Genomic DNA, 115343 nt, shown 5'->3' on the forward strand with positions numbered 1-115343 from the left:
CGGCGTACCAATCAACTAAAATATCTCCCGTTTTTGGTGATACTGTAATTGTTGGGTGTGTTGGTTCTGGATCTGGCTTTGGATCTGGTTTTGGATCTGGTTTTGGATCTGGTTTTGGACCCGGATTTGGTTCTGGATTTGGACTCGGATTTGGATTTGGATCTGGCTTTGGACCCGGATTTGGATTTGGGTTTGGCTCTGGATTTGGACCCGGATTTGGATTTAGGTTTGGCTCTGGATTTGGATTTGGGTTTGGCTCTGGATTTGGATCTGGCTTTTTCCCATCTCCTTCTTGTCCATTAAGTTGTTGTTTATTATCATTCACTTTTCCCAGTTCAGGCAAATTCCCCGTCGGTTCTGCCACAGGTCCAACCATATTAGTTGGTAAATCTAGTTTTTGTGGAGTTGGTGCATCTGATAATTTGATTTGTGGATCTTTCTTTTCCACCGATACTTCATCTGGTTTATACGTTACTGGCGTAATTGGTGATTTATTATTTCCAATTAAGTCTGCTAAATTAATAGTTGGTTTTTCACCTGGTTTTTCATCTTTTTTTGCAGGATCAGCGACTAAATTTGGGAACATAGACTGTAAATTGCCCCCTGTAATACGATCATCTTTTTTCTCTTCTGTATTACTTGCTAGTTTTACTGGTTCTTTTCCTGCTGTCTTAAAGCCTTTGTCATACACAAGATACCCTGACGTTCCAAGTAAAGCGACTGACATTACTGATATAGCGACTTTTTTCCCTAAGTTATTATTGTTTTCCTCCATGTCCTTTTCCCCTTTTCCTATCTTTATTGAATCCAACCGTTTGTTTTCATTTCTGTTAGTTTTTCTTGCGCGGCTTTTACTTCAGATTCATTTTCATTTGCTTGCACTGTTTTTCTTAAGAAGCGACTTGCTTCCTCATATTTTTTCTGTTTAATTTTAAACATCCCGAATGCAAAATTCACATGTGGATTCTCATCGTTTTGTGAGTATGCTTCTGTGAAAAGTTTCTCTGCTTCATTACCTTGTCCCACTTTATCGTATAAAATCCCAATATTTACAAGCGTATTTATGTCGCGTGTTCCGCTACTGACAACTCTATTGTAAGCTTCTAACGCTTGCTGATATGCAGCAGTACTCTTTGCACCATCTCGTGTTTCATAAAATTGGCCCGCTTCGTAATACACAATTCCTAGTTGATTTAACAACTCAATATTTTTCATATCTTTTTGAATCGCTACTTGTAAAATGTGAGATGCTTGTTGATAATTCATTTCTTTCTTCGCGCTATCAATTAAGTTTGTTTTATTCCAAAGCACATATAAATTTGAAAGTTCAATTGTATATATCGGATTCTTTGAATCTTGCATAATAGCTTCTTTAAAGAAAGATTCTGCTTTGTCTAACTGTACAGTTGCCGTTGATAATTGACCTTTTAAATACGAAACAATTGCCTTATCTTCATTTGTTTTCGTACTCATTTTGACAATAACATCTTCTGCCTTTTCAAATTCTTTCATTTTCATATGACTTACAGCTAAATCCCGCATCGCATCTTTTTTGTATGGTTCAATTCCTTTTGCATTATTCGCTAACGCTTGTTCAAAATTTTGCACTGCTTCTTGATATTTTCCAATGCGGAAATTTGCTGAAGCTAATAGATAAGCAGCTTCATTATTTTCTTTATCTATTTCTCTATCTTTTATTAGTTTTGTAATATAATCGATTGCAATTTTATTTTTTCCTTCAGCAACGTAAATCGTTGCTAATTGGAGATAAGCCTCGTCTTTACCCTTCACAGCAATTGCATACCCAACAGCTTCTTCTGCTTTTGTATATTTTTTATCATCATAAGCTTGTCTTGCTTGTTCCATAAACTTTTGATATTTAGCGTTTGTTGTGTAGAAATAAAATAACGTTGAACCACCTATTACAACTACTACGGTTGAGCCAATAATCAAAATTCGCTTTTTATTCTTTTTCCACCATGTAGAAAAAGCCGACGGTTCACTTTGTTCATGCGCTACTGTAAGTGGTTGATTTGATGCTTTTGCATTTAAAATTTCATCATCTATATCATATTCCACTTGTTTTTTCGTTTGTTTCCGGCTCTGTAGAATACTAGTTGGAACTGTAATTGTAGCTGCTACTTCTTGCTGCGACTGTGTTCCTTGCTCTTCTTTTATCTCTTCAATAATGCTTTCAATTTCCTGTTTTAACGCCTGATCAATGTTTGGAAATTGTACGATTCGTGAATAGACGAAACAAGCAAATACTGCATTGTTTTCTCGTTCCAATTCAGTAGCTAATTCCAAATAATGTTGTAGTACCATTTTATTATTTATTTCAGGCTCTTGACTCTCCATAGTTTGAATGATATATGCGAGTTCTTTTTGTAGAGCTGTTGATGGATTGAGTGAATTGAAAATTATTTTATACTCATATAATGCCGCTTGTTTAAATCCTCTCTCTTCTAATAATCTTGCAATTTCCAAACATTTTGATACAAAAAGAGAGTGTTCTTCTGCTGACTGCCTTTCCGCATCAATTTTTATTCTTTCTCTCGCGCTATTGAATACATCGTACCACTGTGCAAAGCTTGGGCATTCTGCGAAAGAGTTACTACTCCATGCCTGCTTAAATAATTTTGCAATTTCTCCATTCCATTGATTATGTAATACTTGCTGAAGTAACGTATATCTTTCACATTCTGTCTGCATTTCTTCCGTTTTAAAGTAACTTGCATCCGTCCACTTTTTATTTCGAACTTCTTCACTACACCAACTTAATATTTCTCCTAATAAAATGGCGCCTGCAAATCGATCGGCTTCTTTTTGCCATACTCCACTTTTTAAATACATTGGTGCGTAGCCCGCTGAACCTGCTGGCAATAACAAAGGTCTTTTCGTTTTTGGACCATACATTTGCTCAACGTCAACAAGTTCGATATAGTGTTGGCCTTCAATTGGACTTTCACTTAAGAAAGGTATGAGTACGTTGCTAGACGATAAATCATTATGAGCAACTTCATTTTCTTCCATCATTTTAAGTGTTGTAAGAAATGCTTCTGCAATAAAGAAACATTGTTCTTTTGATAACATTCGTTGTTCTTGTAAAATATCCGCCCAAGTTGGACCTTCAATCCAAGGCATTACAATACTATTAGCAAGATCTTCTGATTTTTCGATAGCAGATGTATGTTCTTCTTTAGTAACGATATAACGTGAACATACTTTAAGACCCGCTAAGGAAGAAAGTGGTTTCAGAAATGCTAGTTGATGTTTTTCCTCACGATAGCGTTCCTTAAAAACTTTTAATGCAATTCGTTCCACACCATTTTCCTGTTGTAATTGATAAACTGTTCCTTGCCTTCCCTCTTGACCATAGGGCATTTCAATACCAATTACAGCTGGGTGTTTCTCAAAACGATAAACATCTTTATTAAGACTAATTTTTTCTCCTACTTCTGGTCGGAATCCCATTTTATCCCCTTACTCTCGTATAACAATTTTCCCAAAAAAGACCAGGAACAATAGCTCCTGGTCTTTTGCAATTGTTCTATTCTTAGTATGTGTTATCTGTACTACGGAATTTCTCAGCAATACGTTTTAGGTCTCTCGAAATTCCTTCTAAAATTGGAATGTATTGTTGCATTTTTTGTTTAGAATTTTCAAATTCCCCTCTGAATTTCGCTTGTGTTGACCCAGCCCATTGACCATCTAAGCTTTTAATATCACCTTCAAGTCTATTAACTTGACTTTGTGCTTCCGCAGCTGCGTTATTAAAGTTATTAGAAATTCTTTCAAGGTCTTCTGGTCTAATTTTAATTTCTGTCATTGTATTAATTTCCCCTTTCAAATCATAAATGATACAACAATTAGATTATAAACTATATTCATACAATTTTAAAAGGGTTAAATTACAAAAAAATTCTATTTTCTTGTAATTTAACCCTATTTTAATATTATTTAACTCTATTTTCAGACCATTTCACAATAATTTTATCTGTCATCGTGCGAAGTAAATGTAATGGTGTATATGCACATTTGATTTTGATTGGCTTTCTACGTACGCAATATCCATCCCCACTTAATAATTCTTGATCGATTTCAGCATGTGGAAGTTTCATATTAAAGAAATACACATCGTTATTATGGGTCGTTCCTAATAAATAACTAATACTTCTCTTCCTAATTTCCGCAAACCATTTTTCATGTGAAAAGCTATTTACACTAGATGTTGTAGCAGCCGTTAAAAAATGAACCCCTTTATTTTTACAGTTTTGAACTATTAGTTCCATTTTATTTTTCGCCTCATAGTCGCTAGCTAGTATAGTTAACATTTGATCAATATCATCAATCGCAACGATTATTTTCTTATATGGAAACTCCACTGTTACGTTTGGATCTATAGAAGGTATTACTGCTTCTCTATTATTTATTAGCTCTAACAATTCATCTAACATTTGTTTTAATTGCATAGCATCTGTAACTTTCTTCTCCACATGTGGTAAATCTCCAAGTGCTAATATGCCTGTAGGTCTTTCACCAAGGTCTACTAAGTATAGCTCAACCTTTTCTGGAGAGTATTGGTATGTAGTAGTGAACAGAAGCGTTTGTAATAACGACGTTTTTCCACCTTCTATTCTTCCCCCAACAAATATATGACTCATTTCATCTAAAGAAAAACTTTGTAAACGAATGTCCTCTGTCTCTATACCTGCTGAAATTTGAGCTGGTTCTAATTTTCCAACCATATGCTCTACAAATATTTCTTTAGGGACCATTGGAATCTCTTTTGCTTTTTCACCATCCCATTCACTGCTCATTTTTTGGATAATCGTTTTTAATTGTTGAGAGTACTCAAGTTCACTTTCACCTATAAAAGGCAGTGCTGCTTGGAACAATTCAGGTGGTTGTCCTTTCATTAACCCACGGCCAGTAGGAACTTCAATTAACGGGAAATTCGGTCTACCAACTAAACTAGGATATTCAGCTCTATCTTGCAATTCAAATGTAATTGCCATCGGTATATTATTACGAACACGATCAAACATATCAATTGTTTGATTAAGTGAGAAATAGAAGTACACGCCATATGTGCTTGATTCGCGTAATAACATTTCTAATACTTCATTCTCTTTTTCAAATTCATTTTTAAATCTTATATAACCATCTACCATTACAACGATAGCAGGAATTTTCTTTCCAACCATTCGATTATACATAGAGAATGACTTTGCACCGATATTAGAAAAACTCTCTTTTCTATGCGTGATTTCTTTCTTTAAAAATCCGAATAGACGTTTCATTTTTTCATTTTCATCCTCTTGTACAACTCCGCCTATATGAGGTAAATCTCTAAAATCTAAGAACATACGGCCAAAATCAATAACATAGAAATTCACTTCTTCTGGTGTGTGAGATACAGCTAAGGACATAATAATTGTTTGCAACATCGTCGTTTTCCCTGTACCTGGCATACCATAAATATTTAAATGCCCTTCTTGTAAATCTAACTTCAGAGGAAATTGTGCTTGATTTGCAACATCATCAATTAATCCTACTGTTACTTGTAAATATTCTTTCGGTTTATTCCAATCAGCAATTGTCCAATTTTCCATAGCATAAAATTCTTTTAACAATAATTTTTCTGGTAATGGATCCAGCCATGGTCCTGGTAATGCTTTAATATTTTGTTTTTCTGATACGCTCTGTACATATTGAATAAAAGCCTGTAATTGCTTTGGACTATTTGTCATTGGTTTTGGACGCTTTTTCACTTTTATTCTTTCACCGGAAAGCTTAACTTCTGTAAAGTCAACAATATCAAGAACTTTCTCTTCATCCGGATTATAAGGTGCTCCGCTCCATGCAGATTGGAATAATTCCAATACTTCATTGCTACCAACTTGGAGATACCCTCGTCCTGGTACATTGATTTTAGATGCATCTGGAATCTTTAACATTTCACGACTATCCGCGTCATCTTGTACACGTAAACAAATTCGAAAACGCGAGTTACTCCAAATCTTGTCATTTACAACCCCTGAAGGTTTTTGAGTTGCTAATAATAAGTGAACCCCTAAAGTTCTTCCTATGGCAGCGACACTAATTAGCTCGTCCATAAATTCAGGTTGTTCCTTTTTCATTTGAGCAAACTCATCAATAACAATAAATAAATGTGGTAAAGGTTCTTTTTCACGCCAGCTTGTTTCATAATATTCATCTAGATGCTGGACATTTCCAGCCTGAATGAATAATTTTTGTCTCCGCTCTAATTCTGCCTTTAATGATATTCTGGCACGCTCAATTAAGTTTGGATCCTCTAAGTTCGTAATAGATGCAATAATATGTGGTAATCCAGTAAATGTGTTTGACATTCCACCACCTTTATAATCGATAAGCATAAATGCCATCTCATGAGGGTGATAGGTTGCTGCTAACGCTGCTATTATAGACTGAATCACTTCACTTTTTCCTGATCCTGTTGTACCAGCCATTAGACCGTGTGGACCATGCCCTTTTTTCTCTATTTTATCGTGAATATTTAGAAAAACAGGTTTACTTCCTTCTCTCACACCAATTGGAACCGGTAATGAAGTCGGATATCGATTTTCTTTCCATCTATCTAGCACTTGTAACTCTTCCATGTTTTTAGCTTGAAACAAGTCTAAAAATGTTAATACTTTCGGAATGTTGGCTGCTGTAGAACTTTTCATTCGAATTGGAGCAATGCTTCGCGCTCCTAGTTCACATCGCTCGAATGAAAGTCGATCTACTTTAAAACTAGCACGCGTTGTCCCACTATTTTCAGCTGAACTTGAAAACGTTTCTACTAACTCACCATTTTCTCCATTTAAGCTTATTACAAGATCACATTCCATCGGTAAGCGTTCCTTTTGTTCCGCAAAAATAAATGTAGAAGCTCCTACACTTTCACCTTCTCTAAGTAACATTGGAATTAAAGGGTCATCCTCTAAAAATTCTCTCGCTGATAAGAAAAAGACGTACATTGGAATTAAAGGAACTTTTGCATCCGCTTGCGCAGAAGAATTATAGATTCTACGCATATTAAGTGGGGTAAATAGTACTTCAGCTAGTTTCTGTGCATCTTGTTGATTTTCAGATAAAAAACGCATACTTCTCTGTTCATCCCATACATGAGGAAGCCACCTCATCCAATCCCATTGTTTTTTCTCTTTCTCATGATAAAAGGCTGCTATTTTCACTTCATTCGGTGCATGATGCGTCATAATTTGTGTCGTTACAATTCGAATAAAGTTTAGTCTATCTTCTTTATTTCCGACTACACCAATTACGTCGTTTTTTTTCAAAGAAATTGAAATGTGTCCATTTGGTATCGTATTGAAATCCCTTTTCACATTTTGCGCTTCTGTAACTAATGGATTTTCTTCATAACCTTTCTGCTCAGGTACCTTCAATTCTACAAGGAATGGTCTTTCTCCTGTACCAATACGAATATCTAAAAAGTCTGGACTTTCAGGTGTACGCTCCCATAAATTACTTTCCCGATTTTCAATTCTTTGTACACTTTTTAATGGGCTTGGATTTTGTGTAATTAAATATTTTGCTTGTTCAACCTTTAACGTATCTAATTCCACTCGATGCTTTTGAATTTGCTCTAAGTATCTTGTTTGTAATTGTTCAACCATTTGACGATGTTCTTTCTTTTTACGGAAATGCCCCATTGTTGTAATTACATATGATCCCAACATTGGAATACTTGAAACCATCATTAATGGCATATAACTTGAATTCATCTTCATAAATTTCATCATTACAAAATATAATACCAATGTTAAAACCGTCATCATTGCTGGCAGTAACATTGTTTCAATTGAAAACTTCGGCTCCTCCGGTATATTCGGCGGATCATGAATAATAACATCCCCTGTTGGTATATCTACTTTCACACGCGGAGAGCGTTGAAAATACGGTGATTTTTGCACAAAACATTTCTCCTTCCCCATTCAAAAACTATTACTCAATGATTTTCCATACATAATCTTCTTCACTAGTAGATATATCTTGTTTAACAGGTTCATTATAAACTTCTTCTGCCGGTAGCATTTCAAAAGAAGGGATAATCGATCCTTTTTTATATAGCATTACATATTGTCCATCCCACACATCATTATCGCGCAAAGTTTCATCATTTCGAATAGAATGCCATTCTTCTTTATCTTTTGCCACTCTAATTTCATAGATACCGCTCAATGCTTCATCTATTTTTTCATGATGTAAAATTGCTTCAATAATTTGTACCGCTTTTACGTCATTTGGAATTGCAATATCAATTTCTTCATTTGATTGTTTTATGTACGTCACAATAATCTCTTCCACGTTAATTCACCTTTTTTCCATCGTGTTTGTTACCAAGAAACATCTAAAAATGAAATATCATCACTTGTCGGAGAGTTCTGTGCCCTCTCGATTTCTTTTAACACTTCCTCAAAATTATACTGCTTAAGTGGTGCAAGTCCGTCTGAGTGAATAACTATCCGATTCGCTTCTGGTCTAGATAATGTCTTTGAAAAAACCGCCAATTCCCCTCCAATAATGCCTCGCTGTGTAGACCATCTTTTCTCTATATTTCTCTCAAACTTCATTACATTCGAACAATTCTCTTTATCTTGAAACAATTGTACAAATGAATCGCCATGTGTAACTATCGTTATTTGTACTTTATCTTGATTTGGAATAAGTTCTATTTTCCCGCCAATAAACATCGCTTCACTACCTTGTTTTCGCTTTTCCTCCAAGACATCGCGAAGTAACCACGGTGTTTGTTCTGGCAATCGAAATGCACTCACTTCCTCTGAAGCTTCTTCTATCCAATTTTTCAACTGATCATTTAATAATGCAGCAATATCCCGTCCAATTTCTTGATACGTCTCAAACAAGTTTAATAACTTCATACCAAGAAATTTTGCAGCAATTTCACCATGAAAAGACAGACCTACACCATCACATAACGCAAATATGAAACTAGTTCCATTATCTTGAAATGCTAGGAAGTCCTGTCCACTCTCATTTAAATCCTGCGTCTCTTTTGCTCTTACATAACTATATCGATAAGTAAAATGTTTCATTTTCTTTTCTTGCAATACCGTTTCTTTCTTTTGCGATAGGATATATTTCACCATACGTCCCCCTCCTATCGAACCGGCGTTGCAGCAGACATTTGAAATCCAAGTGATACTAAGTCCGCATTTGTCCCAGGAAACATCATCACAGCACCATCTGCAATATGAAACCCATGTTCCGTCATCATCTCACGATAGCTTTGAGGGATAGGTGATGAAAGTCTTTGCAACTTTGCACCATATTCATCTGTAATCTCTGTATTTGGCATAATCCCTTCCCACTTCTTTATATTAGAAATTTGTTCTTGCATAATTTCATCTGAAATAAAAATATTTTCAATTAGTACATTTCCATCAGGTACAGACATATTCATAATTCTTCGTACAATTAATTCTGGATCTTCACCAGTTGAAGCCCCATCTGTCATATGACAAACAACAGGAGCTGGTCCATCTTGTAAATTTGATAATTCCTTTTGCAATAACTTCTCCACTACAGAGAAAGCTTTTGCTGTATCAGTTAAACGATGCGTTTGGATTTTTTCTAGTGGGCGAAGTCTTGCTACCTCGTCTATTGTTTTCACACCACCCAATAAATCAAAAACATGATCGCTATAGGCTAAAATAGATAACTTATATCTTGGAAGCAAGCGACTACCTTTTGTTGAACGAAATACCATTTGGCGAATCGCTAAAGAAAGAGCATCCGTTACAATATCAATTCTTCTTTTTTCTTCTCCGCCTGCATCCATCATTTGGTTCATTGATGCGCTTACATCCAGAAGATAAATTATATAAGCTGGTGTTTGTTGTGTTGCTTGAGTTTGATATAACATGTTTCATACCCTTCCATACATTATTATATGAACTTTTTTTATATTCATATTTCATTATAACTTATGAATTTTCTTTTTCTCAATTCATTATAAAATGTTCTTAATATAATTAACATATTTTCACACAAAAAAAACGATTATGTATTTTAATATATGTCGAAATGCATAAACCCCTTCTATATTATAGAAGGGGTTTAATATTATGGTATAAGACGCGTACAATCTCTCGGAAAAGCACTCGCTTCTCTCACATTCGATAACTCTAAAAGTTTATATACAACTCTCTCTAATCCAACTCCAAAACCACCATGCGGGGGACAACCATATCGGAATGTATTTAAATAAGATTGAAATTTATCGGGATGTAATCCTTTTTCTTTAAAAGAAGCAAGTAACATTTCATAATTATGAATTCGTTGTGCTCCTGATGTTATTTCTAATCCTTTATATAGTAGGTCGAACGAATCAGTAATAGCCGGATTCTCGTTGTTTGGCATCGTATACATCGGTCTCGCTTCTTTCGGATAATGTGTAATAAAAACAAATTCACTCTTATATGTTTCCTTCACATATTTCCCTAGTAACTTTTCACCTTCTGTATCTAAATCCCCTATAGGAGATTCTTTACGATACTTACTTTTCAAGATTTCTTGTGCTTCTAACAATGTAATTTTCGGTATTTCAGTAATGACAGGTACTTCTATTTGTAATAGTTGTAGTTCTTTTTCACAGTTTTTTGCTACTTGTTGAAACATATATCGTAAAACATCTGTTTCTAATTGCATCACTTCATGAAAATCATGAATAAAGCCCAGCTCTACGTCTAACGATATATATTCATTTAAATGACGGGAAGAATTGTGATGTTCCGCCCTATAAACAGGTGCAATTTCAAAAACACGTTCGAGTCCCCCAGCTACCATCATTTGTTTATAAAACTGTGGTGATTGTGCTAAATAAGCTTCTTTTTGGAAGTATGGAAGCTTAAAAACATTCGCTCCTCCTTCTGCCCCTTGGGAAACAATTTTCGGAGTAAATATACGTGTGAAATCGTTCTCTATAAGGAATTCACTAAAGCTCTGAACGAGTGCAGATTTCACTTTAAATATCGCCGCGGTTTGCTCATGTCTTAATGATAATACTCTCTCATTAAGTAGTTGATCTAAACCAACTTGTAACTTCTTTTTATTTATTTCAAACGGAAGTGGTTCTGCACCATTTAATATTTTCACTTCGTGAGCAAGTACTTCTACGCCTAATTCTGTTTTTGACGTCTCAACTATTTCACCAATTACGTGGACAACACTTTCTACATCGACTTTGAATCCAGCTAACTCGTTTTCTAATACACATTGAATTACTCCCGTTCTGTCCCGTAATAATAAAAAACTAACATTACCTAGATGACGAATCTTTTTTACCCATCCTTGAAGTGATACAACCTTTCCGCTTTGCTCCGTACATTCTTTTGTGAGTGAACGTTTCATGATTTGATCCATTATATTTCCCTCCAGTAATTTTATATTTATTTACGTTATTGTTGTCATCGTCGTCATCCACGGTCACTCACCCCCTTTCAAAGAATACAAAAATCCGCCCCTAATAAATAGGGACGGATTTTTCCGCGGTACCACCCAAATTGTCATAATGACCATCTTAGTCCTGATAACGGTAGGTACCGTTTGCTTTTACTAATTATCACGTTCAAAGCAACACTCACAGGTGTCTTTCCATCATGCGGTATCGCAATCTTTCCAGCAACCGATTGCTCTCTGTAGACCTTTGCATCATGTACTTTTCCTGATCATCACTTTTTATATTTACAGAGTATTCTATCTCTTTACCCTATAAAATGCAAGCACTTTTAAATATATTTTGATTTTTCACATCCAGTTTTGTACAATCTCCTCTAAAGCCATTCCACGTGAACCTTTCAATAAAACAACATCCTTTTTCGTTATAACTTTCAATACTTCCTCTGCTATCTCGGCTTTATTATCAAATGAATGCACTTTTCCTGTATGATAGTTCTTTCTTGCTTCTTCCGCTACAATTTCAGCTAACTCTCCATACGTAAATACATATTGAATGCTCTCTTCATTTAACATTTTACCAATTTCTCTATGATATGTTTCCGCTTTCTTGCCTAACTCCAACATATCCCCAATCACTATAATTTTTTTCTTATAGGCATTTAATTTCTGCAACGTTTCAATTGCTGCCTTCATGGAGGACGGACTGGCATTCCATGCATCGTTAATAATTGTAAAACCTGTTTTAGCAATTAAAAACTGAAAGCGCATTTGTGTAATATTTATTTGCTGCAATGCTTCTTGTATTTTTTCTATTGGGACTTTGTAAAATTGACCTACAGCGATTCCAACAATCGTATTAAAAATATTATGTTTTCCATGTAAGGGAACATCGTACTGTATTTTTGAATGATTTAATTTAAAGTGAACGCCATATTCATCTAATTGTACGTTCGTTGGAAACAAATCATTTGTATACTTTCCACCAAACGACTTACTTTCTATACCTAGCATATTAATATTTTGAGAAAGTAATGGCTCATCACCATTATATAAGAACAGTCCATCATCATTTAATCCGTCTACAATTTCAAATTTAGCCCTCGCAATCTCTTCCCTTGATCCAAGCGTTTCTAAGTGTGACTGTCCAGTCATTGTAATGATCGCTACATCTGGCTGTGCGATTCGTGATAAATTTCGAATTTGTCCTTTTTCACTCATTCCCATTTCAAGTATTAAGAACTCAGTATTTCGTTTCATTTCTAAAATTGTTAACGGCAAACCGATTTGACTATTAAAATTACCCTTTGTTTTATGCACTTTATAAGTTGAACTTAAAATGCCTCCTATTATATCTTTTACCGTAGTCTTGCCATTACTACCTGTAATTCCTATTACTTTTACATTTAGCTCTCTTCGATAAAATTGTGCCAATTGTTGCAATGCAAACAAAGTGTCATCCACAAATATAATTGGAATCCCTTTTGGCGGAGTACCGTAAGACTTTTTCCATAAGGTAGCGACAGCTCCATTATCCATTGCCTCTTTCACATACTCATGCCCATCTTTCATCCTAATGATTGGAACAAATAAATTTCCTTCTTTCATGCTTTTAGAATCTATGCAGACACCATGTATCTCTATAAGATGAAACGATTCTTGTAATCCTTCTCCATTTACTACTTCTTCAAGTTTTTTCAAATTCATTTGAATCAAAGTATCACTTTTTTCCATTTAATTACATATTTACTGTTTTATTTACGCATATTAATAAAAATTTTATAGCGAGGTGTTTATATGAAAAAAGCGATTAGTTTCTTTCTTCTTTTGTTATGCCTAATTGTAGTGAATGAAACGTACGCCTATTCACCAAAATCTTTACCTATCTCTCAAAACTCTGATCAATGGCAAGTGAATATTGCTGAACCGAAAAAAGTAAACAAAAAAAAAGCTTCAAGCTAAAAAAGACGAATTTCAAACATATCAATTTTCAGTAAAAAATGTTGGAAACAGTGAAGTATATAACGTACAAGTCGAAGTATTCCGCAACGAACCAAAAACAAAAACGAAATATGAACTCTTCTCCCTAAAGGAAAGTCGTTTAGCAAGTGGAAAAACTGGATTTGAACATGCTAATTTTCCAGTTGCTACAAAAGCAGATGAGGTTGATGTTATTATTACATGGCAAGAACACCCATTCCGATCGATGCGAAATGGTCAAAAAGTTGAATCTAGAAAATTTAAAGAGCATTTTGTTTTTAAAGACGAAAAAAAATAAATGAAATACGAATAAATTCACATTATCATTCATATAGCTTACTTTACTAGTACCAGTTCTAAAGCAAATTAAAAAGTCGTGGCTTATAAATGCCACGACTTTTTATATTAATTCGTACTAATTCCTCTCGCTGCCCAAATACGATCAATATCAGTGGCATGTTGTCCGCCATATAAAAGAGCATCCGCTTGCTTAATCGCTTTTGCTCCATCACTAAATTTAGAGTTTGGTGTTAATGACCAGTGCGATTGTAAAATAATTTTCGTTGCAACATCACGACCAAATGCTTGCGCCATCTCATATTGTCCTTGAGCCCAAATTTCTCCATCATCATGTACTTCATTCGTAATATCTTTCGGATACACTTTATTATTATCTAATCGGCGTAAGCACGTTGGATCTGAACTAGAATAAGCAGTCGCATCCCATTCTCCAACACATGCTTTTCCGTACCCTGTTGTCGATACTGCATCTTCATACGTAGCACCTAAGAAGTCGCCAAATCCTTCTCCCATCGCTCCACCTTCTGCAGAACTACCGAAGCCAGGGACTTGATTATCTTGAATCGAATGACCATATTCATGTGCGATAATACCAGCATCTTCTGCATCATCTACTCCGCCAGTACCAAAAGTTAAAGCTTTCGTTGTCGGAGAATAAAATGAGTTATCCGCCGTCGTTCCATTCACATTCACTTTAATAGAGCGATTATTAATATTTTTAAAACCTAACCCTTGAATGTAACGCTGTAATGTATCGATATGATAATACGACATAACGTCTTCAAAGCTATCATTTGCGCGTGTATAGTTAAATTGTAAATTCGTAGACTTCGTTTTTGCTTTTGAAGAAATCGTTACATACTCTCCAATTAAAAATCCTGTCCCATCTAGACCTTTTAACGTAACAGTCTTTAATTGATTCGTTAGCGCTGTTGAATCTGCATCATTATTATCTTTTAAACCTACTTTACTACCGCTAGATACGACTGGATTAGGTAAAAATACTTTTCCTGATCCTTCTGCTTTACGGTTTATATCAACTTTTTTAATTAACTTTCCATTTTCTGCATCAATAAATGTTTCCCATGCACCAAATGGATTATTAGAATGGACTACAACTTTGTATACTGGACGAGCAATTCCCTCTTCAACAATATACCCGAATTCTTTCTCTGTAGGAGCCCATAAGTTTTGTTCACTTGCTTCTCCAACATACGCCATTGATTTTTGTATTGCATCTTTTTCACTAATTTTTGTCGTTACTTCCTTCACACCTTTAACAGATTGATAATCAGAAACAGCAAGTACTCCCTTTCCCTCTCCGTTAAGAGTAACTGTAATTTGTTTAGAAAATACAGGCGCACCATTCACAACTTGTTGGAACCTAACATATGAAGCTACTGACGTTTCTGTTGTAGAAATATACTGTAAGTCTGAAAGGTCTGCTTTTAATCCATACTGCGCAGTATTTTCTTTTAAATATTCAGTTGCTTTTTTCTGCGGCGAATAAGCTTCTAGCTTTACTTGTTGTTGTTTTTCCAATGCCGAAACCGTAGAAATCGTCCCCATCACTAACGGTACTGTCATTGCCATTGCCACCATTTTTTTATTAAACATAGAACCACTCCCCCTAATAAAGTAGCTCAACCTTTTCCCATTACCACTAGGCAATCATTCTTTACAAAATGGATGGATAAAAATTGAATCTACGTTTAATTCTCTACGAACAATTCTATTACCTTTCCATTTAGGATGAGTGAAATTTTCTCAATATTTATGTGTAACGTGAAAACAATTGTGTAGAAATATATTTGCTAGTGAGCCTATCGAATGTATGGACAAATAAATTCTAATCATACAAAAAGGAAGTTGGAATCATTCCAACTTCCTTTTTTCTTTACTGAGCTGCACTTAATTTAATACGGACTTTTGTCTCACCCACAGATAGTTCATCGTCTTCAGTCGTTAAGTTACCAAATGAAAATTGCTTAACGAGTAAATTTTCTTCCAACAGATCTTTATGATTCGTTAATGTTTGCTTCAACTCTTCCTCTGTATCCAGAATAACATCTACCCTTAAATTAACTGGTAAATTCAACTGTTTACGATATTCTTGAACTGCTCGAATAAATTCACGCGCTACTCCTTCTTGTAACAATTCTTCCGTTACATTTGTATCTAACATAACTGTATATTGTCCGTTAGTTGTATTAGAGAATCCAGATTTTGCAACTTTCTCTACTAATACATCTTCAGTCGTTACAACTACTTCTTCTCCTGATGCAGCTTCGTAAACTGCTCTTTCTGTAGATACAAAGTTTTGTACCTCGTCTTGTGATAATTGCTTTAGCCAACCATTTACTGCATTTACATTCTTACCGAACTTCGGTCCCGCCGTTTTAAAATTCAGCTTTAATTGATAGGATGTATACTTCGTTTCATCTAGTTCAACATGGAACGCCTTCACATTTAACTCATCCATAACGATATCACGATAAGATTCCCAATCCATATCATTTTCATTATGTGCTAGTAATACAAGTTCTGCTAACGGTTGTTTTACTTTTAAAGAATGCTGATTACGGTTACTTCTTCCAAGTTCAACAACTTGTAAAACAGCATCCATTTCCGCTTCTAATTTCGGCTGAAGTAATGTTTCATTTACAACTGGATAATCCTCTAAATGAACGCTACTTCCAGTTAAATTCAAATGAATATCTTCAGCGACAAACGGTGTAAATGGTGCAATTAGTTTACTAATTGTTACAAGCACTTCATGAAGTGTCTCATATGCAGCTGCTTTTTCAGCATTCATACCAGATTCCCAGAAACGATTACGTGATCGTCTTACGTACCAGTTACTTACTTCATCTACAAGCGCCGCAATTTCACGAGCTGCATTCGTAAATTGATAATCATCAAGTGCAGTTCTCACTTTTTTCGTTGTGCTATGCAATCTTGATAATACCCATTCATCCAATTTCGTCCGCTTTACGTCATACGTTTCGTTCGGATTATACTCATCTAAATTTGCATATAAAACGTAGAAGCTATACACATTGACTAATGTATCTACAAATTTAGATTTTGCTTCTAATACTGTTCTTTCAGAAAAACGCTTCGCATTCCACGGAGCACTGTCAACGAGTAAAGCCCATCTTAAAGCATCTGCACCAAACTTCTCTACTAAATCAACTGGATCTAGTGCATTCCCTTTACTTTTAGACATTTTCTGTCCTTCCTCGTCTAGAACATGCCCTAGTGATAACACTCGTTTATACGGTACTTTTCCAGTATATAGTGCTGATACAGCTAATAAACTATAAAACCAGCCGCGTGTTTGATCAATTCCTTCTGCAATTACATCTGCTGGAAACTGTTCTTCAAATAACTCTTTATTTTCAAACGGATAATGATATTGAGCAAATGGCATCGAACCACTATCAAACCAAACATCAATTACTTCTGGTGTACGATTCATTGTACTTCCGCATTTTTCGCAGCAAACTTGCACTTCATCTACATACGGCTTATGCAATTCTAAATCTTCAGGTGTTTCTTTCGTACTTTGCTTTCTTAAATCAGCAATGCTTTTCGGTGCGAATTGATGATCGCATCTTTCACATTCCCATATGTTTAGTGGTGTTCCCCAATATCTATTTCGACTAATATTCCAGTCCACCATATTTTCTAAAAACTTCCCAAATCGTCCATGTTTCATATGATCTGGATACCAAGTAACAGTATCGTTATTTTGTAAAAATGTTTCCTTAATTGCAGTCGTTCGGATTAACCAACTCTCTCCTGCATAATAAAGAAGCGGTGAATCACAGCGCCAACAATGTGGGTAGCTATGTTCATACTTTTCTTTATGGTATAGTAAACCTTCCTTCGCTAAATAACGAACGATATCTACGTCACAATCTTTTACAAATTTACCTTTCAAAAATGGTACTGCTTCTGTATACTCACCTTTCTCATCTACAACATGTAAGAATGACAATCCTTCACTTTGAACGACTCTATAATCGTCTTCCCCATATGCTGGAGCGATATGAACGAGTCCTGTACCACTATCTGCCGTTACAAAATCTGCTCCGATAACGTGGTAACCATTTGTAACTTCTTTCATCGGAAACGGCGCTGTATAAGAAGTATTTAATAATTCTTCTCCTTTATGAACAGATAGTACTTCATAGTTTTCTTTTAATACATCTTGTACACGTTCTTTCGCAACAATGTATACATTACCCTCTTGTTTCGCTTTAACGTATTCCATATTTGGATGTACAGCGAGTGCAACATTTGCTGGAAGTGTCCAAGGTGTTGTCGTCCAACCTAGGAAATATTCATTTTCACTATCTTTCACTTTAAATTTAACTGTTGCACTTAAATCTTTTACTGTTTTATATCCTTGGGCAACCTCATGTGAACTTAGTGAAGTTTGACAGCTTGGGCAGTATGGTGAAACTCTATGCCCTTTATACAATAATCCTTTTTCATGAATCGTCCCTAAAATATGCCATACACTTTCGATATATGGATTCTTTAACGTAACGTATGGATCATCCATATCTACCCAATAACCGATGCTTTCAGTGAATTCACGCCACTGCTTCTCATATGTGAATACACTCTCTTTACACTTCTTAATAAATGGCTCAATGCCATATTCTTCGATTTCATTTTTACCCGAAATACCGAGTTGTTTTTCAACACCCAATTCTACAGGTAAACCGTGTGTATCCCAGCCCGCTTTTCTTAATACTTTATAGCCAACCATCGTTTTATATCTTGCTACTACATCTTTAATTGTTCGTCCAAGTGCATGACCTACATGCGGTAGTCCGTTCGCCGTTGGTGGTCCTTCATAAAACACAAAAGATTGTGCGCCTTCTCGATTCTGAATTGATTGCTCGAAAATGCTTTGCTCGTTCCACTGTTTACGAATACGTGTTTCTCTCCCTACAGCTGACTCTTTTACATCTACTTTCTTCATCTACAATCACTCCTTTGAATATTTTAAAGCACACAAAAAACCCGTCCCTATGAAGTAGGGACGGGTTTAACCGCGATACCACCCTAATTCTATTAGCTCTTCGCTAATAGCACTTAGCAACGTACTATCATACGTGTTCTTTGTAACGGTAGACATCCGTCCGGGCTTACTAACTTTCAGCCTCAGCTCCTCGGAGATGATTTTCAAATAACGTCTGCACACCGGCTTTCAGCAACATACCGGCTCTCTGGGGAACAGTACACTATTTTACTCTTTCTCGTCTTCAGATTTGTATACTTTGTTAAAAGCTATTTTATGCCATCAGGCGATAAATTGTCAACTAATTCAAAATATATTTTTATTTATATCCTTTTTTCCCTATTCTTATACAATTACTTTTCAAATTCTCGCAATGCTGCTAAATTTTCATCATCCTCGATAAGTTCAGCGAAAAATCCCGACTCATCCTCACGAAGTACAATTTCAAGTTCTACCTTCGCCTCTTCCATTCTGTTTAACTGTGCTAAATAACAAGCACGATCATATCTTGCTAACAAATCACTCGCGTCAATTATTAATATTTCATTTGTTATTTTTTCTGCCTGTATCGTTTGGCCATCACCATGATATGAAGATGCTAAAGAAAGAAGAATTGCTGTTTCATTCGGATGATGTATAGAGGCATTTTCTAATACATGAATTGCCTCTTCAAACCTCTCTTGACTTTGATATATTTCTCCTAAAGCAAGAAATGCTCTACTTACAAATGGTGTTTGCTCCGTTAATTGTAAGATAATCTTTTCTGCTTTTCTTTCTTTTCCTGCTTTAAAGAATACTTGTGCCTGCAGAAGAAGAGTATCGTAATCATCTGGTAACTCTCGAACCATTTGCTTCGTTAATTCCGACGCATCCCTTATCATATCCTCTTCCTCACACTCTATGAAAAGATTTACAAGTTGCTTCGCTACATCGTAATCCCATTTATGTTCTAACGATGTTTGCAATACATCTATCGCCTCTTTATTCATCGTCACATTCTCGTAAAATAGTGCAAATCGCAGTGCTGCCATGCTATTTTTCGGATTTAACTGTAACGAAATTTCATATAAATCAATGATTGTAGTAATGATTGAAAATTCCTTCGCACGATTTTTCATACGATAAAGGGCTCTCGTAAATATGGATTTCTTCGGCTGTTCATTTTGTTGACGTTCAATCCATCTTTCTGTAACCGCAGATGCAGCATACATAAACGCCATACTTCTTTCTGCCTTTTTTACTTTTAATATATGAAGAAAATCTCGTATGTTAGACCATTTCTTATGTTGTTCTATCGCTTTTACATATACATCAAATATACGTTCATTATTTACATCTTTTTGTATAACCTTCATTGCAATTTCGATTGCTTTTGCACTTCTATTTTTCACTAATACTTTTGCATAATGATATAGAACTTCTGTATGCTCACCATCTAATTGTAGTGCTTCTTCAATCTGCGCTTGTTCTTTATCTATTTCCTCCATCGCTCCATACACATATGCAATCGCATCTAATCGCCATATTTCAGGTACTTCGTCTGCTAATTGGTCTAGTTCAGTCAGCAACTCTTCCTGAAGATTCATCTCTACTGAAAGCTGTGCCAAATATTCTATATTAATATGCAACGGCTCTTCTTTCATCGCCTGAATCATATGACTTTGTTCTTTAGAACGATTTGCTTCTTTTTCATATATTTCCGCAAGCTGTAAATGTACACCTACGAAATCCCCATCAAGCTCTAAACATGTTTCATACGCTTGTTTTGCTTCTGTCAGTTGCCCTAATACCATAAGTGTTTCACCAATTCGGTAATACGGTAATGCTGTTTCCTTTTGTTCTATCGCCCTTTTATATCTTTTCATCGCTTGGCCGTACTGCCCAATAGATTCATATAAAATACCTATATAACAACCATATTCACTTACTTCATTTCTTTCTTTGTGTAACGTTCTTAAAAATGCTATACCTCGTTGCACAAATACAGTTCCTTTAATTCGATTCACATATTCATCTAACGCGCTTGCTACATTATATTCGCTCTGCTTTATACCATTCTCTAACTTGGACAACGCTACTTTAAACCCTTCTTCACTTCCACCAAGTTCAAGTTCAGCATCCCATAAAACCATTCCCGCATTCATAAGGAAATCTTGGCTCTTTTCAATTTGTTTTTCAATACCGAGAATATATTCTTTTGCTTCCTTATATTGTTCTCTTGCCATATAAACTTGTGTAAGTCCGAAATGAGAATAAACATCCTCATCATTTTCTTCTAAAGCACGTTTATACAATACTTCCGCTTCTTCCAGACTATCATTTTGAAAATGATAGTCACCCAGTTTTACATATAGAGGCGCCTTATCATCACAATTCTCAATGCCTTCTAGTAATATTTCTTTCGTACTTTCTTCATCCTTCAAATCTGATTCGTATATTTCCGAAAGTTTCGTATAAATGTAAGGTGCATTGCTATCCAACTGAATCGCTACTTTAAGCCCTTTTATCGCTAAATGTAACTTCCCTAAATGATGCGCACATCTCGCTCGCTCATACCATACATGTGCCTCATTTTTATACTCTCTTAACAGATCATTAAAAATTTCATACGCTTCTTCATATCTTTCTAAATCTATTAATATTAACCCGTGATTCGTTAAAGTGAATCTTTCAGGACTACGCTCTAAAGCTACTTGAGAAAACTGCAACGCCTTTTCAGACTGATCGATATACATATATGATAAAGCGAGAAAACTCCAAGCAATCGGCTGATCTGCGTCTAATTGTAATGATGAACGAAAACTTGAAATCGCTTCTATATAACTTTCCTGTTCAAAAGCATATCTTCCGTTTATTAAATGATATAAAGCACGATTATTTTTCTTCTCAACACTCGCAAGCATTTGCCCTGCCTTTTCTAATTCTTGAAGGCGAATAAAGCACTGCGCACCATGCAATTTAACAAAGTCCGAGTTCGGAAACTTTTCCATTAACTTATCGATACAATATAAAATAAATTCTTTATCTACTTCCACATCTAAGTGCTTTATCGTATATAACCACGTATTTGGATTATCGCTCGTTTCTTTTAAAAATTGTACTAAGTTACTAATTCCCTCTTTGTCATGTTCATCTAAATGATCCGTAAGAGAAAAAATAGATTTAAAATAACGATTTTCTTCCTCACTTAGAAACGCTAGTTGCTCCTTCTTTTCTTTTGGAACAAACGTGATTGCTAAACAGCCTGTATAACGATATTTTTCTTGTAATTTACTATATTCCACAAGAACTGGTTCTATAAAGTTTGGATCTTGAACATAGAAAGCTTGCAATGTATCATCATATCCAGATAGAACTTGTACGTGTGAAGCATGCTCAATATCTATACTTAATAAAACAGGAATTCCTTCATCAATCAGTCTCTTATAATTCTCTTCATTACCTTTAAAATAACGATATTCATAACCTAATTCTTCTAAATAAGAAACAGTATCTGAAAACTTCGATCCTGTCATATCAAAAATAAACTCTGCTATTTCATCTTGCGTCCGTTTTTCTCCCCATAACTGCAACATCATTTCTAAACTTGTCGGCACACAATAATTATCCTTTTGTACAATTGGAACTATAGGTAAGTGAACCTTTTTTCCATCTGGATTTTTTTCTAAATTATGATATAAAGACTCTTTTAAACTTTTTTCTTCATTTAATAACTGTTGTAAATCTACAAGTTTATTCATTTTGTAAAACGCTTCTGCACGTAAATGTACAAAATAAGCTTTATAAGCATGATAAGGAACCTGGTTATTTATATTATCTATTACCGATAACATATCTTCGTACTTCCCTAAATCTAATAAATATTTTATCTTTTCAAAATGAAAATATGGTACTTGCGGGAACTTTACAATTGCATCATCAATTAGCTGTAATGCACGTTTCTGTTCACCTTTATTCGCATATAACTGTGATAATAAATATGTGGATAGTTCTTCACAATCTTTATGTTGCATGCCGGCTATAAATTGTTCTTCCGCTTTCTCCCATTCACCTGTATGCATATAGACGTAGCCCCATTTATCAAATACAGCACGTGTACTGTACTCCTCTGCTTTTTGCATATAGATTAGCGCTTCTTCATTTCGTTTCATTTCTAACAGGCATCTTACTAAAGTAAAATATGTTTTTGCTAAAAAATCGACATCTATTTCTTCTTTATTGCTCTCTTCTAAAGAGTCTTTTAACAACTGTTCTGCTTCAAGAATTTTCCGCTCATCAATTAACTCATCACAATATAAAGAGAGCGTTCTCATATTTGGGAATTTTTTATAAGCGTAGCGAATGAGGAATGAACTGTATTGGTGCATAAGCCCTTCATCAGTAAGACGTATTAATATATCAAACTCTTTATGTGAAGGAATATTAGCAAGCCAATTCTTCAAATAAAATAAAGTATTCTTTTCTTTTATATATGAAATTTCATTATTTATTTCCTCTAATCCATCTATAAATCTCTTGTCTTTCAAACAAGCATCTAACTGCTTAAAATCTAGCATGTATTCACCTCGAATTTATATTTAAACTGCTACTTGCTTAGATTTTACACATCATATAGTAGGTATTCAACTAAAATCTCCTATAATGGATAGTATTATTTAATATTATTCGAATTTATAACAAAATATAGTAAAAATGATTGTTTTTCTCCATATTTTGTTTAATTAAATGGAATAACGTAACATGAGGATCTTATCTTTTGGAAACTGAAATCCGTACATGAAATTATATCGGCGATAATTCAAATATATCAGCGATTATACGGTGGATATCGACTTACCAACAAAAAATGACAATCCTCAATAAATTGCTATCTTTCAACATTCTATTTCACCAAATGTAATTTTCATATTCGGAGCATATACTAAAGAAGAATGCATTTGAAATGCTTTAAAAAATCGGAGTTCAGCTTCATATTGAGCTAGCGCATCATTATATGTTAATCCTCTAGTCATTAAACGTTCTATAAATTGCTGCTTATCACCTGGATTCCCTGCAATCCCCTCTTCTTTTAATGAGTGATACAACCTTTGTTTATCATTATAATGCATATTAGAATCTAAAAAATTCACTTTATCACTTACTCTACATTCAATATTTTTTACGCCTAGTTCATTTAAAAATATCGGTATTTTCATACCAATATTCCCATCTTTCCCGCTTCTCTGGGTGTCACTTTCAAATAACTTCTGCAAAACACCTAGCCTGATCATTTCCGATTGCTCCTCCCCATCTAACACGTATGAAGACATATTTGATATCCAATGTGGTTCAAAACAGATTATTTTTCCGCCCTTTTTAACTGAATGCATCATTTTTTGTAGCATCGTTTTTGGTGAACTCATATGTAATAAGAAGGCATGACAGATTGCTATATCGTATGTATCTTTCAATTCAATCTCTGTAGCATTCCCTTCAAGAAATTCTGACTCATACGGAAGTAAACGAAACAATTCTCTCGCTTCAGCAAGTAATGTTCCCCCGCTATCAATGCCTGTATACTTTGAACCTTTTGGAAGTAATGGCATTAATACTAAGCCTAAATAACCATATCCACAACCGAAATCAACGATATGTACGGGCTTATTAATCTTCCAAACTGTATTTACTAAAAAGCTTACATAATCGTCGTTGTAATATAAATCTCTTGTATTTTTTAAATAAGTTAGTTTACTGTTCCAGTCGTATGTTTCCAAGATTAACGCCTCCTTTATTTATATGACATTACAATTCTCCATTTAATACGGACATTCCTACACCTGAAACAATTCCAAAAAAGTTTAGATTTAATAAAATATAACTGTTACTTACATATTTTCTATAAAAACAAATAGGCATACATATCTAATATGATACGTATACCTATTTGTTTTACATCTCCTCAGGTGCCTCCACCCCAAGTAAACGTAACCCCTCTTTTAATACAACCGTCACAGCATACACTAATGCCAGTCTACTGTCTTTTTCGGCGTTTTCATCTAATATATGCACATTTCCATAATATTTATTAAACGATTGTGCCACATCTAATACGTATTTCGAAATAACCGATGGCTCATTTTTGTTGAAGGCTATTTCAATTACTTGTGGGAATTTATTAAGTAATTTTACAACGCTCCAGCTATGATCATCTTTTAATGCAAACGTACACGTTTCAAATTCTACGCTTTCTTTTCTTAAAATAGAGCAAGCACGTGCATGTGTGTACTGTACGTACGGTCCTGTTTCCCCTTCAAATTTCAGCATGTTTTCTAAAAAAAATTCAATATTATGCATACGCTCGTTTTTTAAATCGTGGAAGATAACTGCCCCTACACCGACTTGCTTTGCTACTTCTTCTTTTTGTTTTAAGTTTGGATTTTTCTCTTCAATATTTTGTTTTGCAAGTTCGATTGCTTCCTCAAGTACTTCTTCGAGTAAAATAACTCTTCCTTTACGTGTGGACATTTTCTTACCGTCTTTTAAAATGAACCCAAACGGTACATGTTCCATGCCATCAACCCAAGTGTAGCCGAGCTTTTTTAATACAGTGAAGAATTGATTGAAGTGTAAACTTTGTTCTGGGCCAACTACGTATAACGCTTTATCAAAACTAAATGTGTTTTGACGATATAGAGCTGCTGTTAAGTCACGCGTTGCATAAATCGTCGCACCATCTGATTTTCTAATTAAGCAAGGCGGCATTCCCTCTTCTTCTAAATTAACGACTAATGCGCCTTCTGACTCTTCAATCAAATCATGTTCTTCTAAAATCCCAATAAAGTCTTCCATTAAATTATTATAAAAAGCTTCTCCTTGAAAATTAGTAAATTCAACACCGAGAAGTTCATAAATACGAGAAAATTCTTTTAAGGATTCGTGACGGAACCAATTCCAAAGCTCAACTGCTTCTTCATCACCTTCTTCTAATTTCTTAAACCAAGCGCGTCCCTCTTCTTCTAGTTCTTCGTCGTCTTTTACCTCTTCATGAAATTGAACATATAACTTAAATAATTCACGTATTGGATCCTCTTTCACTACTGCTTCATTTCCCCATTTTTTATAAGCAGTAATTAACTTTCCAAACTGTGTTCCCCAGTCCCCAATATAATTAATTCCTACAACTTCATACCCACATTTTTCAGCGATATGTTTCAATGAATTTCCAATCATTGTAGAACGTAAATGCCCCATTGAAAAAGGCTTTGCGATATTAGGAGAGGAATAATCGATAACGACCGTTTTTTCACATCCAAAATGATTGTGACCGTACTCTTCTTTCTCCGCTAAAATCGTTTTTAATACTGTATCACTTACAGTTTCACGATTAAAAAATACATTTACATAAGGACCAACGGCTTCTACTTTCGTAAAAAATGGATCGCTTAATTTCTCCGCAACTTCCTTTGCAATAATAGCTGGTGCTTTTTTATATTGCTTCGCTAATGAAAAGCATGGGAACGCTGCATCTCCGAATTCATCTTGTTTCGGTGTTTCAATTAAATCTAAAATTTGATTTTGCGTTAATTCATTCTTAAAAATATCGGATAAACTTTCCGCAAACTGCGTTTTATAATCCATACTATATAACCTCCTTATTTTTTAAACACAAAAAACTCGTCTCTAAAAAGAGACGAGTTTTAACCCGTGGTACCACCCTTGTTGTTCATTACGAACCACTTTCCCGTTTATAACGAGGACAGGGGGCCTCGGCTTACTCTACTATTCGTTCAAGAAGCATCTCCGAAGTGCGCTTCATCTTTTTCTTCCGTACTAGGCTTACACCATCCCTAGCTCGCTTTCCTTCTAAAAAAGACTACTCTCTTCATCACAGACAGTATATTTAATTAATTATTGCTTATTATACATCTTTTCAAACAATTAGCAAGGTTCAATTACACCAAAGTGAAACTTAGCACTTTTTCTTTTGTATACGTGAAAATTATGTTTTTCAAATCTAGAACTATGGAAATGGTCTTTCAGAACAACACGCTTTCTCGCCACACGCTTCGCTTCCGCAATTGTTTCATCAGTAATATCATGATACAAAGCGAAGTGTTTTAATCCTTTAATTCCGTCAGATTCTATGACAGTTTCTTCAAACATCGGATCGAGATAAACGATGTCATAACTATTATCTTCACATTGTTTTAAAAATGCGTAATGCTCAGTTTGCTTTACATCAATTCGTTGCATTGCTTCATCAATTTCAGAAACGGATGAAGACCATGTTTTCAAACCATTTTCCATAATATAAGCCATATACTCATTGCCTTCAAGTCCTGTTACTTTTCCATTTTTACCAACAATATAACTAGCTACAATACTATCTGATGCCATACCGAGCGTACAATCTAACACTGTCATTCCGCTCTCTAATTTAGCAGCTTGTACAAATGGGTCGTGTTCTCCGCGCATTAACCTTTTCACACGAAACATCGCTGAGTTCGGATGAAAGAAAAACGCTTCTTCCGTACCTTTTGGATAAATAGCTAAGCGGTTCTTCCCTACGACAAGTACATCTTGTTCATACTGCTCATGCAGCTTATGTACTGGTATGTCATTACGTTTAACGAAATTACTATTTAATTCTGCTGCTACCTTATTTGCATAAGATGTCATTTCTTTGTTCGTTCTTCCTGCTGTTGTTACTATCATTGTTTCACCTCTATATAAAGAAAAGAGGGAGATTTACTCTCCCCCTTCTTTAGCAATTCTTTTCGAAAGCTTGCTCTAAGTTCGTAATAATTTCGTCCATAGTTGCACCTTCAATTTCATGACGGTGAATGAAGTGAACAACTTCTTTTCCTTTTAATAATGCCATAGATGGTGAAGATGGAGGAATTTCTCCGAAGTATTCACGCATTTTTGCAGTAGCATCTTTATCTTGACCTGCGAATACAGTTACAAGATGATCAGGTTGTTTTTCAGCACGAACAACTGCTTGACCTGCTGATGGACGTGCTAAACCAGCTGCACAACCACAAACAGAGTTTACAACTACTAAAGTTGTACCTGATGTATTTTCCATAAATTCTGTTACAGCTTCTTCTGTAGTTAACTCTTCAAACCCAGAACGCACTAACTCTTGGCGCATTGGGATTACCATTTGGCGCATGTATTCTTCATAAGCATTTGACATCTTGTAATCTCTCCTTCAACTTTCATTCCAAATTCATCATATCACGCTCTATTAATAGGTGCAAAAGAAAGATAACGATGATTTCATTTTTTTGTAGAGATTTCACAAATCCCATCACGACAATGTCCCACTGGAACAAGTTTTCTATTGTTAGCGATATAATCGTATACTTTACTTCCAAATCCAAGTACGATAGATAACTTTATAAAAGGCACGGCAAACCAATAAGATGGAACGGCCTTTGCTAATACATATATGCTATGAATGCCGTCATACCACTTATTATTTTTTAAAATATACAATCTTTGTTCCATCTTACTTTGTAGTTCTTGAGAAAGCTCATACTTCTCAACTACATCTTCATCTCGAAATGAAACAAATTTCATCTTACCCTTTTTATCTAATTTTTTCGTACGTTCTGCAACAGCCGTACACATCGGACACCAACTATCATAGAAAACAATCATACATTATTCCCCTTTACGAGACTCCGTCATTTGTTTCCATACAGAACCTTTTGCTTCTTCCCCGCCTTCAATACGCTCTAATGCTAGACGTGCTTGCATCGCTACTTCAAACTCTGGATCATCCTGCGCTGCTTTTAATGCTGGAATCGCACTTTCGTCTCCTAGTTCAAATAAGAACATCGCTGCACGCCAGCGTACCAATTTACTTGGGTCTTTCAGAGATTTAATCATGACAAACATCGCTGCCGGATCACCTACATCTGATAAACAATCTCCTGCAGTACGACGAACACTTACAGAGCGATCTAATAAAGCTTTATATAATAACGGTAATACTTCATCACCTTTTACCATACCTAAATACGCTGTTGCTAAACGGCGGATTGAAACTTTTTCATCATCTAACGCCATCTTCAACACTGGAATATCTTCTTCTGTAGGATCCATTTGTTCTAATGCTGCAAAACGTTTTTTCCAGTCAGCATCTTTCATCATCTCTTCTGTTACTTTATATGGCTCAAGCTTTTGAATCGTTACTTCAACAGCACCTGCTTGATTTAATAATTCTTTAACCGTTTCATTTACACGTTCTTCTGAATAAGCAGCAACAATCTCTTCTACTACTTCTTTCCCGATTTCTTCAAAATTCCCATAACGTGTACTTTGTTCCACCCATTTACGTTCTTTTACAACGTTTGGTGCAGACATTTGTACTTTCATAATTGATTCTTTAAAACGATCTGGTAAACCAACACGTTCTTCCGTCGTTCCATCTGTTAGCTTTACTTGCATTGGAATTGTAAAGAACATTTGAACAAACACTTTCACTTCTCCAAAATGAGCAAGTTGTTGTTCTTCACTTTCTTCCACTACTTCTTCGCCAAAAACAGCACGAACTTGTTGTAATAAAACTTTCCAGTCATACTTTGCATTTCGTTCCACTGCTAAAAAGTCGGCTACATGATATACACCTTTAATGCCTTCAATTTTCAAAATCTCTTGCACTTGCATTGGTGCTTGTTCTTTATTTTCATTTGTATAATTATTACGCGCTCCTGATGGTAATACTTCATTCAAAATAACTTTCATTGTATTTGGACTTGGCGTCGGTTCAATTGCTTTAATCTTCACGTAAAAAACTCTCCTTTATTGCATGTTCTTAGCTGTATTGTAACATGTTCCACCTCTCTAAACCTACTCGGATGCTTTATCTTGCTGATTTCTTTCCATCATCATACTTTTTCATTCTTTCTCTTTCCACCTAATTCCCCAAAACCATTGTTTAAAGTCCCCTCTTATTGCGATGCGCCCTCCCTCCTTCTCTCCAAAAATGTAATGCTCTCAATCATAACTTCCGTTCTATATATTCTCTTTCCTTGTTCATCGTCGTAATTGCTCGTATGAATACGCCCTGTAATCCCAACAAGAGAGCCCTTCGTACAATATTCAGTTACATTCTCAGCCGATTTTCGCCAAACGACACAATTAATAAAATCTACTTGTTGCTCACCTAAACTATTTCGAAAACCTCTATTCACCGCAACACATACTCGTGCATAAGCGACACCTTGCTTTGTGTAGTATAATTCTGGCTCCTTTGTCAATCTACCGATTAATACAACTCGATTCATCATAAGTTATACCACCTCACATATTTTTCTTCATTGTAAAGAAAAATGTTTGAAGGGTAAAAAGCTTAAAATAATATACTTTATAATTAAAAATATATTTTTATATCTTATAAAAACAAAAAAGAAACCTTACATACTTTAAACATGTAAAGTTTCAAAAAATTATTCTTCACTGCATGAAATGTAATATCCTCCGCGGGCCATCTTTACTTCCGCACGATACAATACTTCTTCTAAGTAGAAAGTTATCGGTTTTACTTTACTCTCAAATTTCAGTTGTTCATTACATTCAGCTGCATAACTTTCAATAGCTGAAGTAATAACTTCTCCCGATGGATACGTTAAAGCATCATCTAGTTCTATGAAAAAACTTTTAGAAAATAGTTTTTTCATAATCCCCTTCTTCTCTTTCATCATATTCCATCTCCTTCACTTCAAGTTGTTAGCATCCATATTATACCATAAATTCAATATATCTTTGAAAATAAAAAAATCCTGCATATTTCATGCAGGATTTTTTTATTAGTCATTTTTCGTAAAGTAAGAAACGAAACGAAGAATTTCTAAGTATAACCATACTAATGTAAGCATTAGTCCCATCGCAGTATACCACTCCATATATTTCGGAGCTTGACTACGTACACCATTTTCGATTAAATCGAAATCTAGTAATAAGTTTAATGCAGCAACTACAATAACAACTGCACTAATAATAATACCAATCGTACCGCCTTGGTGAATGTACGGAACAGTTACACCAAACATGTTTAGTAGAAATACGACTAAATACATAACCATAATTCCAAGTGTTGCTGCCATAACGCCTGTACGGAATTTATCCGTTACCTTTACTACGCGCGTTGCATATAACACTAACATTGCAAATAGAATTGAGATTGTTAGTAATACAGCATTTAAAACGATAGAATCGCCAAATTTCATTGTATAAACTGCTGAAATACTTCCTAACACAACCCCTTCTACCGCTGCATAGATTGGTGCACCAAAAGGTGAAATACGCGGGAAGAACATAGACGCGAATGCGATGATTGCCGCAACGATTAAAGCACCAATTAATACTGGCATCTTCATCGTCCCCTGCATCATCTGTATGTATGAATAGACAGACGTTGCAAGTAGCAAGATAAGCATAATGAACGTTTTGCCTACTGTTCCGCCAATCGTCATCGCAGAAGCGCTTGCTCCCTCTTTACGGAATGCCTCTTTTTTCAACATTGGATTAGATGTTCTCATTTTTTCCCTCCTAAAATAGGTTCTACCAATAGTGTAAAGTTTTTCTCTTTACTTTTCAATATATGCAGCTTGTTTTTATTTTAATCCTTCAATGATGTCTGATAGTTCACTCCATCTTTCCATCTTTTTTTCTAGCTCTTCTTCTGTTTTCTGCTGTGCTTCAGATAATTCTTGTGCCTTTGTGAAGTCAGATCCAACTTTCGAAAGTTCTTCTCCAATTAACTCAATTTTTTCTTCAAGTTCGGCAATTGTATCTTCAATCGTTTCCCATTCACGCTGCTCATTGTATGAAAGTTTACGTTTACGTTGTTGTTTTGGAGCTTCTTCTACTACTTTTTTCTCTTTTTGAACTTCCGCTTTCTCCATAAGTTCTCTCGTTTTTTCCATTTCTAAATAATCTGTATAACTACCTAGGAACTCACGCACTTCGCCTCCGCCAGTAAAGATGAACAGTTCATCTACTACTTTATCTAAGAAGTAACGGTCATGCGATACAGTTAAAACGACACCTGGGAAATCTTCTAAATAATCTTCTAGTACTGTTAAGGTTTGTGTATCTAGATCATTCGTAGGTTCATCAAGTAAAAGTACGTTTGGTTCTCCCATTAAAATACGTAATAAATATAAACGTCTTCTTTCACCACCAGATAGTTTACCAAGCGGTGTACCATGTGAATGAGTCGGGAATAAGAAGCGTTCTAACATTTGAGATGCACCAATTACTTTTCCATCTGTTGTATGAATAACTTCTGCAATCTCTTTAATGTATTCAATCATACGCTGATTTAAATTCATCTCTTCATTTTCTTGCGTATAATAAGCAACTTTTACAGTTTGTCCTACTTCAACTTCACCACTATCAGGAGATAACTTACCTGCAAGCATATTTAATAAAGAAGATTTCCCGCTTCCATTCGCTCCGATAATCCCGATGCGATCGCCCGGCTTCACAATATGATTAAAGTTGTGTAATACCGTTTTATCACCGAATTTTTTCGTTACATCTTTTAACTCAAGTACTTTTTTCCCAAGGCGGCTACCGCTAAGTGCAATATCAACTGACTGTTTTGCAGCTGGTCCTTCTTGACCCTTTAGCTCATCAAATCGTTGAATACGTGCCTTTTGCTTTGTCGAACGAGCTTTTGCACCGCGCCGGATCCATGCTAGTTCGCGGCGATATAAGTTTTGACGTTTTGATTCTTGCGCAATTTCTTGTTCTTCACGAAGTGCTTTCGCTTCTAAAAACGTACTGTAGTTTCCTTCATAACTATACAGTTTTCCATTATCTAATTCGAAAATACGATTCGTCACACGATCTAAGAAATAACGATCATGGGTTACAAGTAATACCGCACCATTATATCGTGCTAAATATTCCTCTAACCATTCCACTGTCTCATGGTCAAGGTGGTTCGTAGGCTCATCTAAAATTAATAGATCCGGTGTTTCAATAAAACATTGCGCCATCGCAATACGTTTTTTCTGTCCACCAGATAAATTTCCAACAGTTGCTGTGAAATCAGTAATTCCTAATTTGGTTAATAACGATTTTGCATTCGCATTTGCTTCCCATGCACTCATCGCATCCATACGTTGCTGTACTGCAAATAATTGTTCCTGTACTTTTTCATTACTTGGATCTTTTTCGATATGTAATAGTGCCTTTTCATACTCACGAAGGAGACGAATTAAAGGAGTATCACCATGGAAGACTTGCTCTAGTACTGTTAGTTGTTCATCAAACTCTGGTTGCTGTGATAAATAACTAATTGTATACCCACGAGAATGAGTCATATCACCTGTATCAGGAATTTCTGTCCCTGCAATAATTTTTAATAACGTCGATTTACCAGTTCCGTTTACACCGATAATTCCGGCACGATGTCCTTCTGCAATACTAAATGATAATCCATCAAATAACGGTTTTTCTCCATATGATTTTGATAAGTTTTCCACAGTTAACATTTTCATATTTGTGCATTCCACTCTTTCATAAATTGTTCAATAAACTGTTCCATATAACGATGACGAACTTCAGCCTCTTGTTTTGCTGCATCCGTATTCATTAAGTCTTTTAGTTTTAAAAGTTTTTCATAAAAATGATTTAAAGATGGATCATTATTTTTTCTATATTCATCTTTCGTCATCACTTCACGAGGAGGAATAGTTGGATCATACATTAATCTCCCTTTCGCCCCGCCATACGCAAATGTACGAGCTATTCCAATTGCACCAAGCGCGTCTAAACGATCTGCATCTTGAACAATCTTCCCTTCAAGCGACTCCACTTTACCGCCATGACCACCTTTATAAGACATATTGGCAATGATATGAAGAACATGTTTACTTTCCTCTTCTTCAACATGTAACTCTTCTAACCAATCAGAAACTTTTTTCATTCCTGCTTCTTCACTCTCATTTAACTTCTCATCTGCCACATCGTGAAGTAATGCTGCCATTTCAATTATAAAACGATTTCCTCCTTCTTGCTCAGATAAAGAAATCGCCAGTTTATGTACACGCTCAATATGATACCAATCATGCCCACTCGCATCTTTTTCTAAAATATCTTTTACAAAAGTAATGGTTTTTTGAATCTTTTCTTGTTTTGTCATTTTATCTTCACCCAGTTACTTATTGTAACACGCCCGCATTTTTTCATCACATATTTTCTTGTCCGCCCATACACTGGGTGGTAGGCATCATCATGAAGGAGGAATAAATATGTTCCATAATAATCAACCGCCTTACCCACAACAACCATTTTACCCTCAGCAACAAAAACAAAGATATACAGAACAATATGAAGAACAAGAGTTACAACAGCAAGAGCAACAATATGAACAAAATCCATACGCAACACCGCAATATCAAGAAGCTGATTATCCACAAAATCCATATACAGCGCCGCAAACTCAAGAACAACAATTTCAACAAAACTCATACGACACACGTCCAAATTATGAATATCCTCAAAATCCATATGCAGCACCGCAAACTCAAGAACAACAATTTCAACAAAACTCATACGACACACGTCCAAATTATGAATATCCTCAAAATCCATATGCAGCACCGCAAAATCAGGAACTTCAATATCCACAAAATCCATATGTAACACCACAAACTCAAGAACAACAATTTCAACAAAACCCATACCCAACTCAGCCACAACAAACTCAATACCAACAACAAATGTATCAACCAAACTACGACGCACGTGTCTCACCACCTAAACCGCCAACATTAGATATTACACAACCACAAATTTTACCCCCTGGACCAACACTGGATATTACACAGCCTCAAATCTTACCACCTGGACCAATTACAGAACCAACGCAACAACAAATTCAACAAGTTGTCGGTACACAGTTTTTACCTTTAAAGAAACCTGTACTTGATTTCGTAAAACCTTGGGTAGATTACGGTTTAAATGAAGCAAAACACACATCACACAAACACGCTTTAACAGAAGTTGCGGCGATTATGTTTTTAGTTGGGAAAGGATTCAACCCGACGATTGCACATTATATTGTGGAATCTTGGGAGAAGAATGAGCAGTTTTAAGGTTATCCATTTCATTTTAAATAAAACAAAAAAAGTGTCACAAATGCGTAGGTTATAAGCATTTGTGACACTTTTTGTTTGTTATATTAAATATCATTTCAATACTGAATTACTGCAGTTACCTTTTCTTTCTAGGACCAATAATTAATTTAATCGCCGTTCTTTCTTGTTCATTAATAGTAACCTCTTGAAACGCTGGAACGAAGGCTAAATCAATACCACTTGGAGCAACAAACCCTCTTGCGATTGCAATTGCTTTAATCGCTTGATTTAAAGAACCAGCCCCAATCGCTTGAATTTCTACATTTCCACTTGTTCTTAGTACACCTGCAATTGCACCTGCCACTGAATTTGGTTTTGATTTTGAAGATACCTTTAATATATTTTCCATGTAAGTTGCTCCCTCTATTATTTAATCGCTCTTTTGTTACCGTTTAAAATATTTCAACGTATCTTTTACTACTATTCACAACAAAAGCAAACAATGCTACATATGTACATTCATTCGATACTTTTCGTCTTCTTCCTGCCTTACTATGTAAATAAAGAAGGATAACTAAAAACCTAATATAAAAACATTCAAATAAAAAGAGATTACTTTAACGATCATATCATTGCAACTGAGGATACTGGTTTTACTGTTTCAGATATAATTAATATAAGCATTCACCCTACGCTTCAATTTCCCAATAAATCCCTCTGATATTTTCACCAAATCATTAACCTTTTCTTCTTCAAAAATGGTTACATCTTCTATTCTATTACTATATTTCATCGCATTAGCACTTTATACTCCAAATCTATCACCTTATATATAAGACAAGCATAAAATACTATATGTATACAATTCATTCGCAACAGGAGGTAATATATTGGGTTCATACTATCATTCTTCAAACTCCAATAAAAAATGTTCATGTAAATCTTCTTCTAGCTCATATAAAAAATGTTCGTGCAATTCCTCTTCTAGTTCCTGTAAAAAAAGTTGTCCAGCATACGGTACTTTTTGGCAAACTGAGTTTATAACTGTTCCTTTTGGAGATCCTTTTCCATTTAATCACGTTGGCCCTATAGCAGGAGGAGTTTCTTTACTAAATCCTACTACTATACAATTTAGTCAAGCTGGTGATTATAGAGTTTCTTTCATTTCATCTATTAACACGACTTTAAATCCTGTATTTCCACATATTCCAGTCATGACTATATTTTTAAATAATAATCCACTTGCTAATAGTCAAGGTGACTTTGCTTTTCAAATGAATACTTCATCAAATAACGAATGCCTTCAACTAGTAGGCGAAACGATTATTACAGTACCGGCTAATTCAACTCTTCAACTTAAAAATAATAGTGGTTTTAATCGCCAAAGTATTATAACTTGTGATAATGGTATTAATTCAGTTGAATTAACAGTTCTAAAACTAAGTTAATAATCATCTTCACGTTCAGATGCTATTTCAGCATCTTTTTTTTAATGTTCTTTAGATTCCCATCATCCAGCATAAATTCTAGTGTACCTTTTTGTTAATCTAATAAACATGAAAAAAGCACCGAACTCTTCTACTACAAAAGTTCGGTACTTTTTATATTACAAACTTCTCATTCTTTCTTACTTCTCCACATAAACCGACTTAACAATTGTACGATTATAAGGCTGCCCTTCTTTATTCACCCCTTTTATATCTATCGTAACGTTGTATACTCCTGGTTGCTTTATGTCCTTCAAAGCACCAGTAAATGTAGTATTATTAACATTTTGTAGTTCATTGTATTCAGAGACTAGTTTCCCTTCTTTATTCACGACTCTTACTGTTATAGAAAGATTCCCTTTCATTTCAGGTGCCACAGGTGATTTTTTCAGTTTATACTCAGATTTATTCGCTTTCACCTTAGTAGGCATTTGAAGTACAAATGGCGCGCCATTCTTGTAATTGCTTACAATCAAGTATGCATCTTTCGACTGCTTCGCCATCATTTTAACTTTCCATTCTCCTACATCCATTTTATCAAATTTAAATGTTTTAATTGTCGCGCCACCAAAGAAAGATTCATCTTCACCAGTAGTTATAACACTATCCTTATTTGTATACATTTTTCCTTTTGGAGATATCATTTGTACTTCCACATCAGAAGAAGCAGTTAATATTGAAACGATTCCTTCTGTCTTTTTATCAACCGCAACAGTTTGCTCTATCCACTGATTTTGTGGCAATTCCCCTCCTAAAATGTTTTGATTTGAAGTTGTATTTAATTGTTCTATATTTTCATTTGAACTAGTGCTGGATGCTACTAAAGCTGGAACTGGTACATTTGCTGTACGTAAATATGGTTCAATTCGTGAGAAAACAGCTGACCCCTTTCGTATATTATCATGATCAAATCTGGAATCTGTAAATAAATGAGTTCCATACGGCAGCTTAGCACTCCACTCATTTACTAGTCCATCATTTGAACCGTATGATGACAAATATAATCCGCCCATTGATAACGCAGAAAATACAGGGCCCCAGCTAGTCCCAGTAACTGTATAATAACGGTTTAATTTAGCTGCTGGATTATTATCAATCGTTGAACGAAATTTTGCCATTTCACCCATTTGTAATGAATACGTACCATCATCTTTTTGACCTAATATAGAAGCAAGCCACCCTGCCCACCAACTATATGATAAATCCGCTAAATTTGATCCATGATGTGGTGTCGCAAGCGTAACAACATTTCCGACAAATCGATTTGCACCATATCCTACTAATGCAGCCTGTGTATCGATACCGCCTTTACTATGTGCTACAATATTAACTTTTTTACCGAAATGATTATATATTTCTTCTAATTTTTGTGCTAACAATTTTCCGTTATCCCACTGACTCGCTGATCCTTTCCCAGCAGCATCATATAATTGTATAAATACTGTTTGATAGCCAGCCTTCAAAGCATAATCATACATATCATTTATATCGTGATACACTGTCTTTCCATACCAACTATCAGCATTCCCATTCCTTCCTTGCACAAAGAGAATTGGAGGCTTATTCTCATCATAATTAGCAGGCTTTTGGCCTAAAAACCATTCTCCAGGTGTAAAGACTTCTTGATCTGGAAAGCCTGTTTTAAGCTCTTTTACAACTTCTGCTCGCACATTTGTGCTAATCATTGGAGCCATAATAAAAAATACAATCAGCAAGGCAACACATCTTCTCATCAATCTCATGTTACTCCCCCCACTTTTTTGAAAGAAGGTGCTCTTTGTAATATTTTTTATCTTCTCTCTTAATACTAGATAATCTTTTTACTTAAACAAGATCTTGTCTCTCTTCTCAAGAGATTACTAGTATCCCTTCTTCCTTAACACACGTTATTCTCTTTGTTTCCATCTCTTCCTTTTGAGTGAATGCTACAAAAAAGTTTCTCAACAATTGTTAACTTTACTGAATCTAATATCCCCCAATTATTATTGTTTATATAAAGCATACAAATCTTGAAAAAACTTTAGTAAAAAAACACTTTATTACCAGCCAGTTATAAAAAAAGGTAATGAAGATATGTGCTTTTATTTAATTAAATACAAACTAAACGAAATAGACGCTTATCTTGTAAGACTTTCCTACCATTAAATATTAAACTGAAATTTCCGAATATAAAATAATATTTTCAGAAACATATATTATGATAATTTTCGCAGACTTGAATTAAACTTTTAGAAGTACTAACCTATCGGTGAGCAGAAGAAAATTCTGTAAAAAGAAAGGAGAATGCTTTATGATGACCGATTTACAAAAGGAGTTTTTTAAACGATTAAAAATTCCTGCAAAAGAAATAGCATTTAATGATTTAGATGAAATTCTCTTGAAAATGGGCTTGATTCTCCCCTATGAAAATCTCGATATTATGGCTGGTACTATTAAAAACATCTCAAAAAATAACTTAGTAGAAAAGTTACTTATTCAAAAACGAGGCGGTCTTTGTTATGAATTAAACTCTTTATTGTATTACTTTTTAATGGATTGTGGATTTCAAGTATATAAAGTAGCTGGTACTGTTTATGACCTTTATGATAATAAATGGAAACCCGATGATGGTCATGTCATTATCATATTACATCATAATAATAAAGATTATGTTATAGACGCCGGTTTTGCCTCTCATCTACCTTTACATCTAGTCCCTTTTAGCGGAGAAGTCATCTCTTCTCAAACGGGTGAATACCGAATTAGCAAACGAACTACCCGAAAAGGTACACACATTTTAGAAATGAGAAAAGGAACTAACGGGGAATCTACAAATTTCTTGCAATCTGAACCTTCAGATGAATGGAAAATAGGCTATGCCTTCACTTTAGATCCAATAGATGAGAAAAAGGTGAATAACATTCAGAAAGTCATTGTAGAACATAAAGAATCTCCTTTTAATAAAGGAGCTATCACTTGTAAATTAACTGATTATGGTCACGTATCATTAACAAATAAAAATTATACAGAAACCTTTAAAGGCACCAAAAATAAACGTCCAATAGAATCAAAAGATTACGCTCGCATTCTGCGTGAATCTTTTGGAATAACGCAAGTGAAATATGTAGGAAAAACACTAGAAAGAGGTTAGTTGACTAAAAGTATTTCTTAATAAAGCAGATTCCATATTTAGAATCTGCTTTATTTTATATTTTGTTATAAAGAAATTTATTTTGCTCTTACCCTTTAATTTTCAATTATATACTCATCATCATATTTATCGTATTGGAGCCCTGACCCTATTTTTGATTCCGTAACTTGATCTCTTAAAAACGGTGCAGCTTCCATTTTGCTAGTTGCAATTTCAATTCCATATTTCTTCGTTAAATGGGCTAATTCTATTAAAAACCACTCTCTTCGTAATGTAACTGGAATATCAAATGTTCTTCTTTTCATATATAATAGCACCTCTTTTATTTTCATAGCTTAAAAATATCACTAACTTCCAATGAAACATTATAGTATATGCATGTCCATTTTAAACGTGCTATTACAAAAACAATATTTTAGTTTACATAAAATAATTATGTATTAGTAGAAAGAGGCTTGTCCGCCTCTTTCTACTCTAGAGATTTAAATTAAGAACATCTCGGTACACCAAAAGCTAAGAATAATGCTGCTACTCCTGCTGTAATCGGTACTTTCAACGTAATTACATCGTCTACCTTCGTTACTAAAAAGTAAGCATTACCTTCTTGTAATATACAATTCACTAACAATTGAAATTCCATTCAAATCTCCTCCTTTCAATCGATATACTATACTTTATGAAATCTCTTTAAAAACGTAATAGGAAATATATCTATTTTTCTTTATATACAAATAATCGTTTGTTAGTCTATTAAAAATATTAATTTTCTAAAATTTTATAAATCGTGAAATATCCAATAAATTCCTATATAATCAATAATAAAAATCTTACAAATAGAGGTATGAAAATGTTGATTTTTAGTAATATTGGTGCAACTTTATTTTTTATTGCTTTTATTCTTTTAATTTTATGTATCATTTCATTCTTTAAGAAAAATGGAAAAGCAAAACAATATGGTCGTCCTACTGTTATTCTTTTTATGATTTCAATTCTCTTAATAGGAATGGGCACTACAAAATCTGAATACCCAGTCATCGATTTTTTTGCTACTTTAAGTTTAATTTTATTTATTTTCTTCCTTATACTAGCAATCTTATCTGTAATTAAAAAGACAGGTGTAGCAAAAAAACAATTTATAATCACTGCTATTTTATTTGTCATTTTTGTTGCATTATCAAGTATTTCAGCTCCTTCTTCTGAAAAGACGACAGCAACAAATAAACAAGTCGCTTCTAATAATGCAGAGAAAAAAGATGATAAAAAGAAAGAAGCGAACGAAAACACTCAAAAACAAGAAGACGAGAAGCGTCTAGCTGATGAACAAGCCAACAAGAAGAGCAAAAACGTCTAGCTGATGAACAAGCTCGTAAACAACAAGAAGAGCAAAAACGCCAGGCTGATGAACAGGCTCATAAACCAAGAAGCGTCTAGCTGATGAACAAGCTCGTAAACAACAAGAAGAGCAAAAACGTCTAGCTGATGAACAAGCTCGTAAACAACAAGAAGAGCAAAAACGCCAGGCTGATGAACAGGCTCATAAACAACAAGAAGAGCAAAAACGCCAGGCTGATGAACAGGCTCGTAAACAACAAGAGGAACAGAAAAAAGCACAGCAAGCCCAAACACAGCCAGCTGCAGGAAATACTAGTAATGCATATTACAAAAATTGTGATGCAGTTAGAGCTGCTGGGAAAGCCCCATTATATAAGGATCAACCGGGATATAGCCGTAAACTAGATAGAGACGGCGATGGAGTTGCATGTGAAAAATAGTAATAAAAAAGAAGCTTCTAGTAAGCTTCTTTTTTACTGTTACGTATAAGATCTAATTACTCTTCCATTCTTTTAAGCCATATCTCAATTCAAAATGCCATCTTATTTTTAAATACTTGTACTATTAACCATTAACTGGGGCAATACTCCAATTAATGATTTCAATATTTTTCACCTCCACTTTCCCTTTGACAAGAACATGTGGAATTAGGTGAAACATCCCGAATCTTCTACCCTTTTCGTTTTCATCTCTGTAATATTCTTTTGTGCAGGTATTTAATTGCCTCAATTCTATATATTCATTAAAGTTGATGAGTTCTATTTCACATTCTTTTAATTCTCTATTTGGTCCACCCCAATTATGCTTTGAGTACTTGTATATTGCCATACACTGACCATTCAGTGCGCTAATAGGAATTTTATAAAATAGCTTATTTGTATGAATGTTTACTCCTATTTCCAATAATACTTTATAAATCTCATAAGGATGCAGTGGTAAAAAATGCACAACATCATTCCATAAACATTCTAATTTGGGTATTTTACGTGTTAATAAGTGTTCTCTTTGAGTATGATCTTTATATTTTTGTATATACTCACCATATAAATTTGGATATACCCTTTTCAATTCATTTAATGGGATTAAATATTCTCCTTTTAGTTCTTCTGGTACCATATGATAAACATATTCCATAAATACCCCCTATAAAAGATATACTTCCAACTACCCAAAAGCGAACTTAGATTGATAGAATATAAATTTGTATACAATCTAAATCATAATAATGCCCTGTGGATAATTTCCTACTCAAAAAATTCTTCGCCATCCGCTCTATAATGTCCTCTGTTAAATACCACTCCTATTATTCTCAAAACTGACACATTATAAGTGATTTCAATCACCACATTGTTTTTCATTTATCGCTATTCTTAATTTAGATATTACATTCAAACTTTATGGAGGCATTCATATGGAACATACATTTACTGAAACTTCTATTGTCGGTGAGATTGTTACACAATTTCCGAAAGCTAGTGATCTTTTTAAATCATATAGAATTGATTTTTGTTGTGGTGGTAATAAACCACTTATTGATGCAATTCATGAAAGAAATTTATCAGCAACAGAAGTACTTACAGAGTTAAATACGCTTTATCATAATATGAAACGATTAAATGCATCTGAAATTGATTGGAAAAGTGCTTCTTATCGTGAATTGATTGATTTTGTAATTCATAAACATCATCGTTATTTAAATGAAGAGTTACCGCAGTTAAGTCCATATGTGACTAAAGTATTACGTGTTCATGGAGCCAATCAGCCGCATTTAGCTCAAATTCATAAGCTATTTCATGAACTTAAAATGGAATTAGAACAGCATTTAATTAAAGAAGAAACAGAAGATTTCCCATTAATTTTAGAATTTGAAAAAAATCCAACTGATGAAAACTATGCAAAGTTACGTAAAGTAGTAGATGAACTAGAAAATGAGCACAATCATGCCGGAAATATTATAAAAGAACTTCGTAAAGTAACAAATGACTTTACCCCTCCAGAAGAAGCTTGTGGTACTTATCGACTTGTTTATCAACGCCTTGAAGCGTTAGAGTCTGATTTGTTTGAGCACATTCATTTAGAAAATAATATTTTATTTCCACGTGCCATTACGAGAGCATAAATAAAGTGCAGGACATGAGTATACATACTTATGTCCTGCTTTTTCATTTCACAAAAAATATCCACATCCACCTCACACAAATCCGAATTTTAACAATTTGTGAATCATTATAAAAATGTGATAAATATCACATCTCCCCCTTTCTTGATTTTCTATAATAAAAATATAATCCTTTGTTCAATATTTCACATAAAAAGGGGAAACGAAAATGAAAAAACGTTTAGTTATGATCGGAAATGGTATGGCTGGCATACGTTGTATGGAAGAAATATTAAAACATGATAGTGATTCATATGAGATTACTATTTTTGGAGATGAACCACATCCAAATTACAATCGTATTATGCTCTCTCATGTTTTACAAGGCAAAACAAATATGCAAGATATCATTATGAATGAATACAGTTGGTATGAAGAAAACGAAATAACTTTGTATACAAATGAAAAAGTTCAAAGTATTAACCGAGAAGAAAAAATTATTATGACAGAAAAGAATCGTACTCTTACATATGACAAGCTTATTCTTGCAACAGGTTCTAGTGCTTTTATTTTACCTGTTGAAGGTTCCACTCTTCCTGGTGTAACAGGATTTCGAACTATTGAAGATACACAGTTTATGATTGATACTGCTAAAGAAAAGAAAAAGGCGGTTGTCATTGGTGGTGGATTACTTGGTTTAGAAGCCGCAAGAGGTCTTATTGACTTAGGAATGGAAGTACATGTTGTTCATTTAATGCCTAGCTTAATGGAGCAACAATTAGATACGAAAGCAGCTTCTCTTCTGCGTGAAGATTTAGAAGCACAAGGCATGAAGTTTCTAATGGAAAAGAAAACTGTAAAAATTATTGGTACAGACTATGTTGAGGGCATTCAATTTGAAGATGGTGAAGTTGTAGATTGTGATTTAATCGTAATGGCTGTCGGAATACGACCAAATACGCAAATAGCAAAAGATGCTGGTTTAATTGTCAATCGCGGCATTGTAGTTAATGACTATATGCTGACAAATGATGAATCCATTTATGCAGTTGGCGAATGTGCAGAACATGATGGTATTGCATATGGACTTGTTGCCCCTCTTTATGAACAAGGTGCAATATTAGCAAAACATATAACAAATTTACAAACTGATGGATATACGGGTAGTATCGTCGGTACGCAATTAAAAGTTGCTGGTTGTGATTTATTCTCTGCAGGCCAAATTTATGAAGATGATCAAACGAAAGCAATATCCATCTTTGATGAATGTAAACGTTCCTATAAAAAAGTATTAATTCGTGACAATAAAGTCGTTGGTATCGTTTTATATGGTGACACAGCTGATGGTACACGCCTCTTTAGCATGTTAAAGAAAGAAGAAGATATACAAGAATATACACCAGCTTCCCTTCTTCACAAAGCTGGTGAAGAATGTGAACTTGATGTTGCTACAATGAGTGCGAATGACACGATTTGTGGATGTAATGGTGTTACGAAAGGTACAATCGTACATGCCATTTTAGAACAAGAATTAACGACTTTCGAAGAGGTAAAAGGCTGTACGAAAGCCGCAGGATCTTGTGGTAAATGTCGTTCGCTTGTAGAACAAGTTTTATCTCATACACTTGGAGATGCTTTTGATGCCTCAGCGCAATCTGCCGGTATGTGTGGATGTACACCTTTATCACGTGATGAAGTGGTAGCGGCGATTCATGAGAAAGGCTTAAAATCTCCAAAAGAAGTAAGAAATGTGCTTGGTTTTGCACATGAAGACGGCTGTTCAAAATGTCGCCCTGCTTTAAACTACTATTTACGTATGGCGATTCCAGAAGAATATGAAGATGATAAATCTTCCCGTTTCGTTAATGAAAGAATGAACGGTAACATCCAGCACGATGGTTCATTCTCTGTTATTCCACGTATGTACGGAGGCGTTACAACAGCAGATGATTTAATGAAAATTGCTGAAGTTGCGAAAAAGTATAATGTTCCACTTGTGAAAATTACCGGTGCAAGCCGAATTGGCTTATACGGTATTAAGAAACAAGATTTACCTAACGTATGGGCTGACTTAAATATGACTTCTGGATATGCGTATTCAAAATCTCTTCGTAATGTAAAATCATGTGTTGGCTCTCGTTTCTGCCGTTTCGGTACGAAAGATTCATTAGGACTTGGTATGCTCCTTGAACAATCATTAGAAATGGTAGATACACCTCATAAAATGAAGATGGGTGTAACGGGCTGTCCGCGTAACTGTGCGGAAGTACTTACGAAAGATTTTGGCGTTGTTTGTGTCGAAAATGGATACCAACTTTATATTGGTGGAAATGGTGGTACAGAAGTACGTGAAGCTGATTTTGTAATGATTGTCCCTACTGAAGATGATGTTCTTCGCATCGCTACAGCTTACATGCAATATTATCGTGAAACTGGTATTTACGGAGAGCGTACTGCCTACTGGACAGAACGATTAGGCTTCGATCACATAAAAGAAATACTGCAAGATGCAAATATGGTCACTAAGTTAAATGAACGTTTCCAAACGGCTCGTGACACATATAAAGAAGCTTGGGGACAAGCACTAGAAACGAAATCATTAAAAGCGATGTATGAAGTAGAAACTGTGAAATAAGGAGCTGTGATCTATATGATACAAACGAAAGAAAAAATAAAAGTTATGCGTGCAGAAGATCTTCCTATTCAAATCGGTAAAGAGGTACAAATGAAAGGTATGTCTATCGCCCTATTCCGCCTTTCAAATGGTGATATTCGAGCTGTAGAAAATCGTTGTCCTCATAAAAATGGACCGTTAGCAGAAGGAATTGTATCTGGTGAATTCGTCTTTTGTCCACTGCATGATTGGAAGATTTCATTACTAACAGGTGAAGTTCAAAAACCTGATGACGGTTGTATTCAAACGTACGTTGTAGAAATTATTGATGGCGATATTTATATAAACATGTAATTTACAAAAGGAAGCCTCCCCCTGGCTTCCTTTTAAATAAAACTAGATGAGGTGCAATTATATGAACGGATATGTATATTTAGTTGGTGGAGGACCAGGTGATGAAGGACTTATTACAAAAAAAGCGATAGATTGTTTAAAGCGTGCAGATATTGTTTTATATGACCGCTTATTAAACCCTACCTTTCTTAGCTATACAAAAGAAACATGTGAACTTATGTATTGCGGAAAAATGCCAAAGAATCATATTATGCGACAAGAAATGATTAACGCACACCTTCTTCAATTTGCGAAAGAGGGAAAAATTGTTGTCCGATTAAAAGGCGGAGATCCATCTATTTTTGGCCGTGTTGGTGAAGAAGCAGAAACTTTAGCAGCAGCAAATATTCCATATGAAATTGTACCAGGCATTACATCTAGCATCGCCGCTAGTAGCTATGCAGGTATCCCCCTCACCCACCGCAACTACAGTAATAGCGTTACTTTACTAACCGGACATGCAAAAGGTCCTTTAACCGATCATGGAAAATATAATTCATCTCACAATAGCGACACGATTGCCTACTACATGGGTATAAAAAACTTACCTACAATTTGCGAAAACTTACGACAAGCAGGAAAGAAAGAAGATACGCCAGTAGCAGTTATTGAATGGGGTACAACTGGTAAACAGCGCGTTGTCACAGGGACACTATCTACCATTGTTTCTATCGTCAAAAATGAAAATATTTCTAACCCTTCTATGACAATTGTTGGTGATGTCGTTTCCTTACGTAATCAAATTGCTTGGAAAGAACGTAAACCATTACATGGTAAAAAAGTTTTATTTACATCCGCAACAAATAAAACAAGTGTACTGAAGCAAAAGTTACAGGAAGCCGGTGCAGAAACATATCAAATACCTACTTTCAAAAAAAAAGAATATACATTAACACTTGAACAAATCAATGAAATTTTTAACGTTGATCGCCTTGTTTTTTGTTCAGCTGAAAGTGTAGAAATTTTGATGCAATCATGTAGTAAATACCAGAAAGATATTCGTTCCTTACAGGCAGAGCTGCAACACATGAACGTTGCCACTCAAGAAAAACTTATGCAATATGGCCTACTAAGTAAAGAAGCAAAGTTCTCTTCCGATACAACTGTTTATTTAGGCAGAAATATTAATCGGATTGCTTTTATTCAAGAGAAAATTGGTGCCGGCTCCTATATGATGACTCATGAGTATACAATTGATCATCGTTTCGATGAGGTCCATTCTCGTATGCTTTCTGAATTCTTATGGGATAGCATTGTATTTGAAGGACGCGCTTCTATTGATACGTTTCTAGCAGAAGTAAAACGTCTTGGCTTTATCGATATTGTTACTCTCCCATTCTCTTATACCGACGTTCCAACTTTACACTATGCAAATAAAGTCGGGTTTCATAACGTAGATCATCAATTACAAGAAACTCTTATGAAGAAAGACATGGTAAGACAATGAAAGGAATTGTATATGTTGGACACGGTAGTCGCTTGCAAGAAGGTAACGAACAATTCGTTCACTTTATTCAATCTGTTATGAAAGAACGTAACGAAAGAATTCAAAAAATAGCTTTTCTAGAACTAACGACACCTACCATTTCGGATGCAGTTACAGAAACGATACTAGAGGGAGCAACTGAAATAATGATTGTACCTGTTTTATTATTTGCAGCAGCTCACTATAAACGTGATATTCCTTTGGAGATAGCGAAAATGAAAAAGCAATATCCACATATCTCATTTTCAGTTGTACAACCTTTTAGTACGCATCCGCATATGGTTGAACTTGTAGTAAAAAGAATACGTGAAACTATGCCAATGCAAGGTAGTAGTGTTTTACTCGTAGGGAGAGGTAGTAGTGACCCCCAGCCGATACATGAGTTACAACAAATCGGAGCAGCTGTCGAACAAAAACTCAGTATACCAGTATCGTGCTCCTTTTTAACGAAAGGAACGCCCTCTTTTACTGCTGAGCTAAAGACTATAACATCAACTGCATCCCATGTATATGTCATGCCGTACCTTCTCTTTACCGGATTATTGCTTCAAAAAATTAAGTTGTATACAAAAAAATACGATCACGTGACCACTTGTAATTGCCTACAGTTTGATACATATATGAAATTAACATTGTTAGAACGAATGGAGGAATGCATATATGTATAACATGTACCCCCTTATGTTTAATCTGCAAAATAGAGTGGTCGTTATCATTGGTGGAGGTAAAATTGCATATCGAAAAGCGTCTGGTTTAAAAGATACAGGCGCTTTCGTCACCGTTATTAGCCCCGAGATTTGCGAGGAAATGAAAGAACTTCCTTATATTACTTGGAAGCAAAAAACTTTTAGTAATGATGATATTAAAGATGCTCATCTTATTTATGCAGCTACAAATCAACATGCTGTAAATATGATGGTTAAACAGGCTGCCCACGATTTCCAGTGGGTTAACGTTGTAAGTGATGGTACAGAATCATCTTTTCACACACCTGGCGTTATAAGAAATGATGAATATGTTGTCACTATTTCAACTTCTGGTAAAGATCCATCATTTACGAAGCGTTTGAAGCAAGAACTAACATCAATATTGCCTAAACTTATAAAAAAGATTTCTCGTACACATAAATTGTAATCTATTTCTTAGTTAAAATAGTAATTATCTTTGGACAAACGTTTTTTAGGGGACGTTTGTCCTTTTTGTTGTAGTTCCGTTCTTTTATTCCACAAGCAATCTACGAAGAAAATGAATGGTGCTGGCAACTTGTAAACAAGTAAATTTCATGACAAGTGCAACATTACGAGCAACTCTTTCTATTCAGTTTTTATATTGGGTATTCATTCAACCAAATTAGCGCTTGTTCATAATCATCAAAAAACTCCACGGATTCTTTTGTATTGAATTGTTGCAAATACTTCAGTATCTCTCCTTCTTCAAGAAGAAATGCAATCGCCTTGCTATGATTCAAAATAGTTTCATTGAAGAACTTCTCTTTCCATACTTTTTGAACAGAAAAATGATTTGGCGTGTATCCTTTTCTATCCACCAACAATTTGTATTTCCGCTCCTCAGAAATAAATTGCTGACAAACCTGCTCAAAGCCATTAAACCATTCATACACATCCTCTGTTTTAATCTGGCCAATTAGATGGGTAACAATCAAATCTCCCGAAAACGTTGTGCTAATATTCTGTTTACTCAATTTAGAATCATCTCCCTTAAATACAATTATGAGGAAAAACCGCATAAAATCAATAAAGATAAAATTCTTACTTGACACTCCCGCCCCATCGCTATCATCCTAAGCTCATGTAACCTTAATTATAAGCGAGATTGCGTCTTTTTTCGCAAACCTATATGTAAATGCTTTAAAGATTTGTATACGAAATAAACCTTAATGAGTTTCCTTTTTTGAATTAAGCCGCTTAATTATCAGACATGATACAATTGTAAACGACACCTAATATATCAAAGACTGTTTTTTCTCATATCGATCCCCTTCCATCACTCGCCACCTCAAATCTATTCGTTTTTGCACGTATATTCAAAACAAAATATATGACAAATAAATAACGACAGTTACTGTAATAATGCTGAAAAGTGTTGAAAATAAAACGATTTGTGCATGTAGTTCAGGCTCTATTTGATACTCCATAGCAATGGTTGATGTATTTCTTGAAGTAGGAAAAGAACTTGCAATAAATAATGATTGTGCCACAATACCATCAATGTTTAGTAGGTATATCATAGCAAATGCTACTAATGGTCCCATCAGTAACCTTCCAATTAAAGCCCATGTTATAACTCGATGGAAAAAATTAAGCTTAATGTTGGATAATTGTGCCCCTAGCAATATGAGTGCTATTGCAACAAAACCATTCGCAAGCTGATTAAGAGGTAGCAAGATAGAATTAGGTAATTGAATTGTAAAAGATTGAAAGAGAATTCCTAATACGAGCGCATGAAATACAGGCAGTCTTAGAAATGATTGAATAATACCTCCGATTGTTTTTGTTGCTGATAGTAAGTTATATATCCCATATGAATAAGTTAAAAGATTCTGGAAAATAACAATAAAAAATTTGAATGGAAACCCCCACTGGATTTTGACTGAAAATCAATTGACTTACTGGTAATCCATAATTACCGGAATTCATTAACGAAATGCTATTTTTTAGAGCTGCACTTTCTCCTTTTTCTAACTTTAATATTTTTGAAATGAAATGACTTACTATGATCAGACTCAGACTATAAAGCATTAAATAGTATATTATTTGGAACAACAAATCTATTTCTATACGAATGTCATATATATTCACAAATACAGCCGCTGGCATCAAGCAATAAGTAATAAGTGTAGATAGCTGCTTTAAGTTAAATTGAAACTTTCTTTGTAAGATTGCACCAATTAGCATCAATATTAATATTGGTAATATCACGTCTAATATAATAAAAACAAACATGTAAAACCTCATTCCAAATATATTATAGTTGGATTAAACTCTTTACTAAATATGGACCACATTTAATTCATCGGAAAACATTCTTAGTTCTCAATAATAGGAAAATATGCATCAAAAATTCTTATTTCCCTCCCCTCGCTTTTCTTTAACATATCAAATATGACTTATAAAGAAAATTATGGATTGTTTATACAAATTCATAATTTTATCTTATCAACCTAAACGGTATTTTTTATTTTAAGTATTCTTTTTCAAAATATCCATTAGCCTTACCAAAAAATCTGGCCCTAAAAAAATCTATTAATGCAGTTACTATGCGAAGAATACTTACATCAATTCCATACTTGTCGCTTAAACCACCTAACATACCTGATACTTGTTTATCTTGAGTGGACTTATATTTTTTTCATTTAAACACGCCGATTCAATTAAATATTTGCATTCTAAAAATGAGTTCGATCTTTAGAATAGATTTAAGATTTCCTTAACTAATCTGCCCTTTAGTTGAATAACTTTTGACATCTATATTTTAAAATAAAATCCCATAAATCTTCTGTGTTTCATTTTAAAACCACATTATTTATAAAAACAAACATTTGTTGGGATATCAATAGAAAACATGTTGAAGCCTATTACTAAAAGAACCATCCCAAAATGCTTTGGGACGGTTCTTTTTCCTTATAAATGATTCTTTAACATCACTAAGAGTTTCTCTTGGCTATACATCCATACTGTTATAATTAAACAAGCAAGTGCGACTTCTGATAATGCCATAAATCCAATTGCGTAATGACCTGTTAGTTGGAACAGTAATGTTAAAATTAGGGGCGGGAAGAACCCTCCTAGTCCGCCTAAAGCTGAAACGAGTCCATTTACAATACCAGCTTGTTCTGAGAAGTACATTGGAACGAGTTTGAAGATTGTACCATTACCGATACCTGCACAAAATGCTACAAGTAGGCAACCAAATGTATATACGTTCATGCTTGGCATAAATGATAAAATAATACCTGAAAGTGTTAAACCGATAAATACGAAGATTAATATTTTAAATGGATTAAACTTATCACCGAGCCAACCACCAATCGGACGCATAATTGTTGCGAGTACGATGAATCCGGCTGTCCGCATACCTGCATCTACTTTCTCTAATCCGAAATGAGATACTAAAAAGTTTGGTAAGTATACTGTAAATGCAACAAATGATCCGAAAGTTAAAAAGTAAAAGATACATAAAAACCAAAGTTTCTCATTTTTATATACACCTTTTATTTGTTCCATTAGTGGTGTATTCACTTTTTTCTCTTTACGATCACCTAATAAAAAGTTCATAAGTGCAAACGCTGCAAGTAAAACTAAATAACATTGTACTGTCGTTCTCCAGCCAACTGAAGTTGCGATAACAGGCGCTAAAAATGAAGTAATTGCTGTTCCAGCGTTACCGATACCGTAAATACCATTTACAAAACCGTGACTCTCTTTTGGAAAGTATTTTGGTAAAGAAGTTACTCCTACAGAGAATACAGCACCACCGATTCCTACAAATAATCCACCAATAATTAAATCCATCATAGAATTGGCAACACTAATATAAAAAACAGGAAATAATAATAGAATAAAACTAATAAAGAATAATTTTCTTGCTCCGAAACGATTTGTCCAATAACCAATTGGAATGCGAAGAACAGAACCTAAAATAACTGGTACTGCTGTTACCATAGAAATTTGTCCCGCGGTTAATGGGATATCCACTTTAATATAGGGCATTAATGATGATAAAATAACCCACACCATAAAACCGATAATTAGATTAGAAGTTTGTAGACTTAATTGAAAATTAGGACTTTTCACCCTGTTCCCTCCTATGTATACGTAGTTATATTCATTCCCTCCAGCCTAATCACGTTCTTACATGATTAGGCTGAAAAGAATCAACCACCACTTACTGGCGGAATCATTGCTACGATATCGCCAGTTTGAATGATGTCATTCTCATTTGCGTATTCTTCATTTATCGCGACCATAATCTCGTTTGAAATTGCTACATTATATTCCTTAATCAGAACTTCCTTCAGCTTCGCAACTGTAATATTTTCACAATCTATGTGTAATGCTGGCTTACTTACTTCTTCTTGTAAATGTGCAAATAATAGTACTTCAATCATATACTCATCTCCTTTCCAGGCTCACCATTTGCATATGTTACCTTCTCTAACTGATCACCTATCCATGACTCACCATCTTCCCAAAACTCTTTCTTCCAAATTGGAACAATTTGTTTAATACGCTCCATAATATATTCGTTCGCCTCATATGCAGCTTTCCGGTGTGGTGTAGAAACAGCAACGACAACAGTAAGATCAGTAATTTGTAATGTACCAATGCGATGTGTAATAGCGACATATGTCCCCGGCCACTTCTCTCCTACTTCAGTGCCAATTCTCTCAAGCTGTTTCTCCGCCATTGTCTTATAAGCTACATACTCTAAACAAAGTGTACGTCGACCTTTCGTAAATTCTCTAACAGTACCAATAAAAGTAGTAACCGCACCACACTCACGACGAATTACTTTGTTTGTAACTTCTTCAATTGAAATAGATGTATCAATTACTTCATAATACGTATGTGTCATCTTGCACCTCTGATCCTTATATAAGTTAGCAATCTCTTTTTCTATTACTTGTATGATCGAAGCGGCTCTTCCCACGGCCACTCACTTCCGACGTTCGATTCTAATAACAGTACCGAAACGGTTATTCCTGTTTCAAATCCTCTCGTTCCTCCCGGCAGAACGATAAATGCATTCGCTTCTGCAAGTGAAGAAATTGCGCTAGATTTATCTAAACCGACTGGTGTAACTTGCAATTGCCCATCTACAATTTCTACTCTCCCTCTTACAAAACGAGTAAACGGATTTGCTTTCGAAAAGTCTTTCTGTAAAATTGCCTCTGCACGATATATGTGCGGATCTTTCCTATGCAAGTATGTTCCAATGACAGGTCGAACATACAATTCACATCCGACATAACAAGCAGAAGGATTACCAGATAGACCAAATAATAGTTTTCCCTCTAACTCAGCTACAGTTGTCACACTTCCTGGTCGCATCGCTATTTTGTTAAAAAGTACATTAGCGTGTAATCTCTCATAAATAGCAGGCAAATAGTCATAGTCTCCTACTGAAACGCCACCAGTCGTAATTAAAATATCAACTTCTTTATCGCTTTTTTTACAGTGTTGTAACACGTCTCAAAATCGTCAACGAATTGTCCATAATACCGTACAACTCCGCCCGCTCGTTCAATTTGCGCAGCTATCATATAGGAGTTACTATTTCGAATCTTCCCTGTTTTTAATTGTTCATGTACTTCAAGCAGTTCACTTCCTGTCGTTACAATTCCAATAATCGGCTGTTTTACAACATGTACGGAACTATAACTAAACGTAGCAAGAAGCGCTGCTACTCCCGGATTAATAACAGTCCCCTTTTTCACAAGGATGGTATTTTGTTTTACATCTTCTCCTTTAAAAGAAATGTTATCACCGGCAGCGTAACAGCGTTTTAATGTCATATAAGTCTTTTCGTTTTTTCAATTCCTTCCGTTAGTTCTAACATAACAACCGCATTACACCCTCTCGGAATTGCGGCTCCTGTCATAATACGGACAGCTTGAAATGCTTTCACTTCTTCTGTAAAAACAAAACCTGCTCCAATTTCGCCAACCACTTCAAAGCAAATAGGATTACTGCTACTGGCTTCTTTTGTATCTTCTGCTCGAATCGCAAATCCGTCGTATGGAGAGCGATTGAAATGCGGGACATCATGATCTGCAATAACATCTTCTCCAAGTGTTCTACCGTAGCTTTCTATAAGAGAAACCTTTTCTATTTCACCTTGGTAAGCATATTCCATTACACGTGCAACTGCTTCTGCCACTGGAATTGGTATACGTTTTTCTAACATTCTTTTTCACCTCGTTTTAATAAGGAGCAACTCTCTTTCTGTTCATCCTATATATTTTGCGTATAATCGTTTTGCTATTTTCACATCATTTGTCCCATGAATAAATGCCCTACCATCTGTAAATAAAACGAAACGATATTCATCAATTAGAAATGATAGCAAGTACGGCGTTTTTTGGACATGTACACTTTTATGTAATCGTTTTTGAATTTCGTTTAAATTTAGAACTCCCTTTATTCCTGGACGGATTTGAACTGTATTCCGCCCGCATAACACTTCAGTTTTCATCTGCGCTTCAAATGTTAAACTTGGATACGTTCGTGATTTCCCACAAGATGGACATGTACTTTTTTTCTGTCTATTTACTTTTAATGAGAGATATTGATTGTTCCAAATATCAAATGATAGTATTGTTCCTCGCAACGCATCGAAATCATCCACCAATATTTTCATCGCCTCTGTCACTTGGTGAGCAACAACCATCTGTACAGCCGGCTGAATAATTCCGGCTGTATCGCATGTTGCACCACCCATCGGATGATCCATTAGGCAGCGAAAGCATGGTGTTTTCCCTGGAAGAATTGTATACGTTACACCGTAACTTCCAATGCATCCACCGTATATCCAAGGTATATTCTCTTTTTGCGAAATATCATTTATAAGTAGGCGCGTATCAAAGTTATCAGTCGCATCTAATATGAGATCCACTTCTTTTGTTAACTCTTCTATTTCTTGCATTGTGACATCCGTTGCAACTGGTTCAATTTCCACTTCAGAATTAATCTTTCTTAAATGTTCTGCCGATGCAATTGCTTTTAGTTTGCATTGCTTTGCATCTTCTTCTGTGTATAACTGTTGCCGCTGTAAATTACTCCATTCGACATAGTCACGATCGGCAATTGTCAATTTCCCAATTCCCATCCTAACGAGCGCTTCTGCATTCGCAGCGCCTAGTGCACCCGCACCGATTAGGAGCACTTGCTTTTCTCTTATTTTTCTTTGTCCCATTTCACCTATTCCAGAAAACAATACTTGTCTTGAATATCGCTCTTGCATAGGAAAACCTCCTTTCACTATCCGCCAATGTAAGACATTTCAACTTTTTGACGTTTATTTGTGCTTTCCGCCGTTCTTTCATCTGAATATCGATCTGTTCTAAACTCCCATGTATGTTTGAGAATTTGTAGTAGTGAAGCATCCGAAATATTTTCTCTAAGAAGCGTTCGTAAGTCCGTTCCTTTCGTTCCAAATAGACACGTAAAAAACTTGCCGTCTGCCGAAATACGGGCTCTCGTACAAGAAGAACAAAATGACTCAGAAACAGAAGTAATAAATCCAATCTCTGCATTACTTCCTACATATCGATACAATTTCGCAACCTCTCCAAAATAACGAGGTTTAACAGGTTCAATCGGATATACACGATTAATCTTCTCTATTAATTGTTCCTTCGTAATAACTTGTTCAAAGTTCCAGCCGTTCGTACTTCCTACATCCATAAACTCTATAAAACGGAGCTGAATTTCTTGTTCTTTAAAATAACGAGCCATATGAAGAATTTGACTATCATTCATCCCTTTTTTTACGACCATATTTACCTTTACTTCTAATCCAGCAGCCTTTGCTTCTTCAATTCCTTTTAATACTGGTTTTGTGCTTACATTTCGTCCATTAATTTTTTGGAAGACATAATCCTCTATCGCATCTAAACTAATATTTACACGTTTTAATCCCGCTTCTTTTAACGCCTTTGCTTGTTTTGCTAAATGAATACCGTTTGTTGTGAGCCCAATATCTTTTATGCCTTCTAGCTTTGCAAGTCTTTCAATTAATTTCGGTAAGTCTTTACGCAATAACGGTTCGCCGCCAGTAAGCCTAATTTTGTTGACTCCCATACTTATAAATAATCTTGCTAATCTTTCTATTTCATCGAACGTTAATAAAAACTCTTCCTGTAAAAAAGCATAATCAGCTCCGAACACTTCAGCAGGCATACAGTATGTGCACCTAAAATTACAACGATCAATAACCGAAATACGTAAATCTTGAAGTGGCCGCTTTAAAGAATCTTTCATTTTCTCGTGCATCTATATCCCTTCTTTTCTACCGCAATCCTTAGTAAGCTTTCAATTTTTTTATTTGTCTTCATTATAAAAAAGAAGCGACATATTCAATGTGACTTTTCTCACATTACTTTCCCCATTCAAAAATTCTTCACAAATCCGTTCGAATTTTGTTCACATCTTCATCCCCTATTCCTTACGGTCATTGAAATTTAACTTTATTTTTGAAATAGCTCTTGCATTTTCAGCATATTTACACTCAAAATAGGAATTGTATTGCTTATATGAAGAAAGGTGATTGCTGTGACAAACAGTATGAAATTATCTCAAGATTTAAAGGAATTACTTGCATCTGTTGAATATAAAATGCAAATAAAAAAAGGTAGTTTTATTTTCCAAGAAGGTATGGAGGCGACAGAACTCTATATCATCCACTCCGGAAAAGTACAAATTAGTAAACTAAGTGCTGATGGACAAGAATTGACACTTCGTATTTGTTCGGAATATGACATTATTGGAGAATTAACATTGTTCACGGACAATGCGAAGTATTTATTAAATTCAAAATGCCTTGAAGATGTTGAAGTAGGCGTTATAAAGCGTGAAGCGTTAGAAAAAGCATTACTCCAAAAACCAGCTCTTGTATTTGAATTTATGAAATGGATTAGTGAACATTTAAGAAGAATGCAAACGAAGTTCCGAGATTTAGTATTACACGGCAAAAAAGGTGCCCTATATTCTACTCTTATACGAATGACAAATAGTTACGGTGTATTAAAAGAAAATGGTATTCTCATAGATTTACCATTAACGAATCAAGAACTTGCTAATTTCTGTGCAACTTCACGGGAAAGTGTAAATCGAATGTTAAATGAACTAAAAAAGCAAGGTACAATTTCTATTCATAAAGGAAAGATTACAATTCATGATTTACAATTTTTAAAACGTGAAATTGCTTGTGAAGATTGCTCTGCCTCTGTTTGTAGTATTGATTAGCGTCTTATTTAGGTACTTATACTTATAAAGAAAGCCGAGGTCTCCAATTAGATCTCGGCTTTCTTTATAAATTACTAAACATGTATACCAAAACTATTTTTTCAATCCATTAGGAATACGTCTTCTGTAAATTACATAACTACGGCTTACATATTTAATTGGGGCACTAAATACATGTACCAGTCTAGTGAATGGCCATACTGCGAAAAGCCCCATTCCTGCAAGAATATGAATTTTAAACCACACTGGTACTTCCATCATATAATCAACTTTCGGTTGGAAAATGAAGAGGCTTCGGAACCATGGACCGATCGTTGTACGATAATCAAATCCTTTTGAATCGATGTTTAAAAATGTTGAAGAAAGTCCTGCTAGCATTACGATCAGTAATAAAACAAGCGCAATATAATCTCCCTTTGTACTCGTTGCAATGATGCGTTTTACTGTTACGCGGCGGTACGTTAATATAATTAAACCGATGATAGAAGCAACACCTGCCGGAAGCCCGAAACTAATTGCCATTATGTGATACGTATGCTCAGAAATACCTATTGAACGGTATACAGCTTCTGGAATTAATATCCCCATAACATGACCGCCAATTACGAACATAATCCCAAAGTGGAATAATAGACTTCCGATTCGGAGCATTTTCTTTTCTAATAGTTCACTAGATTTTGATGTCCATCCAAATTGATCATAGTTGTATCTAAAAATATGTCCACCGATAAAGATTGCAAAAATGATATAGGGAAACAACACCCATAGAAATTGATCCATCATTTTGACAACTCTCCTTTCTAATTTGTCTGTACATCCCATGTATCGATAGCGAGTAGAACAGCCGCCAGAATTGGTTCATACATACTATCTGCTTCTTTTAACTGAACGTGCAATGCTTGTATATTCTCCTTGTACTTATTCATAATTGGTTCACTGTCTTGCTCATTTGCATGTGCAAAAAACTCTAGTAATAGCGGCAAATAATCAGGTAGTTCTTTATCTGTTACTTCAAAACCAGATTTTTTATAATACTGTTTTAATTCAAGTAATTCAATACCTCTTTCTCTTTGTTCACCGGTGTTCATATACGTTAAATACATATTTGTCTTCTTACCGAAATCAAATGTATATACGTAACTATCAATGAGTTGATCATTCGTTTTATCTAGTGCTTGTTTTATAAATGCGGTAAGTGATGCTTTAACGTCTTCCTGTTTAATCGCTTCAATCTCTTTTTGTAATTCAGTTAAAGCTTCTCTCCACCCGAGTTCCGGGTAGGAGAGAAGAAATGAAGAACAGGAAAAAGCAGTTTGTAAACTTTGTTTCATGTTTTTCTGCCCCCTTTATTTAAGAAATTGTCATACAAGAGCCTGGGCCACCTGCGAATGATAAACCACAACTTCCTTGTTCACTATATAAATCTGCAACTTGTTCACGATGAGACGTCGGGATAACGAAGCGATCTTTATATTTTGCGATAGCAAGAAGACGATACATATCTTCTACATCCTGTTTCGTTAAGCCAAGTTCTTTTAATACAACTTCATTTGGTTCTTTATTAATTTGCAGTGCTCTCATATGCGTTCGCATAACAGCCATTTTTTTCAATGTAAGTCGAATATGTGATTCATCTCCTGCAGTGAGTAGATTCGCTAAATATTGAATTGGAATACGCATATTATCGATAGCAGGGAAAATCTCTTCTGCTTGCCAGTTACTACCTTTTCCCTCCACCATATTCATAATTGGGCTAAGCGGCGGGATATACCAAACCATTGGCATTGTACGATACTCTGGATGAAGAGGTAGAGCAATTTTCCAATCAATAATCATTTTATAGATTGGTGACTGTTGTGCCGCTTTAATCCATTCTTCAGGAATGCCTTGTTTTTTCGCTTCAGCTGCTACTTCTGGATCATTTGGGTCTAGGAAAACAGTAAGCTGAGATTCATATAAATCTTTTTCATCTTCTACAGAAGCCGCTTCTTTTACTTTTTCAGCGTCATATAGCATTACCCCAATATACCTGATACGTCCGACACATGTTTCCGAACAAATTGTTGGCATACCAGCTTCAATACGCGGGAAACACATTGTACATTTTTCTGCTTTATTCGTTTGCCAGTTAAAGTACACTTTTTTATATGGACAAGATGATACGCAGAATCTCCATGCACGACATGCGTTTTGATCTACAAGAACAATCCCATCTTCTTCACGTTTATACATCGCCCCAGATGGACAAGATGATACGCAAGATGGATTCATACAATGTTCGCATATGCGTGGTAAATACATCATAAAGACATTTTCAAAATCCGTTTTAATTTCTTCTTCCATTTTCTTTACGTTCGGATCTTGTAACCCTGTTATATGTCCACCAGCTAAATCATCTTCCCAGTTTGGACCCCATTCAATTTTGTCGATAAATTCGCCTGTAATTGCTGATTTCGGACGAGCAACTGGCTGATGCTTACGCTGCGGACTATTTGTTAATGTTTCATAATCATAATTCCACGGTTCAAAGTAATCATCAATTGTTGGTTGATCTGGATTGTGGAAAATATTCATAAGGCGTTTCATTTTCGAACCGGATTTCAGCTGAATTTCACCATTTTTTAATTCCCAGCCGCCTTTATATTTCTCTTGATCTTCCCATTGTTTTGGATAACCAATACCTGGTTTCGTTTCTACGTTATTGAAGTACATATATTCAGCACCTGGACGATTTGTCCAGGTGTTTTTGCATGTTACGCTACAAGTATGGCAGCCGATGCATTTATCTAGGTTCATTACCATTCCGACTTGTGCTTTAATCTTCAAGCCAATCTACCTCCTTCAGTTTGCGAATTACAACGTTTAAATCGCGCTGGTTCCCAGTTGGACCATAATAGTTAAATCCATAACTTAATTGACCGTATCCACCAATCATATGTGTCGGTTTCACGTGAATTCGAGTTGGACTATTATGCGTTCCCCCGCGATTACTTGTTAATTTCGTTCCAGGTACGTTAATGTGGCGATCTTGCGCATGGTGCATAAACGCCATTCCTCTCGGTATACGGTGCGTTACAACAGCACGCGCTACAACAACCCCGTTACGGTTAAAGCACTCAATCCAATCATTATCTGCAACGCCAGCTTCTTCAGCATCCTCTTTATTCATCCAAACGGTTGGACCACCTCTAAACAGCGTTAACATCGGTAATGAATCGAAATACATACTATGAATGGACCACTTATTATGCGGCGTTAAATAGTTTAATGTAATTTCTTTTCCTTCTACTTCAGGTCGTGATTTACGGAACGGTTTATGTTGCAGAATTGGTTTAAATGTTGCCATCGTTTCACCAAATTCTTTCATCATGTCATGATCTAAATAGAAAGATTGTCGTCCAGTGATTGTTCTCCAAGGGATGAGACGTTCCACATTTGTTGTAAATGGTGAATAACGGCGTCCACCTTTTTCAGAACCTGTAAAGGCTGGAGAAGTAATTACTGTTTTTGGCTGTGCTGTAATTTGTTCAAATGTGAAGCATTCTTCTTCACGTTCTTCTGCTAAATCACGTAGCTTTAAATCCGTTTGTTTTTCAAGTGCTTCCCATGCTTTTACAGCCATATGACCGTTTGTTGTAGAAGAAAGCGTTAATACCGCTTCGGCAGCATTGATTGCTTCTTTTATGTCTGGACAACCTTTCGCAATAGAATCTGTTCGAACAACTCCTAATCGGCTCTTTAATTGCTCATACTCTTTTTCTGCCGACCAAGAAATTCCTTTCGTACCAATCGGTTGTTTCCCGGCATTTGGTCCAAGTGCCGTCATTTTGTCATAAATCGTTTTATAATCCCTTTCGACAACATGAATTTGCGGCATCGTTTTACCTGGTATTGGTTCACACTCACCTTTGCTCCAATCTTTAATCTTACCAAGTGGTTGTGCTAATTCTTGCGGTGTATCGTGAAGAAGTGGTGTTGCAACAACTTCTTTCATTGGGTCAAGATCAATTTTCTCTGCTAAATCTGACACAGCTTTAGAAAGTGAAGTGAAAATATCCCAGTCAGAACGTGCTTCCCATGGTGAACCGATTGCCGGATTAAACGGATGAACAAATGGATGCATATCTGTACTGCTTAAATCGTGTTTTTCATACCAAGTTGAAGCTGGTAAGACGATATCAGAATAAAGTGCTGTTCCAGCCATACGGAAATCTAAATTAATAAGTAGATCCAGCTTCCCTTCTGGTGCGTCCTCATGCCACTTAATTTCTTCGGGACGTAACGAATCACTATCGTCATTCATTAATCCATTTGTTGTACCTAGTAAATGTTTTAAGAAATATTCGTGCCCTTTACCGGAACTTGAAATTAAGTTCGCACGCCATACGAATAAGTTGCGCGGGAAGTTATTTTTGTTATCTGGATCTTCAATTGCGAATTTCAGTTCTTTATCTTTTAGTTTTTGTGCAACGTATGTTCCTATTTCTTCTTGCGTTGTTGCACCAGCAGCAACAGCTTCTTTATATAATTCAATCCCATTTTTCTCGAATGTCGGATACGAAGGCAACCAACCAAGTCGTGCCGCTAATACGTTGTAATCACCGTGATGTTGATAACGAGAGTTGCCTTCCACTGGTGATGCTAAATGTCCCACTGGTGTATCTTCATAGCGCCATTGATCTGTTACGAAATAGAAGAAAGATGTACCGTTTTGTAATTTTGGCGGCCCTTGCCAATCTTTTGCCATTGCGATTGTTTGCCATCCTTCTGCTGGTCGTAATTTTTCTTGCCCAACGTAGTGCGCCCAGCCACCGCCGTTTACACCTTGTGCTCCGACGAGAAGTACAAGATTTAAAACGGCGCGATAAATCGTATCAGAATTAAACCAATGGTTAATACCAGCTCCGACAATAATCATTGAGCGACCGTTCGTATCAACAGCATTTTGTGCGAACTCACGAGCGATTTGAATAATAAGCCCACGTTTTACTCCTGTCATTTTCTCTTGCCATGCAGGTGTAAACGGCACGTCATCATTGAAGTCTTTCGGCTCTTGCCCACCAAGCCCTCGGTTCACACCGTAATTTGCTAACGTTAAGTCATATACAGTAGTAACGAACACTTCGCCCTCTTCTGTCATAACCTTTTTCACTGGAATTGTACGTTCTAATACTTTGTTTCCATCATCAGAGAAGTACGGAATTTGTACAGTTTGAACACTATCCTCCATTCCAAGTAAAGAAAGACGTGGATCAATCTTTTCGCCTGTTTCTTCATCTTCTAAACGTAAGTTCCATTTCTTTTCGTTATCCCAACGTGACCCCATTGTGCCGTGAGGTGTTGCAAAATCGTTCGTATTTTCATTCCAAAGTACAGGCTTCCATTCTCCTAACTTTGTTTCGCGTCCAATATCAGAAGCATTTAAGAATCGATTCGCAACGAATTGGTCTCCTTTTTGTTTCAATGTAACGAAGAAAGGAAAATCAGTATATTGCTTCGCATACTTTGTGAAGTATTCCACTTGATTATCTACATAAAACTCTTGTAAAATTACGTGCCCCATTGCCATCGCAAGTGCACCATCAGTACCTTGTTTTACACTAATCCAATCATCCGCAAACTTTGTAGATTCAGCAAAGTCAGGACTGACAGAAACGACTTTCGTTCCTTTATATCGAACCTCCGCTAAAAAGTGAGCGTCTGGTGTTCTTGTCATCGGTACATTTGAACCCCATGTCATAATGTAACCAGAGTTATACCAATCACTACTTTCTGGTACATCTGTTTGATCGCCCCAAATTTGCGGAGAAGCTGGTGGTAAATCAGCGTACCAATCATAGAAGCTAAGCATCGGTCCACCCATAAGTTGCATAAAACGGCTGCCCGCAGCATGACTTAACATCGACATAGCTGGAATTGGTGAGAAACCAACATTTCGGTCTGGACCGTATTTCATTACTGTGTAAAGTAATGAAGCTGAAACGAGTTGTAACACTTCATCCCAATTTGCACGAACGAATCCCCCTTTACCACGTGCCTGCTTATACTTGCGTGCTCTTTCAGTGTTTTCCACAATGCTTTTCCAAGCATCTAATGGTGACTCATTATTTTGTAATTCCTCTTGCCACATACTCCAAAGAACACCACGTACATACGGATATTTCACACGAAGTGGACTATAAATGTACCAAGAAAAACTCGCTCCACGTGGACATCCTCGTGGTTCAAAGTCAGGCATATCTGGACCTGTTGTTGGATAGTTAAGCTCCTGTCCTTCCCAAGTTACAATTCCATCTTTCACATAAATGTTCCAACTACATGAACCAGTACAGTTCACGCCATGTGTAGAACGAATTACTTTATCATGCTGCCAACGCTTTCTGTACACATTTTCCCATTCACGATCTTCATATGTTTCTTGTGTATGATTATCGTTATAACGATCTATTGGTGAAAAATATTTTAAACGTCTCATTAGTGCTGAAGGTTTCTTCTTCATACTGTTCACTCCTTTAATACGTCTCTCTTACATATCCTTACTATAAGAGAGGTTGTAAAATACAGATGTGACATTTCGCACAGTTCAAGAGATTGTCAAAAATTCATTAGAGAATAAGTTTGTGAGAAGATTTTTTTGTTTCATTGTGAAGATTTATCGTTAATCTTGATTATTAAGAGAATAGTATTTTGAAGTATCGACTATTTTGCCAAAGAAAAACGCAGGGGAAGCCCCCTACGTTTTTCTTTATAAATATATGAAACAGAGATTTGAATGTATTTATAAAACTACAATTCATTATTTACCATATTGCCCTTAGTTGCGGAAACAATTATACTAGATGTAATCACAATAAATAATCTGAATATTCTCAGAATTCAAAATAATAGCTTTACTACTCACAAATAGAAGAATACATTCTATTTTTCACTAAATAGATTAGAAAACGATAATAACACATTAGGAGGATTACCATGCACCAGCTTGATTCATTACATCCCATTATAGAAAAAATAATTAACAATATTGAAAAGTTAATGGTCGGCAAACGAAAAGAAACGATCTTAGCTTTGACAGCTCTCTTGGCTGAAGGTCATGTACTATTAGAAGATGTGCCTGGCGTTGGGAAAACAATGTTAGTACGTGCTCTTTCTAAATCCATTGATGCTGATTACAAGCGCATTCAATTCACACCTGACTTACTGCCGTCAGATGTTACAGGTGTTTCTATTTATAATCCGAAAGAGCTCCAATTTGAGTTCAAGCCTGGACCAATCATGGGGAATTTTATACTTGCTGATGAAATTAATCGTACATCTCCAAAAACACAGTCTGCTCTACTTGAAAGTATGGAAGAAGGAAATATTACAATAGATGGCATTACTAGACCGTTACCAAAACCGTTTTTTGTAATGGCTACACAAAATCCGGTCGAATATGAAGGAACATATTCTCTACCAGAAGCTCAGCTCGATCGTTTCTTATTGAAACTAAGAATGGGATATCCTACACCAGAAGAAGAATTTGAAATTTTAAACCGGATGGAAAAAGCGAACCCCCTCTCCCATTTACAAGCTATTACAACAATAGAAGAATTACTTTATTTACAACAAAGCGTACGGGAAGTAAGTATGGACAAAGGAATCAAGCATTACATTGTAAAGCTTGTTAGTCAAACTCGTTCTTATAGTTCTATACAGCTAGGCGCAAGTCCACGCGGCTCAATTGCTTTAATGAAAGCTTCACAAGCTTATGCATTCATTCATGGCAGAAATTATGTTATTCCAGACGATGTTAAATTTTTAGCTCCTTACGTGTTAGCTCACAGACTTATTCTAAAAATGGAAGCAAAATTTGAAGGAATAACAGGGGAACAAGTTATTTCAAAAATCGTTGCACGAACTGCCGTGCCGACTCAAAGGACGATGAATCTTTGATGAAACGCATGCTACGAGCACTATATCACGTTACGAAGTTATTACTAATCCCTTTATGCCTAGTCTTAACATTTGTATACACTATGTTTCAAGGAGGATTTGTAAGTTGGTTTCTGTTTTACAGTATGATTCCTATCGGCCTTTATTCACTATTCCTTCCCTTCTACGCTTTACGGGGCGCTGAAGTAAAAAGAATAACAAATCAAAACGATTATGTAGCTGGAGAACCATTTGTAAGCACCATTACAATAAAAAGAAAATTTCCTTTCCCTTTACTTTATTTAGTTATAGAAGATGAACTGCCACCGTACTTTACAAGTTGTAGACAAACAAAGATGAATAAGGCAATACTTTTTCCGGGATTAAAACGAAATATTTCGTTTCAATATGTTATTGACACAATCCCTAGAGGAGAACACACTTTTTCAAGCGTACGTATCAAAACTGGTGATTTATTCGGCATGATGGAGAAAGAAGTAACTTTTTCAGTTCCAGATACATATTTAGTCTATCCGCAGTATGTAGATATAGCGTATCGACAATTGGAAAATCATTTCGAACAAGGGGCGCTTTCTCCAAATCTCAATTTAGCAAAAGACTCTACCATTTCTGTCGGTGTCAGAGAATATAAACCTGGTGACCGCTTTTCATGGATTGATTGGAAAGCAACTGCACGAACGAACAATATTATGACGAAAGAATTTGAACAACAGCGCAGCCATAATATTATGTTATTCATGGACAGAACCGAGTCTCCTCTATTCGAATCAGTTGTAACGTTTACTGCCTCTATTGTGAGGGCTGTCTTGAAGCAAAATTCACCAGCGTCATTCGTGTCTGTCGGAAAAGAACGTACTTTTTTTCCTTTAGACAATGGAGATAGCCAGTTGCAACAAATCTTTTGTCATTTAGCGAAAGTACAAGCAGACAGTGTATTCCCACTCTCTCGGAGTATAGAAATGGAATTAAGAAAAGTTTATGTGCCTGTAACGATTATACTCGTGACCAGTAATCTTTCTCCCGACATTCAAAAGGCGGCTGATTGTGCTGCTATAAAAAATAGAAAATTACTAGTTTTTGTCGTGAAAGAAAAACCGAATCAACTCTCACATCGAGAACTAAGTATTTTAGAAACTCTACAAAAACGAAAAATTTTTGTAAATGTGGTTTATGAAAACCGATATACAAATGTGGTTTTTGAGGTGAGCAAATGACAACATTACAAACAAAATACAAATGGGATATGAGTAGATTCTTCATGCATGTATGTGCATTTCTACTTTTACTAGAATGGCTAAGACCCCTTATAGATATTACAAACGTAGGGAGATTAGATATTTTTGTAATATTTATAGGAATTTGCTTCACTCTCTCTTTTTTTCAAGTAAGATGGCAGATTCCAATAAAAATCATTACGATTTTATTCATCACTCATTTCCTGTATTATAATAATTCTTTTATAAATCCATCTTGGCTAACGAATTTTTCCACTGATATTTCTCGAAATTCCTCCCTGTTTTTCCAAGGGAATTTGCTAGATATTTCTCCTGTTTTTCCAACAGTTTTATTTTTTCTATTATTTTGGTTTTTGAGTGCTTTCATCTCTTTTTGGATGATTCATAAAAAGCGTGGATTGTTATTTCTTATATTGACTATTATTTATATCACAATTTTTCATAACTTACATTTATACAATGCAAACTACGCTATTATTCGTACTATTGTCATCGGCTTCTTTATGCTTAGTCTTCTTCACATAGAAAGAATAAAAGAGAGTGAATATTTACAAAATTATGCTAGAGAAATCTCAAAATTACTTAGACCTCTTACAATATTTATTGTATTGTCAGCAACCATCGCATACTTTGCTCCAAAATTTGGCCCTCAATGGACAAACCAAATAGATTTTTTAAAATTCAACACATCTGAAGCAAGTAAAAAGCAAGAAGTTTCTAAAATTGGATATGGTTTAGATGACTCAAAATTAGGTGGTCCTTTTAAGGCGGATCCTACAATTGTTTTTACAGCAGCAACGCAAAACAAACAATATTGGAGAGTAGAAACGAAAGATTTTTATACCGGAAAAGGATGGGAAGTTTCTGAAAATCAAAAGAAGATTTCTTTTAAAAATAAAAATGATGTCGTGAGTTGGTACGAACAAAATACAAAAACAGAGACAACTAAGGCAACAATCACCATGCAAAAAAAGTATCCTCACCTTACCTATCCAGCAGGATTAGTATCCGTTGAGGCTTCTTCTGATGTATCATACAGCGTTGACACATTTTCAGAAAAAATCTATACGATGGACGGAGACTCTTCCACTACTTTACATTCATATAAAGTAACATATGAGGTCCCGGAGTTTTCCATAGAAAATTTGAAAGCTGTAAAAACGAATGAAGGTCAAGAATCAAATCCTTATTTCATGACAAAGTACACGCAACTTCCCGAATCATTACCGCAGCGAGTAAGAGACTTAGCTGTTAATCTAACAAATGATAAAAATAACCGATATGATAAAGTATTAGCTATTGAAAATTACTTCACCGACCATTCTTTTGTATATGAAACTACGAATGTCTTATTCCCTGCCAAAAACCAAGATTATGTAGATCAATTCCTTTTCGATACAAAAAGCGGCTACTGTAATAATTTTTCGACGTCTATGATTGTGTTACTTCGTTCTGCCGGTATTCCAGCTCGCTGGGTAAAAGGTTATACAGAAGGAACTCTTGATAATACGCTGGTGGGTGCTGAAGGTGAGGATGTTTATAAGGTCGCGAACAATAACGCACACTCTTGGGTCGAAGTATATTTCCCAGAATACGGATGGGTTCCATTCGAACCGACAAAAGGATTTACTAATCCCTATAATTTTATAAATAATACTCCTGCTCCTACTATACAAAATCGCGAAGAAACTAATTCTCAAAACGCGCAAATGCACCAAAGAAACAATGAAGCAAAGCTCAAAAGTTTAATAGAAGATACTGAAGAAACTCCTACTAAAAAGATTACTAATACTAAAAATAGATTCTCTTGGTGGTACGTATTCCTCTCTTCGATACCAATTAGTATTATAGGATACATTCTCTTCATCACTAGAATGAAATGGATTACATTTTTTATCATTCTTTTCTATAAATATCGAAAAGATGATGCCGTTTTTACAAAAGCTTACGATGCACTTTTAAAACAATTTGTGAGAATTGGTATACGACGAGGAGAAAGTCAAACATTTCGAGAATACGCTCTCCATGTCGATACACTTTACAACTCGGCCGATATGCAACAGCTTACTTTCAGTTATGAGAATGCTATGTATCAAAAGGGACAGACCGCATCCGAATGGAAGAAATCCGTACACTTATGGGAAGTGCTTATGAAAAAAGCAGCTTCTCCGCCTAAATCAACTGAATTCAATACAGTGATTTAATCTTAATAATGTGAGTGTAAAGAAAACGCCTTAAAGAACTACATCGTTCTTTGAGGCGTTTTTAATAAAGTGAAAATCCTAATTATTACCCAAGTATCTTCTCAATCTCAACCTCTAAATCCACTGGCTTCGTCTGTGGCGCAAAACGCCCTACTACTTTCCCGTCTTTTCCGATTAGAAACTTCGTAAAGTTCCATTTCACTGATTTCATACCGAGTAAACCTGGTGCTTGTTCTGTCATGTATGTATACAGAGGATGAGCCTTATCACCTTTCACATCAATCTTTGCAAACATCGGGAAATTCACACCATAGTTTAGCTCACAAAAACTAGTAATATCTGCTTCTGTACCTGGTTCTTGTCCTCCAAATTGGTTACAAGGGAAACCTAGTATTTCAAGTCCTCGGTCTTTATATTTATCATATACTTCTTGTAATCCTTTATATTGTGGTGTAAACCCGCATTTACTAGCTACATTTACAATAAGAAGTGCTTTTCCTTCGTAATCTTTTAACGCTTTATCTTCTCCTGTTATCGTTTTAGCTGAAAAATCATAAACTGTCATTGTTTATGCCCCTCTCTTCACTATCATTCTATGTTTATACTATACTACATTCGTGAATTTACGGCTCTTATTACATATTTCTCTCCATAAATGAAAGCGCTTCATTATTATTCAAAAATTCGACACAATATACTAGACTTTTATGATGGAAAGATTTACAATTGAATTGTGAACAAAATGTGACAGTTTATATTCTATTATTATAGAAAAGGATGGTGTTCATTATGAAAACTGCACAACATGAAACGATTTCAAATCGCGAGTTTTATTTCGTACTATATATGATGTTATTGTATGTTATTGGCTGGGTAATCGATGTAAATGGTTTATTCTTAAGCTCCTACTTTAATTTAGCAGGAGAGATTATGCTTCCATTAGTTGGCGGCATTGTTGGGCTGTTCGTTATGTCTATCAATAAACAACAAAAGCAATAATTACAATACAAAAAGGCAGAAAACGAGGCTTTCGTTTTCTGCCTTTTTGTATTTTTAACGTATAATAGTTACATACCGTATATAAGGAGTGATAAAGATGAAAAAAGTAGAGCAATTATCTTCTCACCTGTATCTTATTGATGATTTTGATTTACAACATAATGAACGAACAGGTACGTACGTTTTATTAGGTGATGATATTACTTTAATTGAAACTTGTGCAGCCCCTTCTCTTCCGTATATTTTAGACGGCTTACAACAATTACATATTGATTTAAACGATGTAAAAAACATTATCGTTACACATGTTCATTTAGATCACGCTGGCGCAGCTGGACTGGTGATGGAAAAGTGTCCAAACGCTACTTTATATGTACATTCTCGCGGTGCTCGTCATATGATTGATCCAACAAAACTCATTTTAGGTGCAAAAGCTGTGTACAAAGAAGATTTCGATAAACTTTTCGATCCAATTCTTCCTATAGAAGAAGAACGCGTTTATATTGTACAACACGGTGATACATTAAAAATTGCAGAAAACCGTACACTTACATTTTACGATACACCTGGGCATGCTAAGCACCATATTAGCATTCACGATTCATTAACAAACGGTATTTTCACTGGTGATACAATTGGAATTTATTATAGAGAACTTGCAGACCTTGGTGTAGAGCTATATCTACCATCAACGTCTCCTTCACAATTTCAACCAGATGCGATGATTGATTCTAAAAATCATATTCAAAATATGAACGTAGATACAATTTATTTCGGCCATTACGGTGCATCATCCAATGTTACAGAAGTATATAACCAATTGGAACATTGGCTACCTATTTTCGTTCATACTGGTAAAGAGGTCTTTGAAAAGTATAATGATTTCGATGAAGCGACTAAAGCTTTACAAACCTTATTAATGGATAAGATCTCTTCTCATCTTACAAAGTTAAACGTCCCATCAGATCATTCCGTTTATAACATTTTACATCTAGATATAGAAATTAGTGCGATGGGCATTATTGATTATTTCACGAAGCTAGAAAAAACAAATTCCACTATTAATTAGCAGTAAAAGAAGAGATATACAACAGTCGTTATTGTATATCTCTTTTTTCTTTGAATATATTTTTAGTAAAGGATGGTGGAATGTAATGCAAAAAGTGATGCTATACCTCTGCTTCACATTATTTATCGTCTTATTATTATTTGTCGGAGTGAAAATTCAATTTTATTTAGATACAGACGCGCAAGTGAACTTTAACGTTTATCCAAGATTATTCTACTTTACACTCTTCCCTCTTATCGTTGGCATTTTATTACGATTCCTTCAATCTATTAATCGCGAAACGAGTAAACAAAACTGGAGCTTTCAACCGGATAAATTTATTGCTATTACGTTGCCTACGCTATTTCTTTCCTTTTCTCCAGCTCTACTCTTTTCACCAGTTGGTTCGTACTTGCCTTATTTAGCTAATATTATTCTTATAAATACAACTTTTGTTACGATTATTAGTTTAATAGCTGGTTATTCACTGTTAGATTCCTTTATACAAAAAGACACTGCAAATATGAAAAAATATAATTGATGACCAATACTTAAATATCATTGGTTTCGGCGGTTTATTTATAAATGCAATATTATTTGTAAAAGTCTCTACACACGAGAAAAGGAAATTTATGTTAAACTAAAGAAAATCACGTACTAAGTCAAATTACATTTCAATCAAGGGAGAATTATTATGTATAGATTTTTTGGATTCTCGTGTCTAATGTTTCTCGCAAGCATATGTTCTTTCTTTATTCTAAGAGGGCCTAATGCAAATTTAACTTTAATTATTTCGATACTAGGTATTCTCTCATTAATCGGCATTCTTTTTGCGATAGCTTCAAAGAATTGGTTATTCGGAATAGTTGGTACAGTATTAAATGGAATAATACTAGTAGTTACATATTTCCTATTGCTAGCAAAAGGCATAGGTGGTTAATATATTTACATTTCAATAAGAAAAGCTCAGAGCTTAGACTCTGAGCTTTTTTACTTATCTCACCTTTTCGTCTACATACTCCATAAACTGCTCTGCTTTCATAAATCTTTCTTTATATGCCTCAGGTACTTCTTCTAGTTTTATTGCACCAGTTGATTTTGTCTTCACTCGTACTATTTCATGTGTCATTAAAGCTTCCATATAGCGATCAAACTCTTCTTGCGTTAATACTTCTTTACTAGATTTATGACCATTTAATTTATCAAAGTATGGTTGAAGGCCCATACTTACCTTTTTCATTTCTTCTCTTTTTTCTGGTGATAATCCATCATAATCAATATTACCGTTCGAATCTCCGTACACCAGCTTTGCATTTGTTAATTTTTTTAGTTCTTTTGTAAACTCTTTATATTCCTTCGCACCCATTTCATCTTTCGCTTCTGATAACTTTGCACTAAAACGCATGTACGCCTCTAATGTCATCGTTCCAGCATGTTTTTTTAAGTTTTCAAAAGATCCGTATATACCATCTGCCATAATAGATTGATACGCAAAACCAGTCGTTGGGATTAAAAACGCTGCTGCAAGCACTCCTACGATAAGACGTTTCTTTCTCTTACGCCCCCCTTGATTTATCTTTATTTGAACGATTACTTTTTCTTTTAACTCCGGCGGTGCAACAACCCCCTTCGCTTCTTCTTGTATAGATTCTCTAACTCTGCAATCTAAACTCATTTCACATTCCCTACCTCTCCTAAAAAGATTTCTTCTACTTGCTCTTTTTGACGTAGTTTCTTTAATGCCGAATGAATTCTAGATTTCACAGTACCAATTGGAATATGTAATATTTGTGCTACTTCTTCTTGTGAATAATCATGTAAATATCTTAAAATAATAACTTGTTTCAATTTATACGGTAATTTATGAATGAGTTCGATTAGTTTTTGGTTTGATATTTTACTTAAAACATCGTTAGAAAAATCAATTTGCACTGGTTTTCTTTGCTCTTCCGCTTTTTTTATAATTCGTAGACGCATCCACCTCTTTCTTCTATAAGAATGAATTTGTTTAATCGCAAGCCCAATTAGCCAAGGACGAAATGGTTTCTCGGTATCATATTTATGAAGCGATTCATATAGCTGTATGTATATTTCTTGAACGACATCATCTACATCCGTTTTATCATCTATTAAGAAATGTGCTGTTTTATATACTTCTTGAATCGTTTTATCATACAATTCGCTATACGCTTCTTTATTGCCTGATAAAGTTAATTGAATGAAATGTACGTAATCTATTTCACTCTTCATATACCAGCCCTCCTTTGTCTTACACAATATATTGGCAAGTAATTTATATTTCGTTCGATTTTTAAAAAAAGTTTTTTATATAAATTAATATAATGATTCAATGAGTTCATAAGCTTCACTTATAACCTTGCATAACTATTATATAATTTTCCAATTTCTAATGAAGACTTAAAATGATTTATATAGTCAAATTTAGGAGGATATATGATGAAAGCTATCGTTGTAACGTCGTTCGGTGGTCCTGAAGTGATGAAATATACAGATGTAGATATTCCGGCTATTTCAGAAGATCAAGTTTTAATTCGTGTTGTTGCTACAAGTGTTAATTTCGCCGATATTAAATCACGTTATGGCAAAAAAGGAAATAAAGCACTACCTTTTATTCCAGGGATAGATGCTGCTGGTATGGTAGAACGTGTCGGTTCTCATGTGAAAAATATTTATCCTGGACAGCGTGTCATCGCTTTTCCTCAAAATGGATCTTACGCTGAATATGTTGTTGCAAATGAAAATCTTACTTTTGCTTTACCTGATGAGGTCAACTTTCAAATTGCAGCCGCTTGTCCTATCGTATCTTTTACAAGCTATAATTTACTCGCAAATGTTGCTAGGATTCAACAAGGTGAATCTGTACTCATTCATGCAGCTGCTGGCGGAATTGGCACTACAGCGATTCAACTTGCAAAACTATTAGGGGCTAGAAAAGTAATCGGTACTGTCGGAAGTGAAGAAAAAAGAAAAATCGCTTTAGATGCTGGAGCTGATTATGTTATTTTTCATCAAGATGAAGATTTTGTAGAGAAAGCCAATGAGCTGACAAACGGAGAAGGGGTTAATATCATTTTGGACTCTATTTCTGGAACTGTTTCTGAAAGAAGTTTAAACTGTCTTGCTTATTACGGTCGTCTCGTTCATTTCGGTAATGCTAGCGGTGAAATTGGAAATTTCCAAACGGAAGATTTACATGCCAGTTGCCGTTCTATACTCGGTTTTAGCTTTGGCACTACACGAAAACAACGCCCTGAACTACTCCAAGAAACTGCAAATGAAGTATTCCGTTATTTGCGTGACGGACGTTTGCAAATCAAGGCTACGAAATCTTTTCCACTCCAAGATGCAGGGAAAGCACATGAATGGGTCGAAAGTAGAAAAAGTACAGGGAAAGTAATACTAACTGTTCAGTCCTCTTCCTGAAATGAATACTTGAAACCGAGGTGTCATTCATGGGATCACGAATTATGCATGCTATTATCGCTAACGGTATTGCCGAAAAACTATGTATTCAAGATAAAACTTCTTTCATACTTGGAGGTGTAGCCCCTGATGCGGTTCATTCAGCAGAAGAAAAAGGAACTTCACATTTTTACGCTGGCACAACGAAAAACTATACGAGAAGGATAGATTTCAATTCTTTCTTTCAAAAATATAAAGCTCAAATGGATTCCCCTTTTCTCTTAGGCTATTACACCCACCTCATTGCCGATGATAATTGGCTAAGTGGCTTTTTTCTACCTTGGCTAAAAAATAGAATAGAAAACGACGAAACTATCGCGCCTCTGTACTATAACGATTTTAAATTGTTAAATGCAAAGTTGCTTCATCATTACGATAAAGAACAACAGCTCTTCTCTCTTCTCAATCAAGAGACTCACATTGTAGATATTGAAGAGGTTTCTAAAGAAAACGTTTTAGCTTTTCGAAAGTATCTTTTTGAAGATATGCTGTATCCCGAGCAACACTTGCATGAAGACTTACAGGTGTTTACGTTTAATCAAATTGTCGGTTATATTGAAACTGCTATTGAAAAAGGTACTTTTTTTATTAAACAACTCTCTCATGAAAAATCCACTTCAAAGATTTAATCCCCCTCAATATATTTGAGGGGGATTTTCACATAGCAATATTATTATTGGTTTTTCTCCATAACCGCAAAATAATTCCCTTCACTATCAGCAAAGTTAAACACTTTACCAGAAGGCATAGTTACCATTTCTCCAACAGTAACATTTTTATTTTTTAAATCTGCATATAATTGATCCAGATTTTCTGAGAAGAACATTAAGGACGGTGTACCAAGATTTAATTCTGGGCTCATTTTCGAAATAACTTCTTTATTATGTAATATAATGCTCGTTTCAGCACCGTTAGTTGGAGCAATTTCAATCCATCTCATTCCTTGCTTGTTATCTTCTTCTGCTACTACATGAAACCCTACCTTTTCCGTCCAAAAATTTACTGCCTCATCTTGATTATTTACATATAACATAATTTGTCCGACTTTTTGAATCATTTGTATTCCTCCTAATGTTTTTATATTATATTCTATGTAACTTTCTACAGATGCTATCGTTATTCCTTTTGAGTTGGTATGTACTTCTTTGCAAAATTTATCGACTGACTCATCCCATCCAGTTCGTCAAAATAATCATTTCTTTCAATCATGTTATACCCATCGAACCCAAGTTCATCTAATACTTTGAAGAATACATCGAAATCCACTTCACCATTTCCTACTGCTACTTCTATATACTTAGTTGAACGATCACTTTTCACTTCTTTACAATCTTTAATATGAGTTTGTACTATATAATCTTTTAATAGTAATAAACCTTCTAACGGATTTTCATTTACATCACTTATTAAATTTGCTGGGTCAAAGTTAACAGCTAGTCCTTTCGAATTTGCATTTTCTAAAAATCGTTTTAATACTATCGCTTTTTCAGATCCCGTCTCAATGGCGAAGAATCCTCCAAATCTGAACGCTAAGTCCCCTATTTTATTACAAACACGTATCATTTTATCATAGTACTCACTATTTTCATCATCAGGGATTTTTCCAATATGGGCTGTTACTATGTTAGCTCCTAACCTTAACCCTTTATCAGTAATATATTTAAAACTCTCTATTGCACATTCAGCTTCAGTTCCTATTATTCCATTTTCTCCGAAGCTAATTGCTAATGACGGGACTTGAATCTCATTAAAAGATAAGTTTTCTTTTAATGTATTCCATTGTACCTTTGAAATGTTAGCTAAGTTGAAAGTCGGATTCATAGCATATAATTGAATATATTCTAACCCCCATTCTCTCGCCTTCTTTATTCCTTCGTTTACTTCAATATGTTTCGTATTTAAAAACATTCCTAATTTCCTATCCATATGTGTACCTTCTTTTTATTATTTCGCATCAGTTTAATATTCGACTTTTTTTATATTATTTCCTCGTATAAACCAAATAAATAAACTACCCTTTTTTCGATACTCCCAGTAGAAGCATATATATGATAGGCACATAAAAAAAACACTAATACAATTCCCTTTATCACTTGATTACAAACAAAAAAGACGTAACTACAAATAGTTACGCCTTCCTCATCATTTATCTAGGCTTTTTCTTCCCAGTAAATGCTGGTTTCTTTTTCTTTGGTGCTTTCGGTTTCGTTTCTACAAATGATCCGTTGAACATTTCTTGCTTCGTAAACACGATACCTAGTTTTTTTGCAAATTGAAGTAATTTACGCTCTTCTTGTTGTGTTACAAGAGAAACGACTGTTCCTTCTTTACCCATACGTCCAGTACGTCCTGAGCGGTGAATATATTGGTCTACAGTGTCTGGTAACTCTAAATGAATTACATGTGTTAAATCATCGATATCTATTCCACGTGCCGCAATATCAGTAGCAAGTAGAATTTCTAATTTCCCGCCGCGGAATGCACGCATCGTTGCTTCACGTTCTTGCTTACTTGCCTCTGCATGAAGAGCTGCTGCTTTCATTTTACGGAATTTCAATTTCTGCGTAATTTCATCTAAACGGAATGGGTCATTTAAGAAAGCAACTGCTTTTACATCACCCATATGCATAATTCTTCTTACATAATCATTTTTTTCGCGTCGCTCACAAATGATATATGTGTGCTCAACTAAGCTTTTTGACTCTGCACGTGTTACACGTGTTAATTGTGGTTCAACTGCTAAATCACGTGCTGCGTCTTCTGCAGCTTTTGTCATTGTCGCCGAGAAAAATACTAATTGACGATCGCGCATCGTTGATTTAATTACATCTTGCACAGCACCCATCATCTTTTGTTTTACAATTTGATCAAACTCATCAAATACAATTGTTTTCACTTCATGCATTTTTAGCTTTTTCATACGAATTAATTCTAAAATACGGCCTGGTGAACCGACAATTACTCTTGGGTGTTTCTTTAATTTTTCAACTTGGCGCTTAATATCTGCACCACCAATTAAAGATGCACCTGAAATTTCAGTTCCTGCGGTAAACTTTTGAACCTCTTCATGAATTTGCATGACAAGCTCACGTGTTGGCGCTAAAACAACAACTTGTGGTTGTTTTACTTCAGGATTAATTTTATGTAAAAGGGGTAATAAGTACGCTAATGTTTTTCCTGTTCCAGTTGGAGATTCAGCTATAACGTCTTGTCCTTCTAAAATAGTTGGAATTGCTTGTTTTTGAATTTCAGTTAATTCTTTAAAACCAGCCTTCTCCCAAGCTTGTTGTAAAAATGGTTGCATATCTTTTATCATTTGTTTTTCTCCTTTATCTCTATTTTTGAAGAAAATGTTGTATTGTTCGCACCGTTTCTATCATGTGTGAAATAACAGCTATTAAATCATCAACATGGTCTTCTGTAATCGCTTTTTGAAATAGAACCTCTACCTTATTATGATATGAAATCGCTTGCTTATTATATTCGTATGAAAGTTTTTGCGTAATCATTCTTTCTTTTCCCCATATAGAATGCATGAAAGTTTCAATTTCACCGCACACTACTTCTGGTTTTTCAATCGGGAATGAAAATGCTAACTTCATTTCACATCCTGGTGTAAATTGTGGTACTTCTAATATTTCACCAGACAAGTTCTTTGCATCTACAGATAGTGAAAATGTTGCTTCTACTAACGGTTCGAATGGTTCGGTTAACTGAAATGAAATATGATATATACGACTTAATGAAGCAAGATCCATCATATCTTTTCGATCTGTTACAAGAATATCTCCATGTAAATCAAAATCATAAACAGCACCTTCTACGATTACTTTTAAATTATCAAAAGCAGTTGGATCAAACATAATTTCCTCCAAAAAACAGGCGCCTTTCGATGGAAAGGCGCCACTTGATGTATATATAGTTTACAGATAAACGAGATGAATTACAACCTTTTAGAATAAACCTACTGCTTTTCCATCTTCATTTACATCCATTTGTAGTGCTGCTGGCTGTTTTGGAAGACCTGGCATTGTTAACATTGTTCCTGTTAACGCAACGATAAATCCTGCACCAATAGATGGTTTCAGTTCACGAATTGTAACGATAAAGTCAGATGGACGCCCTAATTTCGTTGCATCATCAGAAAGAGAATATTGTGTTTTCGCCATACAAATTGGTAGGTTACTCCAGCCTTCTCCTTCATATTGAACTAATTGCTTACGTGCCTTCGGAGCAAATTCAATATCTTTTGCACCGTAAACTTTTTGAGCAATAGTACGAATTTTTTCTTCTAATGGTAATTCTAATTCATAAAGTGGTGCGTAATTGTTTTCACCTTTTTCAATTTCTTTTAACACTTTCTCAGCAAGGTCAACTCCGCCTTGGCCACCTTTCTCCCAAACTTCTGTTAAGGATACCGCATAGCCACGCTCATTACACCACTCTTGTAAGTATGCAACTTCTGCATCTGTATCTGTAATGAATTTATTAATTGCAATTACGAAAGGCACACCGAAGCTTTGAATTGTTTCAACATGCTTCTGTAAGTTTTCCATACCTTTTGCTAATGCATCTACATTTTCTGCTTTTAATTGATCTTTTGCCACGCCACCATGCATCTTAAGCGCACGAATAGTAGCAACAATAACAACTGCTTCTGGTTTAATACCAGCTGCACGAGCTTTAATATCTAAAAACTTCTCTGCACCTAAATCAGCACCAAATCCAGCTTCTGTAATAACATAATCACCTAATTTCGCTGCCATTGTTGTAGCGATAACACTGTTACAACCGTGAGCGATATTTGCAAATGGTCCGCCGTGAATAATAGCTGGTGTATTTTCTAACGTTTGTACTAAGTTTGGTTTTAATGCGTCTTTTAATAATAATGTTAACGCACCTTCTACACCTAAATCTTTTACCGTTACAGGTTGATTTGCAAAGTTATAAGCAACTACAATGCGAGATAGACGTGCTTTTAAATCTTGAATATCTGTTGCAAGGCAGAATACGGCCATAATTTCAGATGCTACTGTAATATCAAAACCATCTTCACGTGGTACACCTTGAACCGGTCCACCAAGACCAATTACTACGTTACGTAGGGCACGATCATTTAAGTCAACACAGCGTTTCCAAACGATTTTACGTGTATCAATCCCAAGTGTGTTTCCTTGTTGGATATGATTATCAATAAACGCCGCTAACGCGTTATTGGCAGTTGTGATCGCATGGATATCTCCAGTAAAGTGAAGGTTAATGTCTTCCATTGGTACAACCTGTGAAAAGCCACCACCTGCTGCTCCACCTTTTAATCCCATCGTTGGTCCAAGAGATGGTTCACGAAGTGCAATTACTGTTTTCTTACCAATTCTATTAAAAGCTTGACCTAAACCAACTGTTACTGTTGATTTACCTTCTCCAGCTGGAGTTGGGTTAATTGCTGTTACTAAAACAACTTTACCGTCTTTCTCATCTTGTAAGCGCTTAAAAATATCAAGAGATAACTTACCTTTATAATGCCCGTATGGCTCTAATTCATCTTCTAAAATATTTAAATCAGCTGCAATTTCTTGAATCTTCTTCATACTCGCTTCTTGTGCGATTTCAATATCGGATTTAACTGTTGTAGTAGTTGTCATATACCCTAGTCCCCCTTTAATTGGTTCTGATGATATTGTATCAGTTTTTTGTATTTTCTGCACTTATTTACCTCCTAAAAATTCTTTCATTTCTTTATACGTTTTTTAACATAAATACCCATAAGAACGTTAACGATTGTTGTAATTCTGTAGGTAGTTGACCTAACATCCTCTCATTTACTCCGCGCTTATATACCCCGATACCATCTACAACTTCAAAACCTTGTTCTTTCGCTAACTGTTCAAATTCCCAAGGCATCATCGTATTACAAACAACGCCCTTGCCATATAAACGAGGATAACTGTTCTCTCGTGGTTTTGCTGTTGGTCCTAAAATTGCAATACATGCATATCCATCTCTTTGTAAAACACGCTTAATCTCATTTAATGCTCGTAATGGCTCCTCGGTCCATTCTAAAGAATTAATTGCCATAATTGCTTCAAATTGTTCATTTTCAAATGGTAAGGAAGAAAGATCTCCTTTTATAAAAGATAAATTTGGTCCTTCTCCGCGCTCCTTCCCTTTTTGAATCATCACTTCTGATAAATCTACACCAACTGCTTTATATCCCGTGCGACTTAATTTATATGTACCGTATCCATCACCACAACCAACATCTAGCACTTGCGCTTCTTTCTTCACATATTGTTCAAAAAATGGAATAATTGTACTCCTACTCCCGCTGTCCCACATCTCCTGACTATTTTGGTTCCAAAATTCTGCACTACTATCCCATTTTTTCTCTGCTGACTCATGCCAATTAAATTTCGTCATGCACTCCCCTACCTTCACGTTTTATCACTCATTTCATTCTACATCATTTTCCAAAATTCCTGTTTTATCTTCATAAGGAGATGTACATGCTAACGACGGAATCTTTATTCTCCAATTTTTGCTTTACTTGGGTTTAACTCATACTCATGTTCTTCTCTTTATGAAAGATACTATAGGTACACCCAATTGAAGGAGAGGGATGTACATGCGAAGAAAGAGAAATCATCATTTTAAAAGTGGTGAAAAAAACGAAGAGTATGCAGCTGAAATATCACCAGCTGGCATTCCAATTAGACATAAGCGTAAAGAAATTGCAAATGAAATAGAAGGTACAAATACCGGTGCAATGATAGGCTATGTCGCTTTATTTCTTTCGCTTTTCTCAATTGCATTTTATCCGGTTACACTCGGCTCTCTTGCGATTTTAGTCGGCTTATTAGCTGTCAATTTCGGAGCAAGAACACTTGGATATACAGCAATTGGCTTTGGTAGTTTTTCTGTTTTATTCACTTTATTTTATCCGCTTGCTTTGTCAGCGTTTTAAAAAAAACACACCAAGTTATACTTGGTGTGTTCATTCGTGATACAACATAATATGACCGCATCCACAACAATGTTTTGCTGTAATTTCTTGAAACACTGGATAATTTTCTTCATCCCTATGCTCAATAAACACCTTTTCAAATCGATACATATTTGGTGCATACGCCCAATCTTGTTTTGTACGTGCATATAATGTAGAAGAGAAAAACTCCTCACCACCGCAAACAATACATTCCGTCTTCATTATTACCCCTCCTATGCTTGTCTTACTTCATCTATATGAACATAAGCATAAGAAAAAGACCTTCTATTACTAGAAAGTCTTCTCTGAAACAAAAAGAAATGTACCAAACATTCCTACTCCGCTATATTCTTTCGTAACACCAGCTTCTGTCTTAAATGTTTGCTTTACAGTCATAAAGAATACACCGTTTCGTGCATCTGTACTTTCAAATTTTAGTTTTTCTTTTTTACCATCTACATTTTGTGTGCATTCAAAACTACTCTCGTCACATTTCAATGCATACTTATCTTCTAGATACAATTTAAAATCTGATTCTTTCGGACAAGTTATAAGTAAAATCGCCACAAGAATAATACTTATAATACCCACAATTGTATAATACTTCTTCATTTGTACTCCTTTCAAAAGACAAGAAAACTTGACTGCATGCGCCAAGTTTTCTTAGTCCACAACCCATTGCCACTCTTGCTCTTTCTTATCAAAAATGAGCCATCCTGTCTCTGTTGCTTCTTCTTTTAATTCATCGATATTATCTAGCACTTCATCCGTACTTTCATACGAACCCACTACATATACCGGAATTTCAAGACCCCTTCTTGACTCAATTTTCCCTGCTAGATCAATATAAAGACCATCTTCCATTAGTGGAATAAGTCCCATAATCACTTCTTTTGAAATCGCTGGGAAAATTTTTGATTTTTGGAAGAAAGTAAAACGTTTCTTACCGAAAGCACCGAGTTTATAAGGAATGACTTTACTTAACATCCCTACAAAGTCAGCGATTCTACGATAATACACTTTGTTGTACCATCCATCATCATGTGAAAAATAAACAAATCTATTTTTCAATAACGGAAAGAATGTTCTTGCAAGTGGTTCTTTTTTGTGAGCCAAATATAAAAGCTCTGCAATTTCTTTTGGCTCTAATTCATCTAAATCGCTTGCATCATCAAAATCTACCCAACAAAATTCATCAAATTCATCAATCTCTGCTTGAATTAACTTATGTATATTTTCTTCCTCAACATATTCAAATAAAGTATGATAATGAAAATCTGTCCATTCAAAGTTATGCTTCAAAAGCAACACTTGATGGAGCGGTGAAGGGATGTTACTTGCAAACTCTTTAAACGTAATTCCTGATGTAATAAAACAATGACCTCGACGATTACCATTAATATATATCATATTCTTTACTTGGTCAGATCCTCCAGACAAAGCACCTAGCCACCTTCGTTTTATATGTTTCAATTCTATAGCATATTTTAACATGAAAAATTTTAGAAACATAGAAAAAACTTCAAAAACTATTTACAATTTCATGAGTTTTATTACATAGTGATTACAAGAAAAAACACCTGCTCGCGAGCAGGCGTTTTTAAAGGATTTCATCTGGGTTTTGAGGGTGATGATTTCCCTCTTTCTTTTCATCTTTTTGGAACATCGATTGAATTTTATCGATTGTTTGTGGAGCTAATTCAATCATTTTTTCCGCTAAATGTGTCGCATTTTGTAAATGAAGAATATTTACTCCATCTTTATTCACCACAAGAAATGCTACTGGTGTAATAGAAACACCACCCGCGCTACCGCCACCAAATGCAGGGTTACCGTTCGCTCTTTGCCCATCATTCGTTTGGAAATCAGAACCTCCTGCTCCAAAACCGAACGCTACTTTAGAAACCGTTAACACTACACCACCGTCAGCCGTTTGAACAGGCTCTCCAACAATCGTATTTACATCGACCATTTCTTTTAAATTTTCCATTGCAGCTTTCATTAACCCTTGAATTGGATGTTCCACCGTTCATAACCTCCTTTGTCATATCTTTCCTAGTTTTTCCGAAAGTTTGTGAACTAAACATAAAATTTTATATTGATTTCAAAAAACTTAAGTTGTAATATTCAGAAAAATAAAAAGGTATCGATTCATTGCTGATACGAAAATTAATAATGAAAAATCATGAACAAGTATTCGCTTCGCTTACCTAAAAGAAGAAGTTGCTCTTAACTTATTTATTATTGGAGATATAAAATCTTTCGGTTATGAAACAAACTTCAAGATCTGTGGGGATATTTAAAAGGAATGGACCATTAAAGTCAATTTTACTCCGCTTCCATGATTCATTTATACCCTATAGTAAAGAAGAATTTGTTACCTTTCATTATGAGGCACTTCTTTCCGCATATAAGCCGCTGGAACTCTCTGGTAAGTCACAACTATTATTGAACGATTTGAAACTGTTTCAAATATACAGCTAGGTGCTAAAAATGAAATGTATTTTTGTGAATGTCTGGATGACAACAACTTACCTAACACACCAATTCATAAAACAATTAAACTTGTTTCACTAGATGATGTAGAGCGCATTATGCAATTGCGGAGTAACATCATTAAATTTCATACAAGATTAAACTGATGAGGAGCACACACTCTTAGGAAATCACCAGTATTTTTGAAAAAGCCACGTTAAGAGCCGGCAAGATTTCATACAGTTTTTTTGCTAATGCAGTAACAAACGAGAACACTAAAACCTAAGCTAGGATAGAAATACATAAAAAGTTCCATAAAATTATATAAAAAGAAAAAGGCAGATTCCTTTTGAGGATAGGGTTTCTCCTTGTGTGCTTGCTACCAATCATGAGACGTTATGTTAATTGAGTATGAACACAATATACAATAAAAATCCCTCGTTTTTTCTTCTTATCACATGATAAAATGATTATAAGTGATAAATGTCGAAATAATTAGAGAATACAAAAGGATTGATTACATGAAAAAAGGATTAGGATTACTTGTAACTATAATAATTGAAGCTGAGATTGTATATAAACTATCTAAGATCTTAAAATGGAGTTTTATTGATTTAACTTTCTTCGCTGGAATATGTTTTGTTATTATTACATATTACTTTAGCAGTAAAGGTGGATTTTCTAGCAACAGTGTTCGCCTTCAAACTCAAGCTAGATTGGGTATTAAAGTAGAGGAAGAAAAATTTGAATTACGTGTAGATCCTATTTTAATAGGATCTATTATTTATACAGTATTATCTTTAATACTTGTAGTAATAAGTTATTGGGGTTACTTTATCAAATAATTTTCACTTCCAATAACGATAATTATGTAAATAAGCTGTCCAAACGGATGGCTTATTTTATAACAACCCAGCTGCTGGACGAATTTATAAACGATTAGGATTTAAAGATATTAGGATGCGGACGATGTATCGATAATAAAAAGCTTTGTTAGCTTAATTACGATACTTTAGAGGTTTGAGACGTATAATGAGAAATGTTTTTGTTCAATACGTTTGTTGATCCCGTTCACTCTTAATGATGTTTATCGTTATCCATATTTCACCCTACATCTTATTAATGGTAAAATTATTTCTGCATTTCCAAGACAAGGTCAATAAAATTAATTTTTTGAAGGAGAAAATAATATGGATTACAAATTCGAATTACTTAGTACAGGTAGCTTAGTTATTAGACTACAAAAAGAATTCGATATTTTAGAAGCTTTTTTAAATGTGGAGGTATCCACATTCGGTGATTGGATAGCAGAAACTGTAGATAAAGTTTTAAACGAAAAAAGTCATCATGAAAAAATAAGTGCGAATATTTTTGGGGCAGATGTTCGAAGAGATAAAACTGTTATATTTAATAAGTATGATGAAGATGAAATCGAAATCCCTCTTCAAATAGCAACTATTACATTAAGAAATCTAATAGATATTTGGTTAAATGAGCATACAAAATTAATAAGTGAAAAAAATAATAATTAAATAATGTTACATATATTACAAAAAGACCGCCTGTAATAGGCGGCTTTTTTCATTAAATTAACACACATTCACATACTTATCACTAGCTGTAATATAGAACACTTGCCAATAACTAGCTACATACTTTTAACTGATACTCCATACAATCTATCTCTATTTTGCCCTTTTCTTTTTTCGATTTTTAAATATAATCTCTAATACTACTACTGTGGTGAATCCTACAGTTAGTTGTAAACCTGTAATCAGCAGTTTATCATTTAGAGGGATATCAGGTACACTCCACAGTAGTACCAGAGGAATAAGTATACCTATGATTACAAGAGTTCTCATTATCTTTCCCATTTTGTTTCCTCTTTCGTATTTTTAAAATCTATATGTATTTTCCAACCACTTTACAATTCTACTAATTTCTCACGTAGGACTAATTCACTCTCAGTCATATATCCTCTATGCATTTCCTCTACAATCTTATCATGATTAAAACATAATACTTTTTCATCACCTAGATAGCCCACTGGATAAGGAACACCTACATAATCAAAATCACGTTTATCTGCTGAAATGATCATTCTTCCAATAACCATAACAGGTTAGTTTAAATCTTTTAGCTTTACAACTGAACCAATCGGGAAAAGCTTCATCGTCATTCTCCATTCTTTTTAGATATATTCTTCGACTTGTTACTCAAAATTTCTAATAGATAGGAAATTCCAATACCTATTCCACCAATAATTAATGCTGCAATAGCTGTTAAAAACCTTTTTCCCATTGACTGTGGAAAAAAGAATGAAGAAAAAAATAACACCATGGTAAAAATACACATCAAAATACGTCCTTGTTTAAACATGTGTGCTTACTCCTTTTTTTCAGGTCTCAAGAACAAACCTCCTCCGAAACCTTTATGGGTTACCCCTCTCAAAATTGCTCTTAATAGATATTATTATCATGATGATTTCTCCCTATTGTATTAATCTTATTTATGTTTAAATTTACTATACATTCGTTCATAAAATTTGTTAGTCCCAAGTGCACATGCTCCTAAAATAAGAACACCTATAATAAAGCCAGTCTTTTTAGGTAATTCATAAGGAGACATTATAGCGACTACAAGAAATATAGCAATTGCAACATATGTAATATATTTTCCAGCCTTAAATGGTTGCATATTAATATGCTCCTCTCTTAATCTCCAATTTTAATGGTACCACCTATCCCATAACCCTCTCTAACGTATAATCCCGTTTCTTTCCCTAATTAATATCGGATTATCCCTATCCTTTTTCAAACTTTATTATTGTTTAAATTTGTTATGTATTCGTCCTACCACTTTATTCGCTCTCAAGGAAATGGCCCCTAAAATTAAAACAAAAATAATAAGAGCAATCTTTTTAGGTAAGCTATATGGCAATAACATAGAAAATATAAGGAGTATCACAACTGCAACATATGTAATATACTTCCCCGCTTTAATTGGATCCATCTCAACTTTCCTCCTTTGTTTTTTCGACTTTTATAAATCCTCCAAGTCCAAATGCTTCTCCAAAGTACGCACCTGTCTCTGCACCTAATTGTACTTTAAAACCAGCTGTACCTAGTCCTGCTTCTCCCTTTGCTATCACATCATGGTCTCCTATAAATGGAATGAAATCTGGAATATGTAAAATATTCACTTCCGCTTCATACTTGTTAGTCGTAACTTCTGTTGCAAGATTCCATACAGAACGAAAAATCCCCCTCAAAAAAATCTCGCATTTCACTAGATCCATCAAATCCCCCCTATATAAGAGTCATTAGGAGTTAAATCCCATATACAAAATGATTATATAGTCGTTGGCATATGTGCATACCCAGATTATCGCAGAGCAGATATACTTCGTTTATATTACATAAAATGATTCGGGACTTTACAAATGAAGGCCGAACACTTCGCTTATTTTATAACAACCCAGCTGCTGGACGAATTTATAAACGATTCGGGTTTAAAGGTATTGGGATGTAAACGATGTATCGATAATTAAAAGCCGATTTAAAATCGGCTTTTATACATACTGTGCTATTCCAGCTTCAAAGGCTTTCTTATCATTATTTAGTACACCAAATAATGCCTCTTGAAGCGCAAATGTACTCTTATAAAAATACATTCGCTCCTTTACTGTTTCTAAATTAGGATAATAAGCTTCAAATAGTTGTAAAAACTCTTCTCCATAACTACCTAATATCCCCGCAAGGTCATAAGCGGGATCTCCAATGCTCGCCCCACCAAAATCTATGACCCCTGAAATATTCTTTTTTGTTGCACTATATAAAATGTTTGTCATGCCAAAGTCCCCATGAACAAGACTAGGAGTAAAGTTAAAATGACTACTTTCATTTAAATATAACTCAAACGATGTTGAGACCTCTTTTCTCGCTACATTTCTCATGAATGGATAAACATGTTCTTTTAATTGGCTATATAAACTATTTATTTCTGAATACATATCAGTACTATCACATTGCATAATACCTTCGAATGTAGATAACGGAATTTCATGCAACTCTTTTAAAAATCTCGCCAATGTGCACGCAAGTTTCTGTAATTGCTTTTCATCATTTATTTCTGTAAAAACATTTTTCCAAAACGGGTCTCCTTCAATCATCTCATAACCTGCAAATACTTTCCCTGTTACTTCATTTTGAAACCCTTGATAACTTGGATTGGGAATTTGAAGCGTAATGAAGGGTCTTATTTTCTCTAGTAACTGTGTTTCTATTCGAAGTTTCTGAATACCTTTTTCATATTTCGGAAACCGGAATACTATATTATCATTTACAATTAACACATCATTATTTTGACCTATTTCATTTATATAAACAGAATTTATTTGTAATTCAGGATACAATCTTTGTAAATACGCAACATACTCATTTTCTTTTCTCATTCTTTCTCTTCTCCCGTTCAAACTATTATTCTCACTTCAAAGTCATAATTACCTGTCTTTCAACAAAACCAAACTCTTCGTACATCTCTTTTGCAAAATTTCCAGCAAATACATTCAAACGAATTTCTGAATAATTCTTTTGTAATTCCTTAATACCAGCCTCCATTAATTTTCTTGATAATCCTTTCCCGCGGTACTCTGGAAAAACATACAATTCGTATATAAACCCTAGTTTTTCATGAGAAAAATAGTCCGTATTTTCCCCTAATAATATCCATCCCATTACACTGTTTTCTTCTTTAACGACTAAATAATACGCTCCTTTTTCTACAATCGGTCTTGTAATTTCAATCGCTTTCTCTGTATTTAACCGACAATTTCCCCTCGTACCTTCAAAAAGCGATTGAGCTGCATATTGTATTATTTCGTCCGTTTCTTCCCGGTTTGCCTTTTCTATCATTTTTCACAACTCTCCTCTTTAATAGGCATTAATATCGCTCGTTCAAGATCCTCCGCTTCCATAACAATTGCCATCAATCCCTTTTCCGTACTCGTTTCATGAAATTCGCCCTTCTCCCAAAACACAGCTTGTCCCACTTCCACCTTCACTTTTTCTTTATCTGCTCCACATACATATCCTTCGCCGTCCACAATAAGAAGCAGTTGCGATACAACTGCTTCATGATATCCAATTATTCCATTCTCTTTTAAATGCATAGCACCGATATGTATATTCCCTTCATGATTTAATATTTTCGACATTATGAAATTAGATTGAAATGCTGTGATTTGCTTTCCTACTTTTTTACTAAAATCAAAAATCTTCACTTCTAGTCCTCCTTATACGTATAAAACCATCCTTACTGTCTGCATCATATGACCTTCAAAATCTTCTTCAAATTCCTCTAATTGCGCAAAACCTTTCGCTTCATAAAAACGTTTTCCTTTTTCATTCGCTGCTTCTACATGAATGTATAGTTTCCGAATTCCTTTTAATACCGTTAGCCCTTTTTGTAATAAAGCACTCCCTATCCCTTTCCCTTGCTGATCTGGCAACAAATAAATTGCTCCTAATTCTGCTTCGTTTTGTAGTCTAACGGGTGAGAAATTCGCAAAGCCAATTACTTCTCCCTCTTCTTCCGCAACGAATAAATGTGTATTTTCAAGACGATATTTCATTTTTTCGTCAGAATATGCCTCGTCTAAAAAGCTGTCTTGAATCTCTCTAGGAATAATACCTTCGTATGTATCATGCCAAGCTATTTTCGCTACTGATTGTACGGCGTGAATGTCTTCTTGCTTCATTTCTCTAATTACATAAGTCATCTCGATGTCTCCATTCTCTTTAAATTATATTCTGCTAATATACTAGAAGAAATGGCAGAACCATTTTCATAATTCACCTTAATTAATTTTAATTTTTCAATTGAAGCTGTTGCAAAATCAAATTTTTCATATATATATTCCATTACACGTAAAAACTGATTTGTATGTAACCTATTTGCAATCGTACAATGCGGAACCCACTTTTCCGGTACGTAATATGAATTCGGGTTATCATGAAAATTTTTAAAATAATCATGATAAGAATGATGAAGTTTTAACAATTCATCGGTAACAGTCGGTGCTAGAAAGACCGTTCCATTAGTAGGAAAAACTCCAACAGAAGGAAAAGTTACTGGGGCCGTATTTTCTTGAACAGCTACAAACTCCCCTAACTTCTCCGTGTATAAATGAACATCTAACTCATTGTAATCAGCTAACGTAATATGAGGTTCTACTCCGGCTAATTGATTTGTGCCAATGATATTTGTTAATTCATTTTGCAATTCTGTAATTTTATTAGTAAACACACGATCAAATGTAGCAATAATAGCGTGCATACCTCTTCACCCCTTTGTTACACATAGCGCTTCCCATTCTTCACGAATTATTCCCATTCGAATAGAATCATAGTACGTTCCGTTATAATAACGGCAGTTGCGCATTCTACCTTCTAAAGTCATTCCTATTTTCTCAGCCACTTTCATCATTCGTTCATTACCAGACCAAGTCGTGAGCCCTACTCTACCAATCTCCATCTTTTCAAATAGTAAATCTCGATATAGAGTTAAAGCTTCTGTACCGTAGCCACCATTCCAGTAAGTTGGATTATAAATGACAATTCCCATCTCCAACCAACGCGTCGGTTTATGCTCCCAATAAAATCCGACCGCCCCTATAATTTGACCGTTATTTTCTATGATCAAATTGGATAGAGGTTCTTCTTTTAAACGGGTTTGCATCTTCTCTTTATAAGGCATATATTCTTGCATCGAAAATGGAAAATAAGGTGCGTCCCATTTTTTCCATTCTGGATTTTCTTCTTTAAATACGAGATTCCATAATGGTTTTATATCTGATTCTTCAATTGTACGAATTGTAACTTTATCCCCTTTTAATATTACGTTTTGCATAATTCCCTCCTACAATCCTCTTTATTTCATATATAATTATAATATTTTTTCAGAAAAATCAAAACCAATATCATTTATTATATTGTATAATTTTGTTATAAGGTATCAATTAAGGTACGTCACCATTACTTAGTTAATAAAAAATAGGAGGTTACATCCCTCCTATTTCAGCTAAATATTTTCTTTTTCGTCTTTTCTATCTCAACTAAAATCCCTTTCTCTATCCAACCTTCTACTCCATCTTTTTTAATTAAATCATAGCCTGAGCAGCTACCATCAATAAGAGAAACAATTTCACCTTTTCTTACGCTTATTTGCGCACAAGAAATATCGGTTTTCACTGTGTATTCACCTGAATCAAGTTGCCTAATGTATTCATCTTTCACATAAAGTAATGTATTCGTTTCCTTTTGCTTGCATATTGTGTAATCTTGCATCTTCTCCATCGGCTCTATGTAATAATGTGGATAGGTAACCCCACCCTGCATTGTTGCATCGGCAAGAAAATCTGCTATTACTTCATACTCTGGAAAATAATCTACATATGTATAAGAAAACGCATCACCTGCACTTGTCCTCTGTATGATAAATGCATTTAATTGCCCTGCCTCTTTAATCGCATTTCCACCGTCAATTGCAATAATCTTTTTTTCCTTATCAATAACTGGATTGTTAGATGGAGCTTCAACAGAGTAGTTTACAACAGGCCAATGCCCGACAACTACATACTTATTTGCTCTATGTGATTGATTGAAAAACTCCGGCATTGCTATCGCATTTTTTCGTTCTGTTTCTTTCCAATCCTCTCTATCTTCAAGGCCAGCATGTACAAAGATATAATCCTCAGTTTCAATAGCTGTTGGTAATTCTGTTAGCCACTTTATTTCTTTTGAGAAATGGCTCATCAATATGTTTTTCACTTCACAAATATCACTTTCTTCATTAATGATAACATTCAATTGCGCTAGCCATTCATTAAAAATTGTATTCTTTCGCGTACACAAATAATTTATTAACGCAGGATTTTCATTTACAAGCGCTTCAACTACAACCTCACAATTCCCTTCAATTACATAAACATTCGGCTTGCTAACTACTAGATCCATCACATAGTTTATGACGCCAATACTATTTCTCCCTTTCTCACAAAGATCACCATTAATAATTAAATAATCTTCATCTTTAAAATTAACTTTATGTAGTAATTCCTTAAAAAGATCTAATTCTCCATGAATATCAGAAATAATGATGACTCTTACATCATTTGGTATGGATAATTTCTTTATTTTTTCCAACTATAAACGCTCCTAACATTCTCTATATTCTCTTGTTAATTTCTAATATTCGACAAATTATATTACTAGACCTGTCCCTAGCTCAAATCTGAAAAAGAAAATAGGTTCCATATATTTTTACACACGGAACCTACTTAGTATTATAACTCTTTATAAAAAGAATAGCTTACCTTATCAAACCCCTCTCTTTCATAAAAACGATGTGCATCAATTCTTGGAAACGCAGATGTAAGAACGATAGAATTGCATCCTTTTTCTTTCCCCCATTTTTCTACATATGACAGCAGAACCTTACCATAACCTTTTGATCTATGAGCTTCCGCAGTTACAAGGTCATACACAAAAACATGTTTCTCATTATAAAAATTCGTACAAATCGCTACACCAGCTAGACTAACAACTTCATCCTCTTCATTACGTAGCGAAAATAGTTTATAATTTTCTTCTTTCATTTTTTGAAATAAAGAACTTGCTTCTTCTCTTGAAAGCTTCGTTCGTAATTGTTGTAATACGGGAAATACATCGTGTAAATCCGCTTCTGTTACTACTGCTTTAACATTCATTATGATTCGCCCCTTACTATTTATAAAATTTTCTAAATGTTATATCATCATTATAGAAAGCGACTGCCCTTAACTTAAGTGACAGTTCTATTCTTTTTTATAAGGCCAGTATAAAAAGGAGCGTCTACAAATGGATCTGAATATTCCATTAGTGTTACGAAGTAAAACACCTATTTACTTACAAATTTATGAATATATGAAACGAGAAATCTCTCATGGATCACTACATGCTGGTACACGCCTTCCTTCTCACAGAAATTTAGCTATGCAACTTAATGTAAGCCGTATTACAGTTGAATCCGCTTATCAACAATTACTAGCTGAAGGTTATGTAGAAAGCAAACCGAAACGCGGAATTTTTGTTGCAGAAGTTGATATTGATGTCATTCAAAAGAAACAGCAAATTGCGTCAAACAGTGCTAACAATAAAGAAAAAGAACGATATGATTATGATTGTAGCCAAGGACTTGTTGATCAAAAATCTTTTCCAATAACAAACTGGAAAAGAGCATTACACGAAACTTTATTTCAATATGAAAACGAATTATTCGCTAAAGAAGATCCCCAAGGTGAGCTCGTTCTACGAGAACATATTTCAAAGTATTTATATCATGCTCGCGGGGTACATTCTTCACCTGATCAAATTATTATCGGAGCAGGTACGCAGCCTCTTCTTTGGCTACTACTTCAATTACTTGGTTCAAAAAAAGAATATGGAATCGAAAATCCTGGATTCCACCGTATACCTGCTATGATTCAAAGCTCTGGCCTTCCTGTTCACCCTATCCCTTTAGATGATAAAGGGATTCATATTTCTGCTTTACGTGAATCGGGTTCCAATGTGGCATATGTCACTCCATCTCACCAATTTCCACTTGGAATCATTATGCCGTTATCTAGAAGACTCGAGTTATTAAAATGGGCGAATGATTGTAAGGGGTATATTATTGAAGATGATTACGATGGGGAATTCCGCTATATAGGAAAACCCATTCCTTCTTTACAAGGACTAGATTCAAATGAACGTGTTATTTATATGGGAACTTTCTCGAAATCTTTTTTACCTTCTTTACGAATGGGATATATCGTTTTACCACCTCATCTGCTAAAAACCTATAAAGAACTCGGTGGTATGTATAAACAAACGGTTTCTACAATGCAACAACTTACCTTTGCTACCTTTATTCAAAGCGGTGATTGGGAACGTCATATTAACCGAAGTCGTACGTTATATAAAAGAAAACATATTTCTTTAATTAAATCTATTACAAACGAAATGGGAAATAACGTGCATATACTCGGTGAACAATCCGGACTTCATATTGTACTTCACGTTCATAACAGGATGAATGAACAAGAACTTATTCATGCAGCTGCAAAAGAACGCATTAAGTTATACCCTCTCTCCACATACGATTCTGTTCATAATGTGAGGGAGGAGTCATATGTATTGCTCGGTTTTGGCAGTATTCCAGAGGATTGTATCGAAACTGTTGTCAAATTACTGAAAAAAGCGTGGTTCCCTAAATAAGAATAGCTCCACGTAAGTTATACTTACGTGGAGCTATTTTCATTCACTATTTTTCTGATCTCGCTGCCCTTCCCGGACGTTTGACACCAGTTGTTTCTGTTGAATAGGATGCTTCAATTATAGCAGTTGGATCTACAGAGAGAACGAGATCTTTCATTTTCGGATAAATGAAACGGTTTGTAATACAATAAATGATTCTCTTATGTTCTCCTAAAAAACCACCTTCTCCATGTAGATACGTAACGGATAATTGCAATTCTTTCATAAGTAGATCGCCTATTTCTTTATTTTTACCAGAAATAATCATAACGCTCTTTCCTTGATTAATACCATCTAATATGAAATCAATCATCTTCGTAACAATGTAGAAAATTGCTAATGAGAACATCGCTTGTTCAATTGAAAACAAAATGGCAACAAAGATAAAAATAACTGCATTTACAGCAAGTAAAAATGTACTAATCGGCACTTTAAAATGTTTATTCATCCAAACAGCTAGCATTTCTGATCCATCAATTGCTCCGCCCATTTTTACTACAATCCCTACACCAACACCAAATAGAACTCCTCCATAAAGAACAATTAATAATTCAGAAGTTGTAATTGCTGGAAATGGTTTTAAATAAATCAATCCGAGTGTTGTAACAACATTTGCATAGGATGTACGAATAAAAAACTTCTTTCCCATTACTTTTGCAGTAAATAATAAAATTGGGATATTAATTCCTAAGAACACTCCATAAAGCGGTAATCCAGCAACTTTATTCGCCATAATAGCAATAGCCGTTACCCCGCCATCTACTAATCCGTTAGGTGCTAAAATAAGCTCTAATGAACCCGCTACAATAATCGATCCAATTGTTAGTAATATGTATTCAAATACTTTCTTCATTCATTACCCCCAAAACTTATATATTTTCTTAGTATTATTTTAACGTAATTTCTCTACTAATACAAAGATATCAGTTTATATACACAAAAGTTTCACCTTTATAGTGATTTTTATGTAATTTTTTATTGAAGCACACTTACGCATTGTAGTAAGTGTGCCTCAAACATTTATTTAAGTTTCAAGTACGAATTCATTTTCATTTTAAATATTTCATCAACTGCCCTTTTATATCCACCAGCATTTCGAAGTGACTCTCCAACTTTACGACTATTTTCCTTAAACGTTACATCATTCATCACTTTCTTTACAGACTCACGTAACAATTCAGAAGTGAGTTCTTTACGATTCAGCCTTATTCCAGCCCCTACTTCATTTACTCGTTTCGCAACTAAAGGCTGATCTCCTGTTACCGGAATTACAACTAACGGGACACCGTAATATAGTGCTTCACTCGAACTATTCATGCCACCGTGTGTCACGAATACATCAGCATGCAGTAATACTTCTAATTGTGGCACATAATTATACAACTTAAAGTTATCCGGAATGTTTTCAAATTGACTTATATTTATCTTCTTACCAACAACTAATACGACTGTCGCTTCTACATCTTTAAAAGCTTCAAAACATTTTTCATATAGCTCAGGTTGTTCATTAAAAACTGTTCCCATAGAAATGAAAATCACTTTTTCATCTTTTAAATGTTCAATAGGAAAGCTACCTACTTCTTTTCGAGTAGCAATTGATGGACCGACAAACTTATACGATTCATCGAATACATCTGACCGCGGCTGATATTCTTTGGAAGTATATACAATAGTAATATCACCAGGATGATTCATAATATCATACATACTAGTACACTTCATTCCATACTGCTTATTCCATTTTTCCATTCCCGCTAAACAAGATTGATATACTGGATTCGTTTCATCTACTTCTCTCGATTTTTGTTCATCGTTAAAAGTAATGTACTGATTAAAAGCAAACGTTGTACAAGACGAAACGCTAGGTAATTGTAAAATATTCGCTATGATACGTCCTACTGGAAAATGATTATCGTATATTAAGTAATCGTACTGTTCTCCTTTTGTTTCTTCTACAATTTGAGTAACAATACGCTCTGATGCTTCAATCATATGAGATAGCATCGTCAAAGGACTCCCACCTTCATTTACTCGTTCCATAATATTAATTTGAGAGAGAAAATTCTCAAACTCTCGGAATTCTGCACCTGTTGCTTCAATCTTCTTTCTATAATCTTGAATACAATACGAAACAACTGTTTCCCCTCGACGAATTAACTCACTTACAATAGCTAAAGTTGGATTTATATGACCTTCTCCAGGAAAATTTATTACGAGTACATTTGCCATCATCTTCTCCCCTATCTAATATAATTAATAATTAATTATATTAATTAATTTAAAACTATTATAAAGGAATCTATTCTACTTCTTCATATTTTTCTCTTCATTTTATTATTGAGAAATATTTTTCCTAACCTACGTTATATCCCTATTGAAAGTACGCTTAACTCTTCATTTACTGAAAAACATAAGATTTATATTTGGTATTTTTACAGATTTATCATCAAAAACATTATTTTGATAATTCATACAAAAGCAGAAAAATATAATTTCCAAACTGATTTCTCACCGTAAATTTATTTAAATTCTATGTTGTCCCTATCATTATCCACTTGCAACATATTCTGTTATATAATAAATTTATCGAATTTACAGAAAAAGGAGCGATTTCATGCTACAACAACTATTCGCTTCACCTATTTTATCTATTCAAACTTTACACCCAGGTTATGAAGAACATGCAAGCGATGTGTTTCTTGTTAAAACAGCATTTGAAGAAGTTATTGTTCGTTCCTCAATAATGACTGAAGAACCAAACAATGATTTTTGGTGGGGATGTAAAAACCTTTTTGGAATCAATCCAAGGAACGTACATCATTTAGAGCATATACACGAATTATTGAAAAGGCATACTAACTTGCCCATCCCCACTATTTTGCAAAAACATGTTTTAAATGGCCGGAAGTATGTTAGTGTCGAAAAACTAACAGGAAGTACGCTCCAATCCTTTATCGGGCAATCTGATTCAATTTTATTCAGCCTTGGAAAAGGACTAGCAGAAATTCATTCGTTTCAAGCAGAGTTTACAGGAAACCCATCAGGTACTTTCCAAGTTCCACTAGAAGAATTTAAGTCTCACATACTAAATGTCAGTAAAAAACTTGTAAATAGGTTTTATTCCGATAATGCGAGCATCCGTAACGCATTTCCTACTTTTGAATCACAGCTTTCTTCCTTGCCAACACCAAAGGAATCTACGCTCGTTTTAATTGATATGGACCCTACTCAGTTTTTATCTGATGGCACAACTATTACAGGTTTAGTAGATACAGAAGCTTACGCAGTTGCTCCCCGAGAATTTGATTTTATCGGCTTAGAATATGTATTTACAGAAAAGGAAGCTCATGCTTTTAAACAAGGTTATGAAACCATTATGCCTATTCCTAATCTTATAGCATGTAGATGTCCCTATAGATATTTGTACCGGTTATTATCTGTTCAGGGCAGTGTGGAGTTAGAAAAGTGGCTAAGTCATCCATCCTATTTTTAAATACGAAGGTGAGGGATAATGAAATGAATATTGAACGAAAGAACTCTTTAACAGCGAACAAAATTCAGCAAATGAAAGCTTTAGCTCATATTTGCGGACAACACGATCAAATTGATTATTCATCAGATTTACACGTAAACTTTTTAACTGCTCGTAACAAAGAAGAAATAAATGATTTTCTATTTTATGACGATACTCAATTAATTGGTGCATTAAGTATGTATGACTTTGAAAGACCGACAAAACTAGAGTTAATAGGGTTTGTTCATCCGAAACATAGGAAACAACATATAGGTACCACTCTTTTACAAACCGCAATGAAAGAAATACGAATAAGAGAGGCCGATGAAGCGCTTCTTATTATGAATGGGGATTCTGCTTCTGGGAAAGAATTTGCAAAACATATGAAGTTACCTTATTTATATAGTGAATATAGTATGGGGTTCAAAGCAGAAGAAGTTCAAAAAACAACGAAGAATACTATACAGCTTACTCTTGCAACTTCAGAATCACTTCTTGATCTTATCGAAATTTCCAGTAAAGCGTTTGGAGATTCAGTAGAAAATACCGCAATATGGTTACAAAAGATGATGAATTCATCTTCCCATCAAGTTTACTGTGCTCTTATCGATGAAAAAGTGATAGGAACGATTACAGCTTCTGAGCAAGAGCAATCTACTACACTATCAGGATTCGCCGTTCATCCTTCTTATCAAGGTAAGGGATACGGCAAAGATATTCTTAGTTATATGGTGCATACCCTTATTACAGAAGGCATTTCAACAATTGAATTAGACGTCGAAACGAAAAATAACCATGCTTTAAAACTATATACACAATGTGGTTTCGAAATTAAAACGAAGCATGACTATTATAATGTAATGAATTTCGAGGTGAATGCATGTGTTTAAAAAACCAATTTATTCTGATTATGACATTTTTGCAGACATTTATAATAAGCATTGGGGGCATTATGCTGAACACGCCTATCCAGCCTATCATAAATTCATTTTACAAGATGCCGCCCCAAAATCTCGTATATTAGACCTTTGCTGCGGGACTGGTCATCTTACTAGAAAACTACTTGATCATAATTTTATAGTAACTGGTATAGACGGTTCTGCACAAATGATCGAACATGCACTTCATAACGCGCCAAATGCATCTTTCATCGTCGATGATGCACGCTCTTTCAAAGTAAATGAACCGTTCGACTATGTCATTTCATCCGGTGATAGCTTAAATCATATACTGAAGTTAGATGAGCTAACAGATACTTTTCGTCACGTTTATTTAGCATTATATAATGGAGGTACATTCGTATTTGATATGAATACGGAAAAAGGCTTTCTTGAAAATTGGATTGCTTCGTTTCACATTTCAACGGATGAATATGTTTGTACAATTGATTCTACATATGATAATGAAAATAAAAAAGCAGTCATGAACTTTATACTATTTCAACATGACATAGATAATAATTGGACAAGAAGTGACTTTTCATTTGAAGAATCTTGTTATTCAAATGAAGAAATAATTTCTTCGTTGAAATCCGTAGGTTTTAAGAACATTCAATTACACGGTACAAATAGAGCATTTTTCATTTGTCAAAAATAAAAAAACTGAATCATAACGATTCAGTTTTTTCTTAGTATATTTACAATAGCAGTCGTTTCATTATTTTCTTTATACACACGTGGAATTCTTCTGTCTAACATACATGTAACTTCATAGTTAATTGTACCTAACATATCCGCTATTTCTTCTACTGCGATGTTTTCTTCGCCTTGTTTACCGTAGAATACTACTTCGTCTCCCACTTGTACTGGCATTGCTTTTGAAACATCTAACATGAGCTGATCCATACAAACACGGCCAATAACAGGTACCCGAACTCCATTTATTAATGCATGCCCTTTATTTGATAACTGACGATTATAGCCATCCGCATAACCAATCGGTACAGTTGCAATCCATTCTTCACCAGTCGTTACATACGTATTCCCATAACTTACACCGCGATTCTTCTTCGCATGTTTAATATGAGCTACTTTTGATTTTAACGACAACGCAGGCTGTAAAGAAACAACTGAATGATCTACCTCTTTTGAAGGATACATTCCATAAATTCCAATACCTACACGAACCATATTCTGAAATGTATTGCTAAGTTCCATTGAGCCTGCACTATTTGAACTATGAATATATGGGATATGAATTCCTAATTCTTTTGCTGCATTGACAGCTTTTTCAAATAAACTTGTTTGCATATTCGTATATGATTTATCGATTTCATCTGCCGTAGAGTAATGTGTAAACATTCCCACTATCTCTATATACTCCATACGGTTTAATTCTTCTAAAAATGGTATAACCTCTTCTTCTTGTAAACCGATACGGCTCATTCCTGTATCAATTTTCACCTGAATTTGCGCTTTCTTTTGAAGACGGTTCGCGATTTCATTTATACCTTGTAAATCTTCACTTCTATAAACAGTCATCATAACGTCATATTGAATTGCCTCTTCAGCAGCCGTTACTGATGTATAGCCTAAAATTAAAATCGGCACGTTAATTCCTGCTTCTCTTAACTCTATCGCTTCATCTACAAATGCAACTGCAAGCTGATTTATTCCTGCTTCAATAGCAGCTTTCGCAACTTCAACTGCCCCGTGGCCATACCCATTTGCTTTTACAGCAGCCATCATTGCAATATTTTCATCATTCACTCGTTTTTTAAATTCTTTTACATTATGTTTTACTGCATTTAAGTCAACTTCAACAATTGTATCTCTTCCATATTTCAAACTCATTGGTCTAACTCCTAACTCAATAATTGCATTCCATTCTATTTCACGTTTCATATGACCTTTTACAATATAATACTTTTCAATATGCTAGTCAAACTACTAGAATTTTCGGAATTTTGAGTATGATACAATACCCTTAAGAAATTATTATATACGGAGATGAGGAGAATTACAATGTTTGTTGAATCTGCATTGCATCAGCTTAAAGTTGCTGTTGATACTTCTATTCAAATGCTTAACCAATACAATGAAGACGAATTAAAAATACAACCCCTTCACTCGAAGCGATCAGTATTTGAAATATGTGCACATCTTTCTCTTATTTGCCATGCTGATTTACTCATTTTAAATGGTAGTACGGAAAAAGAGTTACATACCTTTTATTTAGAACATACACCGGAAACAATTGCCTACATGCAACAAATAATGATTAAAGGATACAATCTTCTCTCTAAAACATTTCTTTCCTATTCCCAAGAAGAATTAGCGGAAGTTATGACTGCCTATTGGGGTATTTCTTATTCTCGATTTGAATGGTTACTTGAAATTCTCTCGCATTTTTATCATCATCGCGGGCAAGTTCATATTTTATTATGCGAGCATATGAAAGATCCTCGCATTCCGTTATTTGAGTGATTTTCGACTCATTCATTATCCAATCTACATATCATCAAATATATGTTCATTATTTATAAATAGAGAAGCTATAACCCCTATAAAAAGTATCATTCCTAATACAATAAACGTTTGAGCATAACCTCCTATTTTCATAAGATAAATAGAAATAATGGGTCCTATACTAGTACCTAAAAATAAAATAAAAGTATAAATAGAAACTGCTATTCCTCTTGCTTTCCCTCCTAATTGACCTACAAGAGCAACTAAAGACGGAACGGATATAGCAATACCTATTACAAAACAGACACTCATTATGACAAGTAGAGGCAGGTACGAAACGAAGCCCATTGCACTTAGACTAAAGATAGCGACCAACAAGCCACCCTGCAGGACTTTCCTTACTTCGAACCTCTTTGTTAAACGACCCGCAAGTGGTGACAATATCATACCAAATAGCCCCGCTAAGCGAAAATAAAGGATTTGTTCTGCAGTTAAATTGTAAATAGAAGAGCTCAAATAATTCCCTAAAACAGTATACATATTAACAAAAGCCATTAATAAAACAAACGCAATCATATAGCTCAATACTAAGCTTTTATGTGTAAATACTTTACCCATCTGTTTAATTGGTCCTAAAATATCAGTATAAGATTGAGATGTCGCCCCTTTTGGAAGAGAATACTGAACCCATACAGCAGTAATCATATAGACAACGCTAAGAAGGAAGAACACCATATGCCATCCAAAATGTTGACTAACAACCGTACTTATTACCTGACCTATAATTCCAGCTACTAAAAAACCGGTACTAACAAATCCTATCGTTGTAACCTTTTTTTCTACTGGAAACATTTCTACAACGTAGGCTAACGCTACTGGAGAAAACGTAGCTGCTGCTACCCCTTGTAATCCTCTAAGAATAACAAGCCAAAATATACTATCTACAAACCCTAACAAAAAAGAAATAATTGACAGAGTAAGTAATCCAATAAAGATCACTTTTTTTCGCCCATATTTATCAGAGATTGCCCCAAATAACAAACACCCTATAGCAAAGCCAATAGAAAATATACTACCTGTAGCTGCAGATTGTGCTAGTGAAACATTAAAAAGGTGTGAAAATAGAGCAATTAAAGGGATTGTTACATATAGGCTAGACATAACTACCATACCCGACCAACATAATACAACAGTCATTATTGTGTAATTCTTTTCACTATTTATTTCCTTTCCTATTTCCATCATAATATCTCTCCCTTACTACGATTTGTTTTATTAATTTAAAACCTCTAAAGCACTCAAAGTAGTATTTCTTTAACTGTTACTTATTTTAATTACATAGAAAAATTATGACTGAGACTTAAAGTTAGTTAAACTTATAATAAGGTAAGCTAATTATATTTCCAAATAAATAAGTTGACCCTCATAATCAACTTATTTATCTACCTTCTCCTAATTTCACCTGCATAGTTACTTGCATTTTATTTAATAACTTCTCTAAAACTTGACGCTCTTCTTGATTAAAGTCGTCAACTAACGAAGCGCAAGATAACCAAAAAGTTGGTAAAGATTGCGTAACTAGTTCTTTTCCTTTCGGAGTAATTTTCACTTTTAATCTTCTTCGATCTTCAGAATGATGGAATCTTACGATTAACTCTCGTTTTTCCATCCAATCTAATAAACCAGTGACAGAAGCACGTGTGATCCCTAATCGACTCGCAATATCCGAAGGACTCATGTTCACTTCCTCCCCATTTGATTCCATTTCACGCAAAATAAACAACAGTAAAAAATCTAATTTACTTTCTGAAATACCAAGCGGAGCTAAATCTACGTCAACAGCATCCAGAACATTATCAGACGTCCATAACATTAACAAACCAAGTTTTGCTGCGATTGGATCCGTATCCGCTGATGCCGTCTTTTTTATTAACTCTGCATACGGCCCAATCCCTAAAGGAAGAGAATCATTTCTTGAATTCATCCATCTTCAGTCTCCTTTCTTTTCAACTAATTAGCTTGCCTAACTACCTTTTATTATACTCACATTTTTCCTTTTATTGCAAGAATATTGTTAAACAAAAAATCCTGTCATTAAAACAGGATTTTTCAAACTGACTAGCTATTATCTTTAAATAATACGAAACTCCTTTAAGGCAAAGAAAATACCACCTTCACTCGCCTTCTTTGTAACGAAATCAGCTTTTGTTTTTAGTACTTCTCCGCCATTCCCCATCGCAATTCCTAATCCTACATATTGCAACATCTCAATATCGTTTCCACCATCACCAAAAGCAATTGCTTCTGATTTACAAATGTTTAAATGCTCCAATACTTTTTGAATTGCGGTGAGCTTCGATACTTTATTATCTTCCAATACATTTATGACATAACCATGAAAACGGTCAAATGTAAGCATTGGGTATTTTTCAATAAATTTTTGAGATTCTATTTCATCCGCATACAGACATAAACAATAGATCTCTTCAGACAAATCCTTGCTTTTTTCAGGGTACTCCCCTAAATTTAACGTCTCGCTAAGCGCTTGCATTACACGCTCATTATCTGAGGCTATTCCGTTCATTGTAAAACCCTCAGTAAAATAAGAAACGCCGTGACCATGTAATTCTGCAAACTCTGAGATATCATGTACGATTTCACTGGAAAGTACTGATTTATGTATAACTGATTCCTCACACTTAATATGTGCACCATTTGCAGAAATAAACGTATTTATGCCTAATTCCTTAAATTGCGAACATAAGCTATATGGTCTCCCTGTTGTAACAACTACGTGAATTCCTTTATCTATTAATCTTTGTATCGCTTCTTTTGTACTTTCGTGCATACTTCTATCAATCTCACTTAAAAGCGTACCGTCAACATCAAAAAACACTACTTTGTACACGGGTCTTTACATCTCGTCCAAATGATTCGTATCATTAATAAAATGCACCGTTTTTTGTTCGCCATCAATTTCAATTAAGCTTATTCCCGTATCTCCCATTTTAAAATAATAGTCCATTGAAATGGGCATTTTGAAAAAAGCACGTAATAGACTATTTATTACACCACCGTGTGCAACGATTGCAATTCGGTCATATGTATTCTCTGTCACGATTTTAGAAAAGATTCCTTCTATTCTCATTCTAAATTCAATAAATGATTCCCCGTTTTCAAAACGATCATGGAGAAATTTTGGCTCTGGATATTTTTTTGCCTCTTCAAATGACAACCCGGCTTGTACCCCATTATTAAACTCCATTAATTCCTCTTCTAATTGAATTGGGCATCCAATTCCTTCTGCTAACATTTCACCAGTTTCGCGAGCACGTTTTAATGTGCTTGCCCAAATGAAATCTGGTGGAAAATCTGCTTTCACTTTCTGTACAAGCCTTTGTACTTGTTGTCTTCCCTTTTCTGTTAATTCAAAATCAGCTCGTCCTTCATGTACATTTAAGATATCAGCTTCTGATTCTCCGTGGCGTATTAGTAGTATTTGCATGTTTATTCCCCCTTTTCTCCTTAAAACCAAGACTAAATTTTAACATATTATTAAAAGTTTTCAAAATAATAAAAGCAACCTCCATTCATAAGAGAATGAAAATTGCTTTTATTCCTAACTAAATTTCTTTTAAACACTCTTTAGACTTTCCTCCTACTCCCCAATGCGAACTTGGGATTTCATTCACTAAAACACGAACCCGTCCAACATCTACATCTAAGTTTTTCGCAACTACCTCTGTAACATCAAATATTAGATTTTGAATTTGTTCCTGCTTCCTACCTTCTATTATTTGAATTTGTATAATGGGCATTTTTATCTCTCGCTTTACTATTTATTCACAAAACATCGCTACACTTCCTAAATCATCAAATTGTGCAATTATGGAATCTCCTGCTTTAAATGCAATCGCTTCAGATAATGCACCACTTAATACAATATCACCTTTTTTAAATCCTTCATTTTGTAAACCAAGTTTATTTACCGCCCAAGCGATTGCCTCTGCTGGATGTCCCAGCACAGCTGCTCCTGTCCCAGTTGTAGCAACCTTACCATTCTTCGACATAACCATCCCGATATTAGCTAAATCTATATCTTTAACATCAATCCATTTACTTCCTAACAAAAATTTTGAAGAGGAACAATTATCTGCTATTACATCAGGCAATGTAAATTTAAAATTTAAATATCTACTATCAATAACCTCTAAGGCTGGCGCAACATATTTCGTTGCCTTTAATACATCCTCAGCTGTCACATTCGTCCCCTGTAAATCATCACCTATTAAAAAAGCAATCTCTGGCTCTACTTTCGGATGAATCAACGTTTCGTATTGCAATGGCTCCCATTCGAACGCTAGCATATCGTCCAACAAATATCCGTAAATCGCTTCATTAATCCCCATCATTTGTTGTTTTGCCTTACTCGTTAATCCAAGTTTCACACCAACTCTTTTAGAACCTTCGCTCATTTTTTGTTCAATTAAACATTTTTGCAATTTATAAGCATCCTCTACTGTTAAATCAGGGTGCTTATCCGTTACTTTTACTACTTCTTTCCTTCCTTTTTCAGCCTGAAGTAAATACTCCACAATTTCTAAATCTGCCCCTTTCACTAAAGCCATCATTTACACCCCCGTTTTTATCTTTGCTAATTCTGCCGCTACATCTAAAATCATATCCTCTTGTCCACCAACTACTTTTCTTCTTCCAAGTTCTATTAAAATATCACGGGCGTCTACATTAAAGCGTCTTGCCGCCCTTTCAGCATGCAATAAAAAGCTAGAGTATACACCAGCATATCCCATTACAAGACTTCCTTTTTGAATTTCTTGTGGTACTGGCAATAAAGGAGCAACAACCTCCTCAGCTAAGTCCATCATCTTATATAAATCTACATCTAACTTATATCCCATACGATCCAACACAGCGAGCAATACTTCTGTTTGAGCATTTCCAGCTCCTGCTCCAAGACACCGTACACTTCCGTCAATACGTGTCGCGCCTTCCTCAATTGCAGTAACTGTATTCGCTACTGCAACTGAAAGGTTATTATGGCCATGGAAACCGATTTCTATATTCAAAGATTGACGTAATGCACGAATACGCTCACGTACTTCGTGCGGTAATAAAGCACCAGCTGAGTCAGTCACATAAACCGCTTCAGCACCATACTCCTCCATAAGTTTTGCTTGTTCTACTAGTTTTTCAACCGGTGCAGAATGAGCCATCATTAAAAAACCACACACTTCCATACCTAATTCTCGAGCAAAATGAATATGTTGAGCTGAAACATCAGCTTCTGTTACATGGGTTGCTACACGAACAAGTTTCGCACCAATATTTGCAGCTTGCTTTAATTCATAAATCGTTCCAATACCAGGAATTAACAAGACAGCTACTTTAGCTTGCTTGCACTCATCTACCGCGGCTTCAATGAGTTTCATTTCATTAACTAATGACTTTCCATATTGTAAGGTAGAACCACCTAAACCATCTCCATGGCTCACTTCAATATAATGCATACCAGCCTCGTCTAATGCCCTTGCTACAAATCGAACTTGCTCTTCTGTAAATTGATGTTTCATTACATGGCTTCCATCACGTAAACAAACTTCCGTTATTTTCACTGGCCTTTCACTATTTCGCCTCATTCATTACACCTCTTTTCTTCTCCGAAATGATTTGCGTTGCAAATTCTTCACCCACTTTTAATGCCGCCGCTGTCATAATATCTAAATTACCGGCATAAGGAGGAAAATAATCTCCAGCTCCTTCAACTTCTAAAAATACAGTTACACGATTCCCATCAAACATTGGCTCTTGTTTCAAAGAGTAACCGGGAACATACGTCTTAACTCCTTCAACCATCTTATGAATTGCTTCATATATAGAAACTTCATCCATATCCTTTACTTCACAATATACTGTATCTCTCATCAATATAGGTGGCTTTGCAGGGTTTAATATTATTATCGCCTTCCCCTTGTCAGCTCCACCAATTTCTTCAATTCCACGCTTTGTCGTAATTGTAAATTCATCGATATTTGCCCTTGTACCTGGTCCTGCACTTAAACTGGAAATTGTAGCAACTATCTCTGCATATGTAACATTTGCCACCTCATTAATAGCATGAACAATCGGGATCGTTGCTTGTCCCCCGCACGTAATCATATTAACGTTTTGCTTATCTAAAAAGTCATTATTTCGAATAGCAGGACAAACAAATGGCCCATATGCGGCCGGAGTTAAGTCAATTACTATTTTCCCAAGCTCTTCTAACATTTTCGCATGATAACTATGTGCTTTAGCTGAGGTTGCATCAAATACAATATCAGCTAAGCTTGGATTATCAATAATTGCTTTTATTCCATTATCAAAAACCTCGTATCCGGCTTCTTTCGTTCTCTTTAAACCATCCGATTCTGAATCTATTCCAATCATGGCATTGAGCTCTATAACTTCACTTTTTCTTAATTTATACATTAAATCCGTACCAATATTACCTGATCCAATTATAGCCGCCTTTATTTTCTTCACATCTATCCCTCCTTTTCGCAACACTTTAACCTATATGAATGCAACTGAAACTGATCCGAGTGACCCGAAGTCAGCTTGAATACTATCTTTACTATTCACTGTGACTGCACCAGATAACGCACCTGGTAGAATTAACTCCCCTGCTTTTAATCCAATATTAAATTCATGTAGTTTATTAGCTAACCAAGCAATAGCTTGTGCAGGATGCCCTAATGCAGCCGCACCAGCACCCGTTGCAATTAGACTATTATTTTTATAAAGTGTCATTCCAGTTGTACGTAAATCTACTTTATCGATGCTAGAGAATGTATTACCAATTACAACTTTTGCTGACGAGCCATTATCCGCTACTGTATCGACCAATTTTATTTTCCAATCGGAAATACGACTATCAATTATTTCAAGTGTAGGTACAACATACTTCGTTGCCATCAGTACATCAATGTATGTAATATTAGGCCCTTTTAAATCTTTCTCTAAAACAAATCCTATTTCTGCTTCTATTTTCGGGGATACAAAAGAACTTATTGAGATTGTACTTCCATTTTCTATTTTCATGTCATCTAACAAATGTCCATAATCTGGTTCATTTACCCCAAGCATCTGCTGCATCGCAACACTCGTAAGTCCAACTTTCTTTCCGATTACATAACGCCCGTTCTTCAGCTTTCTTTCTACTACCTCAAGCTGAATATTATAAGCATCCTTAACCGATAAATTAGCATATCTCTCATTAAAAGGAGGTATCCCTACACGTGAATCTTCAGCCTGTAATAGTTCATCAGCTAATTCTTTAATTAACAATTGCTCTCACCTCATTTTTAAATTTATATATCCTCAATCCTTTACAGTTTAACTAGCCCCCACCCATCTCCTTATTTTTATGAACATTAGATGGGAGCTCTTTGTATATTAAGTTAAAATATTATCCTTATAATTTCATCGTTACCGTCTTAGCTTCCGTATAAAATTCGAAACTATGACGTCCACCTTCTCTACCAATTCCACTTGCCTTCGAACCTCCAAATGGAGTACGTAAATCTCGGACATACCAACAATTAATCCATAGTAAGCCTGAATCAATTTGTGCAACCACCCGTTGCGCTCGTCTAAGGTCATTTGTCCAAACAACTCCAGCTAGTCCATAAATGGAATCATTCGCAATGCGAATTGCATCCTCCTCCGTTTTAAATGGAATAACAACTAGCACTGGACCAAATATTTCTTCCTGTGCTACACGCATACTGTTATCAACATCATATAGAATAGTAGGTTTATAAAAGTTTCCTTCTACTAGACTCTCTACTCTTTTTCCACCGTAGGCTAATTTTGCCCCTTCTGAAATTCCTATTTCTACATAGCGATCAACTGTTTCTAAATGAGATTTTGATACAAGCGCTCCCATATCTGTATCTTCAGAAAGGGGATCTCCAACTTTTATTCTTTTTACAGCCGCTACAAATTTCTCTAAAAACTGTTCATATACACTTTCTTGCACAAGTAATCTTGAACCAGCTAAACAAATTTCTCCTTGGTTCCGATAAATAGCTTCAATCGATCCTTGTACCGCTTCATCTAGATCTGCATCTTCAAATACGATATTTGCTGATTTACCTCCTAATTCTAATGAAACAGGTATTAAGTTTTCTGCTGCATTCCGCATAATTGTCTTGCCTGTATTACTTTCTCCAACAAATGAAATTCTTCTAACAGCTGGATGTGTTGTCATTTTTGTCCCGACGGTACTCCCAGGACCTGTAATAATATTAAGTACACCTGGTGGTAATCCTGCATCATTTGCAATTTCACCAAGCATAACTGCGCTTAATGGAGTATAGGAGGCCGGTTTAACAACAACAGTATTACCAGAAGCAAGTGCAGCTGATGCTTTCCACGTCATTTGCATAAATGGCAAATTCCAAGGAATGATTAAACTTGTCACTCCCGCAGGAGCATACTTTGCATATGACATAAAGTTATGTTTGTCATAGTGCTCGTGCACCATATATTTAGCCATTTCAGCAAAGAAACGAAAATTATGAGCCGAACGTGGTATATCGAAGCCTTTACTTTCTTTAATTGGTTTTCCAACATCGAGAGTTTCTATATATGCTAGTTCATCTACTCTTTCCATAATTAAATCCGACATTCTACATAAAATATGTGAGCGTTCTTCCACTGGCATTTTACTCCAAATGCCACTTTTAAATGTACGTTCCGCCACATCAATTGCTCTTTTGGTGTCCTCTTCATTTGCCTTTGCAATAGATGCAAGCTTTCTATTCGTCGCTGGATTGAATGTATCAAACGTTTCACCACATACAGAATCCACGTATTGTCCATCAATAAACAATTTCGCATCTTTCACTTTTAGTTTGTCAGCTAATAATTCTTTGTTCATCTTCTTTACCTCCTATTCCTCAATTTCTAAAACCATCTCAATTTCAATTGTTGTATTATTAGGTAACTGAGCCATACCGACTGCAGAACGAGCATGTTTTCCTTTTTCTCCAAAAATATCTACTAATACATCCGATGCCCCGTTCATTACTTTTGGCTGATTAATAAAATCTTCTGTACTATTTACAAAACCAAGTATTTTTACAATTCGTTTTACCTTATTTAAATCACCTAGTTCATTTTTCACAACACTTAACAAATTCAACATCGATTGCCTTGCCGCTTTATATCCTTCATCAATGGAAATATCTTTTCCTAATTTCCCGTGATACTCATCTACACCTTGTCCAGCAGTAAATAGTAAGTTACCTACTCTTACACAACTAACATAATTTCCAACTGCTGGGCGAATAGCTGGTAGTGTAATTCCCAATTCACTTAGTTTATCCTCAGGTGTTTGTACTCTCTGCATATGCTACACCTCGTTTTTTTATATCAATATTTAAAAATTCCGCAGCATTCCCCCCAAGCATCGCTGCCTTTTGTTCCTCTGATAAACTGGCTGTTTCATCAATCACCTTTCCCGGGTCAACTTCTCGCAATAAAAACGGATAATCTGAACCCATGAAAATCTTTTCATGCCCAAATCTTTCAATCATATATTTCAAATTAATAGGATCATAATTTAAAGAATCAAAATAAAATTTCTTTGCATAATAACTAGGAGGATGCGTAGTCAATCGTAAATGCGGCCATACTTTCCAGCCTTGATCTAACCTTGGCAAAATATATGGGAAAGATCCGCCGCCATGCGCAAAACAAACCTTTAGCCGTGGAAACTTCTCCATTATCCCACTCCATATTAATGTAGCTGCCGCAAGTGCCGTTTCACTCGGCATCCCTACTGTGTACATAAAATTATGATGTGGCATTCTATCCCGCCCTAATGTCTCCCATGGATGAATAAAAATTGGAACTTGCCATTTTTCAGCCATTCGAAAGAATTCAATAAACGATGGGTCATCTAAATTTTTACCATTTACATTTGTACCAATTTCAATACCATGTAAATTTAATTCCGTTATGCAACGCTCCATTTCACGAATTGCAGTTTCTCCATCTTGCATCGGAACCGTTCCTAACCCTACAAAACGATCTGGATATGCTAAAACTGTTTCTGCAATAAAATCATTTTGAATACGTGCCATACTTTCAGCTTCCTCTGGTTTTGCCCAATATGAAAATGTAACTGGGATTGGCGATAAAACTTGAATATCAACACCTTCACGATCCATATCTTCAATTCTTTTCTTAGGACACCATACTTGGTCTGTCACGTCACGAAAATTTTTACCTCCAACCATAATACTTGCACCACATGTACAAGTCCGATTTAATATCGGCCAACGACCGCCACCAAACTTCTCTTCAAAATCTGGAAAAGTTTCAGGAATAATATGTGTATGAAAATCTATTCGCACTTCCATTCCTCCACTTCCTCTGGCATAATATGACCGCAGTTTTTACATGCTCGAATTTCTTTATTTGAATTAAAACTATGAATCGCTTCTTTTACTTGTTTTTCAATATCATTTAATTGGACACGTACACGATGCATTTCATGATTACACTCGTCACAGAACCAAACGAAATCCTCAAGTTCTCCTTGGCTACGTTTTCTTTCAATTACGAGCCCATATGTGTTAGCAACGCGATGTGGTGAATGCGGCACCATAGCTGGTAGCATAAATACATCCCCTTCTTTTACTGTGACGACTTCCCGCTTACCTTCCTCTGTAATACATTCCACATAACATTCACCTTTAATTTGATAGAAAAATTCATCTGAAGGATCTACGTGGAAATCACGTCTTCTATTTGGACCACCTAATATCATGGCGATAAACTCTGAATCTTGCCAAATAACTTTGTTATTTACTGGTGGCTTTAATAACTCCTTATTCTCATCAATCCATTTTAGTAAATTAAAAGATTGCAATGTTTTAGACATATTATTTCCTCCTCATGATTCCTTTTTATTTATATCGTTTTAAAAAGACCAACCGAGTAAAGAGCTAGACTTTTGCAAATCCCCATGGTAGACATAATCTCTAATTCTCGTTGAAGATATTCGCTCACCTTCATCACAGCAAACATCTTTCACTATAGAAATGTTGAAGTGTTCTCTTAGCAATTCAATATTTCCCTCACGATTTTTTCCAAATTTAAAATCTTGACCAATAAAAATTTCTACAGGGCTTAACCTTTTTATTTCTTGAATAAAACAACTTGCGCTTTTGTTTATATAAGACTGATCAAACCGAATTACAATTACATGTTCAACACCAAGGTTTTGAAGATGTTTCACCTTCTCATCAATAGTCGTTAATACTTGCGCTCCTTGAAAATATGAACGTGGTGGTGGATCAAATGTATACACAACGTTTGTTATCTTTAATGCTTTTGCCTTCTCAACCGCATTTTTAATAACCGCTTGATGACCTTTATGTACACCATCAAAAGCACCAATTGAAACAATAGATTTCTTTAATTTCGGTATACACTGCTCATGTATATAAATGATTCTCACCTCTTTTCTTCTAAAGTTAAATTTCCAAATAGCCAAATTCCTTGGAAATCAAATTTGCCGTATTCATCACACTTTGAATTATGATTTCACGATTACTTCCCTGCATATACGATATAGGCCCAACAATATTAAGCGCCGCAATGGTTCTCCCAGTATAAGATCGAATAGGAGCTGCAATCCCATACAATCCATGCTCATTTTCATTATCACTAATTGAATAACCTTGTTTACGAATCTTTTGTAACTCTGTCTGGAATTGTTTGACGCAAGTAATTGTATTAGGCGCTCTTGGTAAAAGCCCTTTTTCTGAAGTATATTCTAACGGAGTTGAATGAAATGAAAGCAGTACTTTCCCTGTGCTTGTACAATACGCAGGTTCTCTTGATCCAACGTGCGTTGAGATTTGAACGGACTCCTTTGATGAAACTTTCAATATAAATACAACATCACCACGATCAAACATACCGATATGCACAGTACCACTAAAATTTCTTACAAGCTCTTCAACAAGTGGAATCGCTCCACTATAAATCTCTTGCTGAAACATGACTTGATTTCCCCACTCTAACAATTTCCAACCTAATCTATATTTTCTTTGCTCATCTTGTATGAGCATTCCTTCTGCACACAACGTACGAACAAGATGGTGAACCGTACTCGCATTCATATTTAGCTTTTCCGCTATTTCCGAATTACCCAGCACAGGCTCATTGCTCGTAAAACAATTTAGAATTTTACAAATTTTACTGATAGAAGCGATCAAATCGTTTACCTCCCCTATTCCAGTTACAATTCTCAAGTTTTAGATATTGTTAAAAATATAAGAAGATTTACATCCTAACAGTAAAATTCTTGTTTTCATCTATTGCTCCTTCCTTTTCAAACAAAAATGTAAGCGCAAACATTTTTGTTTAACTTAAGGCTCCTTCAGATGAACTCGATTGCAGTGCATTGTTCACAAGTGAAAAAGTTTGTTGTTTTTTGTACGCATTATAAAACATTCCCATTTTACGCACCGGATCTCCAGAATAATAACGCTCATATTGTAATAACCGTTGTCCAAAAGCCTCACCACATAAGTCCCATGCTAATTTAAACAAACGAACCCGTTCCTCAGAGGATACTCCTTCACGCCCGATATAATATTTTTGCATATCATCTTGAATCTCGGGGTTCATAAAATCAGCACCTGTCGGTGACATTAATAATCCACCAGCACCTATGGTTTGAATTATCTCAATTGCCCGTGGATACATCTTAGGTAATAAACTGCGTATCGTATCAAGCGGCAGCCTCGCAGGAATAACTTCTCCATATGAATTCGTTTCATACTCATATTCAGCTACTTGCAAGAGAGCGCGTATCGTTTCAACATCTTGCATAAGCTCCGCTAACTGATTTTGTACATTTAAAAACCCATCTACTCCAATCGAATCTGCTAATTTCATAGCTACTTCAGCAGCAAAAGATAGTTTTACTAACCCTCTTACCCCAGATTGATGAGCTGGTTGATGACCAATTCCGGTTTTAGGATACAATTGATTCCCAGCTTCCACACTTTGATAAATAAATACTTTATCCCACGGGATAAACACATTATGAAATACTAGTAATGCATCCATTTCCTCAAACCTTGATGCAAGTGGATGATCAAATAGAGATCGTTTTCCATCTTGCATTGGCTCACGACATAGAATTCTTAGACCTGGTGCGTCAATTGGAACTGCAAAAGAAATTGCATGACGTTCATCACCTGGTTTAAAGCTTGGATAGGAATATATTATTACCTCATCCGTAATCGGCGCCAGTGTCGCTAACATTTTAGCACCACTAACATACATTCCTTCTGCTGTTTCACTTACTACCCCTAAATGCATCGTTTCATCTTCTTGTTGATGAGAAGCCTTACTCCGATCATTTTGCGGATTAATAATTGCGTGTGTTAAAAACAAATCATTGTCCCTGATATGTTTATAATAATTTTTTATATTCACTCCCCATTCTGGATTAAACTTCTCAAAAAACCACGAATTACTTGCCATCGAAGTAATCGTTACATTTAAAAAATCAGGTGTTCTCCCCATTAAACCATAAGTAGCTTTTGCCCACACTTCAAATAATTCACGGCGTACTTTTAAATCTTCATAATTTTTCGGTACTAAAAATGCATTTGATACCCTTTCTCCTGTCTCTTCGCATATATGAGTAATCTTATCTTGATATTCTGGATTGTGCTGCATATCATATAAGTTTGCAATTTGTAAAATTGGTTCACGAAAAACATCTTCATTTACTACATCCGTTACTTTTCTTCCTCCAATCCAAATTTCAGGATTTCTTTTTCTCAATCCTTCAATATACTGTTCCCCTGTTCTAATTGCCATTCTATCCCCTCCAATTTCCAATAATAATATACTAAAAAGTTTAAAAACTTCACTAGATGACTGAATTTTCAATTATTATATCAATTTTATTTCTTACAGAATCTCCTTTATTTCATAATATGAAATCTTAAAATTTTTTTAGTGAATATGAAAAAGGAACGATTCCCCGTTCCTCACCTATTTAATATATAAATTAAAACAATGATGAAAATAAAAAGAGAAATGGCATCCCATTTCTCTTTTTCACTCTTATTGTTCTTTTTCTGTATCATTTGAAGGTAGTTTCTTCACTTGTTTTTCTTTAAAGATTTCTCCAATTGCCCCGAGAGTACCAAGTGTTTCAATTGCATTAGACGGAATAAAGACTTTGTTTGCTGGCCCTTTTGCAACTTCAGCTAATGATTCAAATGAT

General features: G+C 35.0%; 111 protein-coding genes, 9 pseudogenes and 3 other annotated features (1 of these 123 running past the window's edge). Of the genes and pseudogenes, 32 read left to right on the top strand and 88 right to left on the bottom strand.

Annotated features, from left to right (window positions below; all coding sequences use genetic code 11):
- From DN390_RS31160 to DN390_RS14505, 9 genes and pseudogenes are all read right to left on the bottom strand, one after another.
- Positions 1–775: pseudogene (locus tag DN390_RS31160) on the bottom strand (hypothetical protein); the annotation flags it as partial.
- 23 nt (positions 776–798) lie between these two features.
- Complete coding sequence (locus tag DN390_RS14470; RefSeq protein WP_140969552.1) at positions 799–3474, bottom strand: tetratricopeptide repeat protein; 2676 nt, start codon at positions 3472–3474, stop codon at positions 799–801.
- 82 nt (positions 3475–3556) lie between these two features.
- Positions 3557–3829, bottom strand: coding sequence for a WXG100 family type VII secretion target (locus tag DN390_RS14475; protein ID WP_000136048.1), 273 nt, complete (start codon positions 3827–3829; stop codon positions 3557–3559).
- Between the two features lie 127 nt (positions 3830–3956).
- Positions 3957–7964 carry a type VII secretion protein EssC gene (essC, locus tag DN390_RS14480; RefSeq protein WP_140969551.1) on the bottom strand — a complete coding sequence of 1336 codons (4008 nt, stop codon included), beginning with the start codon at positions 7962–7964 and terminating at the stop codon, positions 3957–3959.
- 31 nt (positions 7965–7995) lie between these two features.
- A complete protein-coding gene (locus DN390_RS14485; protein ID WP_060630646.1) occupies positions 7996–8358 on the bottom strand; it encodes a ubiquitin family protein in 363 nt (120 codons plus the stop codon).
- 29 nt (positions 8359–8387) lie between these two features.
- A complete protein-coding gene (locus DN390_RS14490; RefSeq protein WP_147807655.1) occupies positions 8388–9161 on the bottom strand; it encodes a hypothetical protein in 774 nt (257 codons plus the stop codon).
- Positions 9162–9172: 11 nt separating this feature from the next.
- Positions 9173–9937, bottom strand: coding sequence for a vWA domain-containing protein (locus DN390_RS14495; protein ID WP_147807656.1), 765 nt, complete (start codon positions 9935–9937; stop codon positions 9173–9175).
- 200 nt (positions 9938–10137) lie between these two features.
- Positions 10138–11436, bottom strand: coding sequence for an aspartate--tRNA(Asn) ligase (gene aspS, locus DN390_RS14500; protein ID WP_147807657.1), 1299 nt, complete (start codon positions 11434–11436; stop codon positions 10138–10140).
- Between the two features lie 106 nt (positions 11437–11542).
- Positions 11543–11754, bottom strand: a binding site (T-box leader).
- Between the two features lie 66 nt (positions 11755–11820).
- The gene (locus tag DN390_RS14505) at positions 11821–13203 is read right to left on the bottom strand and encodes a UDP-N-acetylmuramoyl-tripeptide--D-alanyl-D-alanine ligase (protein WP_147807658.1); all 1383 of its coding nucleotides are present in this window, start codon (positions 13201–13203) and stop codon (positions 11821–11823) included.
- A gap of 63 nt (positions 13204–13266) precedes the next feature.
- Here DN390_RS14505 and DN390_RS14510 point away from each other — a divergent pair.
- Positions 13267–13747, top strand: a pseudogene (locus tag DN390_RS14510) (hypothetical protein).
- Between the two features lie 107 nt (positions 13748–13854).
- Here DN390_RS14510 and DN390_RS14515 read toward each other — a convergent pair.
- The 14 genes from DN390_RS14515 to DN390_RS14580 form a co-directional block, all read right to left on the bottom strand.
- On the bottom strand, positions 13855–15366 hold the full coding sequence (locus DN390_RS14515) for a M36 family metallopeptidase (protein WP_147807659.1): 1512 nt from the start codon (positions 15364–15366) through the stop codon (positions 13855–13857).
- Positions 15367–15646: 280 nt separating this feature from the next.
- On the bottom strand, positions 15647–18748 hold the full coding sequence (ileS, locus tag DN390_RS14520; protein WP_147807660.1) for an isoleucine--tRNA ligase: 3102 nt from the start codon (positions 18746–18748) through the stop codon (positions 15647–15649).
- Positions 18749–18801: 53 nt separating this feature from the next.
- Positions 18802–19041: a binding site (T-box leader), on the bottom strand.
- Between the two features lie 99 nt (positions 19042–19140).
- Positions 19141–23343: a bacteriocin-processing peptidase family protein gene (locus DN390_RS14525; protein ID WP_147807661.1), complete on the bottom strand. Its 4203-nt coding sequence runs from the start codon at positions 23341–23343 to the stop codon at positions 19141–19143.
- 318 nt (positions 23344–23661) lie between these two features.
- Positions 23662–24540, bottom strand: a complete 879-nt coding sequence (locus DN390_RS14530) for a class I SAM-dependent methyltransferase (RefSeq protein ID WP_098288677.1) — start codon at positions 24538–24540, stop codon at positions 23662–23664.
- Between the two features lie 175 nt (positions 24541–24715).
- A complete protein-coding gene (gene argS / locus DN390_RS14535; RefSeq protein WP_147807662.1) occupies positions 24716–26404 on the bottom strand; it encodes an arginine--tRNA ligase in 1689 nt (562 codons plus the stop codon).
- A gap of 45 nt (positions 26405–26449) precedes the next feature.
- Positions 26450–26664, bottom strand: a binding site (T-box leader).
- A 40-nt stretch (positions 26665–26704) separates the two neighbouring features.
- Entirely contained in the window at positions 26705–27481 is a 777-nt protein-coding gene (locus DN390_RS14540) for a class I SAM-dependent methyltransferase (protein WP_147807663.1), read from the bottom strand.
- Between the two features lie 49 nt (positions 27482–27530).
- Positions 27531–27965, bottom strand: a complete 435-nt coding sequence (locus DN390_RS14545) for a BrxA/BrxB family bacilliredoxin (protein ID WP_000063706.1) — start codon at positions 27963–27965, stop codon at positions 27531–27533.
- Positions 27966–28048: 83 nt separating this feature from the next.
- Positions 28049–28432 carry a thiol-disulfide oxidoreductase DCC family protein gene (locus DN390_RS14550; RefSeq protein ID WP_098264274.1) on the bottom strand — a complete coding sequence of 128 codons (384 nt, stop codon included), beginning with the start codon at positions 28430–28432 and terminating at the stop codon, positions 28049–28051.
- A 3-nt stretch (positions 28433–28435) separates the two neighbouring features.
- A complete protein-coding gene (locus DN390_RS14555; protein WP_098264273.1) occupies positions 28436–29563 on the bottom strand; it encodes a conserved virulence factor C family protein in 1128 nt (375 codons plus the stop codon).
- A 164-nt stretch (positions 29564–29727) separates the two neighbouring features.
- Positions 29728–30066 carry a single-stranded DNA-binding protein gene (locus DN390_RS14560; RefSeq protein ID WP_098264272.1) on the bottom strand — a complete coding sequence of 113 codons (339 nt, stop codon included), beginning with the start codon at positions 30064–30066 and terminating at the stop codon, positions 29728–29730.
- A gap of 159 nt (positions 30067–30225) precedes the next feature.
- Entirely contained in the window at positions 30226–30480 is a 255-nt protein-coding gene (locus DN390_RS14565; RefSeq protein ID WP_098264271.1) for a DUF4318 domain-containing protein, read from the bottom strand.
- A 105-nt stretch (positions 30481–30585) separates the two neighbouring features.
- Entirely contained in the window at positions 30586–31317 is a 732-nt protein-coding gene (locus tag DN390_RS14570; protein ID WP_001260655.1) for a Bax inhibitor-1/YccA family protein, read from the bottom strand.
- Positions 31318–31392: 75 nt separating this feature from the next.
- Positions 31393–33288, bottom strand: coding sequence for an ABC-F family ATP-binding cassette domain-containing protein (locus DN390_RS14575; protein ID WP_147807664.1), 1896 nt, complete (start codon positions 33286–33288; stop codon positions 31393–31395).
- The gene (locus DN390_RS14580; protein WP_087964219.1) at positions 33285–33932 is read right to left on the bottom strand and encodes an HD domain-containing protein; all 648 of its coding nucleotides are present in this window, start codon (positions 33930–33932) and stop codon (positions 33285–33287) included. The genes DN390_RS14575 and DN390_RS14580 overlap by 4 nt, the downstream gene beginning before the upstream one ends.
- 109 nt (positions 33933–34041) lie before the next feature.
- Here DN390_RS14580 and DN390_RS14585 point away from each other — a divergent pair, with 109 nt between their 5' ends.
- Positions 34042–34887, top strand: coding sequence for a hypothetical protein (locus DN390_RS14585; protein WP_147807665.1), 846 nt, complete (start codon positions 34042–34044; stop codon positions 34885–34887).
- Positions 34888–35005: 118 nt separating this feature from the next.
- Here the strand turns inward: DN390_RS14585 and spoVS are convergent, their stop codons facing one another.
- Positions 35006–35278, bottom strand: coding sequence for a stage V sporulation protein SpoVS (spoVS, locus tag DN390_RS14590; protein ID WP_060630630.1), 273 nt, complete (start codon positions 35276–35278; stop codon positions 35006–35008).
- A gap of 481 nt (positions 35279–35759) precedes the next feature.
- On the opposite strand from spoVS, the gene DN390_RS14595 reads away from it, so the two are divergent.
- Positions 35760–36317: a preprotein translocase gene (locus DN390_RS14595; RefSeq protein ID WP_098264246.1), complete on the top strand. Its 558-nt coding sequence runs from the start codon at positions 35760–35762 to the stop codon at positions 36315–36317.
- A 179-nt stretch (positions 36318–36496) separates the two neighbouring features.
- Here the strand turns inward: DN390_RS14595 and DN390_RS14600 are convergent, their stop codons facing one another.
- Positions 36497–38098, bottom strand: a complete 1602-nt coding sequence (locus DN390_RS14600; protein WP_147807666.1) for an esterase/lipase family protein — start codon at positions 38096–38098, stop codon at positions 36497–36499.
- A gap of 548 nt (positions 38099–38646) precedes the next feature.
- Here DN390_RS14600 and DN390_RS14605 point away from each other — a divergent pair.
- Positions 38647–39486 carry an arylamine N-acetyltransferase family protein gene (locus tag DN390_RS14605; protein ID WP_147807667.1) on the top strand — a complete coding sequence of 280 codons (840 nt, stop codon included), beginning with the start codon at positions 38647–38649 and terminating at the stop codon, positions 39484–39486.
- Between the two features lie 95 nt (positions 39487–39581).
- On the opposite strand, the gene DN390_RS14610 is transcribed toward DN390_RS14605, so the two are convergent.
- Entirely contained in the window at positions 39582–39791 is a 210-nt protein-coding gene (locus tag DN390_RS14610; RefSeq protein ID WP_000830253.1) for a hypothetical protein, read from the bottom strand.
- 182 nt (positions 39792–39973) lie between these two features.
- Entirely contained in the window at positions 39974–40126 is a 153-nt protein-coding gene (exsG, locus tag DN390_RS14615; RefSeq protein ID WP_000395673.1) for an exosporium protein ExsG, read from the bottom strand.
- Between the two features lie 207 nt (positions 40127–40333).
- Between exsG and DN390_RS14620 the strand changes: the two are divergent.
- Positions 40334–41258, top strand: a pseudogene (locus DN390_RS14620) (excalibur calcium-binding domain-containing protein).
- 124 nt (positions 41259–41382) lie between these two features.
- Here DN390_RS14620 and DN390_RS14625 read toward each other — a convergent pair.
- Positions 41383–41952, bottom strand: coding sequence for a group-specific protein (locus tag DN390_RS14625; protein ID WP_147807668.1), 570 nt, complete (start codon positions 41950–41952; stop codon positions 41383–41385).
- A 277-nt stretch (positions 41953–42229) separates the two neighbouring features.
- Here DN390_RS14625 and ric point away from each other — a divergent pair, with 277 nt between their 5' ends.
- The 6 genes from ric to DN390_RS14655 all read left to right on the top strand — a co-directional run bounded on the left by ric (position 42230) and on the right by DN390_RS14655 (position 48543).
- Positions 42230–42937: an iron-sulfur cluster repair di-iron protein gene (gene ric, locus DN390_RS14630; RefSeq protein WP_147807669.1), complete on the top strand. Its 708-nt coding sequence runs from the start codon at positions 42230–42232 to the stop codon at positions 42935–42937.
- Positions 42938–43145: 208 nt separating this feature from the next.
- Complete coding sequence (gene nirB, locus DN390_RS14635) at positions 43146–45551, top strand: NADPH-nitrite reductase large subunit (RefSeq protein WP_147807670.1); 2406 nt, start codon at positions 43146–43148, stop codon at positions 45549–45551.
- 15 nt (positions 45552–45566) lie between these two features.
- Positions 45567–45884 carry a nitrite reductase small subunit NirD gene (gene nirD / locus DN390_RS14640; protein WP_147807671.1) on the top strand — a complete coding sequence of 106 codons (318 nt, stop codon included), beginning with the start codon at positions 45567–45569 and terminating at the stop codon, positions 45882–45884.
- A gap of 61 nt (positions 45885–45945) precedes the next feature.
- Positions 45946–47370, top strand: coding sequence for a uroporphyrin-III C-methyltransferase (locus DN390_RS14645; protein ID WP_147807672.1), 1425 nt, complete (start codon positions 45946–45948; stop codon positions 47368–47370).
- Positions 47367–48077: a sirohydrochlorin chelatase gene (locus DN390_RS14650; protein WP_147807673.1), complete on the top strand. Its 711-nt coding sequence runs from the start codon at positions 47367–47369 to the stop codon at positions 48075–48077. Before DN390_RS14645 ends, DN390_RS14650 begins: the two co-directional genes overlap by 4 nt.
- Positions 48070–48543: a precorrin-2 dehydrogenase gene (locus tag DN390_RS14655; protein ID WP_147807674.1), complete on the top strand. Its 474-nt coding sequence runs from the start codon at positions 48070–48072 to the stop codon at positions 48541–48543. The genes DN390_RS14650 and DN390_RS14655 overlap by 8 nt, the downstream gene beginning before the upstream one ends.
- A 190-nt stretch (positions 48544–48733) precedes the next feature.
- Here the strand turns inward: DN390_RS14655 and DN390_RS14660 are convergent, their stop codons facing one another.
- From DN390_RS14660 to moaA, 9 genes and pseudogenes are all read right to left on the bottom strand, one after another.
- Positions 48734–49156, bottom strand: a complete 423-nt coding sequence (locus DN390_RS14660) for an STAS/SEC14 domain-containing protein (protein WP_255443987.1) — start codon at positions 49154–49156, stop codon at positions 48734–48736.
- 297 nt (positions 49157–49453) lie between these two features.
- A pseudogene (locus DN390_RS14665) lies at positions 49454–50372 on the bottom strand (AEC family transporter).
- A 277-nt stretch (positions 50373–50649) separates the two neighbouring features.
- Positions 50650–50739, bottom strand: a pseudogene (locus tag DN390_RS14670) (hypothetical protein); the annotation flags it as partial.
- A gap of 311 nt (positions 50740–51050) precedes the next feature.
- On the bottom strand, positions 51051–52223 hold the full coding sequence (narK, locus tag DN390_RS14675) for a nitrate transporter NarK (RefSeq protein ID WP_147807677.1): 1173 nt from the start codon (positions 52221–52223) through the stop codon (positions 51051–51053).
- Between the two features lie 80 nt (positions 52224–52303).
- Positions 52304–52537, bottom strand: coding sequence for a molybdopterin converting factor subunit 1 (moaD, locus tag DN390_RS14680; RefSeq protein WP_147807678.1), 234 nt, complete (start codon positions 52535–52537; stop codon positions 52304–52306).
- Entirely contained in the window at positions 52534–53004 is a 471-nt protein-coding gene (locus DN390_RS14685; protein ID WP_147807679.1) for a molybdenum cofactor biosynthesis protein MoaE, read from the bottom strand. Before DN390_RS14685 ends, moaD begins: the two co-directional genes overlap by 4 nt.
- A gap of 44 nt (positions 53005–53048) precedes the next feature.
- Positions 53049–54336, bottom strand: a pseudogene (locus DN390_RS14690) (molybdopterin molybdotransferase MoeA).
- Between the two features lie 42 nt (positions 54337–54378).
- Positions 54379–55392 carry a molybdopterin-synthase adenylyltransferase MoeB gene (locus DN390_RS14695; RefSeq protein WP_147807680.1) on the bottom strand — a complete coding sequence of 338 codons (1014 nt, stop codon included), beginning with the start codon at positions 55390–55392 and terminating at the stop codon, positions 54379–54381.
- A 17-nt stretch (positions 55393–55409) separates the two neighbouring features.
- Positions 55410–56423 carry a GTP 3',8-cyclase MoaA gene (gene moaA, locus DN390_RS14700; RefSeq protein WP_147807681.1) on the bottom strand — a complete coding sequence of 338 codons (1014 nt, stop codon included), beginning with the start codon at positions 56421–56423 and terminating at the stop codon, positions 55410–55412.
- A 279-nt stretch (positions 56424–56702) separates the two neighbouring features.
- Here moaA and DN390_RS14705 point away from each other — a divergent pair, with 279 nt between their 5' ends.
- Positions 56703–57395 (top strand): Crp/Fnr family transcriptional regulator, encoded by a 693-nt coding sequence (locus DN390_RS14705; RefSeq protein WP_000185189.1) that lies wholly within the window; start codon positions 56703–56705, stop codon positions 57393–57395.
- Positions 57396–57488: 93 nt separating this feature from the next.
- On the opposite strand, the gene narI is transcribed toward DN390_RS14705, so the two are convergent.
- Genes narI through DN390_RS14725 form a run of 4 tightly spaced genes read right to left on the bottom strand, consistent with a single transcriptional unit; the run spans position 57489 to position 63894 of the window.
- Positions 57489–58178: a respiratory nitrate reductase subunit gamma gene (gene narI, locus DN390_RS14710; protein ID WP_029439483.1), complete on the bottom strand. Its 690-nt coding sequence runs from the start codon at positions 58176–58178 to the stop codon at positions 57489–57491.
- Positions 58179–58195: 17 nt separating this feature from the next.
- Positions 58196–58726, bottom strand: coding sequence for a nitrate reductase molybdenum cofactor assembly chaperone (gene narJ / locus DN390_RS14715; protein ID WP_147807682.1), 531 nt, complete (start codon positions 58724–58726; stop codon positions 58196–58198).
- Between the two features lie 19 nt (positions 58727–58745).
- Positions 58746–60221 carry a nitrate reductase subunit beta gene (gene narH / locus DN390_RS14720; RefSeq protein WP_147807683.1) on the bottom strand — a complete coding sequence of 492 codons (1476 nt, stop codon included), beginning with the start codon at positions 60219–60221 and terminating at the stop codon, positions 58746–58748.
- On the bottom strand, positions 60211–63894 hold the full coding sequence (locus tag DN390_RS14725; RefSeq protein ID WP_147807684.1) for a nitrate reductase subunit alpha: 3684 nt from the start codon (positions 63892–63894) through the stop codon (positions 60211–60213). Before DN390_RS14725 ends, narH begins: the two co-directional genes overlap by 11 nt.
- 473 nt (positions 63895–64367) lie before the next feature.
- On the opposite strand from DN390_RS14725, the gene DN390_RS14730 reads away from it, so the two are divergent.
- The 3 genes from DN390_RS14730 to DN390_RS14740 are packed head-to-tail and all read left to right on the top strand — an operon-like array spanning position 64368 to position 68769.
- Positions 64368–65330: an AAA family ATPase gene (locus DN390_RS14730; RefSeq protein WP_131102009.1), complete on the top strand. Its 963-nt coding sequence runs from the start codon at positions 64368–64370 to the stop codon at positions 65328–65330.
- Positions 65330–66544 (top strand): DUF58 domain-containing protein, encoded by a 1215-nt coding sequence (locus DN390_RS14735; protein ID WP_147807685.1) that lies wholly within the window; start codon positions 65330–65332, stop codon positions 66542–66544. Before DN390_RS14730 ends, DN390_RS14735 begins: the two co-directional genes overlap by 1 nt.
- The gene (locus DN390_RS14740; RefSeq protein WP_147807686.1) at positions 66541–68769 is read left to right on the top strand and encodes a transglutaminase TgpA family protein; all 2229 of its coding nucleotides are present in this window, start codon (positions 66541–66543) and stop codon (positions 68767–68769) included. Before DN390_RS14735 ends, DN390_RS14740 begins: the two co-directional genes overlap by 4 nt.
- Positions 68770–68854: 85 nt before the next feature.
- Here the strand turns inward: DN390_RS14740 and bsaA are convergent, their stop codons facing one another.
- Entirely contained in the window at positions 68855–69334 is a 480-nt protein-coding gene (gene bsaA, locus DN390_RS14745) for a glutathione peroxidase (RefSeq protein WP_098296538.1), read from the bottom strand.
- Positions 69335–69558: 224 nt separating this feature from the next.
- Here bsaA and DN390_RS14750 point away from each other — a divergent pair, with 224 nt between their 5' ends.
- The 4 genes from DN390_RS14750 (at position 69559) to DN390_RS14770 (ending at position 71756) form a co-directional block, all read left to right on the top strand.
- Positions 69559–69768, top strand: coding sequence for a DUF3925 family protein (locus DN390_RS14750; protein ID WP_000844977.1), 210 nt, complete (start codon positions 69559–69561; stop codon positions 69766–69768).
- A gap of 97 nt (positions 69769–69865) precedes the next feature.
- Positions 69866–70837, top strand: a complete 972-nt coding sequence (locus tag DN390_RS14755; protein WP_147807687.1) for an MBL fold metallo-hydrolase — start codon at positions 69866–69868, stop codon at positions 70835–70837.
- Between the two features lie 85 nt (positions 70838–70922).
- Complete coding sequence (locus DN390_RS14760) at positions 70923–71357, top strand: hypothetical protein (RefSeq protein ID WP_147807688.1); 435 nt, start codon at positions 70923–70925, stop codon at positions 71355–71357.
- A gap of 153 nt (positions 71358–71510) precedes the next feature.
- Positions 71511–71756: a hypothetical protein gene (locus tag DN390_RS14770; protein WP_147807689.1), complete on the top strand. Its 246-nt coding sequence runs from the start codon at positions 71511–71513 to the stop codon at positions 71754–71756.
- Positions 71757–71810: 54 nt separating this feature from the next.
- Here DN390_RS14770 and DN390_RS14775 read toward each other — a convergent pair whose 3' ends face one another.
- Both DN390_RS14775 and DN390_RS14780 read right to left on the bottom strand, forming a co-directional pair.
- The gene (locus DN390_RS14775; protein WP_097949685.1) at positions 71811–72491 is read right to left on the bottom strand and encodes a DUF3600 domain-containing protein; all 681 of its coding nucleotides are present in this window, start codon (positions 72489–72491) and stop codon (positions 71811–71813) included.
- Positions 72488–73066, bottom strand: coding sequence for a sigma-70 family RNA polymerase sigma factor (locus DN390_RS14780; protein WP_147807690.1), 579 nt, complete (start codon positions 73064–73066; stop codon positions 72488–72490). Before DN390_RS14780 ends, DN390_RS14775 begins: the two co-directional genes overlap by 4 nt.
- Positions 73067–73273: 207 nt before the next feature.
- On the opposite strand from DN390_RS14780, the gene DN390_RS14785 reads away from it, so the two are divergent.
- Positions 73274–74260, top strand: coding sequence for a quinone oxidoreductase family protein (locus tag DN390_RS14785; protein ID WP_098296537.1), 987 nt, complete (start codon positions 73274–73276; stop codon positions 74258–74260).
- Positions 74261–74289: 29 nt separating this feature from the next.
- Positions 74290–74928, top strand: coding sequence for a zinc dependent phospholipase C family protein (locus DN390_RS14790; protein WP_098264233.1), 639 nt, complete (start codon positions 74290–74292; stop codon positions 74926–74928).
- Positions 74929–74972: 44 nt separating this feature from the next.
- On the opposite strand, the gene DN390_RS14795 is transcribed toward DN390_RS14790, so the two are convergent.
- From DN390_RS14795 to DN390_RS14820, 6 genes are all read right to left on the bottom strand, one after another.
- Positions 74973–75356, bottom strand: a complete 384-nt coding sequence (locus tag DN390_RS14795) for a VOC family protein (RefSeq protein WP_098608553.1) — start codon at positions 75354–75356, stop codon at positions 74973–74975.
- A gap of 59 nt (positions 75357–75415) precedes the next feature.
- Positions 75416–76225: a sugar phosphate isomerase/epimerase family protein gene (locus tag DN390_RS14800; protein ID WP_147807691.1), complete on the bottom strand. Its 810-nt coding sequence runs from the start codon at positions 76223–76225 to the stop codon at positions 75416–75418.
- A 220-nt stretch (positions 76226–76445) separates the two neighbouring features.
- The gene (locus DN390_RS14805) at positions 76446–77615 is read right to left on the bottom strand and encodes a DEAD/DEAH box helicase (RefSeq protein WP_097949690.1); all 1170 of its coding nucleotides are present in this window, start codon (positions 77613–77615) and stop codon (positions 76446–76448) included.
- Between the two features lie 19 nt (positions 77616–77634).
- Positions 77635–78162, bottom strand: coding sequence for a hypothetical protein (locus DN390_RS14810; protein ID WP_000460210.1), 528 nt, complete (start codon positions 78160–78162; stop codon positions 77635–77637).
- Between the two features lie 90 nt (positions 78163–78252).
- The gene (locus DN390_RS14815) at positions 78253–79941 is read right to left on the bottom strand and encodes a formate--tetrahydrofolate ligase (protein ID WP_147807752.1); all 1689 of its coding nucleotides are present in this window, start codon (positions 79939–79941) and stop codon (positions 78253–78255) included.
- A gap of 94 nt (positions 79942–80035) precedes the next feature.
- The gene (locus DN390_RS14820) at positions 80036–80716 is read right to left on the bottom strand and encodes a class I SAM-dependent methyltransferase (protein ID WP_147807692.1); all 681 of its coding nucleotides are present in this window, start codon (positions 80714–80716) and stop codon (positions 80036–80038) included.
- Between the two features lie 205 nt (positions 80717–80921).
- Between DN390_RS14820 and DN390_RS14825 the strand changes: the two genes are divergently transcribed.
- The gene (locus DN390_RS14825) at positions 80922–81260 is read left to right on the top strand and encodes a hypothetical protein (protein ID WP_001253198.1); all 339 of its coding nucleotides are present in this window, start codon (positions 80922–80924) and stop codon (positions 81258–81260) included.
- A 30-nt stretch (positions 81261–81290) separates the two neighbouring features.
- Here the strand turns inward: DN390_RS14825 and DN390_RS14830 are convergent, their stop codons facing one another.
- The 4 genes from DN390_RS14830 to ytfJ all read right to left on the bottom strand — a co-directional run bounded on the left by DN390_RS14830 (position 81291) and on the right by ytfJ (position 83307).
- Positions 81291–81503 (bottom strand): hypothetical protein, encoded by a 213-nt coding sequence (locus DN390_RS14830; RefSeq protein WP_060630608.1) that lies wholly within the window; start codon positions 81501–81503, stop codon positions 81291–81293.
- A gap of 69 nt (positions 81504–81572) precedes the next feature.
- The gene (locus tag DN390_RS14835) at positions 81573–81893 is read right to left on the bottom strand and encodes a hypothetical protein (RefSeq protein WP_060630607.1); all 321 of its coding nucleotides are present in this window, start codon (positions 81891–81893) and stop codon (positions 81573–81575) included.
- 51 nt (positions 81894–81944) lie between these two features.
- A complete protein-coding gene (locus tag DN390_RS14840) occupies positions 81945–82721 on the bottom strand; it encodes a hypothetical protein (RefSeq protein ID WP_060630606.1) in 777 nt (258 codons plus the stop codon).
- A 160-nt stretch (positions 82722–82881) separates the two neighbouring features.
- A complete protein-coding gene (gene ytfJ, locus DN390_RS14845; RefSeq protein WP_060630605.1) occupies positions 82882–83307 on the bottom strand; it encodes a GerW family sporulation protein in 426 nt (141 codons plus the stop codon).
- Positions 83308–83438: 131 nt separating this feature from the next.
- On the opposite strand from ytfJ, the pseudogene DN390_RS31165 reads away from it, so the two are divergent.
- From DN390_RS31165 to DN390_RS14865, 4 genes and pseudogenes are all read left to right on the top strand, one after another.
- Positions 83439–83911: pseudogene (locus DN390_RS31165) on the top strand (GNAT family N-acetyltransferase); the annotation flags it as partial.
- A gap of 366 nt (positions 83912–84277) precedes the next feature.
- Positions 84278–84601: a hypothetical protein gene (locus DN390_RS14855; protein WP_060630604.1), complete on the top strand. Its 324-nt coding sequence runs from the start codon at positions 84278–84280 to the stop codon at positions 84599–84601.
- Positions 84602–84653: 52 nt separating this feature from the next.
- A pseudogene (locus tag DN390_RS31765) lies at positions 84654–84737 on the top strand (GNAT family N-acetyltransferase); the annotation flags it as partial.
- 209 nt (positions 84738–84946) lie between these two features.
- Positions 84947–85288 (top strand): hypothetical protein, encoded by a 342-nt coding sequence (locus tag DN390_RS14865; RefSeq protein ID WP_147807693.1) that lies wholly within the window; start codon positions 84947–84949, stop codon positions 85286–85288.
- Between the two features lie 153 nt (positions 85289–85441).
- Here DN390_RS14865 and DN390_RS14870 read toward each other — a convergent pair whose 3' ends face one another.
- The 6 genes from DN390_RS14870 to DN390_RS14895 all read right to left on the bottom strand — a co-directional run bounded on the left by DN390_RS14870 (position 85442) and on the right by DN390_RS14895 (position 87054).
- Positions 85442–85630, bottom strand: coding sequence for a hypothetical protein (locus DN390_RS14870; protein ID WP_147807694.1), 189 nt, complete (start codon positions 85628–85630; stop codon positions 85442–85444).
- 50 nt (positions 85631–85680) lie between these two features.
- A complete protein-coding gene (locus tag DN390_RS14875) occupies positions 85681–85872 on the bottom strand; it encodes a DUF4176 domain-containing protein (RefSeq protein WP_060630601.1) in 192 nt (63 codons plus the stop codon).
- A 59-nt stretch (positions 85873–85931) separates the two neighbouring features.
- On the bottom strand, positions 85932–86135 hold the full coding sequence (locus DN390_RS14880; protein ID WP_147807695.1) for a hypothetical protein: 204 nt from the start codon (positions 86133–86135) through the stop codon (positions 85932–85934).
- 126 nt (positions 86136–86261) lie between these two features.
- Complete coding sequence (locus DN390_RS14885) at positions 86262–86453, bottom strand: hypothetical protein (RefSeq protein WP_098608547.1); 192 nt, start codon at positions 86451–86453, stop codon at positions 86262–86264.
- 126 nt (positions 86454–86579) lie between these two features.
- The gene (locus DN390_RS14890) at positions 86580–86768 is read right to left on the bottom strand and encodes a hypothetical protein (protein ID WP_098608546.1); all 189 of its coding nucleotides are present in this window, start codon (positions 86766–86768) and stop codon (positions 86580–86582) included.
- Position 86769: 1 nt separating this feature from the next.
- Positions 86770–87054, bottom strand: a complete 285-nt coding sequence (locus DN390_RS14895; protein ID WP_255289870.1) for a hypothetical protein — start codon at positions 87052–87054, stop codon at positions 86770–86772.
- Between the two features lie 57 nt (positions 87055–87111).
- Between DN390_RS14895 and DN390_RS14900 the strand changes: the two are divergent.
- Positions 87112–87287 (top strand): annotated as a pseudogene (locus DN390_RS14900) (GNAT family N-acetyltransferase); the annotation flags it as partial.
- A 40-nt stretch (positions 87288–87327) separates the two neighbouring features.
- Here the strand turns inward: DN390_RS14900 and DN390_RS14905 are convergent.
- From DN390_RS14905 to DN390_RS14940, 8 genes are all read right to left on the bottom strand, one after another.
- On the bottom strand, positions 87328–88209 hold the full coding sequence (locus DN390_RS14905) for a phosphotransferase family protein (RefSeq protein WP_098608545.1): 882 nt from the start codon (positions 88207–88209) through the stop codon (positions 87328–87330).
- Positions 88210–88240: 31 nt separating this feature from the next.
- Positions 88241–88669 (bottom strand): GNAT family N-acetyltransferase, encoded by a 429-nt coding sequence (locus DN390_RS14910; RefSeq protein ID WP_098608544.1) that lies wholly within the window; start codon positions 88667–88669, stop codon positions 88241–88243.
- The gene (locus DN390_RS14915) at positions 88666–89037 is read right to left on the bottom strand and encodes a cupin domain-containing protein (RefSeq protein ID WP_147807696.1); all 372 of its coding nucleotides are present in this window, start codon (positions 89035–89037) and stop codon (positions 88666–88668) included. The genes DN390_RS14910 and DN390_RS14915 overlap by 4 nt, the downstream gene beginning before the upstream one ends.
- A gap of 12 nt (positions 89038–89049) precedes the next feature.
- The gene (locus DN390_RS14920) at positions 89050–89535 is read right to left on the bottom strand and encodes a GNAT family N-acetyltransferase (protein WP_060630594.1); all 486 of its coding nucleotides are present in this window, start codon (positions 89533–89535) and stop codon (positions 89050–89052) included.
- Positions 89532–90092 carry a 2'-5' RNA ligase family protein gene (locus DN390_RS14925; protein WP_147807697.1) on the bottom strand — a complete coding sequence of 187 codons (561 nt, stop codon included), beginning with the start codon at positions 90090–90092 and terminating at the stop codon, positions 89532–89534. Before DN390_RS14925 ends, DN390_RS14920 begins: the two co-directional genes overlap by 4 nt.
- A gap of 6 nt (positions 90093–90098) precedes the next feature.
- Positions 90099–90665 (bottom strand): GNAT family N-acetyltransferase, encoded by a 567-nt coding sequence (locus DN390_RS14930; RefSeq protein ID WP_147807698.1) that lies wholly within the window; start codon positions 90663–90665, stop codon positions 90099–90101.
- Between the two features lie 167 nt (positions 90666–90832).
- Positions 90833–91960 carry a metallophosphoesterase gene (locus tag DN390_RS14935; RefSeq protein WP_147807699.1) on the bottom strand — a complete coding sequence of 376 codons (1128 nt, stop codon included), beginning with the start codon at positions 91958–91960 and terminating at the stop codon, positions 90833–90835.
- Positions 91961–92100: 140 nt separating this feature from the next.
- Positions 92101–92523 carry a GNAT family N-acetyltransferase gene (locus tag DN390_RS14940; protein ID WP_098608539.1) on the bottom strand — a complete coding sequence of 141 codons (423 nt, stop codon included), beginning with the start codon at positions 92521–92523 and terminating at the stop codon, positions 92101–92103.
- 130 nt (positions 92524–92653) lie between these two features.
- Here DN390_RS14940 and pdxR point away from each other — a divergent pair, with 130 nt between their 5' ends.
- Positions 92654–94054 carry a MocR-like pyridoxine biosynthesis transcription factor PdxR gene (pdxR, locus tag DN390_RS14945; protein WP_147807700.1) on the top strand — a complete coding sequence of 467 codons (1401 nt, stop codon included), beginning with the start codon at positions 92654–92656 and terminating at the stop codon, positions 94052–94054.
- Between the two features lie 46 nt (positions 94055–94100).
- Here pdxR and DN390_RS14950 read toward each other — a convergent pair whose 3' ends face one another.
- Both DN390_RS14950 and DN390_RS14955 read right to left on the bottom strand, forming a co-directional pair.
- A complete protein-coding gene (locus tag DN390_RS14950; RefSeq protein WP_000755119.1) occupies positions 94101–94946 on the bottom strand; it encodes a YitT family protein in 846 nt (281 codons plus the stop codon).
- Positions 94947–95113: 167 nt separating this feature from the next.
- Entirely contained in the window at positions 95114–96322 is a 1209-nt protein-coding gene (locus tag DN390_RS14955) for a macrolide family glycosyltransferase (RefSeq protein WP_147807701.1), read from the bottom strand.
- Positions 96323–96707: 385 nt separating this feature from the next.
- Between DN390_RS14955 and DN390_RS14960 the strand changes: the two genes are divergently transcribed.
- The 3 genes from DN390_RS14960 to DN390_RS14970 are packed head-to-tail and all read left to right on the top strand — an operon-like array spanning position 96708 to position 99203.
- Entirely contained in the window at positions 96708–97586 is an 879-nt protein-coding gene (locus tag DN390_RS14960) for a nitrate reductase (RefSeq protein WP_147807702.1), read from the top strand.
- A gap of 23 nt (positions 97587–97609) precedes the next feature.
- Positions 97610–98497 (top strand): GNAT family N-acetyltransferase, encoded by an 888-nt coding sequence (locus tag DN390_RS14965; protein WP_147807703.1) that lies wholly within the window; start codon positions 97610–97612, stop codon positions 98495–98497.
- Positions 98490–99203, top strand: coding sequence for a class I SAM-dependent methyltransferase (locus DN390_RS14970; RefSeq protein ID WP_147807704.1), 714 nt, complete (start codon positions 98490–98492; stop codon positions 99201–99203). Before DN390_RS14965 ends, DN390_RS14970 begins: the two co-directional genes overlap by 8 nt.
- Positions 99204–99223: 20 nt before the next feature.
- Here DN390_RS14970 and alr read toward each other — a convergent pair whose 3' ends face one another.
- Positions 99224–100399 (bottom strand): alanine racemase, encoded by a 1176-nt coding sequence (alr, locus tag DN390_RS14975; RefSeq protein WP_147807753.1) that lies wholly within the window; start codon positions 100397–100399, stop codon positions 99224–99226.
- Between the two features lie 171 nt (positions 100400–100570).
- Between alr and DN390_RS14980 the strand changes: the two genes are divergently transcribed.
- A complete protein-coding gene (locus tag DN390_RS14980) occupies positions 100571–101032 on the top strand; it encodes a DinB family protein (RefSeq protein WP_147807705.1) in 462 nt (153 codons plus the stop codon).
- A gap of 24 nt (positions 101033–101056) precedes the next feature.
- Here DN390_RS14980 and DN390_RS14985 read toward each other — a convergent pair whose 3' ends face one another.
- The 17 genes from DN390_RS14985 to DN390_RS15065 all read right to left on the bottom strand — a co-directional run.
- Positions 101057–102256: an MFS transporter gene (locus tag DN390_RS14985; RefSeq protein WP_147807706.1), complete on the bottom strand. Its 1200-nt coding sequence runs from the start codon at positions 102254–102256 to the stop codon at positions 101057–101059.
- Between the two features lie 196 nt (positions 102257–102452).
- Positions 102453–102998: a MarR family winged helix-turn-helix transcriptional regulator gene (locus DN390_RS14990; protein WP_097949708.1), complete on the bottom strand. Its 546-nt coding sequence runs from the start codon at positions 102996–102998 to the stop codon at positions 102453–102455.
- A gap of 147 nt (positions 102999–103145) precedes the next feature.
- On the bottom strand, positions 103146–103922 hold the full coding sequence (locus tag DN390_RS14995; RefSeq protein ID WP_098608534.1) for a Cof-type HAD-IIB family hydrolase: 777 nt from the start codon (positions 103920–103922) through the stop codon (positions 103146–103148).
- A gap of 6 nt (positions 103923–103928) precedes the next feature.
- Complete coding sequence (locus DN390_RS15000; RefSeq protein ID WP_147807707.1) at positions 103929–104519, bottom strand: histidine phosphatase family protein; 591 nt, start codon at positions 104517–104519, stop codon at positions 103929–103931.
- 118 nt (positions 104520–104637) lie between these two features.
- Positions 104638–104838, bottom strand: a complete 201-nt coding sequence (locus DN390_RS15005) for a 4-oxalocrotonate tautomerase (RefSeq protein WP_254916606.1) — start codon at positions 104836–104838, stop codon at positions 104638–104640.
- Positions 104839–104853: 15 nt separating this feature from the next.
- Entirely contained in the window at positions 104854–105642 is a 789-nt protein-coding gene (locus tag DN390_RS15010) for a 2-keto-4-pentenoate hydratase (RefSeq protein WP_098608559.1), read from the bottom strand.
- Between the two features lie 3 nt (positions 105643–105645).
- Positions 105646–106671, bottom strand: coding sequence for a 4-hydroxy-2-oxovalerate aldolase (gene dmpG / locus DN390_RS15015; protein WP_098608532.1), 1026 nt, complete (start codon positions 106669–106671; stop codon positions 105646–105648).
- A complete protein-coding gene (locus DN390_RS15020) occupies positions 106658–107557 on the bottom strand; it encodes an acetaldehyde dehydrogenase (acetylating) (RefSeq protein WP_098608531.1) in 900 nt (299 codons plus the stop codon). Before DN390_RS15020 ends, dmpG begins: the two co-directional genes overlap by 14 nt.
- A gap of 30 nt (positions 107558–107587) precedes the next feature.
- Positions 107588–108361, bottom strand: a complete 774-nt coding sequence (locus DN390_RS15025; protein ID WP_147807708.1) for a 2-keto-4-pentenoate hydratase — start codon at positions 108359–108361, stop codon at positions 107588–107590.
- A gap of 127 nt (positions 108362–108488) precedes the next feature.
- Positions 108489–109958 (bottom strand): aldehyde dehydrogenase, encoded by a 1470-nt coding sequence (locus DN390_RS15030; RefSeq protein ID WP_098608529.1) that lies wholly within the window; start codon positions 109956–109958, stop codon positions 108489–108491.
- Positions 109959–109970: 12 nt separating this feature from the next.
- The gene (locus DN390_RS15035) at positions 109971–110429 is read right to left on the bottom strand and encodes a RidA family protein (protein WP_147807709.1); all 459 of its coding nucleotides are present in this window, start codon (positions 110427–110429) and stop codon (positions 109971–109973) included.
- Positions 110407–111444, bottom strand: coding sequence for an amidohydrolase family protein (locus tag DN390_RS15040; RefSeq protein WP_000453803.1), 1038 nt, complete (start codon positions 111442–111444; stop codon positions 110407–110409). The genes DN390_RS15035 and DN390_RS15040 overlap by 23 nt, the downstream gene beginning before the upstream one ends.
- On the bottom strand, positions 111429–111968 hold the full coding sequence (nbaC, locus tag DN390_RS15045) for a 3-hydroxyanthranilate 3,4-dioxygenase (RefSeq protein ID WP_048552176.1): 540 nt from the start codon (positions 111966–111968) through the stop codon (positions 111429–111431). The genes DN390_RS15040 and nbaC overlap by 16 nt, the downstream gene beginning before the upstream one ends.
- 39 nt (positions 111969–112007) lie before the next feature.
- Positions 112008–112547 (bottom strand): FAD synthetase family protein, encoded by a 540-nt coding sequence (locus DN390_RS15050; RefSeq protein WP_048552174.1) that lies wholly within the window; start codon positions 112545–112547, stop codon positions 112008–112010.
- 16 nt (positions 112548–112563) lie between these two features.
- Positions 112564–113310, bottom strand: a complete 747-nt coding sequence (locus tag DN390_RS15055) for an IclR family transcriptional regulator (protein WP_098608527.1) — start codon at positions 113308–113310, stop codon at positions 112564–112566.
- 148 nt (positions 113311–113458) lie between these two features.
- Positions 113459–114931, bottom strand: coding sequence for a 4-hydroxyphenylacetate 3-hydroxylase family protein (locus DN390_RS15060; protein WP_147807710.1), 1473 nt, complete (start codon positions 114929–114931; stop codon positions 113459–113461).
- Positions 114932–115180: 249 nt separating this feature from the next.
- Positions 115181–115343: the 3' end of an SPFH domain-containing protein gene (locus tag DN390_RS15065; protein WP_098608525.1), read on the bottom strand. The gene runs 809 nt beyond the window's last position; only the last 163 of its 972 coding nucleotides appear in the window; its start codon lies off the right edge, out of view; its stop codon occupies positions 115181–115183.

It is taken from the genome of Bacillus sp. SH7-1, assembly GCF_008042405.1.
Classification (GTDB): Bacteria; Bacillota; Bacilli; order Bacillales; family Bacillaceae_G; genus Bacillus_A; species Bacillus_A thuringiensis_N.

Coding starts and splice junctions, on each gene's coding strand:
- DN390_RS14775 (WP_097949685.1), bottom strand. CDS start 72,491: ATGAGTTTAGATTGCAGAGTTAGAGAATCTATACAAGAAGAAGCGAAG.
- DN390_RS14925 (WP_147807697.1), bottom strand. CDS start 90,092: ATGCACGCTATTATTGCTACATTTGATCGTGTGTTTACTAATAAAATT.
- DN390_RS14655 (WP_147807674.1), top strand. CDS start 48,070: ATGTATAACATGTACCCCCTTATGTTTAATCTGCAAAATAGAGTGGTC.
- ric (WP_147807669.1), top strand. CDS start 42,230: ATGGAACATACATTTACTGAAACTTCTATTGTCGGTGAGATTGTTACA.
- DN390_RS14895 (WP_255289870.1), bottom strand. CDS start 87,054: ATGGATCTAGTGAAATGCGAGATTTTTTTGAGGGGGATTTTTCGTTCT.
- DN390_RS14660 (WP_255443987.1), bottom strand. CDS start 49,156: ATGCGGTTTTTCCTCATAATTGTATTTAAGGGAGATGATTCTAAATTG.
- DN390_RS14645 (WP_147807672.1), top strand. CDS start 45,946: ATGAACGGATATGTATATTTAGTTGGTGGAGGACCAGGTGATGAAGGA.
- DN390_RS14890 (WP_098608546.1), bottom strand. CDS start 86,768: ATGGATCCAATTAAAGCGGGGAAGTATATTACATATGTTGCAGTTGTG.
- DN390_RS14870 (WP_147807694.1), bottom strand. CDS start 85,630: ATGGGAAAGATAATGAGAACTCTTGTAATCATAGGTATACTTATTCCT.
- DN390_RS14960 (WP_147807702.1), top strand. CDS start 96,708: ATGCTACAACAACTATTCGCTTCACCTATTTTATCTATTCAAACTTTA.
- DN390_RS14790 (WP_098264233.1), top strand. CDS start 74,290: ATGGGATCACGAATTATGCATGCTATTATCGCTAACGGTATTGCCGAA.
- DN390_RS14865 (WP_147807693.1), top strand. CDS start 84,947: ATGGATTACAAATTCGAATTACTTAGTACAGGTAGCTTAGTTATTAGA.
- DN390_RS14785 (WP_098296537.1), top strand. CDS start 73,274: ATGAAAGCTATCGTTGTAACGTCGTTCGGTGGTCCTGAAGTGATGAAA.
- DN390_RS14560 (WP_098264272.1), bottom strand. CDS start 30,066: ATGATGAATCGAGTTGTATTAATCGGTAGATTGACAAAGGAGCCAGAA.
- DN390_RS14930 (WP_147807698.1), bottom strand. CDS start 90,665: ATGCAAAACGTAATATTAAAAGGGGATAAAGTTACAATTCGTACAATT.
- spoVS (WP_060630630.1), bottom strand. CDS start 35,278: ATGGAAAATATATTAAAGGTATCTTCAAAATCAAAACCAAATTCAGTG.
- DN390_RS14800 (WP_147807691.1), bottom strand. CDS start 76,225: ATGGATAGGAAATTAGGAATGTTTTTAAATACGAAACATATTGAAGTA.
- DN390_RS14760 (WP_147807688.1), top strand. CDS start 70,923: ATGCAAAAAGTGATGCTATACCTCTGCTTCACATTATTTATCGTCTTA.
- DN390_RS14885 (WP_098608547.1), bottom strand. CDS start 86,453: ATGCAACCATTTAAGGCTGGAAAATATATTACATATGTTGCAATTGCT.
- DN390_RS15035 (WP_147807709.1), bottom strand. CDS start 110,429: ATGCAGAGAGTACAAACACCTGAGGATAAACTAAGTGAATTGGGAATT.
- DN390_RS14735 (WP_147807685.1), top strand. CDS start 65,330: ATGAAACGCATGCTACGAGCACTATATCACGTTACGAAGTTATTACTA.
- DN390_RS14545 (WP_000063706.1), bottom strand. CDS start 27,965: ATGTCAAATGCTTATGAAGAATACATGCGCCAAATGGTAATCCCAATG.
- alr (WP_147807753.1), bottom strand. CDS start 100,399: ATGAGTTTGAAATATGGAAGAGATACAATTGTTGAAGTTGACTTAAAT.
- DN390_RS15040 (WP_000453803.1), bottom strand. CDS start 111,444: ATGGAAGTGCGAATAGATTTTCATACACATATTATTCCTGAAACTTTT.
- DN390_RS14880 (WP_147807695.1), bottom strand. CDS start 86,135: ATGTTTAAACAAGGACGTATTTTGATGTGTATTTTTACCATGGTGTTA.
- nbaC (WP_048552176.1), bottom strand. CDS start 111,968: ATGTCTAAAACATTGCAATCTTTTAATTTACTAAAATGGATTGATGAG.
- ileS (WP_147807660.1), bottom strand. CDS start 18,748: ATGAAGAAAGTAGATGTAAAAGAGTCAGCTGTAGGGAGAGAAACACGT.
- DN390_RS14600 (WP_147807666.1), bottom strand. CDS start 38,098: ATGAGATTGATGAGAAGATGTGTTGCCTTGCTGATTGTATTTTTTATT.
- nirB (WP_147807670.1), top strand. CDS start 43,146: ATGAAAAAACGTTTAGTTATGATCGGAAATGGTATGGCTGGCATACGT.
- DN390_RS14965 (WP_147807703.1), top strand. CDS start 97,610: ATGAATATTGAACGAAAGAACTCTTTAACAGCGAACAAAATTCAGCAA.
- DN390_RS14470 (WP_140969552.1), bottom strand. CDS start 3,474: ATGGGATTCCGACCAGAAGTAGGAGAAAAAATTAGTCTTAATAAAGAT.
- DN390_RS14755 (WP_147807687.1), top strand. CDS start 69,866: ATGAAAAAAGTAGAGCAATTATCTTCTCACCTGTATCTTATTGATGAT.
- narI (WP_029439483.1), bottom strand. CDS start 58,178: ATGATGGATCAATTTCTATGGGTGTTGTTTCCCTATATCATTTTTGCA.
- DN390_RS14770 (WP_147807689.1), top strand. CDS start 71,511: ATGTATAGATTTTTTGGATTCTCGTGTCTAATGTTTCTCGCAAGCATA.
- DN390_RS14725 (WP_147807684.1), bottom strand. CDS start 63,894: ATGAAGAAGAAACCTTCAGCACTAATGAGACGTTTAAAATATTTTTCA.
- DN390_RS14575 (WP_147807664.1), bottom strand. CDS start 33,288: ATGAAAATGTTAACTGTGGAAAACTTATCAAAATCATATGGAGAAAAA.
- DN390_RS14920 (WP_060630594.1), bottom strand. CDS start 89,535: ATGACTTATGTAATTAGAGAAATGAAGCAAGAAGACATTCACGCCGTA.
- DN390_RS14565 (WP_098264271.1), bottom strand. CDS start 30,480: ATGATGAAAGAGAAGAAGGGGATTATGAAAAAACTATTTTCTAAAAGT.
- DN390_RS14910 (WP_098608544.1), bottom strand. CDS start 88,669: ATGATAGAAAAGGCAAACCGGGAAGAAACGGACGAAATAATACAATAT.
- DN390_RS14990 (WP_097949708.1), bottom strand. CDS start 102,998: ATGAATTCAAGAAATGATTCTCTTCCTTTAGGGATTGGGCCGTATGCA.
- DN390_RS14820 (WP_147807692.1), bottom strand. CDS start 80,716: ATGACGAAATTTAATTGGCATGAGTCAGCAGAGAAAAAATGGGATAGT.
- DN390_RS14585 (WP_147807665.1), top strand. CDS start 34,042: ATGTTCCATAATAATCAACCGCCTTACCCACAACAACCATTTTACCCT.
- DN390_RS14805 (WP_097949690.1), bottom strand. CDS start 77,615: ATGATAAAAGATATGCAACCATTTTTACAACAAGCTTGGGAGAAGGCT.
- DN390_RS14625 (WP_147807668.1), bottom strand. CDS start 41,952: ATGGAATATGTTTATCATATGGTACCAGAAGAACTAAAAGGAGAATAT.
- DN390_RS14950 (WP_000755119.1), bottom strand. CDS start 94,946: ATGAAGAAAGTATTTGAATACATATTACTAACAATTGGATCGATTATT.
- narJ (WP_147807682.1), bottom strand. CDS start 58,726: ATGAAACAAAGTTTACAAACTGCTTTTTCCTGTTCTTCATTTCTTCTC.
- DN390_RS14955 (WP_147807701.1), bottom strand. CDS start 96,322: ATGGCAAATGTACTCGTAATAAATTTTCCTGGAGAAGGTCATATAAAT.
- dmpG (WP_098608532.1), bottom strand. CDS start 106,671: ATGAGGCGAAATAGTGAAAGGCCAGTGAAAATAACGGAAGTTTGTTTA.
- DN390_RS14855 (WP_060630604.1), top strand. CDS start 84,278: ATGAAAAAAGGATTAGGATTACTTGTAACTATAATAATTGAAGCTGAG.
- DN390_RS14815 (WP_147807752.1), bottom strand. CDS start 79,941: ATGACAACTACTACAACAGTTAAATCCGATATTGAAATCGCACAAGAA.
- DN390_RS15000 (WP_147807707.1), bottom strand. CDS start 104,519: ATGCAAATACTACTAATACGCCACGGAGAATCAGAAGCTGATATCTTA.
- DN390_RS14750 (WP_000844977.1), top strand. CDS start 69,559: ATGAAAACTGCACAACATGAAACGATTTCAAATCGCGAGTTTTATTTC.
- DN390_RS14605 (WP_147807667.1), top strand. CDS start 38,647: ATGATGACCGATTTACAAAAGGAGTTTTTTAAACGATTAAAAATTCCT.
- DN390_RS14505 (WP_147807658.1), bottom strand. CDS start 13,203: ATGGAAAAAAGTGATACTTTGATTCAAATGAATTTGAAAAAACTTGAA.
- DN390_RS14475 (WP_000136048.1), bottom strand. CDS start 3,829: ATGACAGAAATTAAAATTAGACCAGAAGACCTTGAAAGAATTTCTAAT.
- pdxR (WP_147807700.1), top strand. CDS start 92,654: ATGGATCTGAATATTCCATTAGTGTTACGAAGTAAAACACCTATTTAC.
- aspS (WP_147807657.1), bottom strand. CDS start 11,436: ATGGATCAAATCATGAAACGTTCACTCACAAAAGAATGTACGGAGCAA.
- exsG (WP_000395673.1), bottom strand. CDS start 40,126: ATGGAATTTCAATTGTTAGTGAATTGTATATTACAAGAAGGTAATGCT.
- DN390_RS14835 (WP_060630607.1), bottom strand. CDS start 81,893: ATGAAGAAGTATTATACAATTGTGGGTATTATAAGTATTATTCTTGTG.
- DN390_RS14490 (WP_147807655.1), bottom strand. CDS start 9,161: ATGGTGAAATATATCCTATCGCAAAAGAAAGAAACGGTATTGCAAGAA.
- DN390_RS15030 (WP_098608529.1), bottom strand. CDS start 109,958: ATGAACAAAGAATTATTAGCTGACAAACTAAAAGTGAAAGATGCGAAA.
- DN390_RS14780 (WP_147807690.1), bottom strand. CDS start 73,066: ATGAAGAGTGAAATAGATTACGTACATTTCATTCAATTAACTTTATCA.
- bsaA (WP_098296538.1), bottom strand. CDS start 69,334: ATGACAGTTTATGATTTTTCAGCTAAAACGATAACAGGAGAAGATAAA.
- DN390_RS14740 (WP_147807686.1), top strand. CDS start 66,541: ATGACAACATTACAAACAAAATACAAATGGGATATGAGTAGATTCTTC.
- DN390_RS14795 (WP_098608553.1), bottom strand. CDS start 75,356: ATGATTCAAAAAGTCGGACAAATTATGTTATATGTAAATAATCAAGAT.
- DN390_RS14650 (WP_147807673.1), top strand. CDS start 47,367: ATGAAAGGAATTGTATATGTTGGACACGGTAGTCGCTTGCAAGAAGGT.
- DN390_RS15010 (WP_098608559.1), bottom strand. CDS start 105,642: ATGGCTTTAGTGAAAGGGGCAGATTTAGAAATTGTGGAGTATTTACTT.
- DN390_RS14685 (WP_147807679.1), bottom strand. CDS start 53,004: ATGACACATACGTATTATGAAGTAATTGATACATCTATTTCAATTGAA.
- argS (WP_147807662.1), bottom strand. CDS start 26,404: ATGGATTATAAAACGCAGTTTGCGGAAAGTTTATCCGATATTTTTAAG.
- nirD (WP_147807671.1), top strand. CDS start 45,567: ATGATACAAACGAAAGAAAAAATAAAAGTTATGCGTGCAGAAGATCTT.
- moaA (WP_147807681.1), bottom strand. CDS start 56,423: ATGCACGAGAAAATGAAAGATTCTTTAAAGCGGCCACTTCAAGATTTA.
- DN390_RS14695 (WP_147807680.1), bottom strand. CDS start 55,392: ATGCAAGAGCGATATTCAAGACAAGTATTGTTTTCTGGAATAGGTGAA.
- DN390_RS14730 (WP_131102009.1), top strand. CDS start 64,368: ATGCACCAGCTTGATTCATTACATCCCATTATAGAAAAAATAATTAAC.
- DN390_RS14570 (WP_001260655.1), bottom strand. CDS start 31,317: ATGAGAACATCTAATCCAATGTTGAAAAAAGAGGCATTCCGTAAAGAG.
- DN390_RS14985 (WP_147807706.1), bottom strand. CDS start 102,256: ATGGAAATAGGAAAGGAAATAAATAGTGAAAAGAATTACACAATAATG.
- DN390_RS14830 (WP_060630608.1), bottom strand. CDS start 81,503: ATGAAGACGGAATGTATTGTTTGCGGTGGTGAGGAGTTTTTCTCTTCT.
- DN390_RS14875 (WP_060630601.1), bottom strand. CDS start 85,872: ATGGTTATTGGAAGAATGATCATTTCAGCAGATAAACGTGATTTTGAT.
- DN390_RS14525 (WP_147807661.1), bottom strand. CDS start 23,343: ATGCTAGATTTTAAGCAGTTAGATGCTTGTTTGAAAGACAAGAGATTT.
- DN390_RS14825 (WP_001253198.1), top strand. CDS start 80,922: ATGCGAAGAAAGAGAAATCATCATTTTAAAAGTGGTGAAAAAAACGAA.
- DN390_RS14905 (WP_098608545.1), bottom strand. CDS start 88,209: ATGAGAAAAGAAAATGAGTATGTTGCGTATTTACAAAGATTGTATCCT.
- DN390_RS14515 (WP_147807659.1), bottom strand. CDS start 15,366: ATGTTTAATAAAAAAATGGTGGCAATGGCAATGACAGTACCGTTAGTG.
- DN390_RS14550 (WP_098264274.1), bottom strand. CDS start 28,432: ATGATTGTTTTCTATGATAGTTGGTGTCCGATGTGTACGGCTGTTGCA.
- DN390_RS15060 (WP_147807710.1), bottom strand. CDS start 114,931: ATGGCAATTAGAACAGGGGAACAGTATATTGAAGGATTGAGAAAAAGA.
- DN390_RS14980 (WP_147807705.1), top strand. CDS start 100,571: ATGTTTGTTGAATCTGCATTGCATCAGCTTAAAGTTGCTGTTGATACT.
- DN390_RS14495 (WP_147807656.1), bottom strand. CDS start 9,937: ATGTTATATCAAACTCAAGCAACACAACAAACACCAGCTTATATAATT.
- DN390_RS14810 (WP_000460210.1), bottom strand. CDS start 78,162: ATGTTTGATCCAACTGCTTTTGATAATTTAAAAGTAATCGTAGAAGGT.
- DN390_RS14610 (WP_000830253.1), bottom strand. CDS start 39,791: ATGAAAAGAAGAACATTTGATATTCCAGTTACATTACGAAGAGAGTGG.
- DN390_RS14580 (WP_087964219.1), bottom strand. CDS start 33,932: ATGACAAAACAAGAAAAGATTCAAAAAACCATTACTTTTGTAAAAGAT.
- moaD (WP_147807678.1), bottom strand. CDS start 52,537: ATGATTGAAGTACTATTATTTGCACATTTACAAGAAGAAGTAAGTAAG.
- DN390_RS14940 (WP_098608539.1), bottom strand. CDS start 92,523: ATGAATGTTAAAGCAGTAGTAACAGAAGCGGATTTACACGATGTATTT.
- DN390_RS14540 (WP_147807663.1), bottom strand. CDS start 27,481: ATGATAGTAACAACAGCAGGAAGAACGAACAAAGAAATGACATCTTAT.